General features: G+C 69.3%; 102 protein-coding genes, 5 tRNA genes, 1 other RNA gene and 2 pseudogenes (2 of these 110 only partly in view). 65 read left to right on the top strand and 45 right to left on the bottom strand.

The genetic code is table 11. The features are described 5' to 3' along the window. Nucleotides 1-337 carry the 3' end of a DUF4145 domain-containing protein gene (locus HNQ05_RS02060; protein ID WP_147148185.1) on the top strand. Its footprint begins 401 nt before the window's first position, so 337 of the gene's 738 nt are visible here — the last part of the coding sequence; its start codon lies off the left edge, out of view; it ends in the stop codon at nucleotides 335-337. Nucleotides 338-468: 131 nt separating this feature from the next. Beyond that, entirely contained in the window at nucleotides 469-1,743 is a 1,275-nt protein-coding gene (gene aspS / locus HNQ05_RS02055; protein ID WP_147148183.1) for an aspartate--tRNA(Asn) ligase, read from the top strand. A gap of 2,754 nt (nucleotides 1,744-4,497) precedes the next feature. Here aspS and murJ read toward each other — a convergent pair. The 9 genes from murJ to trmFO all read right to left on the bottom strand — a co-directional run bounded on the left by murJ (nucleotide 4,498) and on the right by trmFO (nucleotide 16,900). Beyond that, nucleotides 4,498-5,970 carry a murein biosynthesis integral membrane protein MurJ gene (gene murJ / locus HNQ05_RS02050; protein WP_147148969.1) on the bottom strand — a complete coding sequence of 491 codons (1,473 nt, stop codon included), beginning with the start codon at nucleotides 5,968-5,970 and terminating at the stop codon, nucleotides 4,498-4,500. Nucleotides 5,971-5,994: 24 nt separating this feature from the next. Continuing rightward, a complete protein-coding gene (locus tag HNQ05_RS02045) occupies nucleotides 5,995-8,688 on the bottom strand; it encodes an AAA family ATPase (RefSeq protein ID WP_147148967.1) in 2,694 nt (897 codons plus the stop codon). Further along, nucleotides 8,675-9,832 (bottom strand): metallophosphoesterase family protein, encoded by a 1,158-nt coding sequence (locus tag HNQ05_RS02040; protein ID WP_183677546.1) that lies wholly within the window; start codon nucleotides 9,830-9,832, stop codon nucleotides 8,675-8,677. The genes HNQ05_RS02045 and HNQ05_RS02040 overlap by 14 nt, the downstream gene beginning before the upstream one ends. A gap of 15 nt (nucleotides 9,833-9,847) precedes the next feature. Continuing rightward, a complete protein-coding gene (locus HNQ05_RS02035) occupies nucleotides 9,848-11,578 on the bottom strand; it encodes an ATP-binding protein (RefSeq protein WP_147148963.1) in 1,731 nt (576 codons plus the stop codon). Beyond that, on the bottom strand, nucleotides 11,575-12,519 hold the full coding sequence (locus tag HNQ05_RS02030; protein WP_147148961.1) for a nuclease: 945 nt from the start codon (nucleotides 12,517-12,519) through the stop codon (nucleotides 11,575-11,577). Before HNQ05_RS02030 ends, HNQ05_RS02035 begins: the two co-directional genes overlap by 4 nt. Nucleotides 12,520-12,615: 96 nt before the next feature. Beyond that, nucleotides 12,616-13,710 carry a tetratricopeptide repeat protein gene (locus HNQ05_RS02025; RefSeq protein ID WP_147148958.1) on the bottom strand — a complete coding sequence of 365 codons (1,095 nt, stop codon included), beginning with the start codon at nucleotides 13,708-13,710 and terminating at the stop codon, nucleotides 12,616-12,618. 10 nt (nucleotides 13,711-13,720) lie between these two features. Further along, entirely contained in the window at nucleotides 13,721-14,980 is a 1,260-nt protein-coding gene (locus tag HNQ05_RS02020; protein WP_147148956.1) for an ATP-dependent protease ATPase subunit HslU, read from the bottom strand. Further along, nucleotides 14,977-15,519 (bottom strand): ATP-dependent protease subunit HslV, encoded by a 543-nt coding sequence (hslV, locus tag HNQ05_RS02015; RefSeq protein ID WP_147148971.1) that lies wholly within the window; start codon nucleotides 15,517-15,519, stop codon nucleotides 14,977-14,979. Before hslV ends, HNQ05_RS02020 begins: the two co-directional genes overlap by 4 nt. A gap of 61 nt (nucleotides 15,520-15,580) precedes the next feature. Then, a complete protein-coding gene (trmFO, locus tag HNQ05_RS02010) occupies nucleotides 15,581-16,900 on the bottom strand; it encodes a methylenetetrahydrofolate--tRNA-(uracil(54)-C(5))-methyltransferase (FADH(2)-oxidizing) TrmFO (RefSeq protein WP_147148954.1) in 1,320 nt (439 codons plus the stop codon). Nucleotides 16,901-17,014: 114 nt separating this feature from the next. Here trmFO and HNQ05_RS02005 point away from each other — a divergent pair, with 114 nt between their 5' ends. The 6 genes and pseudogenes from HNQ05_RS02005 (at nucleotide 17,015) to HNQ05_RS01980 (ending at nucleotide 21,896) form a co-directional block, all read left to right on the top strand. Next, a complete protein-coding gene (locus HNQ05_RS02005; protein ID WP_147148952.1) occupies nucleotides 17,015-18,133 on the top strand; it encodes an ABC transporter ATP-binding protein in 1,119 nt (372 codons plus the stop codon). A 6-nt stretch (nucleotides 18,134-18,139) separates the two neighbouring features. Continuing rightward, a complete protein-coding gene (locus HNQ05_RS02000) occupies nucleotides 18,140-19,174 on the top strand; it encodes a sensor histidine kinase (protein WP_147148950.1) in 1,035 nt (344 codons plus the stop codon). 7 nt (nucleotides 19,175-19,181) lie between these two features. Continuing rightward, nucleotides 19,182-19,773 (top strand): annotated as a pseudogene (locus HNQ05_RS01995) (response regulator transcription factor). 28 nt (nucleotides 19,774-19,801) lie between these two features. After that, complete coding sequence (locus HNQ05_RS01990; protein ID WP_013457870.1) at nucleotides 19,802-20,131, top strand: cyclic-di-AMP receptor; 330 nt, start codon at nucleotides 19,802-19,804, stop codon at nucleotides 20,129-20,131. An 11-nt stretch (nucleotides 20,132-20,142) separates the two neighbouring features. Beyond that, the gene (locus HNQ05_RS01985) at nucleotides 20,143-21,063 is read left to right on the top strand and encodes a DsbA family protein (protein WP_147148948.1); all 921 of its coding nucleotides are present in this window, start codon (nucleotides 20,143-20,145) and stop codon (nucleotides 21,061-21,063) included. After that, nucleotides 21,063-21,896 (top strand): tRNA (adenine-N1)-methyltransferase, encoded by an 834-nt coding sequence (locus tag HNQ05_RS01980; RefSeq protein WP_147148947.1) that lies wholly within the window; start codon nucleotides 21,063-21,065, stop codon nucleotides 21,894-21,896. The genes HNQ05_RS01985 and HNQ05_RS01980 overlap by 1 nt, the downstream gene beginning before the upstream one ends. On the opposite strand, the gene HNQ05_RS01975 is transcribed toward HNQ05_RS01980, so the two are convergent. Then, nucleotides 21,798-23,015, bottom strand: a complete 1,218-nt coding sequence (locus HNQ05_RS01975) for an MFS transporter (RefSeq protein WP_183677523.1) — start codon at nucleotides 23,013-23,015, stop codon at nucleotides 21,798-21,800. The two genes, HNQ05_RS01980 and HNQ05_RS01975, sit on opposite strands and share 99 nt — an antisense overlap. Nucleotides 23,016-23,060: 45 nt before the next feature. Here HNQ05_RS01975 and HNQ05_RS01970 point away from each other — a divergent pair, with 45 nt between their 5' ends. The 3 genes from HNQ05_RS01970 to mqnP all read left to right on the top strand — a co-directional run bounded on the left by HNQ05_RS01970 (nucleotide 23,061) and on the right by mqnP (nucleotide 26,791). Beyond that, nucleotides 23,061-24,581 (top strand): Rqc2 family fibronectin-binding protein, encoded by a 1,521-nt coding sequence (locus HNQ05_RS01970; protein ID WP_147148943.1) that lies wholly within the window; start codon nucleotides 23,061-23,063, stop codon nucleotides 24,579-24,581. Nucleotides 24,582-25,582: 1,001 nt separating this feature from the next. Further along, nucleotides 25,583-25,933, top strand: coding sequence for an aspartate 1-decarboxylase (gene panD, locus HNQ05_RS01965; RefSeq protein ID WP_147148391.1), 351 nt, complete (start codon nucleotides 25,583-25,585; stop codon nucleotides 25,931-25,933). A 6-nt stretch (nucleotides 25,934-25,939) separates the two neighbouring features. Next, nucleotides 25,940-26,791: a menaquinone biosynthesis prenyltransferase MqnP gene (gene mqnP / locus HNQ05_RS01960; protein WP_147148389.1), complete on the top strand. Its 852-nt coding sequence runs from the start codon at nucleotides 25,940-25,942 to the stop codon at nucleotides 26,789-26,791. Here mqnP and hslO read toward each other — a convergent pair. The 5 genes from hslO to HNQ05_RS01935 all read right to left on the bottom strand — a co-directional run bounded on the left by hslO (nucleotide 26,781) and on the right by HNQ05_RS01935 (nucleotide 30,529). After that, nucleotides 26,781-27,806 (bottom strand): Hsp33 family molecular chaperone HslO, encoded by a 1,026-nt coding sequence (hslO, locus tag HNQ05_RS01955; protein WP_147148383.1) that lies wholly within the window; start codon nucleotides 27,804-27,806, stop codon nucleotides 26,781-26,783. The two genes, mqnP and hslO, sit on opposite strands and share 11 nt — an antisense overlap. Beyond that, nucleotides 27,807-28,301, bottom strand: a complete 495-nt coding sequence (gene coaD / locus HNQ05_RS01950) for a pantetheine-phosphate adenylyltransferase (RefSeq protein ID WP_147148381.1) — start codon at nucleotides 28,299-28,301, stop codon at nucleotides 27,807-27,809. After that, nucleotides 28,301-28,825 (bottom strand): RsmD family RNA methyltransferase, encoded by a 525-nt coding sequence (locus tag HNQ05_RS01945; protein WP_147148379.1) that lies wholly within the window; start codon nucleotides 28,823-28,825, stop codon nucleotides 28,301-28,303. Before HNQ05_RS01945 ends, coaD begins: the two co-directional genes overlap by 1 nt. Further along, entirely contained in the window at nucleotides 28,812-30,395 is a 1,584-nt protein-coding gene (locus HNQ05_RS01940; protein WP_147148377.1) for a Na/Pi cotransporter family protein, read from the bottom strand. Before HNQ05_RS01940 ends, HNQ05_RS01945 begins: the two co-directional genes overlap by 14 nt. Nucleotides 30,396-30,452: 57 nt before the next feature. Further along, nucleotides 30,453-30,529, bottom strand: a tRNA-Pro gene (locus HNQ05_RS01935). A 110-nt stretch (nucleotides 30,530-30,639) separates the two neighbouring features. Between HNQ05_RS01935 and HNQ05_RS01930 the strand changes: the two genes are divergently transcribed. Continuing rightward, on the top strand, nucleotides 30,640-31,491 hold the full coding sequence (locus HNQ05_RS01930) for a hypothetical protein (RefSeq protein ID WP_147148375.1): 852 nt from the start codon (nucleotides 30,640-30,642) through the stop codon (nucleotides 31,489-31,491). On the opposite strand, the gene lon is transcribed toward HNQ05_RS01930, so the two are convergent. The 6 genes from lon to HNQ05_RS01900 all read right to left on the bottom strand — a co-directional run bounded on the left by lon (nucleotide 31,388) and on the right by HNQ05_RS01900 (nucleotide 37,088). Then, nucleotides 31,388-33,766 (bottom strand): endopeptidase La, encoded by a 2,379-nt coding sequence (lon, locus tag HNQ05_RS01925; protein WP_147148373.1) that lies wholly within the window; start codon nucleotides 33,764-33,766, stop codon nucleotides 31,388-31,390. The genes HNQ05_RS01930 and lon overlap by 104 nt on opposite strands. Nucleotides 33,767-33,771: 5 nt before the next feature. Continuing rightward, nucleotides 33,772-34,968, bottom strand: a complete 1,197-nt coding sequence (clpX, locus tag HNQ05_RS01920; RefSeq protein WP_147148371.1) for an ATP-dependent Clp protease ATP-binding subunit ClpX — start codon at nucleotides 34,966-34,968, stop codon at nucleotides 33,772-33,774. After that, a complete protein-coding gene (gene clpP / locus HNQ05_RS01915; protein WP_147148368.1) occupies nucleotides 34,955-35,539 on the bottom strand; it encodes an ATP-dependent Clp endopeptidase proteolytic subunit ClpP in 585 nt (194 codons plus the stop codon). The genes clpX and clpP overlap by 14 nt, the downstream gene beginning before the upstream one ends. Nucleotides 35,540-35,609: 70 nt before the next feature. Then, nucleotides 35,610-36,830 (bottom strand): trigger factor, encoded by a 1,221-nt coding sequence (gene tig / locus HNQ05_RS01910; RefSeq protein WP_147148366.1) that lies wholly within the window; start codon nucleotides 36,828-36,830, stop codon nucleotides 35,610-35,612. A 38-nt stretch (nucleotides 36,831-36,868) separates the two neighbouring features. Then, nucleotides 36,869-36,953 (bottom strand) — tRNA-Leu (locus HNQ05_RS01905). Between the two features lie 58 nt (nucleotides 36,954-37,011). Continuing rightward, nucleotides 37,012-37,088 (bottom strand) — tRNA-His (locus tag HNQ05_RS01900). 403 nt (nucleotides 37,089-37,491) lie between these two features. Between HNQ05_RS01900 and HNQ05_RS01895 the strand changes: the two genes are divergently transcribed. The 4 genes from HNQ05_RS01895 to HNQ05_RS01880 all read left to right on the top strand — a co-directional run bounded on the left by HNQ05_RS01895 (nucleotide 37,492) and on the right by HNQ05_RS01880 (nucleotide 40,602). Beyond that, the gene (locus HNQ05_RS01895; RefSeq protein ID WP_246104130.1) at nucleotides 37,492-38,070 is read left to right on the top strand and encodes a CPBP family intramembrane glutamic endopeptidase; all 579 of its coding nucleotides are present in this window, start codon (nucleotides 37,492-37,494) and stop codon (nucleotides 38,068-38,070) included. A gap of 32 nt (nucleotides 38,071-38,102) precedes the next feature. Next, complete coding sequence (gene icd, locus HNQ05_RS01890; protein ID WP_147148364.1) at nucleotides 38,103-39,380, top strand: NADP-dependent isocitrate dehydrogenase; 1,278 nt, start codon at nucleotides 38,103-38,105, stop codon at nucleotides 39,378-39,380. Between the two features lie 156 nt (nucleotides 39,381-39,536). After that, nucleotides 39,537-39,965, top strand: coding sequence for a large-conductance mechanosensitive channel protein MscL (gene mscL, locus HNQ05_RS01885; RefSeq protein ID WP_147148362.1), 429 nt, complete (start codon nucleotides 39,537-39,539; stop codon nucleotides 39,963-39,965). A gap of 70 nt (nucleotides 39,966-40,035) precedes the next feature. Then, complete coding sequence (locus tag HNQ05_RS01880; protein ID WP_147148360.1) at nucleotides 40,036-40,602, top strand: NUDIX hydrolase; 567 nt, start codon at nucleotides 40,036-40,038, stop codon at nucleotides 40,600-40,602. On the opposite strand, the gene HNQ05_RS01875 is transcribed toward HNQ05_RS01880, so the two are convergent. Beyond that, nucleotides 40,586-41,089 (bottom strand): AbrB family transcriptional regulator, encoded by a 504-nt coding sequence (locus HNQ05_RS01875; RefSeq protein WP_147148357.1) that lies wholly within the window; start codon nucleotides 41,087-41,089, stop codon nucleotides 40,586-40,588. The two genes, HNQ05_RS01880 and HNQ05_RS01875, sit on opposite strands and share 17 nt — an antisense overlap. 57 nt (nucleotides 41,090-41,146) lie before the next feature. Between HNQ05_RS01875 and rnpB the strand changes: the two genes are divergently transcribed. The 19 genes from rnpB (at nucleotide 41,147) to HNQ05_RS01780 (ending at nucleotide 59,507) form a co-directional block, all read left to right on the top strand. Continuing rightward, nucleotides 41,147-41,507: RNase P RNA component class A (gene rnpB / locus HNQ05_RS01870), an RNA gene on the top strand. Nucleotides 41,508-41,779: 272 nt separating this feature from the next. Then, entirely contained in the window at nucleotides 41,780-42,220 is a 441-nt protein-coding gene (gene mraZ, locus HNQ05_RS01865) for a division/cell wall cluster transcriptional repressor MraZ (protein WP_147148355.1), read from the top strand. A 5-nt stretch (nucleotides 42,221-42,225) separates the two neighbouring features. Continuing rightward, nucleotides 42,226-43,086: a 16S rRNA (cytosine(1402)-N(4))-methyltransferase RsmH gene (gene rsmH, locus HNQ05_RS01860; protein WP_147148353.1), complete on the top strand. Its 861-nt coding sequence runs from the start codon at nucleotides 42,226-42,228 to the stop codon at nucleotides 43,084-43,086. Beyond that, nucleotides 43,083-43,331: a hypothetical protein gene (locus tag HNQ05_RS01855; RefSeq protein WP_147148351.1), complete on the top strand. Its 249-nt coding sequence runs from the start codon at nucleotides 43,083-43,085 to the stop codon at nucleotides 43,329-43,331. The genes rsmH and HNQ05_RS01855 overlap by 4 nt, the downstream gene beginning before the upstream one ends. Beyond that, entirely contained in the window at nucleotides 43,328-44,734 is a 1,407-nt protein-coding gene (locus HNQ05_RS01850) for a peptidoglycan D,D-transpeptidase FtsI family protein (RefSeq protein WP_147148348.1), read from the top strand. Before HNQ05_RS01855 ends, HNQ05_RS01850 begins: the two co-directional genes overlap by 4 nt. An 18-nt stretch (nucleotides 44,735-44,752) precedes the next feature. After that, a complete protein-coding gene (locus tag HNQ05_RS01845) occupies nucleotides 44,753-46,033 on the top strand; it encodes a UDP-N-acetylmuramoyl-tripeptide--D-alanyl-D-alanine ligase (RefSeq protein ID WP_147148346.1) in 1,281 nt (426 codons plus the stop codon). After that, nucleotides 46,026-46,769, top strand: a complete 744-nt coding sequence (locus tag HNQ05_RS01840) for a hypothetical protein (RefSeq protein WP_147148344.1) — start codon at nucleotides 46,026-46,028, stop codon at nucleotides 46,767-46,769. The genes HNQ05_RS01845 and HNQ05_RS01840 overlap by 8 nt, the downstream gene beginning before the upstream one ends. After that, nucleotides 46,763-47,626 carry a phospho-N-acetylmuramoyl-pentapeptide-transferase gene (locus HNQ05_RS01835; protein ID WP_147148343.1) on the top strand — a complete coding sequence of 288 codons (864 nt, stop codon included), beginning with the start codon at nucleotides 46,763-46,765 and terminating at the stop codon, nucleotides 47,624-47,626. The genes HNQ05_RS01840 and HNQ05_RS01835 overlap by 7 nt, the downstream gene beginning before the upstream one ends. Continuing rightward, a complete protein-coding gene (locus HNQ05_RS01830) occupies nucleotides 47,623-48,879 on the top strand; it encodes a Mur ligase family protein (protein WP_147148341.1) in 1,257 nt (418 codons plus the stop codon). The genes HNQ05_RS01835 and HNQ05_RS01830 overlap by 4 nt, the downstream gene beginning before the upstream one ends. Then, entirely contained in the window at nucleotides 48,864-49,958 is a 1,095-nt protein-coding gene (locus HNQ05_RS01825) for an FtsW/RodA/SpoVE family cell cycle protein (RefSeq protein ID WP_147148339.1), read from the top strand. The genes HNQ05_RS01830 and HNQ05_RS01825 overlap by 16 nt, the downstream gene beginning before the upstream one ends. Then, nucleotides 49,955-51,010 (top strand): undecaprenyldiphospho-muramoylpentapeptide beta-N-acetylglucosaminyltransferase, encoded by a 1,056-nt coding sequence (gene murG / locus HNQ05_RS01820; RefSeq protein WP_147148337.1) that lies wholly within the window; start codon nucleotides 49,955-49,957, stop codon nucleotides 51,008-51,010. The genes HNQ05_RS01825 and murG overlap by 4 nt, the downstream gene beginning before the upstream one ends. Further along, nucleotides 51,007-52,359, top strand: coding sequence for a UDP-N-acetylmuramate--L-alanine ligase (murC, locus tag HNQ05_RS01815; protein ID WP_147148335.1), 1,353 nt, complete (start codon nucleotides 51,007-51,009; stop codon nucleotides 52,357-52,359). Before murG ends, murC begins: the two co-directional genes overlap by 4 nt. Next, entirely contained in the window at nucleotides 52,356-53,195 is an 840-nt protein-coding gene (locus HNQ05_RS01810; protein WP_147148333.1) for a UDP-N-acetylmuramate dehydrogenase, read from the top strand. The genes murC and HNQ05_RS01810 overlap by 4 nt, the downstream gene beginning before the upstream one ends. Next, a complete protein-coding gene (locus HNQ05_RS01805) occupies nucleotides 53,192-53,779 on the top strand; it encodes a cell division protein FtsQ/DivIB (RefSeq protein ID WP_246104129.1) in 588 nt (195 codons plus the stop codon). The genes HNQ05_RS01810 and HNQ05_RS01805 overlap by 4 nt, the downstream gene beginning before the upstream one ends. Next, entirely contained in the window at nucleotides 53,776-55,035 is a 1,260-nt protein-coding gene (gene ftsA, locus HNQ05_RS01800; RefSeq protein WP_147148329.1) for a cell division protein FtsA, read from the top strand. The genes HNQ05_RS01805 and ftsA overlap by 4 nt, the downstream gene beginning before the upstream one ends. Before the next feature lie 8 nt (nucleotides 55,036-55,043). After that, on the top strand, nucleotides 55,044-56,087 hold the full coding sequence (gene ftsZ / locus HNQ05_RS01795; protein ID WP_147148327.1) for a cell division protein FtsZ: 1,044 nt from the start codon (nucleotides 55,044-55,046) through the stop codon (nucleotides 56,085-56,087). A 243-nt stretch (nucleotides 56,088-56,330) separates the two neighbouring features. Beyond that, the gene (locus tag HNQ05_RS01790; protein WP_147148325.1) at nucleotides 56,331-58,196 is read left to right on the top strand and encodes a hypothetical protein; all 1,866 of its coding nucleotides are present in this window, start codon (nucleotides 56,331-56,333) and stop codon (nucleotides 58,194-58,196) included. Beyond that, nucleotides 58,183-58,698, top strand: coding sequence for a hypothetical protein (locus tag HNQ05_RS01785; RefSeq protein WP_147148323.1), 516 nt, complete (start codon nucleotides 58,183-58,185; stop codon nucleotides 58,696-58,698). Before HNQ05_RS01790 ends, HNQ05_RS01785 begins: the two co-directional genes overlap by 14 nt. A 269-nt stretch (nucleotides 58,699-58,967) precedes the next feature. Continuing rightward, on the top strand, nucleotides 58,968-59,507 hold the full coding sequence (locus HNQ05_RS01780; protein WP_147148322.1) for a hypothetical protein: 540 nt from the start codon (nucleotides 58,968-58,970) through the stop codon (nucleotides 59,505-59,507). Between the two features lie 64 nt (nucleotides 59,508-59,571). Here HNQ05_RS01780 and secA read toward each other — a convergent pair whose 3' ends face one another. Together secA and tsaD are read right to left on the bottom strand one after the other, a co-directional pair. Next, nucleotides 59,572-62,589, bottom strand: coding sequence for a preprotein translocase subunit SecA (gene secA, locus HNQ05_RS01775; RefSeq protein WP_147148320.1), 3,018 nt, complete (start codon nucleotides 62,587-62,589; stop codon nucleotides 59,572-59,574). 40 nt (nucleotides 62,590-62,629) lie between these two features. Next, nucleotides 62,630-63,610: a tRNA (adenosine(37)-N6)-threonylcarbamoyltransferase complex transferase subunit TsaD gene (gene tsaD / locus HNQ05_RS01770; protein ID WP_183677521.1), complete on the bottom strand. Its 981-nt coding sequence runs from the start codon at nucleotides 63,608-63,610 to the stop codon at nucleotides 62,630-62,632. Nucleotides 63,611-63,650: 40 nt separating this feature from the next. Here tsaD and HNQ05_RS01765 point away from each other — a divergent pair, with 40 nt between their 5' ends. The 4 genes from HNQ05_RS01765 (at nucleotide 63,651) to HNQ05_RS01750 (ending at nucleotide 67,838) form a co-directional block, all read left to right on the top strand. Further along, nucleotides 63,651-64,775, top strand: coding sequence for a class I SAM-dependent methyltransferase (locus tag HNQ05_RS01765; RefSeq protein ID WP_147148317.1), 1,125 nt, complete (start codon nucleotides 63,651-63,653; stop codon nucleotides 64,773-64,775). Between the two features lie 35 nt (nucleotides 64,776-64,810). Further along, complete coding sequence (gene rpoD, locus HNQ05_RS01760) at nucleotides 64,811-66,232, top strand: RNA polymerase sigma factor RpoD (protein WP_221266618.1); 1,422 nt, start codon at nucleotides 64,811-64,813, stop codon at nucleotides 66,230-66,232. Between the two features lie 80 nt (nucleotides 66,233-66,312). Further along, a complete protein-coding gene (locus HNQ05_RS01755) occupies nucleotides 66,313-66,945 on the top strand; it encodes an alpha/beta hydrolase (protein WP_183677519.1) in 633 nt (210 codons plus the stop codon). Beyond that, nucleotides 66,942-67,838 (top strand): delta(1)-pyrroline-2-carboxylate reductase family protein, encoded by an 897-nt coding sequence (locus HNQ05_RS01750; RefSeq protein ID WP_147148314.1) that lies wholly within the window; start codon nucleotides 66,942-66,944, stop codon nucleotides 67,836-67,838. The genes HNQ05_RS01755 and HNQ05_RS01750 overlap by 4 nt, the downstream gene beginning before the upstream one ends. On the opposite strand, the gene HNQ05_RS01745 is transcribed toward HNQ05_RS01750, so the two are convergent. Further along, nucleotides 67,826-69,316: a DUF3084 domain-containing protein gene (locus tag HNQ05_RS01745; RefSeq protein ID WP_147148312.1), complete on the bottom strand. Its 1,491-nt coding sequence runs from the start codon at nucleotides 69,314-69,316 to the stop codon at nucleotides 67,826-67,828. The two genes, HNQ05_RS01750 and HNQ05_RS01745, sit on opposite strands and share 13 nt — an antisense overlap. 7 nt (nucleotides 69,317-69,323) lie before the next feature. Continuing rightward, a complete protein-coding gene (gene lptB / locus HNQ05_RS01740; RefSeq protein WP_147148310.1) occupies nucleotides 69,324-70,088 on the bottom strand; it encodes an LPS export ABC transporter ATP-binding protein in 765 nt (254 codons plus the stop codon). Between the two features lie 65 nt (nucleotides 70,089-70,153). Between lptB and HNQ05_RS01735 the strand changes: the two genes are divergently transcribed. Both HNQ05_RS01735 and HNQ05_RS01730 read left to right on the top strand, forming a co-directional pair. After that, nucleotides 70,154-70,423, top strand: coding sequence for a hypothetical protein (locus tag HNQ05_RS01735; RefSeq protein WP_147148308.1), 270 nt, complete (start codon nucleotides 70,154-70,156; stop codon nucleotides 70,421-70,423). Continuing rightward, complete coding sequence (locus tag HNQ05_RS01730) at nucleotides 70,384-71,289, top strand: patatin-like phospholipase family protein (RefSeq protein ID WP_147148306.1); 906 nt, start codon at nucleotides 70,384-70,386, stop codon at nucleotides 71,287-71,289. The genes HNQ05_RS01735 and HNQ05_RS01730 overlap by 40 nt, the downstream gene beginning before the upstream one ends. Here the strand turns inward: HNQ05_RS01730 and HNQ05_RS01725 are convergent. The 3 genes and pseudogenes from HNQ05_RS01725 to HNQ05_RS01715 all read right to left on the bottom strand — a co-directional run. After that, nucleotides 71,245-71,610 (bottom strand): hypothetical protein, encoded by a 366-nt coding sequence (locus HNQ05_RS01725; RefSeq protein ID WP_147148305.1) that lies wholly within the window; start codon nucleotides 71,608-71,610, stop codon nucleotides 71,245-71,247. The two genes, HNQ05_RS01730 and HNQ05_RS01725, sit on opposite strands and share 45 nt — an antisense overlap. Before the next feature lie 9 nt (nucleotides 71,611-71,619). Further along, entirely contained in the window at nucleotides 71,620-72,348 is a 729-nt protein-coding gene (locus tag HNQ05_RS01720) for an amino acid ABC transporter ATP-binding protein (RefSeq protein ID WP_281287853.1), read from the bottom strand. 8 nt (nucleotides 72,349-72,356) lie between these two features. Then, nucleotides 72,357-72,599: pseudogene (locus HNQ05_RS01715) on the bottom strand (amino acid ABC transporter permease); the annotation flags it as partial. 84 nt (nucleotides 72,600-72,683) lie between these two features. On the opposite strand from HNQ05_RS01715, the gene HNQ05_RS01710 reads away from it, so the two are divergent. Genes HNQ05_RS01710 through glpX form a run of 7 tightly spaced genes read left to right on the top strand, consistent with a single transcriptional unit; the run spans nucleotide 72,684 to nucleotide 78,927 of the window. Beyond that, the gene (locus HNQ05_RS01710; RefSeq protein ID WP_147148303.1) at nucleotides 72,684-74,627 is read left to right on the top strand and encodes a hypothetical protein; all 1,944 of its coding nucleotides are present in this window, start codon (nucleotides 72,684-72,686) and stop codon (nucleotides 74,625-74,627) included. Nucleotides 74,628-74,639: 12 nt separating this feature from the next. Beyond that, a complete protein-coding gene (locus HNQ05_RS01705; protein ID WP_147148301.1) occupies nucleotides 74,640-75,866 on the top strand; it encodes a class I SAM-dependent RNA methyltransferase in 1,227 nt (408 codons plus the stop codon). An 18-nt stretch (nucleotides 75,867-75,884) separates the two neighbouring features. Next, nucleotides 75,885-76,121 carry a type II toxin-antitoxin system Phd/YefM family antitoxin gene (locus HNQ05_RS01700; protein ID WP_147148299.1) on the top strand — a complete coding sequence of 79 codons (237 nt, stop codon included), beginning with the start codon at nucleotides 75,885-75,887 and terminating at the stop codon, nucleotides 76,119-76,121. After that, nucleotides 76,121-76,513 (top strand): type II toxin-antitoxin system VapC family toxin, encoded by a 393-nt coding sequence (locus HNQ05_RS01695; protein WP_147148296.1) that lies wholly within the window; start codon nucleotides 76,121-76,123, stop codon nucleotides 76,511-76,513. Before HNQ05_RS01700 ends, HNQ05_RS01695 begins: the two co-directional genes overlap by 1 nt. A gap of 10 nt (nucleotides 76,514-76,523) precedes the next feature. Further along, complete coding sequence (gene hisF, locus HNQ05_RS01690; protein ID WP_147148294.1) at nucleotides 76,524-77,291, top strand: imidazole glycerol phosphate synthase subunit HisF; 768 nt, start codon at nucleotides 76,524-76,526, stop codon at nucleotides 77,289-77,291. Then, nucleotides 77,288-77,917: a bifunctional phosphoribosyl-AMP cyclohydrolase/phosphoribosyl-ATP diphosphatase HisIE gene (gene hisIE, locus HNQ05_RS01685; protein WP_147148292.1), complete on the top strand. Its 630-nt coding sequence runs from the start codon at nucleotides 77,288-77,290 to the stop codon at nucleotides 77,915-77,917. The genes hisF and hisIE overlap by 4 nt, the downstream gene beginning before the upstream one ends. Before the next feature lie 41 nt (nucleotides 77,918-77,958). Next, complete coding sequence (gene glpX / locus HNQ05_RS01680; protein WP_147148290.1) at nucleotides 77,959-78,927, top strand: class II fructose-bisphosphatase; 969 nt, start codon at nucleotides 77,959-77,961, stop codon at nucleotides 78,925-78,927. On the opposite strand, the gene malQ is transcribed toward glpX, so the two are convergent. The 4 genes from malQ to HNQ05_RS01660 are packed head-to-tail and all read right to left on the bottom strand — an operon-like array spanning nucleotide 78,914 to nucleotide 83,237. Then, nucleotides 78,914-80,425 (bottom strand): 4-alpha-glucanotransferase, encoded by a 1,512-nt coding sequence (gene malQ, locus HNQ05_RS01675; RefSeq protein WP_147148288.1) that lies wholly within the window; start codon nucleotides 80,423-80,425, stop codon nucleotides 78,914-78,916. The two genes, glpX and malQ, sit on opposite strands and share 14 nt — an antisense overlap. Nucleotides 80,426-80,451: 26 nt before the next feature. After that, nucleotides 80,452-82,230, bottom strand: coding sequence for a DUF3048 domain-containing protein (locus HNQ05_RS01670; protein WP_183677517.1), 1,779 nt, complete (start codon nucleotides 82,228-82,230; stop codon nucleotides 80,452-80,454). A 10-nt stretch (nucleotides 82,231-82,240) separates the two neighbouring features. Continuing rightward, on the bottom strand, nucleotides 82,241-82,636 hold the full coding sequence (locus tag HNQ05_RS01665; RefSeq protein ID WP_013457931.1) for an ExbD/TolR family protein: 396 nt from the start codon (nucleotides 82,634-82,636) through the stop codon (nucleotides 82,241-82,243). Beyond that, complete coding sequence (locus HNQ05_RS01660) at nucleotides 82,617-83,237, bottom strand: MotA/TolQ/ExbB proton channel family protein (RefSeq protein WP_147145422.1); 621 nt, start codon at nucleotides 83,235-83,237, stop codon at nucleotides 82,617-82,619. Before HNQ05_RS01660 ends, HNQ05_RS01665 begins: the two co-directional genes overlap by 20 nt. A 56-nt stretch (nucleotides 83,238-83,293) precedes the next feature. Between HNQ05_RS01660 and mqnE the strand changes: the two genes are divergently transcribed. Together mqnE and HNQ05_RS01650 are read left to right on the top strand one after the other, a co-directional pair. After that, nucleotides 83,294-84,418: an aminofutalosine synthase MqnE gene (gene mqnE / locus HNQ05_RS01655; protein WP_221266616.1), complete on the top strand. Its 1,125-nt coding sequence runs from the start codon at nucleotides 83,294-83,296 to the stop codon at nucleotides 84,416-84,418. A 4-nt stretch (nucleotides 84,419-84,422) separates the two neighbouring features. After that, a complete protein-coding gene (locus HNQ05_RS01650) occupies nucleotides 84,423-85,238 on the top strand; it encodes a menaquinone biosynthetic enzyme MqnA/MqnD family protein (protein ID WP_147145417.1) in 816 nt (271 codons plus the stop codon). A gap of 46 nt (nucleotides 85,239-85,284) precedes the next feature. Here HNQ05_RS01650 and HNQ05_RS01645 read toward each other — a convergent pair whose 3' ends face one another. After that, nucleotides 85,285-86,499 carry a S1C family serine protease gene (locus HNQ05_RS01645; RefSeq protein WP_147145414.1) on the bottom strand — a complete coding sequence of 405 codons (1,215 nt, stop codon included), beginning with the start codon at nucleotides 86,497-86,499 and terminating at the stop codon, nucleotides 85,285-85,287. Nucleotides 86,500-86,591: 92 nt separating this feature from the next. On the opposite strand from HNQ05_RS01645, the gene HNQ05_RS01640 reads away from it, so the two are divergent. The 5 genes from HNQ05_RS01640 (at nucleotide 86,592) to HNQ05_RS01620 (ending at nucleotide 91,422) form a co-directional block, all read left to right on the top strand. Continuing rightward, nucleotides 86,592-87,650 (top strand): butyrate kinase, encoded by a 1,059-nt coding sequence (locus tag HNQ05_RS01640; protein WP_246104073.1) that lies wholly within the window; start codon nucleotides 86,592-86,594, stop codon nucleotides 87,648-87,650. Next, a complete protein-coding gene (locus HNQ05_RS01635) occupies nucleotides 87,631-88,599 on the top strand; it encodes a bifunctional enoyl-CoA hydratase/phosphate acetyltransferase (RefSeq protein ID WP_147145410.1) in 969 nt (322 codons plus the stop codon). The genes HNQ05_RS01640 and HNQ05_RS01635 overlap by 20 nt, the downstream gene beginning before the upstream one ends. Then, nucleotides 88,586-89,215: a c-type cytochrome gene (locus HNQ05_RS01630; RefSeq protein ID WP_147145408.1), complete on the top strand. Its 630-nt coding sequence runs from the start codon at nucleotides 88,586-88,588 to the stop codon at nucleotides 89,213-89,215. The genes HNQ05_RS01635 and HNQ05_RS01630 overlap by 14 nt, the downstream gene beginning before the upstream one ends. Nucleotides 89,216-89,348: 133 nt before the next feature. Continuing rightward, on the top strand, nucleotides 89,349-90,632 hold the full coding sequence (locus HNQ05_RS01625; protein ID WP_147145406.1) for a molybdopterin-dependent oxidoreductase: 1,284 nt from the start codon (nucleotides 89,349-89,351) through the stop codon (nucleotides 90,630-90,632). Nucleotides 90,633-90,735: 103 nt separating this feature from the next. Beyond that, nucleotides 90,736-91,422: a c-type cytochrome gene (locus HNQ05_RS01620; protein WP_147145404.1), complete on the top strand. Its 687-nt coding sequence runs from the start codon at nucleotides 90,736-90,738 to the stop codon at nucleotides 91,420-91,422. 27 nt (nucleotides 91,423-91,449) lie between these two features. Here the strand turns inward: HNQ05_RS01620 and HNQ05_RS01615 are convergent, their stop codons facing one another. Genes HNQ05_RS01615 through HNQ05_RS01605 form a run of 3 tightly spaced genes read right to left on the bottom strand, consistent with a single transcriptional unit; the run spans nucleotide 91,450 to nucleotide 93,708 of the window. Continuing rightward, nucleotides 91,450-91,977 (bottom strand): 2'-5' RNA ligase family protein, encoded by a 528-nt coding sequence (locus HNQ05_RS01615; protein ID WP_147145401.1) that lies wholly within the window; start codon nucleotides 91,975-91,977, stop codon nucleotides 91,450-91,452. A gap of 22 nt (nucleotides 91,978-91,999) precedes the next feature. Next, the gene (locus HNQ05_RS01610; RefSeq protein ID WP_147145398.1) at nucleotides 92,000-92,476 is read right to left on the bottom strand and encodes a phosphoribosyltransferase; all 477 of its coding nucleotides are present in this window, start codon (nucleotides 92,474-92,476) and stop codon (nucleotides 92,000-92,002) included. Then, entirely contained in the window at nucleotides 92,473-93,708 is a 1,236-nt protein-coding gene (locus HNQ05_RS01605; RefSeq protein ID WP_147145396.1) for an aspartate kinase, read from the bottom strand. Before HNQ05_RS01605 ends, HNQ05_RS01610 begins: the two co-directional genes overlap by 4 nt. Nucleotides 93,709-93,759: 51 nt before the next feature. Here HNQ05_RS01605 and HNQ05_RS01600 point away from each other — a divergent pair, with 51 nt between their 5' ends. Genes HNQ05_RS01600 through HNQ05_RS01580 form a run of 5 tightly spaced genes read left to right on the top strand, consistent with a single transcriptional unit; the run spans nucleotide 93,760 to nucleotide 96,759 of the window. Then, complete coding sequence (locus tag HNQ05_RS01600; RefSeq protein WP_147145394.1) at nucleotides 93,760-94,782, top strand: homoserine dehydrogenase; 1,023 nt, start codon at nucleotides 93,760-93,762, stop codon at nucleotides 94,780-94,782. A 1-nt stretch (nucleotide 94,783) separates the two neighbouring features. Beyond that, nucleotides 94,784-95,836, top strand: a complete 1,053-nt coding sequence (thrC, locus tag HNQ05_RS01595) for a threonine synthase (protein ID WP_147145392.1) — start codon at nucleotides 94,784-94,786, stop codon at nucleotides 95,834-95,836. Nucleotides 95,837-95,874: 38 nt separating this feature from the next. After that, complete coding sequence (locus HNQ05_RS01590; protein WP_147145389.1) at nucleotides 95,875-96,180, top strand: hypothetical protein; 306 nt, start codon at nucleotides 95,875-95,877, stop codon at nucleotides 96,178-96,180. 2 nt (nucleotides 96,181-96,182) lie between these two features. Then, entirely contained in the window at nucleotides 96,183-96,485 is a 303-nt protein-coding gene (locus HNQ05_RS01585) for a hypothetical protein (RefSeq protein WP_147145387.1), read from the top strand. Then, nucleotides 96,472-96,759 (top strand): hypothetical protein, encoded by a 288-nt coding sequence (locus HNQ05_RS01580; RefSeq protein WP_147145385.1) that lies wholly within the window; start codon nucleotides 96,472-96,474, stop codon nucleotides 96,757-96,759. Before HNQ05_RS01585 ends, HNQ05_RS01580 begins: the two co-directional genes overlap by 14 nt. Here HNQ05_RS01580 and HNQ05_RS01575 read toward each other — a convergent pair. Beyond that, nucleotides 96,756-97,763 carry a S41 family peptidase gene (locus tag HNQ05_RS01575; RefSeq protein ID WP_147145383.1) on the bottom strand — a complete coding sequence of 336 codons (1,008 nt, stop codon included), beginning with the start codon at nucleotides 97,761-97,763 and terminating at the stop codon, nucleotides 96,756-96,758. The two genes, HNQ05_RS01580 and HNQ05_RS01575, sit on opposite strands and share 4 nt — an antisense overlap. Next, a complete protein-coding gene (locus HNQ05_RS01570; RefSeq protein WP_147145381.1) occupies nucleotides 97,760-99,208 on the bottom strand; it encodes an ATP cone domain-containing protein in 1,449 nt (482 codons plus the stop codon). Before HNQ05_RS01570 ends, HNQ05_RS01575 begins: the two co-directional genes overlap by 4 nt. A gap of 99 nt (nucleotides 99,209-99,307) precedes the next feature. Here HNQ05_RS01570 and HNQ05_RS01565 point away from each other — a divergent pair. After that, nucleotides 99,308-99,382: transfer RNA gene (locus tag HNQ05_RS01565), tRNA-Cys, on the top strand. Between the two features lie 6 nt (nucleotides 99,383-99,388). Continuing rightward, nucleotides 99,389-99,465 (top strand) — tRNA-Val (locus HNQ05_RS01560). Between the two features lie 34 nt (nucleotides 99,466-99,499). Here the strand turns inward: HNQ05_RS01560 and HNQ05_RS01555 are convergent. Then, nucleotides 99,500-99,904, bottom strand: coding sequence for a hypothetical protein (locus tag HNQ05_RS01555; RefSeq protein ID WP_147145379.1), 405 nt, complete (start codon nucleotides 99,902-99,904; stop codon nucleotides 99,500-99,502). An 83-nt stretch (nucleotides 99,905-99,987) separates the two neighbouring features. Between HNQ05_RS01555 and HNQ05_RS01550 the strand changes: the two genes are divergently transcribed. Beyond that, on the top strand, nucleotides 99,988-101,295 hold the full coding sequence (locus tag HNQ05_RS01550) for a replication-associated recombination protein A (RefSeq protein WP_147145377.1): 1,308 nt from the start codon (nucleotides 99,988-99,990) through the stop codon (nucleotides 101,293-101,295). A gap of 4 nt (nucleotides 101,296-101,299) precedes the next feature. Here the strand turns inward: HNQ05_RS01550 and HNQ05_RS01545 are convergent, their stop codons facing one another. Genes HNQ05_RS01545 through thrS form a run of 3 tightly spaced genes read right to left on the bottom strand, consistent with a single transcriptional unit; the run spans nucleotide 101,300 to nucleotide 104,618 of the window. Then, the gene (locus HNQ05_RS01545; RefSeq protein ID WP_147145375.1) at nucleotides 101,300-101,848 is read right to left on the bottom strand and encodes a hypothetical protein; all 549 of its coding nucleotides are present in this window, start codon (nucleotides 101,846-101,848) and stop codon (nucleotides 101,300-101,302) included. Between the two features lie 27 nt (nucleotides 101,849-101,875). Beyond that, nucleotides 101,876-102,658 carry a PaaX family transcriptional regulator gene (locus tag HNQ05_RS01540; protein WP_147145373.1) on the bottom strand — a complete coding sequence of 261 codons (783 nt, stop codon included), beginning with the start codon at nucleotides 102,656-102,658 and terminating at the stop codon, nucleotides 101,876-101,878. A 10-nt stretch (nucleotides 102,659-102,668) separates the two neighbouring features. After that, nucleotides 102,669-104,618 (bottom strand): threonine--tRNA ligase, encoded by a 1,950-nt coding sequence (thrS, locus tag HNQ05_RS01535; RefSeq protein WP_147145371.1) that lies wholly within the window; start codon nucleotides 104,616-104,618, stop codon nucleotides 102,669-102,671. Between the two features lie 743 nt (nucleotides 104,619-105,361). On the opposite strand from thrS, the gene dnaJ reads away from it, so the two are divergent. Together dnaJ and carB are read left to right on the top strand one after the other, a co-directional pair. Beyond that, nucleotides 105,362-106,441 (top strand): molecular chaperone DnaJ, encoded by a 1,080-nt coding sequence (gene dnaJ / locus HNQ05_RS01530; protein ID WP_147145369.1) that lies wholly within the window; start codon nucleotides 105,362-105,364, stop codon nucleotides 106,439-106,441. A 125-nt stretch (nucleotides 106,442-106,566) separates the two neighbouring features. Next, on the top strand, nucleotides 106,567-109,641 hold the full coding sequence (gene carB / locus HNQ05_RS01525) for a carbamoyl-phosphate synthase large subunit (protein WP_147145367.1): 3,075 nt from the start codon (nucleotides 106,567-106,569) through the stop codon (nucleotides 109,639-109,641). 818 nt (nucleotides 109,642-110,459) lie between these two features. Here carB and HNQ05_RS01520 read toward each other — a convergent pair. Together HNQ05_RS01520 and rplS are read right to left on the bottom strand one after the other, a co-directional pair. After that, nucleotides 110,460-110,873, bottom strand: coding sequence for a universal stress protein (locus HNQ05_RS01520; protein WP_183677515.1), 414 nt, complete (start codon nucleotides 110,871-110,873; stop codon nucleotides 110,460-110,462). A gap of 72 nt (nucleotides 110,874-110,945) precedes the next feature. Beyond that, a protein-coding gene (gene rplS, locus HNQ05_RS01515) for a 50S ribosomal protein L19 (RefSeq protein ID WP_246104074.1) crosses the window boundary here: on the bottom strand, nucleotides 110,946-111,091 show its 3' end. 313 nt of this gene lie beyond the right edge of the window; only the last 146 of its 459 coding nucleotides appear in the window; its start codon lies beyond the right edge, outside the window; its stop codon occupies nucleotides 110,946-110,948.

Here is a 111,091-nt window from a genome sequence, read left to right as displayed (position 1 = left end):
ACTTCATAATGAACTTAACATTAATCACGGGAACTTAAATAAAGAAATCGAGGAGTTTATTGAGCAGGAAAATACTCCTGGATACCTCGCAGAAGAAATCGACGCGGTTCGCGTCATCGGTAATTTTGCCGCTCATCCTGTTAAATATAAAGACACTGGAAGCATTGTGGATGTCGAGGTTGGAGAAGCTGAATGGTTGTTAGATGTGTTGCAATCTTTATTTGATCATATCTTCGTCAAACCAATCCGATTTGAAAAGAGGCGAGATAAGATAAATCAAAAATTAAGAAGGGCTGGAAAGCCCGAACTGAAAAGTCGATTGAAAAGTGGGTCTTGACCATTTAGCGAATGGCGCATAGACTTGCATTAGTATGCGCGGGCTGCTGAATAACGACCGCTAGCGGGGGAACGTGGCCTTCCCCCCGGTTCCCTATTGAACCGGGGGCTTTTTCGTGAAAGAGGACGACGATGGAACGAACGTTGACGAGCGAGGTACCGGGCAAGGTAGGCGAAGAGGTCGAACTGCAGGGCTGGCTGCACTGGCGGCGCGACCTGGGGGGAATTCAGTTCATCCTGCTTCGCGACCGCAGCGGCATCGTGCAGGTGGTGCTGCCCGGCGGGCTGAAGCTGCCCCTGCCCGAGTCGGCCGTACGGGTGCGCGGGGTTACGGTGGAAAGCGACAAGGCCCCCGGCGGCTACGAGGTCCGGGCCGAAGATCTGGAGGTGCTGCAGGCCTCCGAGCAGCCCACCCCGGTGGAGATTCCCAAGGAAGAATGGCGCGCCAACCCCGAGACCCTGCTCACCTACCGCTACGTGACCCTGCGCGGCGAGAAGGCCCGGGCGCCGCTAAAGATCCAGTCCGCGCTGGTGCGCGGCTTCCGCAAGTACCTGGACGCTCAGGGCTTTACCGAGATCTTCACCCCCAAGCTGGTGCGCGCCGGCGCCGAGGGCGGGGCCAACCTGTTTGAGGTGGACTACTTTGGCGAGTCGGCCTACCTGGCCCAGAGCCCCCAGCTCTACAAGCAGATCATGGTGGGCGTCTACGAGCGCGTCTACGAGGTGGCCCCCGTCTGGCGCGCCGAGGAGCACGCCACCAGCCGCCACCTCAACGAGTACCTGAGCCTCGACGTGGAGATGGGCTTCATCGAGTCGGACGAGGACGTGATGGCGCTCGAGGAGGAGCTGGTGCGGGCCATGCTGGAGGAAGCGGCCCGGACGGCCGGGCCCGAGCTGAAGCTGCTGGAGGTGGAGCTGCCCAAGCTCCCGCGCGAAATCCCCCGGGTGCCCTACGCCGAGGCGAGGCGCATCGTCAAGGAAGAGCTGGGGCTGGGCATGGGCGCCGACCTCAACGACGAGGCCGAGCGGGCCCTGGGTGCGTATTTTTCGGAAAAGTACGGCACCGACTTCGTCTTCATCGTCCAGTATCCCGAGGAGGTGCGGCCCTTCTACACCTACCCCACCGGCGACGGCCTCACCCGCGGCTACGACCTGCTCTTCCGCGGACTGGAGATCACCTCGGGCGGTCAGCGCATCCACGATCCGGCGGTGATCGTGCAGCAGCTCGAAAAGAAGGGCATGGACCCCGAGCGCTTCCGCGACTACATCGAGGTCTTTAAGTACGGCATGCCGCCGCACGGCGGCTTCGCCATCGGCGCCGAGCGCTTCACGCAGAAGTTGATCGGCCTGCCCAACGTGCGCTACGCCCGCGCCTTCCCGCGCGACCGGCACCGGCTGGAGCCGTAGCGAAGCGGTGCGTGGTGCGTGGTACGTAGTAGGTGGTACGTCGTCGGGGCGGACCAGCGTGTCCGCCCAAATGATGTGCTGAATCGGACAATCCGGAACCGTATCGCAAGGCTCGTTGAAGGGCCGTGCGCGGTGCGTGGTCCGTGGTTCATCGTAGGGGCGGACCCGGGTGTCCGCCCGGATGCTACGGAAAACAGATGGGCCCGTACCCGTGTGGAATGAATCGTGGATGAGCGGTACACGGCGCTTGAGGGTAAGGACCTGCAGCCTGCGCCCCTGGGGGGGGGGGGGGGGGGGGGTAGGCCAAGGCGGAACCTCGGCTTACCGCCCGGCATGAACCCCGGATCTCGGCGGCGCGTGCCGCCTCGTCCGGGGAGACATAGATGGCCGGTAGAAGCTGTTCGCGTCCCCGGCCAAGGCCGCGAGCCGGGGTCCATGCCGCGTTGATGTCCACGGTTTAGCCGCTGCAGATGAACCGGCTTCAAACGAAAGTAGCCGAAGCTTGCTGCTCGACGCTGGGCCAGGTAGCGTTAACCCAATCTCGGTTTTTCTTCCTGCATGGACCCCGGATCTCGGCCGGGCCGGTCTCGTCCGGGGAATCGGGAAAAGCGGGAAGTGGCCTGTGGCATGCAGCTTGTGGAAGCCGCGCATCAGGTCGTTCCGCGCGCTCCAGACGTTGCCTTGACCACGCACCACGTACTACGTACCACGTACTGTTCCAAATAACCCCCCTCCAGCCTGCGGCCGCCTCCCCCGAAGGGGGAGGCAACAACAAGCATGTGGCCCGTAGCTTGTGGAAACGTCCTTCAACCGTTAATCGCCTCCGGTGGTGCGTTCGTGCATAAGCAGGCGTCAGCAACCAACAGACCGAGAATCGTCCTTTCACGTCACCCCAGCGAGAGCTGGGTCCAGAACCGAGTTGGAGGTCGTGTTGCGGTCGCTGCGACGTCGTCGTGGTGGCCTTTGGCCTTCCACGCGCGATGGGGACGCCTCCGGTCTAGATTCCAGCTCGCGCGAGCCATGCGGCTCGCTTAGCTGAAATGACGGAAAGGTTTTCCAAAAGGAACGACCTGCCCACCATCCCCTCGTCACCCCGCGCAAGTAGCCGCAGGCCGCGCGACCCGTGGTCTTGTAGTGACGCCACCCAGCCCTCCTTTTTGTCATCCCCGGTGAACTTGCGCAGCCGGTGAGTTAGAGGATCTTGTCGTGGCCGCTCACCCGCCCTTTTTCGTCATTCCCGACAAGGCGCGAAGCGCCGAGATCGGGAATCTTGGCTTGCTACGAGCTTTAGGCGAGGACAAACCGACGCACCGTCGTCGGCTACCATGCCCCGAACCGCAGGCCTGTTAACCGCGCAAAGCTAGATTCCGGACCTGCTCCGGACTTGATCCGGGACCACGCGGTCCGGGTGGCCCGCTCGTCCGGAAGGACGGAGAACTGCGGTACGCAGTACGTAGTACGTGGTGCGTGGTAGGTAATTTGTAGGCAATTGGCGGACAGGAGCCGGACTGAGGACGCGCAGGGCCAGCGGCCAGCGGATGGAGGTCCACCAGCTTTTTCTTCGCCATCCCCAGCCGCGCAGATCCGATTCTTGCGCGCCCCATTCGTTTCCTCCGCCGCCTTCGTCCCCTACACCCCACCCCCTACCCCTATTTTCGTCATCCCCGACGAGGTGCGGAGCACCGAGATCGGGAATCTTATGGTGGCTGCGGGTTACGAGTGGGCCTATACGCTGATGTTGCCAATCGTGCCCCAAGCGAGCGGCTCCGCGAACGCACACCCAGCAAGATTCCGGCTCTCGCGGGCCGCATGGCCCGCTCGTCCGGAATGACGGATGACGACGGTGCGAAGTGCATGGTACGTGGTAGACGGTGGGCGGCAGACGTATAGGAGCCGGAGAGAAGTGTGGCAGAATCAACAGGAAACGGCTGTAAGCCTACCCACCTTTTCTTCGCGACCTAAAAGCCGTGAAGAACCGATACTTATGCGCCCCCATCGTCTCCTCTGCCTCCTCCGTCCCCTACATCCCGCCCCTTACATCCCAAGCCTCTATTTGCGTCATCCCCGACGAGGTGCGGAGCACCGAGATCGGGGATCTTATGGTGGCTGCGGGTTACGAGTGGGCCTATACGCTGATGTTGCCAATCGTGCCCCAAGCGAGCGGCTCCGCGAACGCACACCCAGCAAGATTCCGGCTCTCGCGGGCCAGGTGGCCCGCTCGTCCGGAATGACGGATTTCGCGGTACCGGTCGAGATTCCAGGCCTGCCCGGACTTGATCCGGAATCTCGCCAACCCAGCGGTTGAATCGTCCGGAATGACGGGTAGCCTTCGCCATCCCCGACGAGGGGCGAAGCGTCAAGGTCGGGGATCTATTTTGTCGTGGTTGCTTCAACCGCCCCTCTTCATCCGGGGCAAGAGGCCCAAGGCCGCGCAACCCGGGGCCTTGGATTTGGGCCACCCAGCCCCTTTCGTCATCCCCGACGAACCGGCGCAGCCGGTGAGATCGGGTATCTTATCGAGGCGGCGTACGCCAAGCAAACCGGCATTTCCGCCACCTTCCTTGCTTCAAGCGATCGGCGCCTCCTCTGCACCAATTAAGATTCCGGACTTGATCCGGGATCGCGCGGGCAGGGTGGCCCGCTCGTTCGGAACAGCGGGCCTTCGCAGCGCACCCCGATTCCGGGCCTGTTCCTGGTTTGATCCGGAGCGCGGCCGCGTCGCCGGGCCACCGCAGGGTTGCCGCAAGCAGCCCGTTAGCGCAGCTTCAGGGGCAGGCCCAAAAGCCGCGCGGCCACGAAGTAGACCGCGCTGCCCGCGGCCGCTCCCACCAACAGGGGAAGAAAGGAAACCACGAGGTCGCGCGCCGGCCCCACCCCCGCCGCCGCCCACGCCGCGGCCAGGCCGCCGGCGATCATGGCCAGCGTCACCTTGAGGACGAGCCCCGCCTGCCCCGCCGGCGCAAGCAGCTCCCGCCCCCCGTACAGAGCGATCATCCACACCATGCCCACCAACCCCGCCCCCAAGGTGGCCAGGTTGAGCACGAACATCCCGTAGGGCACGAGCAGGTAGTAGCCCAGGGTGTTGAGCAGGAGCAGGCCGGCGCTGATCATCACGGCCACCCGGATCAGTTTCTGGGCGTAGAGTCCGCGTACGTAGAGGTTGTAAAGCCCCCAGGGCACCAGCGCCAGCCCCAGCGCGCGCATGGCCTCGACGCTGAAGCGAAAGACGTCGGCGTCGAAGCCCGGCTTCCAGGCAAAGAGCACGGCCACGATCCAGGGCGCCAGCGCCACCATGAGCGCGCCCGACCAGCCGAGCAGCACGGCCACCCGCTCGAGCCCCTGCCCCAGGAGCCGCGCGAACCCCGCGCGGTCGCCCGCGGCCGCGAGCGCCGAGAGCCGCGGGTAGAGCGCCGTCGCCGGCGAGACCGAGAACAACCCCAGCGCCATCAGGTAGGTCATGTCGGCGTTGCTGAACCCGGTAACCGCGCCTTCGGGCAGGCCGGTGATGAGGGCGTAGAGCACGACGATCAGGAACTGGCGGGTGGAGGTGGTGAAGACGAAGGGCGCCATCAGCAACGAGGCCTGACGGATGGCGGGATGCCAGGCGAACTCCAACGCAAAGCCCCTGAGCGCCGGGATCTGCACCCCCGCCTGCAGAAAACCGCCCAGCACGTAGGCCAGGGCCAGGGCGGTGGCGCTGCCCGGCCAGGCGAGCATCACCGCGATCGCCGCGACGTTGTAGGCCAGCGGCGCGAAGCTGGGTCCGAAGAAGCGCTCTTCGGACTGCAGGAAGGCCCCGAAGAGCGCGGACATGCTGATGGCCAGCAGGAAGGGCATGACCAGGCGGATCAGGTAGGTGACGAGCGCGGGGTCGAGCGGCGTATCCGCCGCCAGCAAGAGCGCGGCCAGCTGCGGCGCGAAGAGCACCCCGAGCCCCACGACCAGCAGGTTGACCCCCAACAGGAAGGCCGCGAAGCGGCGCTTGAACCGCTCGCGTTCGCTTTCGGGCAGCTCGGCGAGGACGGGGATGAGGGCGTTGGTCACCGCCCCCTCGGCCAGGATTTCGCGGAAGAGGTTGGGCACCCGGTAGGCGACCAGAAAGGCGTCGGTGAGGGACTTGTCGAAGAAGTTGTTGAGCACGCCCTGGCGCACCACCCCCAGCACCCGGCTGGCCAGCGTGCCCGCCATGACGATGAGGGTGTTGTGCAAGATGCGTTTCTTACTCAAACCGGGTTCAGTATAGCACCGGGGTTACCCTTCCCAGTGCACCCGGCTCCCCTGGGGCGCCTTCTCGACGACGAGCCGCGCCGGCAGCCGCTGGGCCAGCTCGGGCACGTGGGTCACCACCCCCACCATCCGCCCCTGAGTGGGCAGGGCCTCGAGCACCTCGGCGGCCAGCTCCAGCGCCTCGGCGTCGAGGGTGCCGAAACCCTCGTCGAGGAAGAGCGCGCCCAGACGGCCGCGCGAGAGGTGTTCGGAAAGCGAGAGCGCCAGGCTGAGCGAGGCGAGAAAGGTCTCGCCCCCGGAAAGCGTCTTGGCCGGCCGCACCGCGCCGGTCCAGAGGTCTTCGACGTGGTAGACGCCGTCGGCCAGACGAAAACGGTAGCGGTGCTGCGAGAGGGCGAACAGCAGCTCGGAGGCGCGGGCCAGCATGTCGAGCTGCAGACGCTCGAGCAGGTAGTCCGGGAACTTGTGCCCTTTCAGGTCCTCGGCCAGCTGCTCCCAAACGCCCACCTGCCCGACCAGCTCCGCCGCCCGCTTTTCCGCCTCGCGTTTCTGCGCGAGGTCGCGCTCCAGGCGGTCGATCCTCTCCTCCAGCCGGCCCAGCTGGGCTTCCAGCTCGGCACGGGCCTGGACCGCGGCTTCGAGCCGCTCCTTTTTCGTCCGGAGTGCCTGGGGGTCCACCTCCGGTTTGCCGGCGAGCGACCGGGTCACCTCGTCGAGCCGCTTCGCCACGTAGGCCCGCTCCTCGCGCCAGGAGGCCAGCCGCGCAGCCAGCCGCTCGAGCTCTTCGGGGCTGCGGCGGGCCGCTTCCACCTGCTCCGGCCCCTCGAACCCCAGCTGCCCCAGCAGCGCGGCCACGCTCTCCTCCAGCGGCCCCAGCGCCTCGGCCAGGGCGGCGTGGCGCTCGCGGGCGCGCGCGAGCTCTTCCTGCGCCTGGTCGAGCGCTCGCTTCGCCCTCTCCAACTCCTTGGCGCGGCGCTCCAGCTCGGCGAGCCTGCTGCGCAGTTCGCGCGCGTAGGTTTCGGGGTCCCGGCCGCCGGTCATCCGCTCCAGTTCCGCGGCCAGGCCGCGGCGCATGGCGGCCAGCCGCGCAACCAGCCGTTCCACGTCTTCGGGGCCCCGGGCGCCGGCGACCGCTTCGGCGCGACTAAGGTCTTCCCGGAGCTCGGCCAGCTGCTTTCGCCCGTCGCTCAGGCGTTCCCTCATGCCCTTGATCTCGCCTTCCGCCTCGCGCCAGGCACCGCGTTTTTCCTCGAGCTCGGCGGCCAGCCGTTCGGCCTCGGCCTCCAGCCCGGCCAGCGGGCTCTGGGCGGCCGGGGGCGGTTCGTGCACCGGCTGCCCGCAAAGCGGGCAGGGCTCGCCGGGCCTGAGCAGATGGCGAAACGAGGCCACGTCGGCACGGCGGCGCTCGGCGCTGAGCCGCTGCCTGAGCTCGTCCAGCTTTCTTCTGAGCTCCACGCCCGCCTCTTTGAGCCTTTCCCGGCGCTCCGTGGCCGCGGCAAGTTCTTTTTCCAGATCGGCGATCCGTTTTTCCAGCTGCGCCGCCCGTTTTCGCAGACGTTCGGCCTCGGCCAGGGCCTTGCGGCGCTCCTCGGCGGCGCGAAGCTGGCTTTCCAGCTGCCGGTAGGTCGCTTCCTGGTAGTCCTCGACCCCCTCCCCCGCCGTGGCCCCGCCTAAAGCCGCCAGGGTGCGCGCCTTGGCCTCGAGCAGGGGCAGGGTCGCGGCGCGGGTGCGCAGGTCCTCGAGAAGGCGCTCGTCGAAGGCCTCGTTCACGCGTTCCCAAGCGTTTTTCGCCTTTTGGTAGGCTTCTTCTTTCTTACCCAGTTCGCGGTTCTGGCGCTCAAGCCTTCTGCGGGCGTCCTCCAGGCGGCGCACTTCGGGCAGCGCCTGCTCGGCCGCGCGGGCGCGCTCGAGCCAGCCCTCCACCTCCGCCATGGCCTCCGCTTCGGCCTCCAGCGCCTTCTGGCGGCCTTCCAGGGTACGCTTTTCCTGCCAGAGCTCCGCCAGCTCGTCCAGTGCGCTCAGCTCCCGCTCGAGTGCGGCGATCTCCGCGGCGCGCCGGTCCCGCTCCTCCGCGAGCCGCTTGTGTTCTTCCCGCGCAGCCTCCACGGCGGCCGCGTCCACGCCCTCGAGGTGCGCGGTCATGGTGCGGGCCTCGGCCAGACGTTCGCGCAGCTCGCCCAGCCGCGCCACCGCCCGCTCGCGCAGCCCGGCCAGGCCCGCGAGGCCGTAGAGCGAGAAGAGCAGCTCGCGCCGTTCGCGGCTGTCGCCCTTGAGGAAGGCGTCGAACCGTCCCTGCGGCAGCAGGATGGCGCGGGTAAAGGCGTCGTAGTCGAGGCCCAAAAGCCGCTCGACGGCGGCGTTGAGCGTCTTCACCTTTTCCGAGGCGCTGGAAAGCTGCCACTCCGCGCCCATCTGCCGCTCGAGCCGCGCCTCGGTCTTGCCGGCGATCACCCGCGTCACCCGCCAGACCTCGTCCCCCAGCCGGAAGACCAGCTGCACCCAGGCCTTCTTGACGCCGGGGTGAAGCAGCGCCTTCAGCCCCTTGCGCCCCATGCGCGGCGTCTCGCCGTAGAGGGCGAAGGTCACGGCGTCGAGCAGCGTCGTCTTCCCCGAACCCGTGGGGCCGGTGATCGCGAAGAGCTCGACGTCGGAAAAGTCGACCGACGCGTGCCGGGCGAAGGCGCCGAACCCTTCGAGGTCGAGCCTAAGCGGACGCATGCCCCTCCTCGTAAAGCTCGCGGAAAGCGGCGAGCAACGCGTCCATTTCCTCGAGCCCCCGCACCTCGCGCAGGTAGCGTTCGTAGGCCTCGGGCCAGCTCAGGGTCTCCACCTTGGCCGCGGCCTCGGCCAGGGGGTCGGGGGCCTCGGTCTCGAAGCGGACCTCGAGCAGGTGCGGGTTGTCCTGATACAGCCGCTCGCGCAGGGCGCTGTTGGGCGGGCCAGCGAGCACCAGCTTGGCGTAGCCGGGCCAGTTTTCCACCTCGGGCAGACGGCGGTCCAGCTGCTCGGGGTCGAGGCGAAACGTGCGCAGCGGCTTGCCCCAGCCGGGGTTGAGCGGGTGGACGACGGGCGGCCGGTCGGGCTCGAGCTCCACCACCAGCACCCCCCGCTCGGCGTCCTCGCCCTCGCCGAAGTCGAGCTGCACCAGCGAGCCCGAGTACCAGGCCGCCGGAGCGTCCGTAACCTTCTGCTGCCGGTGGATGTGCCCCAGGGCCACGTAGGTCGCGCTCGTGGGCAGGTACGCCGGGTCCACCGCGTAGCTGTTGCCCACGTAGAAGCTAAACTCGCCCCCGCCCAGCTTCAGGTTGGCTCCGGCGAGGGTCAGGTGGGCGACGAGCAGGTTGATGCGGCCGGGACCGAAGCCCGCGGTCAGGTTGGCGATGAGCCTGCCCACGGTTTCCGAGTAGCCGTGCTGCCAGCTCCCCTCGTCGGCTTCGAGCAGCTGCGCCGCCTTGACGGCGCGCCGCTCGGAAAGAAAGGGCAGCAGCGCCGCCTCGCCCCAGTCGCGCCGCACCGCCCCGCCCTCGCCGCGCACCCGCAGCTCGCCACGCACGTGCGCGCCGGCGAGCTCCAGCAGCGGCGCCAGCGCCTCCAGGCGCGGGCGCGAGTCGTGGTTGCCGCTGATCACCAGCGCCGGCACCCCCAGCTCGCGCAATCCCAGGAAGAACTCGAAGGCCGCGGCCTCGGCCTCGGCGCTCACCCGCGGGCGGTCGAAGAGGTCGCCGGCGACGACGACCAGGTCGATCTTCTCCTCGCGCACGATGCGCAGGTGATCGGCGAGGGCCGAGGCGATCTCCGGGGTGCGGTCCACGCCCTTGAGCACCTTGCCCAGGTGCCAGTCGGCGGTGTGGAGGAGCCTCAGAGCCATGGTTCGATTCTATAGACCCAGCTCGTCCTTGAGCGCCTCGTCGGATACGTCCTGCGCGGCCTCGCTGGCCTTGGTCGCCCAGGCAGGATAAGGGAACTGGACGGCGACGGGAACGGGCACCTCGGGCTGGTGAAGGATCATCGTGCCCTGGGGGAGAATCAGCGCCCGGTCGCGGAAGGCCCCGGGCAAATAGCGGTACTCGGGGCGCTCGGCCTCGGCGGCGTCGAGCCGGCCCACCACCCGCACCGCGGCGTTGCCCACCACCCGCCGCTCCACCTCGCTGGCCGTCTGCTGGGCGCCGATGAGGATGACCCCCAGCGAGCGGCCGCGCTCGGCGATGTCGAGGAGGATGTCCTTGATGGGGCTCTCGCCCTCGCGCGGGGCGTACTTGTTGAGCTCGTCGAGCACCACGAAGACCTTGCCCCGGTGCCGGCCCGACTCCTTGGCGCCGAAGACACGGCGCAAGAGTGAGCCCACCACGAACATCTGCGCCTGGGGGCTGAGGTTGTGGAGGTCCACGACGTTGATTTGTGCCGAACTTCCCAGGGGATCGGGCGCGTTGCTGGGGGCATCGCCGCGGATGAGATGGCCCACGTTGCGGGCCGCGGCGCGCAGGCGGCGCACGAAGGCCTGCAGGGTGCCGGTGTGCTGGCGCGCGGTCCAACGTTGGTTGCCGCTCGCCGCCTCGCCCTCACTTTCGGCACCCAAGAGCTGGAACTCCAGATAGTCCACCAACCGCCCGAAGCTGTCTATCTTGACCCGACCAAGCGAATCGAAAACACCAGCCTCGGCGGTTGGCCCTTCGGGCCAGTCGTCCACGTAGAGCTCGGGGCCCTCCTGGCCGTGGGCCAGCGCCGCCAGCCGCGCGGTGACGTGGTCGATCAGAAAGCCCAGGTTGCTCATCGCACCGCGGTCGCTGAAGAGGAAGGGCAGAAGGCCGTCCCGGCAGAAGTCGACGAGCGACCAGTGGTACGCCCGCACGCCTTCCGCCCGGTGGCTGCTGGGCGTGATATGGCCCTGGCCCTGCGCGAGCCGCGGCGGGGCGAAGAAGGCGACGCTCGCGAAGGGCTCGGCGGCGAGGCCCATGGCCGCGTAGCGCTCGCGCTCTTCAGGAGCCAGCTCGCGGTTGGGGCGGTCGAGGTAGAAGAGGTCCTGTCCCTTGACGTTGAAGATCAGGGTCTTGGCGCTGGCGGCGTCCTCGAGCACGCCCGAGGTGTAGAGGCTGTGGAGCAGGAAGAGGGCGTAGCTGGTCTTGGCGGCGACGCCCGAGATGCCCGAGATGTTCACGTGCCCGCCCTGGCGGCCGTCGAGGAAGGCGAGGTTGACGAAGGCGGGCTCGCCGTTGCGCATGAACCCGACCGGGAGTTTCTGCTTCATGCGGTCGTAGTAGAGGGCGGCGTCCAGGGAATCCCCCCGCGCCAGGTAGACCGGGCTGCCCGGGTCCGGCGGCAGGTACTCCTCGGGCTCGAGCCGGGTCACCGTCACGTGGGCCACGTAGGCGGTGTTGGTGGGAATCAGGTGGCCCGCGGCCAGGAAGGTGTCGGAGTCGAACTGGGTGCCCTCGAGCACCTTGTGCACCCGGTCGACCATGCCGTAGTAGCGCACCACGAGGCCGCCGTGGTCGGCCTCGACCCAGACCACGTCGTCGAGGCGCACCAGGCCGTCTTGAATGCCGATCCAGAACTCCAGGGGGGTCGCCTCGCGGCTGCCGAGGACGACGCCGATCGCTTCTTTCTTCATACCGCCTCCCGCCGAATGTGTTCGAGCAACCGCCTGCGGATCAGGCCCGCGCTGCCCAGCCTGCGCCCCAGCTCGCGCTCGAGCGCCCCCACCGGAACCAGGTTCTGCGGCGCGCGCGGGTCCCGGAAGGGCCGCGAAGCCAGGCGCGGCAGGACGCCAAGCGAAACCGGCGCGAGCCGTAGGGCCTCGGCCTCGGGAGCTGCGGTCTCGACCCGCAGCAGCGTCGCCGCGGCCGCGTAGGGCCGCTCGGGCTCGAGCGGCAGCCGCAGGTACCACGAATAGAAACGGCGCTCGCCGCGGGTGAAAGTGAAGACCGGGCTGCGCTCACCCGCCGCCAGCTCACCCAACAACGCCGCCTGCTCGGCGTTCAGGTAACCGCGGTGGTGGGTCTTGGCGAAGCCGAGCCGTCCCGCGGTCGCGGCCGCCGGCAGCCGGTGCAGGGGGCCGTCGTGCAGCACCAGGGCTCCGGGATGACGCGCGCGCAGCCCGTCCCCCAGCCCCATCTCCAAAGCGCCCCGGCGCTCCATCGCCGCGGCGCGCAGCGCCTCGGGTTCGCCTCCGGCTTCGACGAGCTCGTAGTCGAGCCCGGGAGCCGGCGAGAAGACCGGCTCGGGCCAGGCGCCGGGCGGGGCGACCAGGAAGCGGCGCACCGCGAAGGCCGCTTCCTCGTAGAAGGCGCGTCCGGGCTCGAGCCCCACCGCCCCCACGGCTACGCTTGCGAGCAGCGCGGGCGCGTCGTCCAGGAAGATCAGGGCGTCGGTACGGAACCGCCCGTCCACGAAGAAGAGCGGGCCCGTCCACGGCGCCGCCTCGCGCTTGGGCGCCCAGGGGCCGTCCGCAGCGACGGGCTCGGCCTGCAGCTCCGGCAGGGGCTGGGCGAGCGAGGCCTCCGGCGCGGCGTGGTCCGGACTCCAGACTTCGAGGCGCAGGCGCGGTTTCATGGAATCCATCATACGTGGCCCAGCGTTATGTTTCAAACATAATCGCAGCGCAAAAGCGGGCCCGGGGTCGCCCCCGGGCCACGGTCCTGGACGGGACTACTTGAGCGTGGAGAGGGCCTTCTTGGCCTCCTGGTGGTTGGGGGCGAGCTCGAGCGCGCGTTCCAGCTCGGCACGCGCCGCGTCGTTCTCCCCCGCCGCGATCAGCGCCCGGGCCAACCAGTAGTGGTAGTCGGCGTTGTCGGGGGCGAGCTTGATCGCCTTGGTAAGGTTGAGCCGCGCGTCGTCGACGTGGCCGGCTTCGAGGTGGGAGCGGCCCAGGTAGAAGTACGCCTCCGGGTAGCCCAGGGGGTCGAGCTCGATCGCCTTGTCCAGGGTGTCGATGGCCTCGGCGTACTTCTTTTCGAGGTAGTACACCTGCCCCAGGTTGAGCCAGGTGCTCGCGTTCAGCGGCGCCAGCTCGGTGGCCTTGGCCAGCGCCTGCTCGGCCTCGGCCAGGCGCCCCTTGACGGCCAGCACCTTGCCGTAGAGCAGCTGCAGCTGCGCCGAGGCCGGGTCGACGGCCACGCCCTGCGCCAGCATGTCGAGCGCCTCGTCCAGCTTCCCCTGCGAGAGGTAGACCTGGGCGAGGTTGTAACGCACCACGGCGTCGTCGGGGGCGATGGCGAGGGCCTGCTTGAAGGCGGCCTCGGCCTTGTCGAGCTGGCCCTTGTACTGGTAGACGAGGCCCCGCTGGTTGTAGATGGCGTGGTAGTTGGGGTCGATCGTGCGCGCGTCGTCGAGGATGAGGAGCGCCTGGTCCAGGAACTCCTCGGCGGCCGTCTTGTCCTCGGCGTACAGGTAGCGGTCGGTGTAGGCCTGCGCCAGCGCCACGTAGAGCGGCGCGTAGCTGCCGTCGATCGCGATCGCCCGCTTGAGGTTCTCGATCGCCGAGGTGAACTGGTGCATCTTCAGCTGGGTGCGGCCCAGGCCGTAGAGCGCGTAGACGTTGTTGGGCTCTTTTTCCAGCGCCCGGCGGAAGGCGATCATCGCCGCGTCGTACTCCCCGGAGGAGTAGTAGACGTCGCCCACCAGCAGGTAGGCCTTGACGCTCGGCTCCTTCTGCTCGGGCTGGGCCTGCTCCGACTGGGCCCAGGACGAGCCCACCATCGCCATTGCCAGGGTAAGTAACCAAATCCAGGACCGTTTTCGCATGATCTGCCTCCTAGAGGATGTAGCGCGACAAATCTTCCGACTCCAGAACCGAAGCCAGGCGCTCTTCGACGTATTCCTTGGTGATCTCGACGCGGCCGAGCTCGACCTGGAAGCTCACCTCTTCGAGCAGGTACTCGAGCACGGTCGCGAGCCGCCGCGCGCCGATGTCCTCGAGTTCGCGGTTGGCGCGGTAGGCGAAGTCGGCCACGGCCCGGATGGCTTCGTCGGCGAAGACCAGCTCGGTGCCGTCGGTGGCCAGCAGCTCGGTGTACTGCTTGATGAGCGAGTTCTCGGTGTGGCGCAGGATGCGCTCGAAGTCCTCGGCCGTGAGTTCGGCGAGTTCGACGCGGATGGGAAAGCGTCCCTGCAGCTCGGGGATCAGGTCGCTGGGTTTGGCGACGTTGAACGCCCCGGCGCCGATGAAGAGCACGTGCTCGGTGGAAATCGGGCCAAGCCGGGTGTTCACCACCGTGCCCTCGACGATGGGCAGCAGGTCGCGCTGCACCCCCTCGCCGGAGACGTCGGGCCCCTGAACGGCCGACGAACCGGCGATCTTGTCGATCTCGTCCAGGAAGACGATGCCGTCCTCCTGGGCGCGGCGCACCGCCTCCTGGCTGACCTCCTCCTTGTCCACCAGCCGCTCGGCCTCCTGGTTCTTGAGCACCTCGCGGGCCTCCACCACGCGCATCCGCCGGCGCACCGGGCGCTTGGGGAGAAGGCCCGAAAGCATGTCCTGTAGGCCCTGCATCTGCCCCTCCATGCCGCCGAGCATCCCCATGAAGGGGAGCTTGGGCTCCTCGGGGACCTCCACCTCGACGTACTCGTGGTCGTACAGACCGGCGCTGACGTCTTCGTGGGGGACGTTCAGCATCTGGGCGATCTGGCTGCTGGCGAGGCGCGCCGCCACCGCCGCGACCTTCTCGGTCTTCTCGCGCATGACGAGCTGGTAGGCCACCTCCGCGAGGTCGCGGACGATCGAGTCCACGTCGCGGCCCACGTAGCCCACCTCGGTGAACTTGGTGGCCTCCACCTTGAGGAAGGGCGCGCCCGAGAGCCGCGCCAGGCGGCGGGCGATCTCGGTCTTGCCCACGCCCGTAGGGCCGATCATGAGGATGTTCTTGGGGCTGACCTCACGACGCAGCTCGGGCGGGAGCTTCTGCCGCCGGTAGCGGTTGCGCAGGGCGACGGCCACGGCCTTCTTGGCCTCCTGCTGTCCGATCACGAACTTGTCGAGCTCGGCGACGATCTCGCGCGGCGTCAGCTCGGTCATGCGCCACCCCCCACCCGCAACACCGTGGTGTTGCCGTTGGTGTAGAGGTCGATCTCCGCGGCGATGCCCAGGGCCTTCTCGGCGATCTCGGCCGCGCCCAGCCGGGTCTCCCGGTAGAGCGCCTTGGCCGCCGAGAGCGCGTAGGGCGCGCCGGAGCCGACGGCGACGAGGGGCTCGTCGGGGGCGATCACCTCGCCCGTCCCCGACAGCAGCAGGATCTCGCGGGCGTCGGCGACGATCAGCATGGCTTCCAGCTGACGCAGGATGCGGTCGGTGCGCCAGAGCTTGACCGTCTCGACCGCGGCGCGCTTGAGCGAGCCCTTAGCGATCTCCAGCTGCTCCTCGAACTTCTCGAGCAGCGTCAGCGCATCGGCCACCGCGCCGGCGAATCCAACCAGCACGTCGTCCTCGAGTTTGCGCACCTTCACGGCCCCTTGCTTCATGACGGTATCGCCGAAGGTGACCTGCCCGTCCCCGGCGATGGCGGTTTCGCCGTCCTTGTGAACGGCCAGGATGGTGGTGCCGTGCATGGGTTCCATCATGCAAACCGTACCCCCGCTTACTTAGGCGGGGGTGAGAGATGCGCGGCTGGGCGGGGGCTCACCGCGCCCTCACGTCCACGCGCTCGAGCCAGTCTGCGAACGCCCGCAGCCCCCGCTCGAACATGCGCTCGCGTTTTTCCCGCTTGGGCATCCGCCCGGGCAGGCCGGGCACCAGACCCCAGTTGGCGTTCATGGGCTGGAAGTCGTTCGGATTGGCGCCCGCCAGGAAGCGCGCCAGCCCTCCGAGCATGCTCTCGGGCGGCGGCGGACCGGGCGGGGTCTGGCCGCGCACCAGGGCCGCCGCCTGCAACGCCGCCAGCCAGCCGGTGGCCGCCGACTCCAAATAGCCCTCCACGCCCGCGAGCACCCCGGCGACGAAGACGCCGGGAAGCTTCCTGAGCTCGAGCCGCTCGCTGAGGACCCGGGGGGCGTTGAGGTAGGTGTTGCGGTGCATGACGCCGTAGCGTACGATCTCGGCTCTCTCGAGCCCCGGAATCAGGCGCACGATCGCCTTCTGGTCCCCCCACTTGAGGCCGGTCTGGAAGCCCACGAGGCTCCACATCCGCCCTTCGCGGTCTTCCTGGCGCAGCTGCACCACCGCGAAGGGGGTTTCGCCGCTGCGCGGGTCGAGCAGCCCCACCGGCTTCAAAGGGCCGAAGAGCGGCGTCTGGTAGCCGCGGCGCGCCAGCTCCTCGATCGGCATGCAGCCTTCGAAGAACTCGAGCTGCTCCCAGTCGTGGGGCGTGTGCCGCCGCGCCTCGGCGATGGCCCGGTGGAAGCGGCGGTACTCTTCTTCGGTCATCGGGCAGTTGATGTAGTCGGCGTCCTGGCCGTAGCGGCCCGCCCGGTAGCAGACTTCCATGTCGATGCTCTCGCCCAGCACCACCGGCGCGGCCGCGTCGTAGAAGCTGAGGAAGGGCTCGCCCAGCCGCGCCTTCAGATCCTCGGCCAGGGCGTCGGAGGTCAGCGGCCCGGTGGCCAAAACGAGCGGCCGCTCCGGGGGGAGCGCGGCCGCCTCCGCGCGCACCACCTCGATGCGCGGGTGCGCCTCGATGCGCTCGGTAACGAACGCGCTGAAGACCTCGCGGTCCACCGCCAAGGCGCCCCCCGCGGGAAGCCGAGCCGCGTCGGCCGCCGCCATGATCAGCGAGCCGGCCGCGCGCAGCTCGGCCTGCAAGAGCCCCTTGGCGTTGGTGCGCGCCTCGCCGCCCAGCGAGTTGGAGCAGACGAGCTCGGCGAAGCGGTCGGTCGCGTGCGCCGGGGTCGTCTTCCGCGGACGCATCTCGTAGAGCCGCACCAAGACCCCGCGCTCGGCCAGGGCCATGGCCGCTTCGGAACCTGCGAGGCCGGCGCCGATGATGTGGACGCGCTCCGTCACGTCGGCATCATAGCCTCCACCCCGACCCCTTCCGTGAGAGCTGCGTGTTAAACTTAGTTCGATCAACAACTCCCCGATGCGCCCCGAGCGCACAGCGCGGGAGCGGAGGTGACGATGGCCAAGGTCAAGCTGAACAACGTATGGAAACGTTTCGGTAAAGTGGTGGCGGTCAAGGAGTTCGACCTGGAGACCGAGGACGGCGAGTTCGTGGTCTTCGTCGGCCCCTCCGGCTGCGGCAAGACGACGACGTTGCGCATGATCGCGGGCCTCGAGGAGGTGAGCGAGGGCGAGATCTACATCGGCGACCGCATGGTCAACGACGTCCCCCCCAAGGACCGCGACATCGCCATGGTCTTCCAGAACTACGCCCTCTACCCGCACATGAACGTCTACGACAACATGGCCTTCGGCCTGCGCCTGCGCAAGGTGCCGCGGAACGAGATCGAGCGCCGGGTCCACGAAGCGGCCAAGATCCTCAAGATCGAGCACCTGCTCAAGCGCAAACCGCGCGAGCTCTCGGGCGGTCAGCGCCAGCGCGTGGCCATGGGCCGCGCCATCGTGCGCGAGCCCAAGGTCTTCCTGATGGACGAGCCGCTCTCCAACCTCGACGCCAAGCTGCGCGTGGAGATGCGCGCCGAGATCAGCAAGCTGCAGCAGCGGCTGGGCGTGACCACCATCTACGTCACCCACGACCAGATCGAGGCCATGACCCTGGGCCACCGCATCGTGGTGATGAAGGACGGCGAGATCCAGCAGGTGGACAGCCCGCTCAACCTCTACAACCTGCCCGCCAACAAGTTCGTGGCGGGCTTTATCGGCAGCCCCGCGATGAACTTCATCCGTTCCGCGGTCGAGGCCGAAAACGGCAAGATCGCTTTTGTGCACAAGAACTTCCGCCTCGTCGTCGAGGGGCCGTTCGCCGAGGAGCTGAAGCCCTACGCGGGCAAGGAGGTCTGGCTGGGCATCCGCCCCGAGGACATCAAGCTGCGCAGCGAGGAAACCCCGGGCGAGCACACCGTGATCCGCGGCATCGTCGACGTGGTCGAGCCCCTGGGCGCGGAGACCGAGATCCACGTGCGTCTCGAGGACGTCAAGATCACCGCGCGCATCCAGGGGTACGAGCCCCTGAAGCCGGAACAGACCATCGAGCTGGAGGTCGACACCGCGATGCTTCACGCCTTCGACGTGGAAACCGAGAAGGCCATCGCCCACGCCCTGGCCTTCGTGGAATAGCCCGGCATGCGGGGGTACGCGCCGAGCCTCAAGTTCTGGCTCACCCTGACCATCGGAACGCTGGCGTTCCTGCCCAACCTGATCGTGATCTTCGTGCTGAGCCGCAGCTCGCCCGAGCTGCTGGCTCAGCAGAACGTGCGCATCGCCGTCTGGCTGCTCTCGGTGGGCTTCTTCGCCACCGCGATCGGGTACCTGCTGGCCAACCGGCTCCTGGCGCCGCTGGACGAGCTGACGCGCTCGCTGCGCTACCTCAAGGTCAGTTCGCGCACCCTCGCCGACCTCAGCCTGCCCCCGCCCAAGACCCCGCTGCCGCAGGAAGTGGCCACCCTGCGCGAGCAGTTCGAGACCCTGATCCATCACCTGCGCGGCCTCACCGAAAGCCGCGAGGCCGTCTTCGCGACCCTGGCGCACGACCTCAAGACGCCCCTCATCGCCGCGGTGCGGGCGACCTCGTACCTCATCGACGCCGACGAGATCTCGCGCGAGCAGCGCATCCAGATGCTGCGCCAGCTGCAGGAGGAGTTCGACCGCACCTACCGGCTGGTGGAAAACCTGCTCACCGCCAGCAAGCTCGAGACCACGCGGCCCCAGCTCGAGCTCGTGAACATCGGGGCGATGCTCGACGACCTGCGGCTGCGCTACCTCAAGGACGCGGCCAAGCGCGGGATCAGCATCGAGGTGACGGGCTCCGGTGAGACGCGGGCCGACCGGATGATGCTCGAGCGCGCCGGCGCCAACCTCATCGAAAACGCCCTGCGCCACGCCCGCAGCCGTATCATCCTGCGGGCGGGGCCGGGCTTTTTTGAGGTGGAGGACGACGGGCCGGGGCTGCCGGCCCCGCTCGAGTCGCTGTCCCAGCCCTTCCACAGCAAGAAGCTCAAGGGGGTGCGTTCGGGCAGCTCGGGCCTCGGCCTCTACATCGCCCGCCAGGTCGCCGAGCTGCACAAGGGCGTCTTCCGCAGCTGCCAGGGCACGCTGGGCGGCGCCTGCATACGCCTCGAGGCCAACGACCGCCGCCTTTCGACCTACACCTTGCTATGATGATCGCATGAGACTGCTGATCGCCGACGATCACCCGCTCTTCCGCATCGGCCTGCGGGCCGCCCTCGAGAAGGAGGGGTTCAGCGTCGTAGCCGAGGCCGGAGACGGGGACGAGGCGGTCCGGCTGGTGGAGACGCACCAGCCCGAGGTCGTGATCCTCGACATCCGTATGCCGCGCATGGACGGCATCGAGGCCTGCGCCGCCCTGCGCCAGAGAGGGCTATTCCGGGCTCGTGGTCATGCTGACCACCTTCACCGAGGCAGCGATCCAGAACAAGGCCGCCTCCGCCGGGGCCAACGCCTACTACTCCAAGGAGGTCAGCCCCGCCGAGCTGGCGCGCCGCATCCTGCGGCTGACGCAAAACCCCGAGGACTCGTCGTTCACCCCGCCGCCGGTGCCGAGCCTGACCCCGCGCGAGCGCGAGGTGCTCGACCTGCTGGCCCGCGGCCTGACCGCGCGCGAGATGGGCGACATCCTGGGCCTCAAACCCGACACCGTGCGCGACTACCTCAAACGGCTCTACGGCAAGCTCGACGCGGGCAACCGCATCGAGGCGCTCGAGCAGGCACGCCGCCTGGGTTTTCTCGATTCACCCTAAGCTAAGCCAACCCGTTAAACTGAAGTGGATGAAACTCGTGATCGCCGTGGTTCAAGATGCCGACGCGCCGGCGCTGACCCGTGCGTTGGGCGAAGCCGGCCTGACCTCCACCAAGCTGGCCTCCACCGGAGGCTTCCTGCGCGAGGGCAACACCACCCTGCTCATCGGCGTGGACGATGCGCAGCTGGAGCAGGTCAAGCAGATCATCCGCGACACCTGCCGCACCCGCACCCGCCTGATCACGCCGGGTCTGCCCATGGCCGAAACCCCGGAGGCCATGGTGGGCCAACCCGTCGAGGTCCAGGTGGGCGGGGCCGTCGTCTTCGTGCTCGACGTCGCCGAGTTTCACAAACTCTAGGAGCCCTGTCCATGAAACTAAGATTCCTGTTTGCGGCCGCGCTGCTGTCCCTGCCGCTGGCCTCGGCCCAGATCGCCGGCGACCCGGCGGCCTTCAAGACGGCGCTCGGCCTGCCGGGCGCTTCGGACACTTTTAGCTACGACGGCGCGGAGGTGCGGACCGAGACCCTCGGCGGTCTGCTCTACAAGGTCCGCTACCAGGGCGCGCCCGAGGACTACGCCACCGCGGGCGACGTCATCGCGGCGGCCATCGGCGAGGCCGGCATCAAGGAGCCCTTCGTCGACTGGATGAAGCAGAACGGAGCCGGGATCGCCGCCCGCAAGGAGCCCGTCAGCGTGGGGCTTGGCGACGGCTACACCCTGACCTTCCAGCCCGGAGACACGCTGGCCTTCGTCGTCGCCCCCATCGAAGTTCCGCCGGCGGCCTTCGGTGAGCCGCGGCACGTCCTCGGCAGCGGCCCGGTAACCATCCGCGAATACTCCGACTTCGAGTGCCCCGCCTGCCAGGCGCTCTTCAACCGCGCCCTGGCGCAGATCAAGGCCCGCTACGTCGAGACCGGCCGGGCCCGGTTCGAGTACCGTCACTTCCCCCTCTTCGAGATCCACAAGCAGGCGGTGCCGGCGGCCGAGGCCAGCGAGTGCGCCGCTGCGCAGGGGGCGTTCTGGACCTACCACGACGCCCTCTTCGAGGAGGGCGTGGGCAACTACGTGGGGCTGGCGAAGCAGCTGGACCTCGACGTGGGCCGCTTCGCGGACTGCGTCGCGAACCGTACCTACCGGGACGTCGTCGAGGCCCACCGCGCCGAGGCCGACCGTCTGGGGTTGCGCGGAACCCCCAGCGTCTTCGTGGGGCCCTTCCTGCTACCCAACCCCTTCGACGTCGACAGCTACGACCGCTACCTGCGGATGGCCGCCGCCCAAGACGAGCGTTGATGCTGCAACCCGGCGACTGGGTTCTCCTCCTCGACCCCAAGGCGCGCCGCTACCTGGTGCGCCTGAAGGAAGGGGGTCGCTTCGGTCACCACGTGGGCGGCGTGACCCACGAGCAGATCATGGCGGCCGGCTACGGGGGGCGGGTGCGCACCACCAAGGACGCCTGGCTCTGGGTGCTGCGCCCCAGCCTCGAGGACTACGTCCTGCTGATGAAGCGCGGCGCGACCGTGACCTACCCCAAGGACGCGGCGGCCATCGTGCTGCTGCTCGACCTGGCGCCGGGCGAGCGGGTGCTCGAGGCGGGGAGCGGGTCCGGCGCGCTCGCCCTCTTCCTCGCCCGTGCCGTGGGGCCGGCGGGCGAGGTGGTGAGCTACGAGCGCCGCGCCGACTTCCTGGCCCGCGCACGCGAAAACGTGGAGGCCTGGGGCACCCGCAACGTCGACTTCCGCCACGGCGACCTCGCCGAGGCGGCGCTCGAGCCCGAGAGCTTCGACGGCGTGGCCCTGGACGTGATGGAACCCTGGAAGGTCCTGGCCACGGCGGTGCGCGCGCTCAAGACCGGCCGCTCCCTGGTGCTCTACCTGCCCAACATCACCCAGGTGGTGCAGGCGGTCCGCGAGGCCGCGGGGCAGCCGCTGCTCCTCAGGCGCGTCATCGAGGTGGGCCACCGCGACTGGGACGTCCGCCCGCCGGTGGCCCACCCCCACTTCCGCCAGGTGGGGCACACCGCCTTCCTAGCCCAGTTCACCAAGGTCCGGCCGGTCGGGGGGCAGGCGCAGCACGAAGAAGAGGGCGACGGCGAGCCCCAAAGCGGTCAGGACGAAGACGGTTGAGTACCCGAACCACGAAGCGATCAGCCCGCCCGCCAGCGGCCACAAGGCCCGGGGAGCGCCGGCGAAGGCCATCAGGGCCGTGGCCGTGGCCGCTTCGCGCGCTTGTGTGAAGGAAAGCAGGTAGGCGCTGTAGGCGTTCTCGATTCCGTTCAGCGTAACCCCCACGAGGACGAAGGTCACCACCGCGCCCGCCAGGCCGGCACCCAGCAGCGCCGAGATGGGGATGGCCAGGGCCAGCACCCCCACGTAGACGAGGCCGACGTGAGTGCCGCGCAGGTCCATCTGCCGCCCGATCCAGAGGTTGAGCCCTTCGGCTAGTGCCTGCGCTGCAACCAGGTAGCCGATGAACGCGGCGGGCAGCCCGTGTTCGCGGGCGGCCACGACGTAGAAGGGCAGGGCCAGGTAGTACAGCCCGGTCAGCAGGTAGGCCAGCAGAAAGCCACGCATGCGGGGGGTGCGCGCCAGCGTCCAGGCGCCGCGCAGGTGTCGGCCCAGGGGGGCCCGGTACCGCGGCGGATCGCGCCGCTCGGGGATCATCCAGAAGCCGAGGAAACCCACGGTAAGGGCGGCCACCGCAAGGGCGAAGGCGAGCACGTAGCCGTCCGGGAAGCGCGCCCAGAGCGGGCGGCTCGCGAGGCCCACCCCGGCCGCGAAGAGCGCCCCCAGGAGGCTGCGCCAGCCGAAGAAGCGGCCCCGCAGCCGCGGAGGGATGGCCTTGCCGATCACGGGCAGGTAGGCGACCCCGCCCAGCCCGCCGGCCAGCGCAAACAGCCCCAGGAAGATGACGAGGGCGGTGTAGACGAGCGCGGGGCTCTCGAGGGCGTAGCGGGCGGTCAGAAAGGCAAGCACCGCAAAGGCGCCGGCGCGGGTCCAGATGGCCAGGTAAAGAAAGACTTTCTTGCGCCGCGCCGCCTCCACCCAGCTCGAGGCTGGCAGCCCGGCGAGCGCCGCCCCGAGCGCCAGGGCGCTGAGCACGCCGCCCACGGCAACGCTGGATCCCGTGAGGTGGGCGATGAAGGCGGGCAGCACGGTGCTGGGGCTCGTCAGCGCGGTGGCGGCCTGGAGCATCACCCCGTGGAGGATGCCTCCGAAAAAGGCCCGCTTCACCGCACCGTTCACGGGCTCCATCGTAGCGGCCCGCTGGGTCCGTGTACAGTGAGGGCCGTGGAAGGCCTGCAGATCGCCGCGGTGCTGCGCGAGCTCCCCGAGCGGCCGCGGCCGACCAGGGGCTGGCGTTTTCCCGCCGAGGACACCGCGGTGCTGGCGCTCGCGGGCGGCCCCGACCTGGTGCTCCGCTACCGGCCGCCGAGCCCGGAACTGGCGCTGACCGAGAGTGCCGGTGGCGGCCCGGCCCGCACCCCCTTCCAGAAGCTGCTCGCCGCTCGCGCGCGCGGTCCACTGGAGCGCGCCGAACAGCTCAAACTCGACCGGGTCGTGGTCTTCGAGTTCGGCGGCGAGGAGGGCTTCGTGGACGTGCCCCCGGTGCGGCTCGTCTTCGAGCTGACCGGCCGCAACGCCAACCTGATCCTCACCGACCTGGAGGGGCGGATCCTCGGGGTCGACCGGGTCGTGACCCCGGAGCAGAACCGCTACCGCCAGGTCCGCCCGGGGCTGGTCTGGACCCCGCCGCCCCCCTACGACAAGCTCGACCCGCGCACGCTCGAGGAGGGGGACCTGGCACCCCTGCTGGGGCGGCCGCTGGCCCGCGCCCTGGTGCAGACGGTGGACGGCGTCGGACCCCGGCTCGCGGCCGAAGCCGCGCACCGCGCGGGACTGGAACCGGACCGAGCCGTCCGCCCCGAGGACCTGCCCCGGCTGCGGCGGGCCCTCGCCTCGCTGGTGTCCGACCCCACCCCGAGCCGCGAGGCACGCACCCCCAGCTGGCGCGAGGAGACCGAGGCGGCGCTGCGCAAGCCGCTGCTCGCGGCCCTCGAGCGCCGCAAAAAGACCCTCGAGCGCCGCCTCGAGGACTACGCCCGCGCCCGGTCGGACCTCGCCAAGGCGGAGCGCTGGCAGCGCTACGGCGACCTGCTGCTCGCCTACGCGCACCAAATCCCCGCCCACGCCAAGCACGCGGTGCTGGAAGACTGGGAAAGCGGCGAACCCGTCGAGATCGCCCTCGACCCCGCCCTCTCCCCCAGCGAGAACGCCGAGCGCTACTACCGCCGCGCCAAACGCGCCCGCGCCCGCGCGGAGCGCGCCAAACGCGAAGCCCCGCGCACGCGGCGGGAACTGGAGGCACTCGAGCGCGAGATCGAGGAGGTCCGGCAACTCCCCCTGCACGAACTGCAGCGCCGCCTGCGCGAACGTCGGCCGCACGAGACCGCGGGCCCCGGGCTGCGGCTCGAGGCGCCCGGAGGCTTCGAGGTCTGGGTGGGCCGCAACCGCAGGGAAAACGACTGGCTCACCCGCAGCGCCCACTCGGGCGACGTCTGGCTGCACGCCCAGGGGGTGCCCGGCTCGCACGTAATCGTGCGCGCCCGCGGCAAGCCGGTGCCGCTGGAAACGCTGCTCTTCGCGGCACGGCTCGCGGCCTACCACTCGCGTGCCCGCGGCGAGAAGAACGTGCCCGTGGACTACACCCTCAAGAAGCACGTCTGGCGCCCCAAGGGCGCCGCACCCGGCGAAGTGCTCTACACCCAGGCCAAGACGCTCTTCGTCGACGCCAAAGCGCCGGAACACTAGTTGTCGCTTTCCAATACGTTGTTCACGGAGTCCGGGAGGAGGCGGGATGTAGTACGTAGTACGTAGTACGTAGTACGTGGTGGGTGGTGGGTGGTGAATAGGTTTTAGGAGTTGGGGTGCGGGAGGTGGGAACGGCGCAAGGCGGGTTTCCGCAGGCCGCGGGTACCGGCCACAAGCCACAGGCCACGCTCCACCCACCACCTTTCCCGCCTCCCCGCATCGAGGCCGGCCTGCCGGCCGAGACCCGGGGCCCCTGCCGCCAACGACGCCGACGCCGGGGGTACGGCCGCTCGCAACCCCTCCACCACGAGCCACACGCTACGAGCCACGGGCCGCTGCTCAAGGGCCGCGTTCCAAAACCCAAACCCCACCCCGGCCCGCCCCAAAGGGGAGGGCGCTTTCGTCTTTCCGCAGCGGTCGCGGCGCCCCGGCCCCGCCTTTGGACAAGCCCCGGGCTCCTGCTTCCGCTGGGCTGACGAGAGAGGCCGGTGGCGACGGGTAAGCGTGAACCACGTGTTCGAACTTTACAGCTAGCTCGTGCTCGCAACGGTCCGCTGCCTTATCCGCGCCCAGCAAGATCCGTAGCCTGTCCCGGACTTGATCCGGGATCTTGCGGGCCGGGTGGTCCGCCCGTAGGGAAGGACGGATAACGGCAGTACGTGGTGCGTAGCCGCTAAGCGGGGGTTCGAAAGAGCTGCGGGTAGCGGCCGCAAGCGCGACGACCTTTTCTTCACCGCCCCAAAACCGCCAGGCCCGGGCGCATTCGCACCCCCTTCGTCAGCTAAAGCCCAACCCCTACCCCCCCCCCCCCCCCCTTCCGTCATCCCCGACGAGGCGCGCAGCGCCGAGATCGGGGATCTTAGCGTTGCTGCATCGCCCCTCCCGCCGCGGCGGGGAAAGCGCAGCCGCCACGAGCAGCGCCGCACAGGTCCGGCCTGCGAGCTTTGTCCGCTTCCCCTTGCGCGCCGCAGGCGGTAGACTGGTGAGCCGTGAGAAGGACGATGTTCCACGCCAAGATCCACCGGGCCACGGTCACCCGGGCGGACCTGGATTACGAGGGCTCGATCACCATCGACCAGGACCTGCTCGACGCCGCGGGCATCAAAGTGTACGAAAGGGTCGACGTCCTCGACATCACCAACGGCCACCGGCTGACCACCTACACCCTTCCCGGCGAACGCGGCTCGGGCGAGATCCAGATGAACGGCGCCGCCGCCCATCTGATCCACCCGGGCGACCTGATCATCGTCATCGCCTACGGGGAGTACGAGGAGCACGAACTCGCGGACTACCACCCCACCGTGGTGCTGGTGGACGAGAAGAACCGCGTCCGCGAGGTGCGCAAGGGGTAGGGCGTGGTGGCCCGCATCCGCCTCTACCTCGACCTGATCCGCTTCGAGCACACGCTCTTTGCGCTGCCCTTCGCCTACGTGGGGGTGCTGCTGGCCGCCTCCGGCCGCTTCGACGCGGGCGTCTGGCTCTGGGTGACGGTGGCGATGGTCGGGGCGCGCACCGCCGCCATGGCGCTCAACCGCCTCATCGACTGGAAGATCGACGCCCTGAACCCCCGCACCGCCGACCGCCACCTCCCCCGCGGGCTGGTCCGCCCCGGCGAAACCCTGACCCTCGCCCTGGGGGGCTTCGCGCTGCTCGCCTGGTCGGCCTACAACCTCAACCCCCTTACCGCGCGGCTCTTGCCCGTTGCCGTGCTCTTCCTGACCGGCTACTCCTACACCAAGCGCTTTACCTGGACCTGCCACTTCTGGCTCGGCGTTACGATCGGCGCGGCGGCCGCCGGGGGCTGGATCGCCCAGACCGGACACTTCGAACCCGGCGCCTATGCGCTGTGGGCGGCGGTGGCCCTGTGGATCGCCGGCTTCGACATCCTCTACGCCACCCAGGACGTCGAGTTCGACCGTAAACACGGCGTGCACGCCCTGCCGGCGCGCTTCGGCGTGCCCGCGGCCCTCGTCTGGACCCGCACGCTGCACGCCGCCGCCTGGCTGCTCTTCGGTCTCACCGGAACGCTCGCGGGAGCGGGGCCCTGGTACTTCACGGGGGTGCTGCTCGTGGGCGCGGTGCTCGTCTACGAGCACCGGCTGGTGCGCCCCGACGACCTGAGCCGCGTGAACCAGGCCTTCTTCGAGGCTAACGTGGTGATCTCGCTGGGGATGTTCGCCTTTACCCTGATCGACGCGCTCACGCGCTAGGCGGCTCGGGTTCGGTGGCGACGGGGCGGCCGCAGCGGCAGGCCGCCTCCGGGTAGACGATCTCCACCCCGTCGGCGCGCTTCTTATACCAGAGTTCGCCGCAGTCGGGGCAGCGCACCTCCTCGGCGCCCAGGGCCCGCAGCTCCTCGGGGGAAAAGCGGTAGACCTCGCCGCACCAGTGGCAGATCACCTCGGCCCCGCCGTCCTCGCGGATCATGGCCTCGCGCTCTTCGGGGCTGAAGTAGGCCAGCGCGTCGAGCGCCTTTTCGCGGCTGCAGCGGCAGGCGAAACGCAGGGGAACGGCGTCTTCGGCGTACCCGAGGGAGCGCAGGTCGGTCCACTCGAGCCCCATCCCCTCGAGCACCCGCTCCGCCGCGCCCTCGAGCCCGTGTTCCACCAGCAGGTCGGTGAAGCCGCGAATCCCGGCAAGGTTTTGCTCGAGCCGGGCGAGGGTCTCCTCTTCGGCGTCGGGCAGCACCTGGATCACGAGCCCACCGGCGGCCTCGACCTGGCCGCCCGGCGCGACCCGCACCCCCAGGAGCACCGCCGACGGGATCTGTTCGCTCTGCCACAGATAGTGCGCCAGGTCCTCGGCGACCTCGCCGGAGACGAGCGGCACCGACGAATCGAACTGCTCGCCCGCGGCCAGCACCCGGATCACCCGCAGCTCGCCCGCACCCACCAGCGCCCCCACGTTCAGCTTGCCGTCCGCACGCAGCTCGGCCTCGGCCGCGGGGTTCTTGACGTAGCCGCGCACCGCGCCGTCCACCCCTGCCTCGGCCACGACCCCGCCCAGGGGGCCGTCGCCGTCCAGGATCAGGGTCACCCGCTCGCGCGGGCTCTTGCTGAGCAGGAAGGCCAGGAGCGCCGCGCCGGTGAGCGCCCGCCCCAAAGCCGCGGTGGCCGTGGGCGAGGTGCTGTGGCGGCGGCGGGCCTCCTCCACCACGTCGGTGGTCTCGGCCGCGAGCACCCGCAGCCGGCCTTCTGCGGCCAGCCCGCGCACTAACCGCCCCATCTACCCCTCCTCGTGGCGGCGCAAGTGGGCGTTCAGGGCCCTCAGCGTAGCCTCGGGCACAAAGCGGCTCACGTCGCCGCCGTGGCGGGCGATCTCTTTGATCATCGAGCTGGAGATGAACGACCAGCGGGTCGCCGCCAGGATGAAGAGCGTCTCCACCTCGGGGTTGAGCTGGCGGTTGAGGTGGGCCATCTGCAGCTCGTACTCGTAGTCGGAGACGGCCCGCAGGCCCTTGACGATGATCCGGGCCCCCCGGGCGCGCATGTAGTCGGCGAGCAGGCCGTCGAAGGCGTCGACCTCGACGTTTTCCATATCGGCGACGGAGGCGCGGATGATCTGCATCCGTTCGCCCACCGAGAACATGAAGCTGCTCAACTTGTTGGGGTTGTGCAGCACCGCGACGGTCACCTTGTCGAAGAGGCGGCTGGCGCGGCGCACCACATCGAGGTGGCCGTTGGTGAAGGGGTCGAAGCTGCCGGGATAGACGACGTGCATCAGGTTACCTCCACGATGGTCAGGGCGCTCGAGCCGTAGACGCGGCGCTCCCCCAGGGGCAGCACCAGGTCGCTGGGGTGCTGCAGGATCACGAAGCCCCCGGGACGGGCGATCCCCGATTCGAGCACCCGCGCGAGCGCGGCGGCAAGGTCCTGGTCGTAGGGCGGGTCCAGGAAGACGACGTCGAAGCGCTCCCCCGCGCGGGCGCTGCGCTCGAGGAAACGCTCGGCGCTCTCGGGTACGACGCGGACCGGGAGCCCCAGCTTGTGCGCATTTTCCCGCAGGGTTTTCACGGCCCTGGGGTCGCTTTCCACGAGGACCGCCTCGTACCCCTCGCTCGCGGCCTCGAGCCCCACCGCGCCGCTCCCGGCGTAGAGGTCGACGAAGCGCCCGCGCCGCGGCCGGCGGCCGCGCAGGTAGTCGAAGAGCGCTTTCCGCAGCCGTACCGGGCTGGGGCGGGCCGAGTCGGGCACCGCGAGCGTGCGCCCGCGGGCCTTGCCGCCCAGAATCCTAAGCCTCGCCATCCCTACTACCGTATACCGCGTCCGCGAGTTCCGCCACCCGCGTGACCTCAGCGTCGATCACGTCGAGGGTCATCAGCATGTCCAGGTGGGCGGCGCTGGTGGCGCGGCTCTCGGGGCGTCCGGCCTCGAGCCGGCTCAGGTGCGCCTGGCGCAGCTTCTGCAGGTAGGCCTCGGTTTCGGCGTGCTCGCCCACGACCTCGCGCGCCAGCACGTGGTTGCCCGTCGCCAGCGCCGTAAAGGCCCGCTGCATGCGGCCGTAGACGCGGCTGGCGGCCTCCGAGAGCTCGGCTCGGCCTTCGGGGCTGAACTCCAGGCCTTGGCTGCGCAGCTTGTCCTGCTGCTTGAGCAGGCGGCGGATCTGGTCGGCCAGGTGCTCGAGCTCACCCGCAAGCAGCAGCAGCTTTTCCACCGCCTCGCCCCCGCCCTGGCTCTTCAGCCGCGCGAGGTACATCACCACCGCCTGGGTAAGGCGGTCCACCTTTTCCTCGCGCTCCTGCACGCTCGCGAGGTCGCCTTCGCCCTGGGCCAGGGCACGCACCGCGGTGGCCATCATTCCCTGCACGTGGTCCGAGATGCGCACCACCTCGCGCAGCGCCAGGCTGAGGGCCAGCTCGGGGGTGCCGAGCGCCTCTTCGCTCAGGTACTTGGGCGTCACCGCGCCGCGCCGCTCCGGCAGCATCCTTTCGAGCAGGCGCACCAGGGCGGGGATGAACGGCAACGCCACCAGCCCCGCGATCAGGTTGAAGAGGGTGTGGGCGTTGGCCACTTGGCGCGCCGCGCTCCCCCCCAGCGCGGCCACCGCGCCGCTCAGGGGCTCGAGCAGCAGGAGCGCCACCAACCCGAAGGCCGCTTTCCAGATCAGGTGGCCGAGCGCCACCCGCCGTGCCTCGGCCCCTGCCCCCATGGCCGCGAGCAGGGGGGTGAAGGTCGTGCCCACCGCCGCCCCCACCACCGCCGCAAGCCCGGCCTCCAGCGGGATGCGGCCGGCGACGTAGAAGGCCATGGCCATGGCCGCCGCGGCGTTGGACGAGTGCACCAGCGCGGTGAAGACGAGCGCCAGCCCCGCCATCCACAGCGGGTTCGCGGCCACGGCGTCGAGGGCGAGCTGCATCAGCGGGCCCTGGGTCTCGGGGGTGAGCGCCTTGATCATGACGTCGAGCCCCAGGAAGAAGAGGCCGATCCCCGCCAGCGCCCGCCCGCCGTGGCGGAGCGGCTTCCAAAGCGAGGCGAAGTAGCCCACGGCGATGATGGGCAGCGCGTAGTCGTAGACGCGAAAGGCCGCGAGCTGCAGGGCCACCGTACCCCCGGCGATCGCGCCCATGCTCATGGCCAGCCCCTCGGCCGCGGCCAGCACGCCGGCCTCGACCAGGCTGATCACGGTCACGGTCATGGCGGTGCCGCTCTGGACCACGGCCGTCACCAGGGTGCCGACGAAGAAGGCCCGCGCCACGCCGCGGGTCGCGCGGCTGAGCCAGGCCCGCAGCGTGCTGCCGCCCAGGGCCTCGAGCGCCCGGCTGGCCTGGCTCAGACCGATGAGAAAGAGGGCAAGGCCGCCCAGAAGCGTGAGCATCACGTACCCTAGCCTACTCCAAAGGTTCGGGGGCTCCGAAGAGCCCCCTCCTTCGCTTGGTCGGGGAGAGAGGATTTGAACCTCCGACCCCCTCGTCCCGAACGAGGTGCGCTGCCGGACTGCGCTACTCCCCGACGCGCAAAATTCAGTCTACGGGCCCGAAAACCCCCTGTCAAGGCGGCCGCACCGGTGCGGCCGTCCGGATTCGGCGCCGGCGCCCGGCGGGTTGGGCTAGGCTGGTTACATGAAGAACCAGTACTTCGGCGACATCAACGACTACCGCAAGTACGGATTGCTGAGTAGCGCGCTCTCCGCCAGCAAGATGAGCCTGTTCGTCGCCTGGATGCTGACCGAGGACGACGGCAGCTCGGACGGCGGGCGCGTCGACTATCTGGAAGAACCCGACCGCTGGTCGCGCTTCGACCCCGAGCTCTTCGAAACCCTACGGAAAGCCGTAAACGAAGAAGGCCGGCGCGACGTCGCGGTGCTGGAACAAAGCGGGCTCCTCTCGCCCGCCCGCTACTTTCGTGAACGGGTGCCCCGGCAGGCGGACGAGCGCGACCGCTGGTTCGCCCGGCTCGCGAGCGGCGCGAAAGACGCGGACCTCGTCTTCCTCGACCCCGACGTCGGCATCGAATCGAGGTCTGTGAGTTACGGCAACCGCGCCTCGGAGAAGTACGTTTTCTGGCACGAGCTGCGGCGGCTTTGGGACCAGAACAACTCCCTCCTGGTCTATCAGCACTTCCCCAGGGAAGACCGGTACGCGTTCACCCAGCGCCTTCTCGGCGACCTCGAGGAGCGGTTGCCCGAAGCCTGCCCGCTGGCGTTTTCCACGAGCCACGTGCTCTTCCTGCTGGCTTTGCAGCCGCGTCAAGTGCACCACGAATGCAGCGTGCTGCAGCGCCCGCGCAAAGACTGGCCCGGCGAGTTCCGGGTCGCCCCCTACGAGGGACCGGCCGCCGGGTCAGGCGGCCGGTCGGTTTTCCCTGCCCCTAGGCCTCCGGGCGCAGGGAAGGCTTGTCGGCCGGCGGGGTGGGCTCGGGGGCCGGCAGCAGCACGGTCTCGAGCACCTCTTCCACCTGCTCCACCAGTTTGACCTCCAGGTCGCGCAGCACCTCGTCGGGCACCTCGGCCAGCTGCGGTTCGTTCTCGGCGGGCAGGATCACCTGGCGGATGCCCGACTGGTGCGCGGCCAGCAGCTTTTCCTTGAGCCCGCCGATGGCCAGCACCTTGCCGCGCAGGGTGACCTCGCCGGTCATGGCCCAGTCCATGCGCGCGGGGCGGCCGGTAAGGGCCGAGGCGATGGCCACGGCGATGGTGATCCCCGCCGAAGGGCCGTCCTTGGGCGTGGCCCCTTCGGGCACGTGCACGTGCAGGTCCCACTGGGTGTGGAAGCCCTCCGGCAGGCCCCAACGACCCGCGGTGGCGCGCAGGTAACTGAGCGCCGCCTGTGCCGACTCCTTCATGACATCGCCCAGGTTGCCCGTCAGCTTGAGGTTCCCCTTGCCGGGAACGGCCAGAGCCTCGACGGTGAGCAGTGCGCCGCCCACGGGCGTCCAGGCCAGCCCCTGGGCCGCGCCCACCTGGGGCGCGTCCTCGCGCTTGTCGGGGCGGTACTTGGGCACGCCCAGGTAGTCGGGCAGGTCGGCCTCGGTGATCGTGCGCTCGCCCTCCCAGGGCTGCTCGATGTAGCGCTTGGCCGCGCGGCGAACCAGCTTGGCGAGCTGGCGCTCCAGCTCGCGCACCCCCGCCTCACGGGTGTACTCGTGGATGACACGGCGGACGGCGGCGTCCTCCACGTCAAGCCGGTCCTGCATGCGCCCGGCCTCGAGCTGGCGCGGCCAGAGGAAGCCGCGGGCAATCCGCTCCTTTTCCAGCGCGGTGTAACCGGGGATCTCAATGATCTCCATGCGATCGCGCAAGGGGCCGGGAATCGTGGAGAGGCTGTTGGCGGTGGTGATGAAGAAAACCCGGCTGAGGTCGTAGGGCACGTCCAGGTAGTGGTCGGTGAAGGTCTTGTTCTGCTCGGGGTCGAGCACCTCGAGCATGGCGCTGGCGGGGTCGCCGCGCCAGTCGGAGGCCATCTTGTCGATCTCGTCGAGGAGGAAGACGGGGTTGACCACGCCGGCGGTCTTCATCGCCTGGATGATCTTGCCCGGCAGCGCCCCGATGTAGGTGCGGCGGTGACCGCGGATCTCGGCCTCGTCGCGCACCCCGCCCAGGCTGATGCGCACGAACTTGCGGTTCATGCTGCGGGCCACGGAGCGGCCTAGTGACGTTTTTCCCACGCCGGGAGGCCCAACCAGGCAGAGGATCGGCCCTTTGTAGCTGTCGCCCTCCTCGGCCAGCTGGCGCACGGCCAGGAACTCGAGGATGCGCTCCTTGACCTCGTCGAGGCCGTAGTGGTCCTCGTCGAGGATCTCGCGGGTGCGCCGGATGTCGATGGCGTCGCCCGAGGCCTCGGTCCAGGGCACGTCGAGCAGCCAGTCCAGGTAGGTGCGGGCCACGGTGGCCTCGGGGCTGCCGGGCTGCATGCGCTCGAGCCGGGCCAGCTCCTTCAGCGCCTTCTCCTTGACCTCGTCGGGCATGCCGCTGGCCTCGATGCGCTCGCGCAGCTCGAGCATCTCCCCCGCGGCGTCCTCGCCGCCGAGCTCCTTCTGGATGGCCTTCATCTGCTCGCGCAGGTAGTACTCGCGCTGGTTGGCGTCCATCTGCTCCTTGACGCGGGCGGCGATCTTGGAGTCGAGGGCGAAGCGCTCGAGATCGCGCAGCAGCAGCTCGAGCACCTTCTTGAGCCGGTTTTCGACGCCCACGGTCTCGAGGACGGTCATCTTGTCCTCGACGTTCCAGGTGGCGTAACCGGCGGCCACGTCGGGCAGCCGCACCGGGTCGACCATGCCGAGCACCGCCTCCACCTTGTAGCGGTCCAGGCGCAGCCCCTTGTGGGCCTCGACGTAGCGCTCGAAGGCCTCCTTGAGTTCGCGCATCAGCACCCGCACCAGCGCCTCGTCGTAGCTGGGCGGGTCCTCCACCAGCTCGCCGGCGGCGGCCACGTAGCCGCGTTCCTCGCGGTAGGCGAGCAGGTGGGCCCGCGCCTTGGTTTCCACGACGACCTGCAGGGTGCCGTCGGGCAGGCGCATCACCTGCTTCACCGCGGCGAGCACCCCGGTGTCGTAGAGGTCCTCGGGGGCGGGCTCGTCCACCTCGGGCGCCTTCTGAGTGACCAGGAAGACGTGGCGGTCGCCCTCGCTCGCGCGCTCGACGGCCGCCTTGGAGCGGGGGCGGCCCACGTCGACCGGCGAGGTCGCGTGGGGCAGGATCACGGTGTTCCTGAGCGGAATGACGGGAAGTTCCAGGGTACGGTTTTCCATGGTGTTCAGCTCGCTTGGCGCAGCCGCGCCTCGGTGAGCGCCTCCAGGGGTTGGTCCAGATGGGCCGCGTCGAAGCGCAGTTCGCGCACGCCGCTCGCGGGCACCTCGTACATCAGGTCGACCATCGCCCGCTCGATCACCGAACGCAGGCCGCGGGCCCCGGTGCCGCGCTCGAGCGCCCTGCGGGCCACCTCACGCAGCGCCGCCTCGGTGATCTCCAGGCTCACGCCCTCCAACTCGAAGAGGGTGCGGTACTGGCGCACCAGCGCGTTCTTGGGCTCGGTGAGGATGCGCACCAGGTCGTCTTCGGAAAGCTCGTGGAGCTGCACGATTACCGGCACCCGACCCACGAACTCGGGGATGAGGCCGTACTTGACCAGGTCCTCGGGGATGACCTCCAGCGTGCCGGCCTCGGGGGCCTGGGTGCGGAAGCCGATCGGGGTCTGGTCCGTGCGCGCCTTGACGATGGCTTCGAGGCCGTCGAAGGCGCCGCCGAGGATGAAGAGGATGTGGCGGGTGTTGAGGGCGATCGTCTCCTGGTGCGGGTGCTTGCGGCCGCCCTGCGGCGGCACGTTGGCCACCGTGCCCTCGATGATCTTGAGCAGCGCCTGCTGCACCCCCTCGCCGGAGACGTCGCGGGTGATCGAGGGGCCCTCGGACTTGCGGGCGATCTTGTCGATCTCGTCGATGTAGATGATGCCCCGCTCGGCGGCCTCGACGTTGTAGTCGGCGGCCTGCAGCAGGCGCACGAGCACGTTCTCGACGTCGTCGCCCACGTAGCCGGCCTCGGTAAGGGTGGTGGCGTCGGCGATCGCGAAGGGGACCTTGAGCTGCCGCGCCAGGGTTTCCGCGAGCAGCGTCTTCCCCGTACCCGTGGGGCCGATGAGCAGCACGTTCGACTTGCCCAGCTCGGCCTCGGGGTGCGCGAGCCGCTTGTAGTGGTTGTAGACGGCCACCGCCAGCACCTTCTTGGCCTCCTCCTGGCCGATCACGTAGTCGTCAAGGAAGGCCTTGATCTCGGCCGGACGCGGCAGCTCGTCCAGGCCGGGCGCGGCGACGGGGCGCTGGGCGGCGATCATCTCGTGCGCCAGCTCGATGCAGTCGCTGCAGATGTAGACGTCGGCCACGGGCGCCTCGAACAAGCGGGCGCCTTCGCGGGCGGTCTTGCCGCAGAACGAGCAGGCGGGATCAGGTGTCTTCACGCGCAATCACCCGGTCGACGAGGCCGTAGCCCTGGGCCTCGTCCGCGGTCATCCAGAAGTCGCGGTCGCTGTCGGCCTCCACCTTTTCCACCGGCTGGCCGGTGTGCTTGGCCAGCAGTTCGTTGAGCAGCTTCTTGGACTTGAGGATCTGCTCGGCCTGGATGGCGATGTCCGTGGCCTGCCCCTGGGCGCCGCCCCAAGGCTGGTGGATCATCACCCGGGCGTGGGGCAGCGCGTATCGCTGGCCCGCCTCGCCCGCGGCCAGCAGGAAGGCCCCCATGCTGGCGGCCATGCCCACGACGATCGTGGCCACCGGGCTCTTGACGTACTGCATGGTGTCGTAGATGGCCAGGCCGGCGTAGACGTCGCCGCCCGGCGAGTTGATGTAGAGTTTGATCTCCTGGTTGGGGTTCTGGGCCTCGAGAAAGAGCATCTGCGCCACGATGGTGTTGGCCACCTGGCTGTCGATCGGCGTGCCCAGGAAGATGATGCGGTCCTTGAGCAGCCGCGAGTAGATGTCGTACACGCGCTCGCCGCGCGCGGTTTGTTCGATGACGTACGGTACGATCATAACCGCCTCCATTCTACCCCGGATGATGAGAAGAGCGGGCCCGCGGGCCCGCTCGCACCCGTACGTTGCGCTAGGCCAGCTGGGTGGCCGCTTCGGTCAGCGCCTTGTCGCGCAGTAGGCGCAGCTTCAGGTTCTCGAGCGCCTCCTCGCCGACGGCCTGTTTGAACTCGGGCACCTTCAGGCCGTAACGCTCGGCGTAGCTCTTGAGGTAGGCCTCCCACTCCTCGTCGGTCACCTGGGTGCCCAGGTCCTCCGAGAGCTTCTCGAGCGCCAGGCCGCGGCGCACCCGCATCTCGGCCTGCCGGCGCAGGTCGGCCTGGAACTCCTCGAGCTTGCCCTCGCGCTCGAGCCCCTTCAGGTAGTCCGCCAGCGGAATCCCCTGGCGCTGGAGGTCTTCCTCGATGTCGCGCAGCACCGCCCGTTCCTCGTCGCGGATCATCGAGGAGGGAATCTCAACCTCCAGGGCCTCGGCCAGCTTTTCCAGCAGGGCCTGCTTGCGCGCCTCCAGGTAGTCGCGCTCGGCCGCGGCCTCGAGGCTTTGCCGCACCTTGGCCCGCAGGTCGTCCAGGTTCTCGGCCTCGAGCGTCTTGGCGAACTCCTCGTCAAGCTCGGGCAGCCTGACCTCTTTGACCTCGATCAGCCGGGTGGGCACCTGGCGCACCACCTCGCCCTCTTCGCTCATCACGGGGATCTCGAAGCGGTCGCCCGCCTTCTTCCCCAAAAGCGCCTCGCGCACGTGGGGCTCGGCGCGGTCCAGCTCGATGGGGAAGCGCGAGCCGTCGTCCACCTCGACGACGACGTGGTCCCCCTCCTGCACCTCGCGCTCTACGGTCTGCACCTCGGCGTAACGGCGACGCAGGTCCTCGAGGGCCTCGTCCACCATCGCGTCGGTGACCTCGGGCTTCTCGACCCCGAGCTCGAAGCTCTTCCAGTCGGGCAGTTCCACCTCGGGGTAGAGTTCCACCTCCACGGTGTAGGCGTAGGGCGCGCCCGCCGGCGGCGCCTCCCTGCCCTCGACCAGACGCGCGGCGATGGCCGCGAGGCCCAGCTCGCGCACCGCCTCGGGGTAGCTGGCCTCGATCAGGCGCTCCCGCACCTCGTCCCAGAACGCCTCCTCACCCACACGGGCCAGGATCACCTTGTCCGGCGCTCTGCCCGGACGGAAACCGGGCACCTTCAGCCGCCGGCGGTAGGCGTTCAGCAGTTCGCGGGTGGTCTTCTCCACCTGTTCGGCGGGCACTTCAACGCGCACCTTGGCGCTCGCGCCCGATTGTTCCAGTATCTCGGCCATATACGCTCCTCGCTTCAAGCTGCGGCGGCCCAACCCTCTGGTGCGAGGAGGGGGACTTGAACCCCCACGGCCGAAGCCACCAGATCCTAAGTCTGGCGCGTCTACCAATTCCGCCATCCTCGCGTGGGCGGTTGGGCCGCCCGCCTAGAGAATACCACCCCGTCTGGGGTGGTATTTCTTATGGGGTGAGCGATGGGACTTGAACCCACGACCCCCGGTTCCACAGACCGGTGCTCTAACCAGCTGAGCTACGCTCACCACGCTCAGCAAACGTCATTCTAGAGGGTATAGAGATAAGCGTCAACCACGGCCGGCAAGGCCTCGGGCGCCGGGCCGCGGCCGGGAAGGCCACCGCCGGGCGGCGGGGCAGCGCCCGGGCCGGGCGCGCGGGGGCGCGGTGCACCGCCGGCCCGACGCCGTGGGTCGTGGTGCGAATCGCCGCGACTTAGCGGCCGTGCCGCTCCCGATGCTCGCGAACCGCGCCTGGCCACCCACGAGCAAAGAAGGCAAGAGGCCTTGGCTTTCCCGAAGGGACGGGGCCGCCGGCTGCGCCGCCTTGGCGTCCGGCTCCCTCCCCCGGGGACGGCCGGGTGGAGTACTGGGCGCAGCCCCCACCGACCCCAGGGCCTGCCCGAGCGAAATCACCGTAGAATGCGGCGCGGTGAACGCCTCGCCCCTGACCTTCCTTCTCACGCTCGAGCTCGCGCTCGCGCTGATCGGGGCGCTGTGGATGCGCCTGGCGGGCTACGTCTTCTTCCCCAGCCCCCGCCCCTGGCACGACACCCTCTACTTCCTCGCCGGCTACGGGGCGCTCTTGCTGCTGGAACGCCTCACCGAACGGGTGGCCCCCGCCGCCTACCGCGAGCTCGACCGCTTGATGCGCAGCCTCGGGCGGGTGCTCCGCGAGGCCGGGGTGGGCCACAACGCCGCCATGCTGCTGGCCTTCGCCAGCGCCCTGGGCGAGGAGCTCTTCTTTCGCGGGGCGCTGCTGAACGCGCTCGCCCGGGGGCTGGGGATCCCGGCCGCGCTGGTGCTGCAGGCCCTCGTCTTCGCGCTGGGCCACCCCGCTCCGGGACGCGCGGGGCGGCTCTACGCCGTCTGGGCCTTCGCGGCGGGGTTGATCTTCGGGGGGCTCTACCTGCTGAGCGGCAGCCTGGTGCCGGGCATCCTGGCCCACTTCCTCTACAACGCCAAGGGGTTCGCCGAGATCGCCGAGGAACCGGGCCCAGCGTCCCGCTAGCGCTTGCTATCCTGAAAGGCGGAGGTTATGGCATGGCTTATCAACACATCAAGGTCCCGGAGTGGGGCGAGAAGATCACCATCAAGAACGGCAAGCTCCAGGTGCCCGACCAGCCGATCATCGCCTTCATCGAGGGCGACGGCACCGGTCCGGACATCTGGAACGCCTCGCAACCGGTGCTCGACGCCGCGGTCGAAAAGGCCTACGGCGGCCAGCGAAAGATCGCCTGGATGGAGGTCTTCGCCGGGGAAAAGGCCAACGAGGTCTACGGCGAACCCATCTGGCTGCCCCAGGAGACCCTCGACGCCATCGACGAATACCTGGTGGCCATCAAGGGCCCCCTGACCACCCCGGTCGGGGGCGGCATCCGCTCGATCAACGTGGCCCTGCGGCAGAAGCTCGACCTCTACGCCTGCGTGCGCCCGGTGCGCTACTTCGAGGGCGTACCCAGCCCGGTCAAGCACCCCGAGCTGGTCAACATGATCATCTACCGCGAGAACACCGAGGACATCTACGCCGGCATCGAGTGGCCCGCGGGCTCCGACGACGTCAAGAAGATCCTCGAGTGGCTTAGGACCGAGTTCCCCGAAGCCTACGGAAAGATCCGCTTCCCCGACACCGCGGGGCTGGGCCTCAAGCCGGTGAGCGCCGAGGGCACCAAGCGGCTCGTCGAGGCGGCCATCAACTACGCCATCGAGCAGGATCTGCCCAGCGTCACCCTGGTGCACAAGGGCAACATCATGAAGTTCACCGAGGGCGCCTTCCGCGACTGGGGCTACGAGGTGGCGCGGGAAAAGTTCGGCGCCCAGCCGCTCGACGGCGGGCCCTGGCACGTGATGAAGAACCCCCGCACCGGTCGCGAGATCGTCATCAAGGACGTGATCGCCGACGCCATGCTGCAGCAGATCCTCACCCGTCCCGCCGAGTACTCGGTGATCGCCACGCTCAACCTCAACGGCGACTACCTCTCCGACGCCCTGGCGGCCGAGGTGGGCGGCATCGGCATCGCCCCCGGCGCCAACATCAACTACCAGACCGGCAAGGCCATCTTCGAGGCCACCCACGGCACCGCGCCCAAGTACGCGGGCCAGGACAAGGTCAACCCCAGCTCGGTCATCCTCTCGGGCGAGATGATGCTGCGCTACCTGGGCTGGGACGAGGCCGCGGACCTGATCATCAAGGCCATGTCCGAGACCATCAAGGCGGGGCTCGTCACCTACGACTTCCACCGTCTCATGGTCGCCGAAGGGCGCGAGGCCAAACTGCTCAAGTGCAGCGAGTTCGGCCAGGCCCTGATCGAACACATGTAAGCCGGCGCGCTCGAAGAAAGGCCCCGACCGTGGGGCCTTTTTTCTTCGGCTTTTACTTCAGTTTTACGCGTATCGTTTATCCTGTTACGGTACGCGTCGCATTTCTCGCATACGGCGCCCCCAGGCGGGCGCGGACGCGCGTACGGAGGTGGAACCGTGATCAAGGAGTTCAAAGATTTCGTGATGCGCGGAAACGTGCTCGACATGGCCATCGGCATCGTCATCGGCGCCGCTTTCGGCGCGGTGGTCAAGTCGTTCGTCAGCAACGTCCTCATGCCCCCGATCGGCCTCCTGCTGGGCGGCACCGACTTCAGCAACCTCTTCGTGGTGCTCAAGGCCGGCGGCACCCCCGGCCCCTACGCCACCGTGGACGCGGCCAAGGAGGCCGGCGCGGTGGTCTGGCCCTGGGGCCTCTTCGTCAACGAGGTGGTGGGCTTTCTGATCATCGCCTTCGCCATCTTCCTGGTTGTCAAGGCCGTGAACCGAATGAAGAAAAAGGAAGAGGAGGCCCCGCCGGCCCCGCCAGAGCCCTCGGCGGAGGAAAAGCTGCTCAGCGAGATCCGCGACCTGCTCGCGCAAAAGTAACCGCGCGGCTTTGGCGGCGGGCGGCTGCGGCCGCCCGCGCTTTTCGTAGACTGGGGGTACGGGGGCGGTCATGGACGAGACACCTTGGGAGATCCTGGAGACCCGCACGCTGTCCGAAGACCCGGTGCGGATCGTGCACGAGCGGCTGCGCACCCACACCGGAGCGCTGCTCGACTACTACTACCAGCCGCGGCCCATCCGGGTCGTCTTCGCGCTGCCGCTGACCCCCCGCGGCACCGCGCTGCTCATCCGTCAGTACCGCCACCCCACGCGCAGGCGCCTGGTCGAGGTGCCCGCGGGCAAGGTGGACCCGGACGAGTCGCTGGAAGCGGCGGTCCGCCGCGAACTGAAGGAAGAACTCGGCGCCGAGGTCGGCGAGCTCGTGCGCTTCCCGGCCTTCTACCCCCAGCCCTCGTTCAACGCGGCCGTCTTCCACCCCTTCCTGGCGCTGGACGCGCGCGTGGTCGCCGACCCCGAGCTGGAGGGGGGCGAGCTCATCGAGCCCCTGGAGCTTCCCCTCTGCGAGGTCTACGAACTGCTCGACGGCGGCGGCATCGAGGACGCCTCGACCGCACTGACGCTGTTCTACGCGCGGCCCTGGCTCACCGCGCGCGGCCTGCTCAACCCCCGGCCCTGAGGTGAAGCCACAGGCGCACGATCAGCGGCGCGGCGAGCAGGATCGTGACCACCCGCACGAAGTGCATGGTGGCCACGACCGCGCCCTGGCCTCCCTCCTCGGCGGCCACCAGGCTCATCACGCTGATCCCGCCGGGGGTGAAGCCGAAGAGCGCGGTCGCGGCGTCCAGCCATCCCATCCGGACCGCCAGGGCGGCCAGCGAAAACCCGAAGACCAGAAAGCCCAGGGCTCCCATCAGCGCGAGCGGCAGCACCGTCCGCAGCATCGGCAGCAGCGAGCGGTCGGCGCTCAGCCCGATCATCACGCCCACCGCGATCTGAACGAGCACCTCGAGCCCGACGGGCATGACGGCCCGCACCGGCTGGGTGAAGTTGAACAGCGCCGTCGCCAGCATCGCCCCCACCACCGCCCCGCCGGGCAGGTGCACCCTCCAGGCCAGCCAGCCGCCCAGACCGCCCCAAACGGCCGCAGCAATCAATCCGTTCATACCCTTTAGCCTACGCCCGCGGGTGACGCGACCCGGAAAAAACGCTAAAATGAGGAGCGGGAAGGGAGCACGGTCGCGCCCCTTCGGGGGTGAGGAAAGTCCGGGCACCGGAGGGCAGGGTGCCAGGTAACGCCTGGGCGCCGCAAGGCGACGGAAAGTGCCACAGAAAGCAGACCGCCGATCCGCTCCCCTCGTGGAGGTCATGGAGGCAAGGGTGAAACGGTGGGGTAAGAGCCCACCAGCGCCCCGGGAGACCGGGGCGGCTCGGTAAACCCCACCCGGTGCAAGGCCAGTTAGGCAGGAAGGGCTCGCCCGGCCCGTCAGCACCTGCGGGTTGGCCGCTCGAGGCCGGCGGCGACGCCGGTCCCAGATAGATGACCGTGCACGACAGAACCCGGCTTACATCCCTTCCCGCCCCCCGGCTCCGCCGGGGGTTTTCTGTGGACGCTGTGGACGGCCTGTGGACAAGCCTGTGGACAAACCCCCGGGAACCGTGATTTTTCCGTGGGGGACGGCGCTGCCGCCATCCCGTGCTGTGCACAAGTGGGTATTCGTGGTGATTTGTGGTAAATCGTGGCATTTTAGGGGTACTCCGTGGTAAACTAGGCCTCAGTAGCCTAGCGGCGAGCTTATCGGAAGCGGTATCAAGCTCGGTACAACCCGCCCGCAGGCTCACTGGAAAGGGTCGGGATGTCGAAGCGGATTCCCAGCGGTGAACACCCAGTCAGCCTCGACGGCAAGGGCCGCGTGGTCATCCCCGTGCCCTTCCGCGAGTACCTGCGGGACGGGCTGGTGCTCACCCGCGGCTTCGAGGGCGGCATCGACGTGATCACCCTCGCCGACTGGGCCAAGCTGGAGGAGCGGCTCGAGGGGCTGCCCCTCACCGACCCCGCCACCCGGAACTTCGTGCGCTTCTATTACGCCCCCGCCCAGAAGACCAAGCTGGACGGTCAGGGGCGGGTGCTCATTCCCCCGACGCTGCGCCGTTTCGCCGGGTTGACCGACCGCGCCGTGGTCACCGGCGTGATGGACCGTATTGAGATCTGGGACGAGGGCCGCTTCTTCGAGCACCTCGAAAAGACCCGGGAGACCCCATTCGTTCCCGAATCGCTGAGGGACATCGTGATTTGACGGTGATGACGTTGACCGAAACGACCCATGAACCCGTGCTCTTGCACGAATCGCTCGACCTCCTGAACGTCCAACCCGAAGGGGTGTACGTCGACGCCACCTTCGGTGGGGGCGGTCACACCCGGGGGATCGTCGAGCGCGGCGGCCAGGTGGTGGCCATCGACCAGGATCCGGATGCCCACGAACGCGCGGAACGGCTCGGGGGAGTTGCCATCCGGTTCGTGCGGTCGAACTTCCGCGACCTGGAAGCCGTGCTCGATGCCCTAGGCGTGCCGTCCGTGCAGGGCATCCTCGCCGACCTGGGGGTGTCCAGCTACCACTTCGACGATCCCGAACGCGGTTTCAGTTACCAGCGCGAGGGCCCGCTCGACATGCGCATGGGACGCGAGGGGCCCACGGCCGCCGAGGTGGTCAACACCCTCGGCGAGGAGGAGCTCGCCGAGCTGATCTGGCGCTACGGCGAGGAGCGCGCCAGCCGCCGCATCGCCCGCGCCATCGTGGAGGCGCGGCGTCAGGCGCCCATCACGACAACGACACAGCTCGCCGAGGTCGTGCGCCGGGCCGTCGGCTTCCGCAAGGCCGGCCACCCCGCGCGCAAGACCTTCCAGGCGCTCAGGATCTACGTCAACGACGAACTGGGGGCGCTCGAGGCGCTGCTGCAGGCGGCGGGCCGGGTGCTCGCGCCCGGCGGCCGCCTCGTCGTGATCAGCTTCCACTCGATGGAGGACCGCATCGTCAAGCACTTCCTCAAGGGTGATCCGCGCTTCCGGGTGCTGACGAAGAGGCCGCTCGTGCCCGGTCCCCAGGAGGCCGCGCGCAACCCCCGCGCCCGGAGCGCGAAGTTGAGGGCAGGTGAGCGGATATGAACCGGGTCGCACTGCGTTGGGGCTACCTCTACCTGGTGGTGCTGCTGCTCGTCAGCGGTTTGGGCCTGATGGCGCAGAAGGAGCGGATGCAGCTGCAGGACTACCGCAACCGCTACGCGCAGCTCGAGCGTGACCGCGCGGCCCTGCTGCGCGACTACCAAGCGCGCCTCTCCAACCGGGCGGTGGCGCGCTGGGCCGAGTCCCAGGGCATGGTGCCGATGAGCGAGGGGCGGTGGGCGGAGTGAACGCCGCCAGCGTCCAGCGCGTATGGGCGCTGACCTTCCTGCTCGCCGCCTGGGCGGCGCTGCTCTCCATGGGCCTGGCGAGCATCCTGCGCACGGCGCCGCTGCCCAGCAGCGGCTGGCCCGAGCCCGCACGTCCGCAGCCGGTGGTGCCGCCCCGCGGCGCGATCTACGCGGCCGACGGCACCCCGCTCGCCCTCAGCCTGCAAAACGGCGACCGCGTCTACCCCATGGGCTCGCTCGCCGGCCAGGTCGTGGGCTACGTCAAGGGCAAGCGCGATCCCGAGAGTGGCCGCATCAACACCGCGGGCGAGCTCGAGGCCGGTCAGGCCGGCGCGGAACGCGCCATGGAAGGCCGGCTCAGCCGCGCGGGGGACGTCTACCTGACGATCGATCCGGCGTTGCAGACCTTCGCCGAGGAGGCGCTCTGGAAAGGCGTCGAAGCCAGCGGGGCCGAGTGGGGAACGGCGATCGTCATGGAAACGAAGAGCGGCCGCCTGCTGGCCGTGGCCAACGCCCCCGCCTTCGACCCCGGGGCGCCCCGCGGGGCCCCGGGCGACGACCCGCGGCTCACCAACTACGCCTTCGAACGGCTGATCGAACCGGGCTCGACGATGAAGGCGCTCACCGCGGCCACCCTGCTGCAGGCGGGCGCCGCGCGCATGGACGACGTCGTCGACGCGCCGATGCGGCGCAAGGTGGCCGACCGCACGATCCGCGACGTCGTCCGCCACCCGCCCCGGCTCAGCCTGGCCCAGGTCCTCGCCTACTCCTCGAACGTGGGGATGAGTACCTTCGCCGAGCGCCTCGACGCGCGCACCCTGACCGGCTACCACCGGAAGCTGCACCTCTACGACGCCGACCTGCTGCCGGGATTCCGCGTCTGGGCCCCGCTCTACCGCCCCCCCGAGCAGGTGGGCGAGGTGGAGCTGGCCAACCTCTCGTTCGGCCAGGGGCTCTCGGTGACGCCGCTGCACCTGGCCGCGGCCTTCAACACCCTGGCCAACGACGGCGTCTACGTCCCCCCGGCGCTGGTGGAGCCGGTGGGCGGGCCGCGGACCGAGCGGGTCTTCCGTCCCGAGGTCGCCCGCGAGCTGCGCGCGGTGCTGAGCGAGTTCAACGCTCCCCGGGCGCGCCTGCGCGGCTACGACCTGGGCGGCAAGACGGGCACGGCCCAGATCTCCACCGGCCGCGGTTACGAAGACTCGGAAACCTACGCCGCCCTCTACGCCGGCTTCGTGCCCGCCGGGCAGCCCCGGGTCACCGTGCTGGTGGTGCTCTACCGCCCGCAGACCTCCATCTTCGGCTCCAAGGTGGCCGCGCCCATCTTCCGCGAGATCGCCGCGCGCGCCCTCGCCTATTGGGGGGTAGCGCCCGCTTCGGTTAGACTGGGTAGTGGTGAGTAAGTTGTGTATGATGTGCAAATGACGCAGACCAGAGAGGTCTCGCCGGCGCTGCTGGCGCGGGTGCTCGGCGGCCGCCTCGGCCGTGAGGCCCGGCCCGCCCGCGACCTGGTGTGGGACTCGCGCGCGGTGGAGCCGGGCGCGGCCTTCGTGGCGCTTCCGGGCGCGCGCGCCCACGGCGAAACCTATGCGGAGGACGCGCTGGCCCGCGGCGCCGCGCTGGTGATCGGGCCGCGGGCGCGGGACCGGGGCCTACAGGTCGACGACCCCTACCGCGCCCTGCTGCGGCTGGGGCGCTGGCTGCGCAGCGGCTTTCCGGGCGTGGTGGCGGGCGTCAGCGGATCCGTGGGCAAGACCTCGACCAAGGAGGCGCTGGCCCGGGCCCTGGACTGGCCCGCGACCGAGGGCAACCTCAACACCCCGCCGGCGCTGGCGCGCTTCTTCTGGCACCTGGAACCCGACCGTCCGGGCGCGGTGGTCGAGCTCGGCATCGACCGTCCCGGCGAGATGGACGAGCTGCTCGAGCTGACCGCGCCCGACCTGGGCGTCCTGACCGCGGTGGCCCCGGTGCACCTGGAGGGCCTGGGCCGCCTCGAGAACGTGGCGCGGGAAAAGCTGAAGCTGCTCGAAGCCAGCCCCCTGCGGCTGGCCCACGTGGAGCTGCGCCGCTGGGAGCTCCCCGAAGGCACCCGCACCTTCGGCTTCGACCGCGCAGCCGACTTCGCCGGCGAAGCTCTGGAGCTCGGCTGCACCGGCACGCGCTTCCGCTACGCCGGAAGGACGCTGCGGCTCGGCGTCCTGGGTCGGGGGGCGGCGCTGGCCGCGCTGGCGGCGCTGGCGACCGCAGAGCTCTTGGGCCGGGACGTCATCGAAGCGGCCGAACGCCTGGAAACCCTGAAACCCACCCCCGGACGGCTCGAGCCCCTGCGCGTCGGCTCGACGCTCTGGCTCAACGACAGCTACAACGCCAGCCCCAGGGCGCTGGAGGCGGCGCTCGAGGTGCTGGCCCGCTGCCCGGGGCCCCGGGGCGTGGTGCTGGGCACGATGCGCGAGCTCGGGTCCGAGGCCGAGCGCTGGCACCTGGAGGCGGCCGAACGCGTCATGGCCGCCGCGGACCGCGCCCTCTTCGTCGGCGAGTTCGCCGCGGCGATGGCGGCGGGAAGGCCCGGCGCGACGGCCGTGACGAACGTCGAGGAGGCCCTCGACCTGCTGCCCGGGTGGGCGCGCGGGCTGTCGAGCGTGCTCGTCAAGGGCTCGCGGGCGCTGGCCCTGGAACGGCTGCTGGAGGTCGTCGGTGCGTAGCCTGGCCGCCCTGTTCTTGCTCGCCGCGCTCGCGGGCTGCGCTCCGCAGACGGCGCAGCGCGGCGAAAGCGCCGCCCTCGTCTTCCCCGGCGGCGTGGTGCAGGGCCGCTGGGTCGAGACCGCGGGAGGGAGCTTCCCGCTTCCGGCGCCGCCGCTGGACGTCGACGCCGGCGAAGGGGGGCTCGAGGTGCTCTACCCCTACGTCTGGCAACGCTACCAGGGCGGCGAGCTGGCGGCGAGCTACGACCTGCCGGCGCGCGCGCGGACGATCCGCGCCCGCCCCGAGCCGGTCGTGCTGCTCGAAGACGGCCTCTACACCCCCGAGTCGGGCTGGCGCGCCTTTCCCGCCCGCGACGCGGTGCGCACCGCCCAGGGAACCTTCTGGGTGAACGACGAGGGGCTCTGGCGCGGGCCGGACCGCCTGCGCGACGGCGACTTCGAACGGGTGGTCGCCCTGGGGCGCGGGGTGCTGGCCCTGGGGCGGGGGCGCGCCCTCCTCTGGCCCGCCGAGCGGGAGCTCGAGCTGCCCGAGGACTGGACGGCCGCCGACGTCGCCGGCGACCTCTACCTGCTCACCCCGGCCGGGGTGCACCGCTACGACCCCGAGGGTTACGAGCTCGGCTTCTACGCCGGCGCGTTTCGCGACCTGGCGGCGAGCCGCCGCGCGGGCGTGTGGCTGCTGACGCCGGAGGGGGAGCCGGTCCACCTGACCCTGGAACTGGAGGAAGCATGGTAGCGGCCGCCGCCTTGCTGAGCTGGTTCCTGGTGGGGCTGCAGGCGGCGCTGATGCGCAGCTTCGGCGTAGGCAAGACGGTGCGCTCCGACGGCCCCGAAAGCCACCTGGCCAAGGCCGGTACCCCGAGCATGGGCGGCGTCGCCTTCACCCTGGCCGCGGGCGCCCTCTACCTGCTCGCGGGCGCGGACCCGCTCGCGCCGGTGTTTCTGCTGGCGGCCGGCTACGGGCTGCTGGGCCTCGCCGACGACCTGGGCGGGCTCTACGGCCGCCCGCTGAAGGCGCGGGAAAAGCTGGCGCTGCAGCTGCTCATGGCGCTCGTCTTCGCCGGCTACGCCCTCCGCGTCGTGAGCTACACCCCCTGGACCGGGCTGGACTTCGTGCTGATCGTCGTCGCGGTCGTGGGGGCGGCCAACGCCTTCAACTTCACCGACGGCCTCGACGGCCTGGCCGCGGGGGTGACCGCGGTAATCCTGCTGCCCTTCCTGAACCTGCCGCTGGCGCAGGTCTTCGTCGGGGCGCTGCTCGGCTTCCTCTGGCACAACGCCCCCAAGGCCCGCATCTTCATGGGCGACGCCGGGAGCCAGCTGCTGGGCGCGCTGGTGGCGGGGCTGTTCGTCCTCGAGGGCAAGGCCTGGTACCTGCCGCTCGCGGCGATCGTACCGGTGCTCGAGGTGCTCTCGGTCGTCGTGCAGGTCGCCTGGTTCCGCCGCAGCGGCCGCCGCCTGCTGCGGATGGCACCGCTGCACCACCACTTCGAGCTCTCGGGCTGGAGCGAGGCCAAGGTGGTCTTCCGCTTCGTCGTCGTCACCGCCGTGGCCACGGCGCTGGCGGTGCAGCTGTGGGGAGGTGGCGGGTGACGCTCGTCTACGGCCTGGGGCGCAGCGGTCTGGGCGTGCTGCGCTTTCTCGCGCGCCGGGGCCGCGCCGCCTGCTTCCACGACGACCGGCCCCGCCCCGCGGACCTCGCTGCGGCGCGGGCGCTGGGGTTCGCCGCCTGCGACCCCGAGCCGGGCCGCTTCCGGACCGTGATCGCCGCCCCCGGCGTACCCATCGACCACCCCGCGCTGGTCGCGCTCGAGCGCGCCGGGGCCGAGGTGATCGGCGAGGTGGAGCTGGCCTGGCGGGAGACCGGCCTGCCCCTGGTGGGCGTGACCGGCACGGCCGGCAAGACGACGACGACGGTCTTCACCGCGCGGCTGCTCGAGGAGCTGGGCGTCGCCGCGGCGGCAGCGGGCAACATCGACCCGCCCCTGGTCGAGGTGGCCGACCGCCCCGGGCTCGAGGCGGCGGTGGTGGAGCTCTCCAGCTTCCAGCTCGAACGCGTCCGCGCCTTCCGGCCGCGGGTGGCCGTGCTGCTGAACCTGGGCACCGACCACCTCGACCGTCACGGCAGCCTGGAACGCTACCACGCCGCCAAGCTGCGCCTGCTCGCCAACCTGACGCCGGAGGACGCGATCGTCTACAACGCCGCCGACCCGCGCGTACGCGCCGCCGCCGAGGGCTCTCCGGCGCGCCTCGTGCCCTTCGAGCCCGCCACCGAGCCGCGCGCGACCAACGCCCGCGCCGCCGCGCTGGCCGCCGCCGCCTTGGCCGGGTCGCTGGGGCGCGCGGCCGACCCCGGCGCCCTCGAAGCACGGGCGCTGGAGCTGCCGGCCGTCCCCGGGCGTTTCGAAACCGTAGGCCGGGTGGGCGACGTCGTCGTGATCGACGACTCGATCGCCACCCGCACCGAGGCGGTGCAAGCCGCCTTGCAGGCGGCGCCGGCGCCGGTGGCCTGGATCGTGGGCGGCGAGGACAAGGGGGCCGACCTGGGTGCGCTCGAGCCCGTCGTGCGCGAGCGCGTGGCGCTGGTGCTGGCCATCGGCCGCGACGGCCCCCGCTTCGCGCGCGCCTTCACGCCGTACGCGCGCACCGTGGTGATCGAGGAACCCGAGGGGCCGCGCGCGCTCGAACGGGCGCTCGAGGCCGCCCTGGCCGCGGGCGGGGTGGCGAGCGTGCTGCTCGCCCCGCTGGCCGCCTCCTTCGACCAGTTCGAGGACTACAAGCACCGCAGCCGCGCCTTCCGCGAGGCGCTCGTGCGGGTGGGGGGTGAGGCGTGGACCGCATCCTGATCCTCGCCCAGCTCCTGCTCATGGGGTTCTCGGTGCTCGGCATCGCCGCCGGCGCCCCCGCGCTGATGGAGCGCCACCTGCTCACCCTGGGCGTCGCCTTCGCGGGCACCCTGGCGGCGGCGCTGGTGCCCCCGCGCTGGATCATCGCCCAGGCGCGCTGGCTCTACGCGCTCGGCCTCGTCGCCCTGGTGGCCGTGCTCGTCGTGGGCCGCGGCCCCGCGGGCCAGGAAGAGGTGCGCCGCTGGTTCCAGCTGGGGGCCTTCTCGCTGCAGCCCTCCGAGTTCATGAAGATCGCGCTGGTGGCCTACCTGGCCTCGTTCTTCAGCCGCCGCGGTACCGACTACCCGATCATCGGCCCGGTGGTGGCCATCGGCCTGGCCGCCGGCCTGGTCGCGGTCGAGCCCGACCTGGGCACGGCGCTCTTCCTGCTCTTCCTGGCGGCCTTCATCCTGATCATCATCGGCGTGCCCTTCCGCCGGCTGATCGCCATCGGCCTGCTGGTGACGCTGATCGTGGCCAGCATCCACGGCGTCTTCCTGAACAAGTTCGAGTACATCACCGACCGGGTCGACGCCTGGCGGGTCATGAACCTGGACCCGACGCTGCTCGAGCGCTGGGAGCCCGACCGCGCCGAGCGCATCCGGAACGCCATCTACCAGCCCGAGCGGGCGCGCCTCGTCCTGCGCGCCGCCGGACCCCTGGGGCACGGCCCCAGCGCCGAGTTGCCCACCAACCTGCCCGAGCGCCAGAACGACATGATCTTCGCCGTCATCACCTATGCGGGGGGCTGGATCGGCGCGGGGATGCTGCTCCTCGCCTACGGCCTCGTCTTCGCGCGCGGCATGCAGATCGCCACCCGCAGCACCGGCGCCCTGAGCGTGATGGCGCTGGGGCTTACGGGCTACCTGACGGGTCAGGCGCTGATGAACGTCGCGGTGACGATGGCCATCGTGCCGGTCACCGGCATCTCCATGCCCATGGTCAGCGCCGGCGGCAGCGGCCTGCTGGCGGCGGGCCTGGCCTTCGGGGTGCTGCACGCGAGCGCGCGGCGCATCGATCTGCCGGAGGTGCGCGCATGAAGGTCGTGGTCACCGGCGGCGGCAGCGGCGGCCACATCTTCCCCGCCCTGGCCGTGGCGTTGCGCCTCATCGAGCTGGGCCACGAGGTGAGCTACGTGGGCGCCGAGGGGGGGATGGAGACCCGGATCGTGCCCGAGGCGGGCATGCCCTTCCATGCGCTGCCGGCCGGGAAGTACAACCGCAGCACCCTGCAGCCGCGCGAGGCCTGGAAGGCGGTGCGCGGCCTCATGGCCGCCCGCGCCCTACTGCGCCGCCTGCGCCCGCGGGTCGTGCTCAGCACCGGAGGCTTCGCGGGCTTCCCCTTCGCCTTCGCCGCCGAGAACGCCGGGGTGCCGGTGGTGCTGCTGGAACAAAACGCCACCCTGGGGCTGGCCAACCGCTGGCTCGCCCCCCGCGCCCGCCGCATCGCCCTGGCCATGGACGTGAGCCTGCCCCGCAAGCTCGCCTTCAAGGCCCTGGTTACGGGCATGCCGGTACGCGAGGAGCGCCGCGAGGCGCGCGCGGCCAAGGAGGCGTTGGGTTTCGACCCCGAACGGCCCCTGCTGCTCGTCATGGGCGGCAGCCAGGGCTCGCTGGCGCTCAACCGCGCCCTGCCGGAGCTGCTCGAGCGCTACCTGGGGCGCTGGCAGGTGCTGCACCAGACGGGGGAGCGCGGCCTCGAGGCGGCCCGCGAACGGGTGCGGGGCCTCGCGGACTACCGGACCGAGGCCTTCGTGGACGCGATCCTCGCCTGGTCGGCCGCCGACGCGGCCGTGACCCGCGCGGGGGCGACGACGCTGGCCGAGGCCGCCTACCACGGCGTGCCGCTGCTGGCCGTACCCCTGCCCGCGGGCGTCGACGGCGGCGCCCAGGAACGCAACGCCCGCTTCTACGCCACCCGCGAAGCGGCGCTGGCGGCCGATCAGGAGAAGCCGGGCGAACTCGCCGCACAGCTCGAGCGCCTGCTCGAAGACGCCGAGCTGCGCGCCCGGCTGCGCGAGCACCTCGCCGAGCTCTCCCCCGCCGGCGCCACCGAGCGCCTGGCGCACCTGCTCTTGGAGGTGGCCGAATGAAGCACGTGCACTTCATGGGCATCGGCGGCGTGGGCATCAGCGCCCTAGCCTACGTGCTGCACCGCGAGGGCTGGAAGGTCTCGGGCTGCGACGCCCACCCCTCGGAGCTGGCGCGGCGCCTGGGCGAGCTGGGTGTCGAGGTACGCACCGGTCACGACCCCGCCCACCTCGAAGGTGTGGACGTGCTGGTGGCCTCGAACGCGGTGCCCGCGAACCACCCCGAGCGCCTGGCCGCGGCCCGTGCCGGCGTGCCGGTGATGGCGCGCATGCAGGTGCTCGCCGGCATCCTCGAGCGCGGCCGCTCGATCGGCGTCAGCGGCACCCACGGCAAGACGACGACGACCTCGATGATCGCCCACGTCTTCACCGAACTGGGCACCGACCCGGTGGTGCTCGTCGGCGCGGCCGTGCCCAGCCTGGGCGGCAACGCCCGCTGGGGCGCGGGCCGGCACCGCATCGCCGAGGTGGACGAGTCCGACCCCCTCTTCGCCGAAGTGGCCGTGGACCTGGCCGTGCTCACCAACCTGGAAGACGACCACGTGGCCGCGGGCGCCGCGCGCCAGACCTACCACGCCGACTACGCCAGCCTGCGGGCGGCGGCCCGCTCCTTCGCCGAACGCGCCGGCCGCGTGCTCTACAACGCCGACTGGGACGAGCTGGAAGCGCTCACGCAGGGGCTCGAGCGCGTCGGCTACGGCTTCGAGCGCGGCCGCTACCGCGCCGCAGACCTGCGGCTCGAGGCGGGCGGCAGCCGCTTCGTGCTGACCCACGACGGCGACCCGCTCGCCGAGGTGGAGCTCGCCGTCCCCGGCCGCCACAACGTCGAGAACGCCGTCGCCGCGCTGGCCGCGGCCCACCTGGAGAGGCTGGACCCCGCCCTGGCGGCGCGCGCCCTGGCCGGCTACAAGGGCGCGGCCCGCCGCTTCCAGACCACCGGCCACCTGCGCGGGGCCTGGGTCGTGGACGACTACGCCCACCACCCCACCGAGGTACGGGCCACCCTGGAGGCGGCCCGGGCCACCGGGAGGCGGGTGCGGGTCGTCTTCCAGCCCCACCGCTACCTGCGCACCCAGCAGATGTGGGCCCGCTTCGCCGAGGCGCTGCGGGGCGCCGACGAGGTCTGGGTCCTGGACGTCTACGCCGCCAGCGAGGAGCCCATCCCCGGGGTGAGCGGGGCGCTGATCGCCGACCGGCTGCGCGAGCTGGGGCACGAACGCGCCCGCTTCGCCGGCTGGGACGAGGTGCGGCGCACGCTGGCGGCGAGCGCCGAGGCGGGCGACCTGATCCTCACCATGGGCGCCGGCGACGTCTGGAAGCTGGGGCGCGAGCTCGTGGAGGGCGCGCGGTGAAGATCGAACGGCGCAACCTGGCCGAGTTCACCACCCTGGCCGTGGGCGGTCCGGCCGAGGTCTGGACGGTGGAGACGCCCGCGGACCTGGTGGAGGCCACGGCCGCTCCCTACCGCGTGCTGGGCAACGGCTCCAACCTGCTCGTCGCCGACGGCGGCGTGCCCGAGCGGGTGATCCGCCTGGGCGGCGTCTTCGCCCGCGGCACGCTGGGGCGGCCGCGGGCGGGCGCGACGGACCACCTCACGCCCTGGATCGGCGCCGGGGTGCTGCTGCCCGGCCTCGTGCAGGAAGCGGCCCGGCTCGGCCTCTCGGGTCTCGAGCCGCTCCTGGGCATCCCCGCGAGCATCGGCGGCGCGGTGCGCATGAACGCCGGCACCCGCTTCGGCGAAATGGCCGACGTACTCGAGGCCGTCGAGCTCTTCCACGACGGCGCCTTCCGCGTCCTCGACCCCGGCGAGCTGGGCTTCGGCTACCGCACGAGCCGCCTGCCCCAAGGGGCGATCGTGACCCGGGTGCGGCTGCGGCTCACCCCCGCGCCGGCGGCGGCCATCGAGGCCCGCATGGCCGAGGTGGACGCGGCGCGCAAGGGCCAGCCCAAGCGCAAGAGCGCCGGCTGCGCCTTCAAGAACCCGCCCGGCGACGCCGCCGGCCGCCTCATCGACGCGGCCGGGTTCAAGGGGCTGCGCGTGGGCGGGGCCATGGTCAGCCACGAGCACGGCAACTTCGTCGTCAACACCGGCGGGGCCCGTGCCGCGGACGTCTGGAAGCTGGTCAAACGCATCCAGGAAGAGCTGGGGCTCGAGTTAGAGTGGGAGGTATGGGGGGAGCTGCCGTGAGCCGGTTGGTGCTCGCCTTGCTGCTCGGCGCCACGCTCTACGTGGCCAGCCTGGTCGCCTGGCCCATCGAGCGGATCGAGGTGGTCGGCATCGCCCACCTCGAGCGCGCCCGGGTGCTCGAGGTCGCCGACCTCTACCCCGGCGATCCCTGGCTCTGGGCGACCTCGGGCAGGCTCGAAGCCCTGCGGAACGACCCCTGGGTGCTCGAGGCGCGGCTGGAGCGGCCGCGCGTGGGTGCGGTACGGATCGTGGTGCGCGAACGCGTACCGGTGGCCACGCTGGCGACCCCGGAAGGCTCCGTCGGTCTCGCGGCCGACGGCACCCGGCTGCCCGGCGCCGAACCCACCGGCCCGCTGATCGAGGGTTTCGGAAACGACCGCACCCTCGAGGCGCTGCAGATCGCCTCGCTCCTGCCCACGGCCGAGCGCATCGCCTACAACCCCGCGGGTTTTACCGTAGACTGGGAAGGAAGGCATCTTTGGATCCGCAACCTGGAAAACCTGCGGGTCTGGCTGCCGCGTGTGAACATGATACGGGGTAACGACGTAGCCATTTATTCCTGGGGGGTGAGCATCCGCCGATGAGCGATCGCATTATCGTTGGGTTGGACGTAGGGACCACCAAGGTCTGCACCGTTATAGGGGAACAGAGCGAGGACGGAATCCTCGACATCATCGGCGAGGGCACCGTCCCCTCGCAGGGTATGAAGCGCGGCGCAGTGGTCAACCTCGACAAGACCACCGAGGCCATCCGCGCCAGCGTCAAGCTGGCCGAACGCGTGGCCGGCGTGCCGGTGGAGCGCGTCTTCGTGGGCATCGCCGGCCCCCATATCAAGAGCGTGACCAGCCACGGGCTGGCGGCCATCCGCCGCGGCCACAGCATCGGCCCCGCCGACGTGGAGCGCGCCGTCGAGCAGGCCAAGGCCTACCCCTTCGACGGCGACTACGAACTGATCCACGCGCTGCCGCTGGAGTACCGCGTGGACGGCCAGGAAGGCATCAAGGACCCGCTCGGCATGGCCGGGGTGCGGCTCGAGGTGGACGTGCACCTGGTGGCCGCCGCCACCGGACCGCTCACCAACCTGCGCCGCGCCGTCGAGGCGGCGGGGCTCGAGATCGAGGGGCTGGTGCTCCAGTCCTACGCCTCCGGCCTCGCGGTGCTCACCCCCGAAGACCACGAGTCCACGGTCATGCTCGTCGACATCGGCGGCAGCACCACCGACGTCGCCGTCTTCCAGAACGGCCAGCTGGCGCATTCCTCGGTCATCCCCCTGGGGGGCGAGCAGGTGACCGGCGACATCGCCCAGCTGCTCAAGATCCCGCTCGAGGAAGCGGAGCGCATCAAGAAAAAGTACGGGGCGGCGCTCGTCGAGATGGCCGACCCCGACCTGATGCTCGAGATCAACCAGGACGGCAACCACGTGCGCGACGTGCCCGCGCCCGAGCTGGCCCACTACATCCGGCCGCGGGTACGCGAGATCCTGCTGCTCGCCCGGGGTGCGGTGGACGAGCAGCTGGGTCCGCTCGAGCTGACCGTGCACAAGGTCGTGCTCACGGGCGGCTCGGCGCTCTTGCGCGGGGTCGAGGAGCTCGCCTACCAGGAGTTCCACCTGCCCGTACGCCTGGGCCGCCCCGAAGGGCTTTCGGGCCTGGCCGACGTGGTCGCCTCGCCCGCCCACGCCACCGCGGTGGGGCTGGTGCACTTCGGCAGCAAGAGCGAACCGGCCAGCGTACCGGCACGGCGGACCCGCCGCGAACCCGCGCGCAGCGAACGCGAGCGCGAGGGCAAGGACGCGGGCATCTGGGAAAAAATCAAGGGGATCTTCGAAAACTTCTTCTAGGAGGCGGCATGCAGGGTGCAACGATCAAAGTCATTGGTTTGGGAGGGGCCGGCAACAACGCCGTGAACCGGATGATCGAGTCCGGGCTGCACGGCGTCGAGTTCATCGCCGGAAACACGGACGCGCAGGTGCTGGCGCGCTCGCTCGCGGACATCCGCATCCAGATGGGCGAGAAGCTGACGCGCGGCCTGGGGGCCGGGGCCAACCCCGAGATCGGCGAGAAGGCGGCGCTGGAGACGCGCGACCTCATCGCCGAACAGCTCGACGGGGCCGACCTGGTCTTCATCACCGCCGGCATGGGGGGCGGCACCGGCACCGGCAGCGCTCCGGTGGTGGCGGAGATCGCGCGCGAGATCGGGGCGCTCACCCTCGGCGTCGTCACCCGCCCCTTCCACTTCGAGGGACCCAAGCGCCGCCGCGTCGCCGAGGAGGGCATCAAGCGGCTGCGTGAGCGCGTGGACGCCATGGTCGTGGTCAACAACGACCGCCTGCTGGCCGCCGCCGACAGCAAGAAGATCGCCCTGCGCGAGGCCTTCCTGATGGCCGACCGGGTGCTCTACCACGGGGTCAAGGGCATCTCCGACGTGATCAACGCCCCGGGTGAGATCAACGTCGACTTCGCCGACCTGCGCAACATGCTCAACGGCGCCGGCCAGGTCCTCATGGGCATCGGTGCCGGCCGCGGCGAGAACCGCGTCCAGGAAGCCGCCCAGACCGCGATCAACTCCCCCCTGCTCGACCGCACCATCGAGGGCGCGCGCAACGTCCTGCTCAACGTCGTGGGCTCGGAAGAGCTCACCCTGGCCGAGGCCATCGAGGTGGCCGAGCGCGTCCGCGACGCCACCGGCATCGAGGACGTGGACGTCCTCTACGGCATCACCTACGACGACCGTGCCGCCGACGAGATGCGCATCGTGCTGATCGCCTCGGGCTTTTCCGAGGCCACGGTGATGCCCGCGAGCGCCGAGGGCTCGAGCGGCGCCTTCGACCCCAACGACCTGGAGATCCCCGCCTTCATCCGCTACGGCGACGAAGGCCCCGGCCGGCTCTAGCAACCACGATTCGCCAACTCGCCCCGGCCGCGGCCGGGGTTTTGGTTTTTCCAACCCACTCATACGCAGGCCGACTGGACACTACGGTCAGGCGCCCCTACCCGCATGCCGGTGCCCAAGTCGGCGGGTCACTTCGAACAACTAAGGGAGAGATAGTATGCTATACTCATTACACTATCCGCTACCGTCCCTTCCTCGTCATAACGCCAGGCTTTGGATTGGAGGAGGTTATGAAAAAGGTCATTGGAGTTCTCTCTCTCTTGGATTCTGGCCCTGGGGCTGCTCGCCGGGTGCAGCGGTGAGCCTTCGGCGGGGCGGGACGACCCGCGGGCGGTAGCGGAGCCGGTGCCGGTGGTGGCGGCGCAGGCGCTGACCCTACGCTTCGGGCTGGGCCGCGAGGTGAGCCTGCAGGAGGTGGGGGATCAGGACGCGGCCTCGCTCTTGGTGGAGGACGTGGACGGTTACCCGCTGGTGTATCTGACCGTATTAGGTCCCGAGGCCCACGGCGGCTTCTGGAAAGCCGCAAGGGCGGCGGTAAGCGCGGGGGAAGGACACTACCTGGTGACTACGGGGGCGAGCACCCTCTACTCCCCCACCCTGTTCGCGGATACGGGTACCGACACGCTGGAGCACCTGCTCGCTGTAGTGGATGCGCTGGGTGGCGAGGCGCAGGTGGCGCGGCTGGTGGGCTTCGGCGATCCGGGGCGGTACTACCTGGCCGACCGGGAGGGAAGGTTCTACGACGGCTACACCGGGGAGGCGGTGAGCGCGGAAGAGGTGGCCGAGTTGAGCGAGAGCTTCCACGGTACGGTGGAGCGGCTGGCCGAGGACGAGGACTACCGGGAAGAGATGGCGCACGTCTGGGCCTGCTTGCTGGGCGAGGCGGGAGAAGACGAGTGCATGGCCGAGGACGCCTCGGCGGAGGCCCTGGAAGCCCGCCAGGCCGAAGCGGAGCTGCTGAGCCGGCTGGGTTACGACCCGGTGAGCGTGCAGGGGATGGAAGTAAGGCCCCAGGCGGCGGGGATGGGCCTGGCCGGGATGACCGGAGCCGACGGGGAGCTGGACTTCGTAAAGGCGCAAGAGGTGATCGCGCAGGGCGGAGCCGGGAATTTCAGTAACTACGAGGAGGTCTCGCCCCAGTGGCGGAAGAAGTATTGTGCGGGGTGGTTCTGCTACGGGGAGTACTGGGTGCTGGAGGCGCGGGACAAGGATACGAACAAGGTTAGAAAAGACTACGAGTGGCATACGGTGGGAGGGAACTGGCAAGACTGGAGGAGCTACGGCTACAGGTGGAAGGACTACTTCGACAGCGGTCACAACGACCAATACCCACCCAACGCACCCGACGGCGGCTACTACGAGGGGTATGACCACTTCCCACGCCAGTTTAGAGATTCCAACTGGAAGAACTTTACTTACTGGCACGTGACGGACCCCAGCGGGCCCCATCAGGGCTTGCCCATTGGCTGCGGACCCGCGGCTTTCATTCGCTTGGCCGCGTGGTACCAGTTCGAACGCAATCAGTACCGCGGGTGGGCGAATATCAATTGGTACGGCGGCTCCATACCCAACCTATCGAACGGATCCATTTCCAGCTGGTACTACATGTTTCGTAAGAACAGCTGGCTAGGCGGACGAATGCTGGCTTTCCGCAAGCAAAACTACGGAGGAAGCAAGATCTACTACCCGGATCTCATCGTCAAGATGGGGACGAAGGCCATCTCGGGACAGGGCCTAACGACACCTCGCGGATTCTTCAACGGAGGAAACGCCTGGCTGGACGAACGCGGCTCGTGGTTCAATCTCCGTGGAGCATGGTACTACGGTTCACCCACGACTTCCGTCCGCTGGAGCATGTACAGTTTAGCCATGGATAGCATCGGCGTCAGGGGTGTACCGGGTGTCGCGCTCTACCACGTCGAGCCAACGGCTCTTGGGGAACACTACGCGCCGACGCTGGAAGGCAGGCTCTACAACTGGCGCACCACGGCTGAGGTACTGGTGCGGATACCATGGTACGAAACCGGCGGGCGCTACGACGGCAAGTTCCTGAACATCACCGGCATTTTGCCCACGCCACGTGCAGGAGGTTACTATGCGTTTAAGTAAAACCCTTGGAAAAGGCTTGGCGCTGGCCGCGTTGGCGACGTTGCTGGCCGGGTTGCTCACGGCCTGCCCGCAGGTGGTGGTGGGGTGGATCGATCTGACGGCCAACGCGATCAATAGCGACCGCTGCGACGACGGGATCAAGGCCGTGATCGAGGTCGAGGAAGGCTCGCTCATCGCTCATCCCATCGACCCAGGAGAAACGGAAGAGATCTACGGAGCCGGTGCGTACTGGGTTTGGGTGAAGCCGGGACACGTGTACACCATACGTTTCCAGACCACCCGCGCTTTCGACGCCAACGCCGCGAACGAAACCCTCACCGTCAAGGCCTACTGCATGCGCAAGAACACCGAGCCGGGGCTGAGCGAACGCACCTTCGACGCAGACCTGTTTCTTACCGAAGCGGGGGTCGTCGACACGAAGATCACCGTTTGGGATACCGGCACGGATTCCGACTATACGGTCACCTCGCCGGGACTGATGATTGACTACCCCCATCCTTAGGTGAATTCGACCGGTGCGGGTCTCCCCGGCGATCCGCACCGGCAACGGGCATCCGAACTTTTATCTGCGCACGGCGATGCGTCCCTCGGAGCTGCGTTCGTCCCCCTGCGCAACGGCTGATGCCGCGCGGCCGGCCAGGAAGGGTTGAGGAAGGGGCCATTGGAGAAGGAGGGGATCGCACGAGGGGTATGCGCTCGAACCGAGGAGCGGACCAAGGCTTCGGCAAACGGCCCGGGCCGGTCGGTAGTCGGCTACCTTTAGCGGCGCGGTTGCTCCTGGGGCTGCTGGCGCTCGGGCTTACCGCCTGCCCGCAGACGAAGGCACCTGGGGGTTTGGGGTTCGGCATCTACGCCACCAACACCGAGCGGTGCGACGACGGGATCAAGGTGCAGGTGGAGTTCGATACCTACGGTCTCTCGAGGGGGCCCGCCGCCAACGTGCCCGAGGACGAGAACGTGTACGGGGGCGGGGCCGACTGGCTCTGGGTCAAGCCCGGCAAGGTGGGGTGGATGGGCTGGGCGGACGACCCCTACGACCGGGCGGTCCCCGGAGGTCCGCTGCGCATCACCGCCTGGTGCATGCGGGTGGGAAAGGATCCGGGGAAGAGCGTGCGAGTCTTTTCCTTGGATGATTATATTGAGTCCTCCGGGGTAATCGCTACGAATTTCATGGTGCGCGACATGAGCGTCGACCCCGACACCACGAGCTACCCGGGGTACACCGAGGTGACCACGCCCGCGCCGAGCATCTTCGACTGGGGGGAGTGGTGCGACCTGGGAGTGCCGGGGGATTGTACGGACGTGGAGTGAGCTTTCGCCGCTCCCCGGGGAAACCTAGAGGGCGGGTCTACGACCCGCCCTTTCCCGTCAAATCCTAAGCGTTCTTGCCGTGGCAGTGCTTGTACTTCTTGCCGCTGCCGCACCAGCAGGGGTCGTTGCGCCCGATCTTCTTCTTGGGCTCCTGGCGTTTGCCGCCGCGCTTGCCGGCCGCGGCCTTGGCGTCGGCCTTGACCGGTTGGGGTTTCTTTTCGGGCACGGGGACGTAGACCTGCGGCTTGGGCGGCTCGGCCTCCACCTTGAGGCGGAAGAAGAACTTGGCCGACTCGCTCTTGATGTGGGCGATCATCTCGTTGAAGAGGCGGGTCGCCTCGAACTTGTACTCCTGGAAGGGGTCCTTCTGGGCGTAGGAGCGCAGGCCGATACCCTGGCGCAGCACGTCGAGGTTGTGCAGGTGCTCCTTCCAGTCGGAGTCGACGATGGAGAGGATGACGAAGCGCTCCACCGCGCGCATGACCTGGGGGCTCAGCTCCTGCTCGCGCTCCTCGTAAAAGCCGAACGCCGCCTCCACCACCTTGTCGATCGCCTCGGGAGCCTCGAGCCCGCGCAGCGCCTCGAAGTCGTAGTTCTCGAAGGCGGGCACGATGTCCACCAGGGCGAGCTTCAGGCCGTCGAGGTCCCAGTCGTCCTTGTGGATCTCGGGGTTGAGGTAGTTCTCGGCCACGGCGGCCACGGTGTCCTCCACCATGGCGAGCGCCGCCTCCTTGACCTCCTCGTCCTTGCCCAGGAGGACCATGCGCCGCTGCTCGTAGATGACCTCGCGCTGGCGCGCCATCACGTCGTCGAACTGCAAGAGCTGCTTGCGGATGCCGAAGTTGCGGTCCTCGACGCGCTTCTGCGCCCGCTCGATGGCGCCGGTGACCATCTTGTGCTCGATCGGCTCGGAGTCGTCGAAGCCCATGCGGTCGAGCATGCTCACCACGCGGTCGGAGGCGAAGAGGCGCATCAGCTCGTCGTCAAAGGAGACGTAGAAGCGGCTCTCGCCCGGGTCGCCCTGGCGGCCCGAACGGCCGCGCAGCTGGTTGTCGATGCGGCGCGACTCGTGGCGTTCGGTACCGATGATGGCGAGGCCGCCCAGCTCCTTGACCCGCTGCTCGTCGATCTTGGCCTCTTCGCTGATCTTCTTGATCTCCTCGATCGTCTCGGCGGGGACCTCGAGCTCGGCGGCGAGCTTCCTGGCCTCGTCCTCTTCGCCCTGGATCAGCTTCTTGACGAAGAGCTCGACCTTCCACTCGTAGCGGTCGAGGCCCTGCTTCTCGAGGATGTTCTTGGCGATCTCCTCGGGGTTGCCGCCAAGCTTGATGTCGGTGCCGCGCCCGGCCATGTTGGTGGCGATGGTGATGGTACCCGAACGGCCCGCCTGGGCCACGATCTCGGCTTCCTTCTCGTGGTACTTGGCGTTGAGCACCTGGTGGGGAATCCCCTTGCGGATGATCTCGAGCGTGTGCACCGCCAGTTTCAACTGCTCCCAGGCGTCGGCCAGGTTGCCTCCGGCGCCCTGGAAGAGGGGCGCGAATTCCTCGAGCGTCTTCTCGCGCAGGTTGGCGGGCCGCGCCAGGGCCTTCTTCAGTTTCTCCCACTCCGGCCCCGACTTCTTCTGAACCGCCTTGAGCAGCAGGTTGACGCGCATCTCCACGCGCGGCAGGTAGTAGCGCGGCTCGCGCAGCATCGCCGAGAGGCGCTCGGACTTGTCGATGTTGATCGTGCCCACGAGGACCGGCTGACCCTTCTCGTAGCGCTGGGCGATCTCCTCGACGACGGACATGAACTTGCCCTGCTCGGTGCGGTAGACCACGTCGGCGTGGTCCTGGCGGATGACCGGGCGGTTGGTCGGCACGACGATGACGTCCATGCCGTAGATCTCCTGAAACTCCTTCTCCTCGGTCTTGGCCGTGCCGGTCATGCCCGCGGTCTTGTCGTACTGGCGGAAGAAGTTCTGGTAGGTGATCGTGGCCAGCGTCTGGTTCTCGCGCTCGATCTTGACGCCTTCCTTGGCCTCGATGGCCTGGTGCAGCCCCTCGCCGAAGCGGCGGCCCGGCATCAGGCGGCCGGTGAACTCGTCCACGATGATGACCTGGCCGTCCTGGACGATGTAGTCCTGATCGCGGTGGTACAGCTCCTTGGCCCGAATCGCCTGGATGAGCATGTGGGCCTTCTCCATGTTCTCGGGGCTGAAGAGGCCGGGGATGCCGAGCAGCTTCTCGGCGCGCTCGATGCCGCGTTCGGTGAGCTGGACGTGGCGCTGCTTTTCCTCGATGGTGTAGTCGCCCGTGGGCTCCTTGTCCTTCTCGCCCGGCTCGGGCTTCTCGCCGCGCTCGAGCTTGAGGGCCACCTCGGCCATCCGGTAGTAGAGGTCGGTGGCCTTCTCGGCGGGACCGGAGATGATCAGCGGGGTGCGCGCCTCGTCGATGAGGATCGAGTCGACCTCGTCCACGATGGCGTAGTGGAGCGGGTGGTCGTGGCGCAGCACCAGCTGGTCGGGGCTGAGCGACATGTTGTCGCGCAGGTAGTCGAAGCCGAGCTCGGAGTTGGTGACGTAAGTGATGTCGGCCAGGTAGGCCTTGCGCCGCTCGGGCGGCGGGGTGTCGTGCTGGATCACCCCCACCTCCAGCCCCAACCCGTGGTAGACGGGGCGCATCCACTCGGCGTCGCGCCGGGCCAGATAGTCGTTCACCGTGACCAGGTGCACCCCCTTGCCGGTGAGGGCGTTGAGGGCCACGGGCAGCGTGGCCACGAGGGTCTTCCCCTCGCCCGTCTTCATCTCGGCGATGCGGCCGTCGTGCAGCACCGCGCCGCCGACGAGCTGGACGTCGTAGGGGCGCAGGCCCAGGAAACGCCGCGCCGACTCGCGGGCGAGCGCGAAGACCCAGGGCAGCAGCTCGTCGAGCGGCTTGCCGTTTTCGTGCTGCTGGCGGGCCTCGGCGTAGGCGGCGGCCAGATCGTCGATCTTCTGGACCTCCGCCTCGAGGGCGTTGGTGGGCTCGACGACCTGGCGGAAGTAGCGCTGCACTTCGCGGTCGTTGTTGTCGAAGAGTTTTTTGAGAAGACCCAGCATAACTTATCGCATTCTAAGCTTTGAAGATGAGAAGGGCCAGCTAGACCGCCTCGCCCAGGGGCCAGTAGGGCTCGGCGGAGACCGTGATGGGGTCGGCACGCCCTTCGCGCGCCCAGCGGCGGGCGGCGGCCAGGGCGATCATGGCGCCGTTGTCGGAGGTCAGGCCCGGCGGGGGCAGGTGCACCTCGAGCCCCGTCGCCGCGAGCGCCGTGCGCAGCGCCCGGTTGGCGGCGACGCCGCCGGCCACCACGACCCGGCGGACTCCGGTGTCGCGCGCCGCGCGCTCGAGGGTGCCCACCAGCGAGGCCACGGCCACCCGCTGGAAGCCCGCGGCGATGTCGGCGGGCGCGTAGCCCTCGCTCTTAAACCGCACCGCGGCGGTCTTGAGACCGGAAAAGCTGAAGTCGTACCCCGCACGGCCGCGCATGGGCACGCTGAAGGGCACCGCGTGCGCGTCTCCTTCGCGGGCGAGTCGTTCGATCTCGGGGCCGCCGGGGTAGCCGAGGCCCAGCGTGCGGGCGACCTTGTCGAAGGCCTCGCCGGCGGCGTCGTCGCGGGTGGCGCCGAGCAGCTGGTACCGCCCCCACGCCTCCACGCGGTAGAGGTGGGTGTGCCCGCCGGAGGCGATCAGCACCAGAAAGGGCGGCTCCACCTCCCCCGAAGCGAGCGCCCCGTGCAGATGGCCTTCCAGGTGGTGCACGCCCAGGAAGGGCTTCCCCAGCGACCAGGCCAGCCCCTTGGCGTAGCCCAGCCCCACGAGCAGCGGGCCGACCAAGCCGGGGCCGCGGGTGGCGGCCACCAGGTCGAGCGCCTGGGGGCGGACCCCGGCCTCTTCCAGGGCGCGGGCCACGAGCCGGTCGAGCACCTGGGTGTGCTCCCGGCTGGCCAGCTCGGGCACCACCCCGCCGTATTCGGCGTGCAGCAAGGTCTGCGACGCCACCAGGTTCACGCGGACCCGGCCGTCCTGCACCAGGCCCACGCCGGTGTCGTCGCAGCTGGTTTCGATGCCGAGCACGAGCACGTTCCCCATTCTAGCGAATATGTGCTAAAGTGTACATTCCGTGGAGCTCGCGGAGTACCACACCCTCACAACCCTGCCGACCCCTGCGGGCCCGCTCTGGATCAAACGCGGGGCCCCTGGACTGGAGGACCCGGCCTACCGGGCGCTGGCCGAGGCCGTCGAGCCCCGGGGAGCACGGGCGATCGACCTCAACCCGGGGGTGGGCGTCGCGTTGCTGCCGCTGCTGGCCGCGGGGCTCGAGGTGGACGCCTGGGAGGACCGCCGCTCGGCCCTGCGCGCGCTGGAGGCGAGCGCCGCGGAGCATCCGGGCCTGCGGGTGCGCGCCGCCCTGCCCTGGCAGGTTCCCGAGGCGGCCTACGGCACGGCCCTGCTCGTCTTCGGGGCCGATCGCGGCAATGCCTGGGTGCGCGCCCAGCTCCTGGCCGCCGCGCGGGCGCTCGAGCCCGGCGGGCTGCTCTGGGTGGCCGGCGACAAGAAGCTGGGCTTCGAACGCTACCTCGGCTGGGCGCGCGAGCTCGTCGGCGACGGCGAGGTGGTCGCGCGGGCCAAAGGGGTGCGCGTCGCCGTCCTGGAACGCTCGTCCCGCCCGGCTCCGGAGGCGCCCGCCGAGCCCGCTCCCCTGGAGGCCGAACTTCGCGGGCGGCGGCTGACCTTCTGGGTCTGGCCCGGCGTCTTCTCCGCGGACGCGGTGGACCCCGCCTCCTGCCTGCTCCTCGAACACCTGCCCGGGGACGTCGGGGGGGCCGAGGTGCTCGACCTGGGCGCGGGCTACGGTGCGCTCAGCCTGCCGCTCGCCCGGGAGGGCGCCCGGGTAACGCTGCTGGAACACCAGCTCGCTTCGGTCTGGAGCGCCCGGCGCAGCCTTCAGGCCGCCGGTCTGTCGGCGGCGGTGCATCACTCCGACGTGGATGAAGCTTTGCAAGAAAACGAAGTTTATGATATAGTAGTATCAAACCCCCCCTTCCATGTTGGGGGTCGCGTTGTTTTGGACGTAGCCGAGGCTTTCGTGGCCGCAGCCCATCGACGTACACGACCTGGAGGTCGGTTTTACCTGGTGGCCAACCCGTTTCTAAAATACGAAGTCTGGATGCACGACCGGTTCGGCAACGTGCGCACGTTGCACGCTGGCCGCTACAAAGTGCTGCTTGCCGTAAAGCAACCCTGACCGTGCCGACGCCGCACGACCGGGAGGTGACCCGCTTGAGCAAGAAGAAGACCGAAGAAAAGGCCGTTGCCGTGCTGGACGAGGCGCCCAAGAAGACCGCGCCCAAGAGCGGCGCGAAGAAGAAAACCGCCGCGAAGGCGGCCCCCAAAGCCAAGAAGCCTGCGGCCGCGAAGAAGACCACCGCGGCCAGCTCCAAGCCGTCCCGAAGCAAGAAAGCCAAGACCGCCTCCGCCAAGGAGGAACCGGCGCCGGCCGAAGCCGCCGTCGTCGAGCCCGAGGCCGAGCCGGAAGTGCTCGAGCCCATCCTCGACGAAGAAGAAGTCGTGGCCGAGGCCGCCACCGAAGCACCCATCGAAGAAGAAGTGATTGCCAAACCCGAAGAACCCGTAACCATCGCGACCCGGGTCTCCACCTCGGACCCGGTGCGGCAGTACCTGCACGAGATCGGGCAGGTGCCGCTGCTGACGCTGGAAGAAGAAATCGACCTGGCGCGCCGCGTCGAAGAAGGCGAGGCCGCCGTGGAGCGGCTGGCCGAGTTCACCGGCCTGGAAGCCGACCTGATCAAGAAGGTCATCCGCGCCCAGGTGCGCCACGGCGGCCGCGTGCCCCACATCCCCGGCTACGAGGCCGAGCGGGTGGACGAGGACACCATCCAGGCCGTGGACGCCCGCCTGCGGGCGCTGCCCAAGCCGCAGAAGCGCTACCTGCACATCGCCCGCGACGGCGAGATCGCCCGCCAGCACCTGATCGAGGCCAACCTGCGGCTCGTCGTCTCCATCGCCAAGAAGTACACCGGCCGCGGGCTCTCCTTCCTCGACCTCATCCAGGAGGGCAACCAGGGCCTGATCCGCGCCGTCGAGAAGTTCGAGTACAAGCGGCGCTACAAGTTCTCCACCTACGCCACCTGGTGGATCCGCCAGGCCATCAACCGCGCCATCGCCGACCAGGCGCGCACGATCCGCATTCCGGTGCACATGGTGGAGACGATCAACAAGCTCACCCGCACCGCCCGCCAGCTGCAGCAGGAGCTGGGCCGCGAGGCCACCTACGCCGAGATCGCCGACGCCATGGGCCCCGGCTGGGACGCCAAGAAGGTGGAGGAAACCTTCAAGATCGCCCAGGAGCCGGTGAGCCTGGAAACGCCGATCGGCGACGAGAAGGACTCGTTCTACGGCGACTTCATCCCCGACGAACACCTGGCCAGCCCGGTGGACTCCGCCGCTCAGAGCCTGCTCTCGGAGGAGCTGGAAAAAGCCCTCTCCAAACTCTCCGAGCGCGAGGCCATGGTGCTGAAGCTGCGCAAGGGGCTGATCGACGGCCGCGAGCACACCCTCGAGGAGGTGGGCGCCTACTTCGGCGTCACCCGCGAGCGCATCCGCCAGATCGAGAACAAGGCGCTGCGCAAGCTCAAGTACCACGAGTCCCGCACCCGCAAGCTGCGCGACTTCCTCGACTAATCTTCCTGACACCGCAGCGACCCCCTGCGTCCGCAGGGGGTCGTTCCTTGGGCGGAGCGGATCTGCGCTAGACTGAGACCGTGGCGCGCATAGAGCTGGAAGGGCACGAAGGGCACCGCTTCTTCCTGGTCGTCGAGGGGGACCCCCGCGGCGAGCCCGTGGCCGTGGTCTTCCCCGGCCTGCGCTACTCGCCCGCGCGGCCCCTGCTGCACTACACCACCAAGCTGCTGCGCGCCCGCGGCTGGGCCGTCGTCGAAGCCTGGTACGACTACGACCGCCCCGAGTTCCTCACCGCCGCCGAGGCCGACCGCCACTCCTGGATCACCGCCGACGCCGCCGCGGTGTGGCGCTGGGTCCGCGGGCACGCCCGGCCGCGGCTGCTGGTGGGCAAGTCGATCGGCACGCTCGCCATGGCCTTCCTCCTGCGCGATGCCCGCGACGCCGCCGCGGCCAAGGTGTGGCTCACCCCGCTGCTCCGCGCCGACGACGTGCTGCGCGCCATCGCCGAAGACCCCGCCCCCGGCCTGCTCGTGGCCGGCGGCGCCGACCCCGCCACCCCGCCCGAGCTCCTGGAGGGGCTGGAGCGGCCGGGCCTGCACACCCTCGTGCTGCCGGGCGCCGGCCACGGGCTCGAGGTGAAGGAGCCGCTGCCCTCGCTCGACCTCATGCGGGACTACCTGCAGTCCCTCGACGCGTTCCTGGGCGCCTTATGAAGACCCTCTCCGCCACCACGACCGCCGCCCTGCTCCCTTACGAGGCCCTCGCCGACACCCTGGCCCGGGTGGTCCGCGACGCTCGCGCCGGCCGCGCGGTCGCGCCCGAACGTACGGTGCATCCGCTTCCCGAAGGGGGCACGCTGCTCCTCATGCCTGCGTGGGACGATCGCTTGGGCGTGCTCAAGCGCGTCAGCGTCCACCCGGCCAACCCCGAACGCGGGCTCGCCCAGGTGCAGGCCGAGGTGCTCGTCTTCGACGTCCGCACGGGGGAGGCCCGGCTGCTGCTCGACGGCGCCGTCGTCACCGCCAGGCGAACGGCCGCCCTCTCGCTGCTGGCCGTCCGCCGGCTCGCCGCAAAGCCGCCCGAACAGGTGCTCATCGTGGGCGCCGGTACGCAGGCGCGGGCCCATCTCGAAGCGCTGGCGACGCTCCGCCCGCGGCGCGTCTTCGTCTACAACCGCACCTTTTCGCGGGCGGCCGAGCTGGCCGCGCACGGCCGCAAGCTGGGCCTCGCCATGCAGACCGTGCCCTTTCCCGACAAGGTCGCGGCCCAGGCCGACCTGATCGTCAGCGCCACCAGCAGCGCCGCGCCGGTGGTGCCGGAAGAAGTCGCCGAGGACGCGCTGGTGGTCGCCGTCGGCGCCTTCACCCCGAACATGGCCGAGCTGCCGGCCGCGCTGGTGAGGCGGTCGCGCGTCTTCGTGGACACCCTGCCCGGCGCGCGCGCCGAGGCCGGCGACCTGCTGCAGGCGGAAGTGGACTGGGCCCAGGTTCGCACCCTGGCGGACGTGCTCGAGGAAAACCCGCCCGCGGGCGGTCCGGTGGTGTTCAAGAGCGTCGGCTCGGCGCTTTGGGATCTGGCGGCGGCGCGGCTGATCTACGGAACGTAGAGCACCTGATAGAGCAACCGCGGCACCTCGGTGGTCCATACGTCGTCGGCCGCCACCACGGCGACCACCACGTTGCCCACCTCGTCGCGGATCTGGGCCTGGAAGTCGGCGAGGACCGCGCCCGTCAGCCCCGCGGCGGCCACCCGCTCGGGCAGCACCCCGGCCTTGAGCAGGCGTTCGAAGGCGGTTTCGCGCAGGTCTTCCAGGCTGCGGCGAACGCGCTCCGGCTGCAGGCGCGGAGGCGGAAGCTCGCGCAGGGCGATGACCTGGCCGATCCGGAAGCGCAGCTCTTTGGGCACGAAGCGTAGCTGCAAGAGCACCTTGCCGTCGGGGGTCACCCCCTCGGCCCGGGCCTGGATGACGCCGGGGGCGCGCCACCCCTCGCTGTTGAGGTCCTCGGGAACGAGGACGCCGCGGAACCCCTCGACGCGCACCTGCACCTCGGCCAGGTGCACCGCTTGGTCGAGGGCCTGCTGCAGCGGCCCGCTTGACCACACCAGCTCGGACAGCACCGTGTCCTTGAGGCTGTCGCTCAACTGGCGCCGCAGCACCTCGAGCCCCCGCTCCGACGAGCTGCGCTCCTGCTCGAGCCGCAGCAGCTCCTGCTTGAGGTCGAAGACCTGCTGGTTGGCCGCCGCCAGCTGGTCCTGCAGGCGGCGGTTGGCCAGCCGCAGGGCGTCGCGCTGCTCCTCGAGCGCCTTGCGCTCGGCGTCGAGGGTGGTGATGTCACCCAGCAACTGCTGGCGCTCCTTTTCCAGCGCCGCAATCTCCTTCTGGATGGCGCTCACCCGCGCTTCGGCCTGGGCCGCGGCCGCCTCCGCTTCGCGGGTCTTGGCCTGGGCCGCCTCGGCGCGCTGGATCGCGTCGGCTTCGGCCTGACGCAGCTTCTCGAGGTCGTCCAGCAGCAGGATCTGGCCTTGCTGCAAGGCGTCGAACTCGCGCTCAAGCGCCTCGCGTTCGGAGCCGATCCGCTCCACCTCGGCGCGCACCCGCCCCAGCTCGACCTCGCGCTCCTCCAGCTGCTTGCGGGTTTCCTCGACCGCCTGCTGCAGCAACTCCTTCTCGCCCTGCAGCTTGCGGATCTCCTCCTCGGCCAGCTTGAGGGCGTCGGCCTTGGCCTTGAGTTCGCGCTCCAGGCGTTCGCTCTCCCCCAGCGCCCGCGCAGCGCGCGCCTCCAGGTCGCTGACGTGCCCGCCCAGACGCTCCACCTCGGAACGCAGCTGGTCCCGCTCCTCGCGCACCTTTTCCGCCTCGAGGATCGTTTTGCGCGCGTCGCTGGCCAGGAAGAAGAAGGCCGCGAACGCCAGCAGGGCGATCACCACGCCGGTAAAGACGGCCACGACCAGCGCGGTGGTGCGCGGGCGCAGACCGAAGAGGCGCAGGTGACGCCGCCCCACCCGACGGCCCACCACGTCGCCCACGTAGGCGACGACGGCTGCGATGAGCAGCAGGTTGACGAGCAGCGTCCAGAGGCTCATGAGGCGGCTAGAGCTCGAAGTCCTCGCCCAGGTAGTAATTGCGCGCGCCCGTGTCGCGGGCGAACTCGTCGGGGCTGCCGTGGAAGACGACCTGGCCGTCGTACATCAGGTAGACCCGGTCGGTGATGGCCAGGGTTTCGCGCACCGAGTGGTCGGTGATGAAGACCCCCAAACCGCGTTTGGCGCGCAGCTCCTGGATCAGGTTCTGGATGTCGCCCACGTTCTTGGGGTCGACGCCGGTGAAGGGCTCGTCGAGAAGGATGAAGTCGGGGTTGGTGGTGAGCGCCCGCGCGATCTCGAGCCGCCGCCGCTCGCCCCCCGAGAGGGTGTAGGCGTACTTGTCCTTGAGGTGGTCGATGTGGAACTCCTCGAGCAGCCCCAGCGCGGTGTCGTGACGCTCCTTCTTGGGAAGGGGCTGGTGCTCGAGGATGGCCAGCAGGTTCTCCAGCACGGTCATGCGCCGGAACGCCGAGGGCTCCTGGGGCAGGTAGCCCAGGCCCAGCCGCGCCCGCTTGTGCATGGGCAGCCGGGTCACGTCCTCCCCGCGCAGCAAGATGCGCCCGCCGTTGGGGCGCACGAAGCCGACGAGCATGTAGAACGTCGTCGTCTTGCCCGCCCCGTTGGGGCCGAAGAGGGCGACGATCTCGCCACGCCCCAGCACCAGGTCCACGCCCCGCACCACGTCGCGGCGGCCGTACCGCTTGCGCAGGCCCTGAGCCGAAAGGCGCGCCTGCTGGGCGTATTCCACCTCGGGGGAAAGAGCCGTTTCCATTGCGCTCCATCGTACACAAACGGGCTTAAGGGGCGGTGAGAGGGCGCGGCGCGTAGAATGAAGGCATGAAATACCTTGGCTGGGCGCTGCTCCTTCTCGGGCTGTTGCTGCTGTGGCCGATCCTGGGGCCGCTGCTGGCGGTGGCCCTGACCCTGGTCGGCCTGGTTCTGGCGCTGGCGCTGGGGGCGGTGCTCGTGAGCTTCGGCTGGATCCTGGCGCTGGCGCTCCTGGCGCTGGGGCTCTTCTTCGCGGCGCTCAAGTGGGCGCTCCCGCTCGGCGTTCTGCTCCTGGGGCTATGGCTGCTTTCGACGGATCGACGACGCAACCGGGACTGATCCTCGCGCTCAGCGGGGGCGGGGTGCGCGGTTTCGCGCACCTGGGCGCACTGCGCGCGATCCGGGAAGCGGGCCTGCCCATCGCCGGCGTGGCGGGCAGCTCGGCGGGGGCCTACGCCGCGGCCAACCTGGGGCTCGACCTGCCGCTCGAGGTGGAGCCGTTGATGAGCCACGTGATCGACCGCCAGCTCGCCGACCTTTTCATGGCCAACGGCAACCGGCTGCTGCGTGCGGCCAAGATCCAGAGCCGGCTGTTCAAGGCCCTGCGCCACACGGCCATCGCCGACGCCGAGCGTCTGCGCAAGGGGCTGCTCGAACTCTACGGAACCGCCCGGATCGAAGACCTCGTGCCCCCGCTGGCCATCAACGCCGCCGACCTGAACACCGGCGAGGTGGTGGTGCTGCGCGAGGGGCCCCTGGTGGACGCGGTCATGGCCTCCAGCGCCATCCCCGGCATCTTCCCGCCGGTGCCCTGGGGCGGCCGCCTCCTCGTCGACGGCGACGTGGTGGAAAAGGTGCCGGTCACCGCCGCCCGGCAGCTGGGCCCCGGGCCGGTGGTGGGCGTGGACGTGTCCAACCCCGTGCGCCTGCACAAACCGCACAACTCGTTCGAAGTGATGCTGATGGCCAGCGAGGCCTCGATCCGCCGGCTCAAGCGGCTGGCGCTCGAGCGCGCCGACTACGTGCTCTCGCTGGTGCCCGACCATCCGGTGGACACCTTCGACTACAGCCAGGCCAACGCCCTGTACGCGTTCGGTTACGAAACCACCCAGGCCCACCTGTCCGAGCTCGAAGCCCTGCTCGCACCCAAGCGCAGGGGGCTATTCGCCTGGTTGCAACGCGAACCCCAGCGCCGCAAGGGCTAGCGCCGCCAGCGCCAGCCCCGCCGCGGTGGCGCCGTACCCCGCCCAGAACGCCAGCACCGCGAACAAGCCCCAGACCATGGGCAGGGCCGCCAGCGAAAGCGCGGCCACGCGCCGCTCCGTAACGTCGCCGCGGCTCAGCAGCTGCCGGCGGTAGACCAGCACGCCGGTGCTCAAAACGACGGCGCTCAGCCACCACGCCGCAGGCATCCAGCCCGGCCAGCCCTGCGGCGACGGCAGCAGCAGCGCGCTCGCCGCTGCGAAGAGGACGACGAAGAGGTTGAGGCCCAGCAGCCAAAGGTAGACCTGGCGGATGCGGCTCACGCCCCCAGACTAATGCAGGATCCGCGCCAGGAAGGCCTGGGTGCGTTCGTGGCGGGGGTGCGAGAAGACCTGGTCGGGCTCCCCTTCCTCGATGATCTCGCCCATGTCCATGAAGATCACCCGGTCGGCCACCTCGCGGGCGAAGCCCATCTCGTGGGTGACCACCAGCATGGTCATGCTGCTCTTCGCCAGCTCCTTCATGGCGTCGAGCACCTCCCCCACCATCTCCGGGTCGAGGGCGCTGGTGGGCTCGTCGAAGAGCATGATCTTGGGTTGCATGGCCAGCGCCCGGGCGATGGCGACGCGCTGCTGCTGCCCGCCCGAGAGCTGCGCGGGGTACTTTTCCGCCTGGTCGGCGATGTCGACCCGCTCCAGCAGCTCCAGGGCGATCTGCTCGGCCTTTTCGCGCGGCCATTTGCGGACGATCCGCGGGGCCAGGGTGATGTTCTCGAGCACGGTCATGTGCGGAAACAGGTTGAAGCTCTGGAAGACCATGCCGACTTCCTTGCGCACCTCGTCGACGTTCCGCGGCTTGGTGATGTCGAGGCCGTCTACCACGATGGTGCCCTTTTGTATTGGTTCGAGGGCGTTGATGGTGCGAATCAGGGTGCTCTTCCCTGATCCCGAAGGGCCGATAATGACCACGACTTCGCCCTTTTCGACGTCCAGGTTGATGTTGTTGAGCACGTGCAAAGCGCCAAACCACTTGTGCACGTTGCGCATCTCGACCATCGCCATGTCGACTCCTATGTGGCCGCGCCGCGCCGCGCCATCTCGCGCTCGAGCCAGTCGGTGAAGAAGGTGAGCACCGTCGTTAGGATGAGGTAGATGGCGGCGACCGCTATGTAGACCTCCACCGGGCGGAAGGTGATCGAAATCATGCGCTGACCCTGATGCACGAGCTTGAGCAACGTAATGACCGAAGCCAGGGAGCTGTCCTTGAGCAGCGCGATGACGTTGTTGACCAGGGGCGGGACAATGATCATTATAAACGAGGTCGCATGAAGCCAATCAGACCACGCTTTTCCGAATGACATTTTTCTTATTGTTGACTTCATGCATAGGATTATGCTATGAAATATATTATGAAACATAATTTTGTTCGCTTGTCTCTCATGGCTATGGCGATTTTGCTTGTCGCTTCCATCGTTTCGTGCAACTCTAGTTCTGGCACTGTCAGTGGTACAGTTACAAGTACCGATATTACCAAGTTTCAAGGATTATATCGCATGTTTTTAGACGGTGAAGCTAGTAATGATGATTTGAGCAATTTGAATTTGCTATTATCTAAGTTTTTATCTTCAAATGATTTTGCTTCGAATATTGAAGTATACATTGTAGACGCAATCAAATCTTTTAAAAACAAGTATCCACACATAACTATTTCATCATTATCCGACTTGAATATAGATAGTAAAGAATATTTAGATTTATTGTCATTATTATTCACTATATCTAGTATACATAATGAACAAATTGCTATCGCGCAGGGCGCGGCCCAGTTTACTGTGACAGGCAAAATCTCACCTGCTATAAGCGGTGGAACTATCGTTGCCACGTATAGCACATCAACAAGCTGTGCATGGTGGGAAACACGACACAAAGATGTCGTAAAGCCCGACGGCAATGGCAAATACACGCATACCAAGTGGTTTGGTGCATGGGGTTGGTGTCAACCACAGATAAAAAATTACAAAATTCATTGGAAATACAAATACAATAACGTAACCTTTAACACCGGTGATCAACTTGTATTTTCGTGGCAACAAGGAGGAAACCGGATATATCAACACGATATTTCTCTTTTCTCGCATAAGCCTGACGGCATTGTCCCATTAGGGCAGCCTTATATTGACGGCGTTGGCGCTATTTTGGATGTTCAAATCACCGGTAAGGTCGTATCCGGGGGTCTTGACTACGATGTTCCAGTTACAGCGAACATAATGGTACTCCATAGAAGTTACTTGAGTAACTTATCCTGCATTGTTGATTGGGGAGATGGAACAATTGATACGTTGAGTTGTAATAGTACGAATAATGCTGAAGTAGTCAGTACGTCACACAAGTATGCGCGTATGGGAAGGTACAACGTATCAGTCCGTCTTTCCGATGGTCGTACGACTTCGAATGAGGCATACATTAGATCGTTTACACTAACTGATTACTACACTATCAACTTCAAAAACAACGGTACAGATCCTGTCTATGGTAATACATTTAACTTTGACTATAAGCTGGTGGACGAACTGTACGAAGAGCCATACACGTGCTCGTTCTCATTCTACTTTGTTGATCCACCCTCGAGTACCTTATTGGCGAATTTTGGGCCGGAGCCCTGCCCTACTTCTGGACACTCCCCGTCTGTTACACTATATAGTCCTGGTACAATACCTGGACCTGGTTTGTTTTTAGAAGTTCACATGGTAGCTACCAATGCTAATAACACTGTAATAAAGAGGACATTACAAACTAGCGTTCTTCCTCCTGTTCGGGTATGGGTGTCGCAACTCTCAGTGGACCCTGACGAGATAGCTGGAAGTGGTACCGTACGAATTTCTTTCGCAGGGGAAGTCATAAGTTACTTTAGCGGAGCTAGACCGAACTGCGAGTTACTGATTGATAACCAGCTTGTCTACAGATCAGCTGGTACGGGTTGTATTGGACTGCATACAATATCTAGGCAATTCACTAATCCAAGAAGATATACCACCGAACACGACATCACATTCAAAATCGATGCCGCGATCGACTTTGGTAACGGAGATGTCATCCGTAGCGAAGACTCCGAAACGGTGACTTTAACGGTTCAACCTTACGCTTACGTGAGTGGGGAGTGTTACGTTCAGAGTAAAGCAGGTGGCCCTTACGATAGAAAGGTTAGTTGTACCGTAAACCCCAGCGGTCGGATGCTCCCAGGGACCTATACCTTCACCGCCAGCTCCGCATATGTCTGCCCGATGCTTACAAGGTCTGTATCTCCCGGAGATAATTTAATTAGATTTAATTGTAAGCGCTAAACGTGATTTGTTGTGAATATAATTATATCTAAGATTATACCACGCGGCCTTGGTCTTGCCCGTACCCCCGAAGGGGTGGCGCTGGTGCGCGGGGGTCTACCCGGTGAACGGGTGCGGGCGCGCCTGAAACGTAAGAAAAACCACCTCGAGGGAACGGTGGTCGAAATCCTGGAACCCTCGCCCGACCGCGAGGACCCCGGCCTGCCCCCGGGGGCGGACCTGCCCATGCGCTACGAAGCGCAGCTGCCCGTCAAGGAAGGCTTCGTGCGCGAGTCGCTCACGCGGGTGGCGCAGCTGGAAGCGGAGGTGCACCCCATCCGCCCCTCCCCCGCCCCGCTGGGTTACCGCACCGCCGCCCAGTTCGCGCTGCACCCCCTCGGCGGCCTCGCCTACCGCAGGCCCGGATCGGACGAGCTGGTGAGGGTGCACGACGACCCGCTGCTGGCCGGGCCCCTGCGGGAAGCCTTGAAGCTGCTGAACACCTGGCCGCTGGTGGGGCTGGAGGAGGTGGCCCTGCGCGGCAGCCTGCTGACGGGCGAAGTGCAGCTCGGCCTCGTGGGCGGCAAGGCCCGCCACTTCCGCAAGGCGGCCGAGGGGTTGGTGGAGGCCGGCATCGCCGGGGTCTGGTGGGGGGCGGCCGATCCGCGCGGACGCTTCCGGGGCCCGACGCGCTTTCTGGCGGGCAAGGAAACGCTGCTCGAGCGCTACGGCGAGCTCGAGGTGCAGATCGACGTGGTCAGCTTCGCCCAGGTGAACCCCCGAGCCGCGGCCGGGCTCTACGCCGAGGCCGCGAAGCTGGCGGGCACGGGAGGGAAGGCGCTCGAGCTCTACGGCGGCTCGGGAGTGCTGGGCTTCTTCCTGGCCCGAAACTTCGCCCAGGTCACCGTGACCGACCTGAACCGGCGCAGCATCGAAAAGGGCCGCGCCGACGCCGCACGGCTGGGGCTCGAAAACGTCCGCTTCGCCCGCGCCGACGCCCGCGAGGCCGCCCGCTTCGGCCCCGCCGAGCTCGTGGCCGTGGATCCGCCCCGCTCGGGTCTCGCCAAGGAGACGCTGGCCGCCCTCTTGGAACTGAAACCTCAAGAGATCGTCTACATCGCCTGCGACCCCGCCACCTGGGCCCGCGACGTCGCCCGGCTTACGGAGCACGGCTACCGCCTCGACTTCGCGCGCCCCTACGACTTCTTCCCCTACACCCACCACGTCGAGGTGCTCAGTTACTTGACCATGTCGAGTTGACCATGTTAGGCTGGGAGCATGGCAAAGGTTGTGAACGTCGCCGAGGCCAAGGCCAAGCTGTCGGAGCTGCTGGAAGCAGCGCTGCGGGGAGAGGAGGTCATCATCGCCAAACGGGGCAAGCCACTGGTTCGGCTGATGCCCGAAAAGCCGCAAACCCGTGAGCTGGGTTTCCTTGACTTCGACATTCCCGATAGCTTCTTCGAACCGCTACCCGAAGAAGAGCTGGCCGCCTGGTACGGTGAAAACGAAGCATAATGAAGGGTCGCTACCTGCTCGATACGCACACCCTTCTCTACGCCATAGCCAGGCCGCACCTGCTGTCGGCGAAAGCGTTCGCCGTCATCCATGATCCCCTGTCGTCGCTGTTTGCTTCCAGCGCGTCGGCCTGGGAGATTGCCACGAAATACCGCCTTGGTAGGCTGCCGCAGGCCGAGCCGTTGATCGTAGATTATCCGGGCAGCCTGGCCCGCATAGGCGCCGTCGAAGTACCCATCACCAACAGCCATGCCCTGTTGGCCGGCAGCTTCGACGAGGCCCACAGAGACCCCTTCGACCGCATCCTGGCCGCTCAAGCCAGGCTCGAGGGCATGACCATCGTCAGCAAAGACGCTGCGCTGGACGCCTTCGGCGCTCGGCGCCTCTGGTAGAATCAGCCCCGTGCTTGCGCGTCGCATCGTCCCCTGCCTCGACGTCCACGAGGGCCGCGTGGTCAAGGGCGTCAACTTCGTCAACCTGGTCGACGCCGGCGACCCGGTCGAGGCCGCGGTCGCCTACGACGAAAGCGGCGCCGACGAGCTCGTCTTCCTCGACATCACGGCCACCCACGAGAACCGTCCGCTGGTGCTGGAGATGGTGCGGCAGGTCGCCGAACGCGTCTTCATCCCCTTCACCGTCGGCGGCGGGGTGCGCACGCTCGAGGACGCGCGGGCGCTCCTGCTCGCCGGCGCCGACAAGGTGAGCGTCAACTCGGCGGCGGTGGCCCGCCCCGAGCTGATCCGCGAGCTGGCCGACCACTTCGGCTCGCAGGCGGTGGTGCTGGCCATCGACGCCAAGCGCGTCGCGCCCGGGCGCTGGGAGGTCTACGTCGCCGGCGGCCGCAAGCCCACGGGGCTGGACGCGGTGGCCTGGGCGCGCGAGGGCGAGCGCCTGGGAGCGGGTGAGATCCTGCTCACCAGCATGGACGCCGACGGCACCAAAGCGGGCTACGACCTCGCGCTCACCCGCGCGGTGGCCGAGGCCGTGCGTATCCCGGTCATCGCCTCGGGCGGCGCGGGCACGCCCGAACACTTCGCCGAGGTCTTCGAGCGCGCCGGCGCCGACGCCGCGCTGGCGGCGAGCGTCTTCCACTTCGGCGAGATCCCCATCCCCGAGCTCAAACACTACCTGGCCCAGCGCGGCATCCCCATGCGGGAGGACATCGAATGAACCTGGACGCGGTCAAGTTCGACGAACGCGGGCTCGTGCCCGTCGTCATTCAGGACGCCGACTCCGGCGAGGTGCTCACCCTGGCGTGGGCCAACCGCGAGGCGCTCGAGCGCACCCTGCAAACCGGACAAACCTATCTCTACTCCCGCAGCCGCGGTGCGCTGTGGAAGAAAGGCGAGACCTCGGGCCACGTCCAGGAACTGGTGGAGATGCGCCTCGACTGCGACGGCGACGCCGTGCTCTACCGGGTGCGCCCTCACGGCCCCGCCTGCCACACCGGCGCCCGCAGCTGCTTTTTCAACCCCGTCACCCCCGAGACGGCCCCGCCGCTGGGCTGGGTGCTCGAGCAGGTCTGGCGCACGATCCAGGACCGGCTCGAGCAGAGGCCCGAAGGCTCCTACGTCGCCAAAATGCACGCCGCGGGCCTCGACCGCATCCTCAAGAAGATTGGCGAGGAGGCGGGCGAGGTGATCATCGCCGCCAAGAACCCGGACCCGGCCGAGCTCGCTTGGGAGGCCAGCGACCTGGTCTTCCACCTGCTGTTGGTGCTGGCCGAGCGCGGCCTCTCGCCGGCCGACCTGGCCCGGGTGCTGGGCGAACGGCACCAACCCGCAGAAGACGCCTGAAACCCTCGCCCGCGGGTGCGGACCTTTGTTAGGCTGAGGGCATGAGCATCGAGAACAAGCTGGTCCTCGAGGTCGTCCGTGTCACCGAACAGGCCGCCTTGGCGGCCAGTCGTTTTTCCGGCAAGGGTGACAAGCACGCGGTGGACGAAGCCGGCACCGAAGCCATGCGCAAGCAGCTGAACGAGATGGAGATCAGCGGCACGGTGGTGATCGGCGAGGGCGAGATGGACGAGGCGCCCATGCTCTACATCGGCGAGCAGCTGGGCAAGGGCGGCGTCGAGGTGGACATCGCCGTCGACCCGGTCGAGGGCACCAACATCACCGCCAAGGGTCTGCCGAACTCGGTGACGGTGATCGCCATCAGCGAGAAGGGCGGCCTCTTCCACGCCCCCGACATGTATATGGACAAGCTGATCGTGGGCCCGCCGGCGGCCGGCAAGGTGGACCTCGGCTGGCCGGTGAGCGCCAACCTGAAGGCGCTCGCCCTCTCGATGAACCGCAACGTCGAGGATCTCGTCGTGGTCGTCCTCGACCGGCCGCGCCACGAGAAGCTGATCCACGAAATCCGCGAGGCCGGCGCCCGGGTCAAGCTGATCGGCGACGGCGACGTGATCGCCGCCCTGGCCGCGGCCATTCGCGGCACCGGCGTGCACGCGGTCATGGGCTCGGGGGGCGCGCCCGAGGGCGTGCTCGCGGCCGCCGCGCTCAAGTGCCTGGGCGGCGAGATCCAGGCCCGCTTCCTGCCCGCCGACGAAGCCGAGCGCGAACGGCTCCACGCCATGGGCGGCGACGAGAACAAGATCTACCGCACCCCTGAGCTGGCGCCGGGCGACGAGATCGTCTTCGCGGCCACCGGCATTACCGACGGCGACATCCTCGAGGGGGTGCGCTTCTTCGGCGGCGGCGCGCGCACCCACTCGATCGCCATGGGTCACAAGACCCGGGTGGTGCGCTTCATCGACACCATCCACCTGATGGAGGCCGATGCCCGGGTGGTCATCCGCGTCTGACGCGGTCGTAGCGGTCGGCCAGCGCCCGCAGGCGCCCTGAGAGCCCTGCCGACAGGTCGCGGGCGGCGAAACGCCAGGTCCAGTTGCCCTCGGGGCGCGAGGGGAAGTTCATTCGCGCTTCCGACCCCAGCCCCAGCGGATCCTGCAGGGGAAACACCGCCATGCGGCAGCGGCTCTGCAAGGCCAGCTCGATCAGCGCCCAGGGCGCGTCGTCGCAGCTCTCGTAGGGAATGCCCCGCGCCTCCAGGTAACGCCGCAGGAACGCCAGCTCGCCCGCGGGCGCCTGTTCGCACCAGCCGCGGGTGGTGTCGTTGTCGTGGGTGCCGGTGTAGACGACGCAGTTGCCCGACTCCGGGTAGTTGTGGGGCAGGAAGGGGTTGTCCTCCCCGGTGAAGGCGAACTGCAGCACCTTCATGCCGGGCAGCCCGAAGCGGTCGCGCAGCGCTTCCACTTCGGGGGTGATCAGCCCCAGGTCCTCGGCGAGGATGGGCACCGAACCAAAGGTCTCCTGCACCCTGCGAAACAGCTCCTCGCCGGGGGCGGGCTCCCAGCGCCCGTGCTCCGCCGTTTCCGCGCCGGCGGGCACCGCCCAGTAGGCCTCGAAGCCGCGGAAGTGGTCGATGCGCACCAGGTCGGACAGCGTCAGCGCCAGGCGGATCCGCCGGATCCACCAGTCGAAGCCGGTGCGCCGCAGCGCCTCCCAGTCGTAGAGCGGATTGCCCCACAGCTGGCCGGTGGGGCTGAAGTAGTCGGGCGGCACCCCGGCCACCGCGGTGGGGTTCAGGTCCTCGTCGAGCTGGAAGAGTTCGGGGTGGGCCCAAACGTCGGCCGAGTCGTGGGCCACGAAGATGGGCATGTCGCCGACGAGGCCGAGGCCCAGACCGTGGGCAACGTCCGCGAGCGCACGCCACTGCGAGAAGAAGATCCACTGGGTCCAGCGGTGGAAGGCCGCCTCCTCGGCGAGGCGCTCGCGCGCGGCGGCCAGCGCGGCGGGGTCGCGGCGCTTCAGGGGCTCGGGCCAGGACCACCAGGGGGCGCCGCCGTGCTCGCCCTTGAGCGCCATGAAGAGCGCGTAGTCCTCGAGCCAGCCGGCGTGTTCCCGTTCGAAGACGGCGAGCGCGTGCGCATCCTCACGCGCTCGCCGGGCGCGGAAGCCCCCGTAGGCCTCGCGCAAGAGCGGCCAGATCCAGCGGTAGACGAGGCCGTAGTCCACGCGGCCGGACGGGGCCTCAGGCGGAACGGCGGCCTCGAGCCAGCCCCGGTCGACGAGCCGCCGCGGGTCGATCAGGTAGGGGTTGCCGGCGAAGGCCGAGAACGACTGGTAGGGCGAGTCGCCGTAGCCGGTCGGCCCCAGGGGCAGCACCTGCCACCAGCGCGCGCCCGCGGCGCTCAGCCAGTGCAGGAAGGCCCGGGCTTCGTCCCCCAGGTTGCCGATCGGGTAGGGGCCGGGAAACGAGGTGGGGTGGACCAGGATGCCGAAGCTGCGCGGGAGCTCCATGCCTCATGGTAACGCTTCCGCGCCGGCTAGCGCAGCGTCGCCCAGGGAGGCACCCAGAGGAACCAGGTCCGGTAGGGCGTAAGGTCGAGCGCGCGGCCCGCGGCGTCTTCGATGACGAGTCCGCCCTGGATCCGCCAGGTAACGGGCACGCGCTTGCCGTCGAGGTAGAGCGCGCCGTGGCCCTTGGCGAGGTCGAGCGCGAGCCGGCCCACGTCGTCGATCACGCGCGCGTCGACACGCAGCACGGCCACCGCGGTCACCCGGAAGGGCGCGCTGCCGCGCACCAGCCGGCCGTTGCGGTACCAGACGTAGCCCTGGCCGTCGTAGCGAAAGGCGCTCACGTAGTCGGGGGCGAAGCGGACCTCGACCCGCTCGCCGTCCGGGGCGTCCTCGGGAGGCCGGTAGGCCTTGCCGCTGAGGGTGCGCTTGCGCTCGAGCCGCAGGCGGGCGAGCTGCTTGCGCACCTGCGCCCCTTCCACGTAGGTGTTGTGGGGCGGGCGGCGGCGGGGGTCCCGCCGGAAGAGCGGGTCGTAAAGACCGTCGAAGGTGATCATCTTTTCCCGCTCGATCATCGCCAGCGCCTGGGGGCTGCCGCCCACGTGGAGCAGCACCGCGCCCATCGCCTGAGCCAGGCGCAGGATGTAGGGGCGCGCCGAACGAACCGGGCCCAGCCGCCCCTTCTCGCCGCCCTCGTAACGGACGAGCAGGCGGGTGACTCCGCCCTCGACGGGCACCTCGTGCACCTGCACCGCCCAGTCGAGCCCCCACTGGGGAAAGGCCGCGGCGCTGTTGTCGACGGCGACCAGGATGGGTCGGAGGCGCTCGAGTTTGTAGGGTTTTTCCCCGGGGCCGATCGCTCCGCCGCGGTCCCGGCCCGGCTGCGGGCTGGTTGCGGGAACGGGGGCCGGCGCAGGTTCGCCCCCCGCCAGCGGCAGGGCGGGGGCCGGCGGAGCGGGCGCGAAGGCGGGGGGAGCCGGGGCCGGCGGCGGAGGCGCGGCGCTGCCGGGCTGGGCCGCCGTCGGGGTGGGCGGCGCCCCCACGGGGGCGGCGGGCGCCGCCGGAGCGGGGGTGGGAGCCGCGGGCGCGGCGGGGGCCGCTTCGGGGGCTGCGGGAGCCGCAGCGGCCGCGGGCGCCTCTGGCGCCGGCGCGGGAGCGGCCTCCGCGGGGACGGGCTCGAGGCCGGGTTCCGACGCCTCGGGCGCCGGCGGGGGAGCGGTCTCCGCCGCTGCGGGCGCCGGGGGCGCGGCGGCCGTTTCCGGAGCAGTCTCCGGAGCCGCTTCGGCCGCGGGCGCGGGTTCGGGGGGAGCTTCGCCGGGAGCCGGCGCGGCGGCGACCGGCTCCGGCTGAGCGGCCTCCGCCGGAGCGGGCGGCGCGGCGGGGGCCTCGGCCGCCGGCAGCGGCAACGGGGCTTCTTCGGCGGGGGGCTGAACCGCTTCTTCGGGCGGCGGGGTTTCCGGCGCGGCGGCCTCGGGTTCGGGGGCCGGCGCCTCTTCCGAGGCGGCGGCCTGCGGCTCGGGCGGGGGGCCGGGCTCGGGCGGCGTTTCGGTCTCGGTCGGCGGCCGGGCCAGCGGAGGGGCCTCGGGTGCGGGCTCCGGCGCGGTGGGGGGCGTTTCTTCGCCGGTCGTCTGCGCGCCTTCGCCGAGCTCGAGGAGCAGGTAGCCCGTGGCCTCGGGCGCACGCGGCGTCGGCGTCCACACCAGGAGGATGAAGACGAGGGTCAGAAACGCCGTCGCCGTCAGGGCCAGCAGCGCGGCCCGGCGCTTGCGCTTCTGTTCGGGGGTGAGGCGGCGCACGCGGCCCGTCATCGCGCCTCCGCTAGGGCACCGCGGCCACGGCCACGCGCTTGGCCCCGGCGCGGCGGATGACGTCCATCACCTGGACCACCCGGCCGTGGGGGGTCTTGCGGTCGGCGCGCAAGATCACCGTACCCACCGGATCCTGGGCCAGCTCGGCGCGCAACGAGGCCAGCAGCGCGGCGTCGTCCACCGGCTCGCCCTTCCAGAAGGCCTGGCCGTCCGCCTGAACGACGACGGTGGGCGCCCCCTCGGGGCGGGCCTCGCCGCTCGTCGCCTGGGGCAGGTCGATGGGCAGCCCGGTCTCGGGGGTGATGAAGGTGCTGCTGACCATGAAGAAGATCACCAGCAGGAAGACGATGTCCACCAGCGGCGCCAGGTTGATGCTGGGCTCGCGCCTACGCCTGCGGTTCGCCATTCCTCACCTCGGCCAGGATGCCCAGGAGCTCTTCGCGGCGTTGCTCGAGCTCGCTGAGGATGTCGTCCACGCGCCCGGCCAGGTAGTGGTAGGCGATCAGCGCCGGGATGGCGACGATCAGGCCGGCGGCGGTGGTGAAGAGCGCCTCGCCGATGCCGCCGGCCAGCAGCTTGGCCGTCGTCTGCCCCTGGCTGGCGAGCACGTTGAAGGCGCGGATCATGCCGCTCACGGTGCCCAAGAGGCCCAGCAGCGGCGCCACCTGCGCGGTGACGCTGAGCACGCCGAGGCCCCGCGCCAGCCGCGACTCCTCCTCGAGCAGCGCCGCTTTGAGCGCGGCGTCCACCGCGGTGACCCCGAAGGGCACCCGCGCCAGGCCCGCGAGCATGAAGCGCCCGAGCGTGCCGCCGTGGGCGCGCGCGGCCTCGAGCGCCACCTCCACCTGTCCGCGCCGCACCGATGCGTCGACCTCGCGCATCAACCGTTCGCCGCCGATCTTCTCGCGACGAAGCGCCAGGTAACGCTCGAAGAAGACGTAGGCGGCGTAGAGGGTAAGCAGGAGCAGGAAGACGAGGATCCAACCCCCTTGCTGAAGCTGCAACATAATGCAATCCTACCGCCGCGCCATGAGAAGTGCTTTACCCGGCCCCGCGCGGTAGGATGGGGGACGTGAGCAAGGTTCTCGACCCCGCGCTCGAGCCCATCGCCGCCAAGGTCTACGCCGGCGAGCGCCTGAGCTTCGACGAAGGGCTGGCGCTGTACCGGACCCGCGACCTGAACACCCTGATGCGGCTCGCCGACCACGTCCGCCGCCAGAAGCACGGCGACCGCACCTACTTCGTGCACTCGTTGCGCTTCTCGCAGACCAACATCTGCTACGTGGGCTGCCCCTTCTGCGCCTTCGCCAAGCGCTTCGGCGAGGAGGGCGCCTGGGACTGGAGCGTGGAGGAGTCGGTGGCCTGGGTGCGCGAGCGCTACGAACCCGGCCTGACCGAGATCCACATCGCCAGCGGCCACCACCCCAAGAAACCCTTCGGTTACTACCTCGAACTCGTGGCCGCGCTCAAGGCGAACTTCCCGGGCGTCCAGGTCAAGGCCTGGACCGCGGCGGAGATCCACCACTTCAGCAAGATCGCGAAGGCCGACTACCGCACCGTCCTGAGTGAGCTCGTGGCCGCCGGCCTCGACGCGATGCCGGGGGGCGGAGCCGAGATCTTCGCCGAGCGGGTGCGCCGCCAGATCGCCCGGAACAAGGTGAACGCCGAGGGCTGGCTCGAGGTGCACCGCACCGCCCACGCGCTGGGCCTGCCCACCAACGCCACGATGCTCTACGGCCACATCGAGACCCTGGAAGAGCGCCTCGACCACATGGACCGGCTGCGCCGGCTGCAGGACGAAACCGGAGGTTTCATGAGCTTCATCCCGCTGGCCTTCCAGCCGCTGGGGAACAGCCTGGCCCAGAACCTGGGCAAGACCGAGTTCACCACCGGCCTCGACGACCTCAAGAACCTCGCCATCGCCCGCGTCTACCTGGACAACTTCCCCCACATCAAAGGGTACTGGGCCACGCTCACCGTCCCGCTGGCGCAGGTCTCGCTCGACTGGGGCGTCTCCGACATCGACGGCACCCTGATCGCCGAGTCCATCGTCAACGCCGCTGGCGCCACCTCGGGCCGCGCCATGACCAAGGAAGAGCTCGCCCGCATCGTCCGCCGCGCCGGCCGCCTGCCGGTCGAACGCGACGCGGTCTACAACGTCGTCCGGGTCTACGACGCCGTCGCCTGACGCCATGCCCTACCGCATCGGTCTCCCCCACTACGCGAACACCGCGCCCCTGGTCCACTTCCTCGAGGCCCCGCGGGGCGTCGAGCTGCGCTTCGGCGTCCCCACCGAACTCAACCGCTGGCTGGCCGAGGGCGAGGTCGACCTCTCGCTGGTCTCCAGCCAGTTCTACCTGGAGGCCCGCGGCGCCCTGCGGGCGCTGCCCGACTTCTCGGTGGCCGTCCTGGGCGCGGTCTACTCGGTCAACCTCTTCCACAAACGCCCCTGGGACGAGCTGCGCCGCATCGCCATCACCTCGGAGTCGGCCACCAGCGTGCGGCTGCTCGCCCACCTGCTGGAGCGCAGCGGCGTCCCGGCCGAGCTCGAGCCCGCCCCCGTCGGCCTCGAAGGCCTGGAGAGCTACGACGGGGTGCTGCTCATCGGCGACCGCGCCCTCACCGCCTACGCGGGCCTCCTGGAGCACACGCCCGCCTCGGTGCACGACCTTCCCCGCCGCCCCGGCGGCCACTACGTCACGGACCTGGCGATGCAGTGGTTCCGGGCCACGCGCCTGCCCTTCGTCTTCGCCCTCTGGGCCACGCGTGCGGGCGAGCAGCCCCCGCCCGAGGTGGTGGCCCTGCTGCGCCGCGCCCGGCGCGAGGGCCTGGGGCGCCTGGGCGAGGTGGCCGCAGCCGAGTCCGCGCGGCTGGGGATCCCCGCGCCGCTGTTGCAGCACTACCTCTGGAACTTCCGCTACCACCTGGAACCGCCGGACCGGCTCGGCCTCGCGACCTTCGCCGAAGCGGTGGGGCTCCTCGGCCCCGAAGAGTACTGGTCGGTATGACGAAAACCCCCGCCGCGGCGGGGGTTCTTGCTGCGACCGGTCCGGGCTACTTGACGACGCGGGGGACGAGCTCGACGACCCGCTCCTTGCCGTCCCGCACCAGCTTCAGCTTCACCTTCTCGCCGGGCTTGAGGCCGTAGAGGACGGCGCGCAGGTCGGTGATGTCGTAGATGGGGCGGCCGTTCGCCTCGACGATCACGTCGCCGCCGACCCCGAGCTCGAGCGTCTTGCCGTTGGGCAGCTGCAAGTAGATGTAGTCCTTGGCGCCCTTAAGGCCCGCCTCGGCCGCCGGGCTGTTCTTGTCGACGCTCTGCACGACGAGGCCGTGGTCGGGCAGATCGTAGCGCTGGCGCACCTGCTCGGGGTAGTACTGCACCGGCATCACCGTGACGCCCAGACGCGGGTTGTTCTTGACGATCTCCTCGGCGGTCACCTTCTTGCCCGCGCGCATCTCCGGCAGGTACTTCTTGGCCAGGTTGATGGGGATCGCGAAGCCGATGCCCGCGAACTGGGGCACGCCGTTGGGGTTGATGATCGCGGCGTTGATGCCAATCACCTCGCCGCGCGAGTCGAGCAGCGGCCCGCCGGAGTTGCCGGGGTTGATCGCGGCGTCGGTCTGGATGAGGCGCGGGATCAGCGAGCTCTCCGCGCCCGGGTTGGTGCGGATCGCGGAGATGATGCCCTCGGTGACGGTGAACTCGAGCCCGAAGGGGTTACCGATCGCGATCGCCTTCTGCCCCACCTTGAGCCGGTCCGAGTCGCCCAGCGGGATGGGGTGCAGCATGCCCTTGTCGGGCACGTCGACCTTGAGCAGCGCCAGGTCCAGCGGCGGGGCCGAACCCACCAGCTTGGCCGGGTAGGCCTTGGGGTCCTCGTGGAACTTCACGGTGATCTCGTCCGCACCCTCGACCACGTGGTAGTTCGTGAGGATGTACCCCTCCTTGTCGAGCACGAAGCCCGAACCCGTTCCCTGACGCGGCGGCTGCACGTAAGGGGCGAAGAAGGGCGCGAAGTCCTCGAAGCCCGGCGGCAGGTTCGGGCGCACCACCTTGGGCGCCGTCGCCACCGAGACGAAGACCACGCCGTCGCCGTAGGTTTCGACGATTCCGATCGTGTTGCGTTCGTTCTGCAGGTAGGCCTCGGGCTGGTTAAAAGGTTGGGCCTCCCCGGTGGCGCGGGCGCCGGGGAGGTTCCAGGTCAACGCGACGGCGGCCACCAAGACGATGCCCGCGAAACCGATCAGCGACTTTCTCATCGACATCTTACATGCACCTCCGCATCTAATCTTAGTCTCCTCGTATTAAGTACAAGTGAGGAGGCGGCGGGGCATCGGCGCGCATGTATCCTGGGGTCGTGAGGGTATTCGCGATCAACCCCGGTTCGACGAGCACCAAACTGGCCCTCCTGGAGGTCGACGCGGACGGAGCGCGGCTGCTGCGGGAAGAGATCGCGCGCCACGCGCCGGCCCCCAGCCTGGCGGCCGACCTCGAGCGCCGGCGCGGGCAGGTCCTTTCCCTGGCGGAAGCCTGGGCCCCCTTCGACGCCCTCGCCGCGCGCGGGGGGCTGCTGGGCCCGCTGCCCGCCGGCGTCTACGTCGTCGACGAGGTCATGGTGCGCGCCTGCCTGGAGGCCGTGCACGGCGCCCACCCCGCCAACCTGGCCGCCCCGCTGGCGCTCGAGCTGGCCCGGCGCTACGGGGTGCCCGCCTTCGTGGTGGACCCGCCCACCGTCGACGAACTGGAGGAAGTAAACCGCATCAGCGGCGCCCCCGGCGTCCCCCGGCGCAGCCGGGTGCACGCCCTCAACCTGCGCTACACCGCGCGCAAGGTGGCCGACGAGCTGGGGACGCGGTTCGAGGAGGTCCCGCTGGTGGGGGCCCACCTGGGGGGCGGCACCTCGGTGGTGCGCTTCGCCCGCGGACGCATGGTCGACACCAACGACGCCCTCCTGGGCGAGGGGCCTTTCAGCCCCAACCGCGCGGGCACCGTCCCCGTCTACGGGGTCATCGAAAAGACCGCCCGCGACGGGCGGCAGGCGGCGCGCAACTTCTTCGGGCGCGCCTCGGGCTTCAAAGGGCTCCTGGGCACCGACGACCTGCGGCGGGTGGAGGCACGGCTCGACGAGCCCCAGGTACGTTTGACCACGGACGCCTACGCGCTCCAGGTGGCAAAATACATGTTGGGCCTGGCGGCGGGCGAACGTCCGCAAGCCTTCTTCCTCACCGGGGCCGGGGCGCGCTTCGGCTACGTCGTGCGGCAGATCGAAGCGCGTCTGAGCTGGGCCGCGCCGGTGCACGTGCACCCGGGCGAGTTCGAAATGCAGGCTTTGGCCACGGGGGCGTGGCGCGCGCTCACCGGCCAGGAAAATCCCAAGCGGATGGACGAGGTACGCCATGGAAGCGCTGGACTTTAAAGAAATTCAACCCCTGCGGGACATGACGAGCCTGCTCGAGCTCGCCCGCCTGATCGCCCAGGTGGGCGGCCCCAAGAAGGTGGCCGTCGCCGCCGCCGAGGAAGCCCACGTCGTCGAGGCCGTCAACGAGGCGCGCATCGAAGGGCTGGTGCACCCCATCCTCTTCGGCAACCCCGAGCGCATCCGCCGCATCGCCGGCGAGCTGGGCATCCGCACCCAGAACCTCGAGATCCGCCACGCCAAGAACCCGCCCGAGGCCGCGGAGCTGGCCACCCAGGCCGTTTCCAGCGGCGAGGCAGACATCCTCATGAAGGGAATGGTGCAGTCGTCCGACTTCCTGCGCGCCGCGCTCAACCGCGAATGGGGCCTGCGCACCGGGCGGCTGCTCTCGCACGTCCTCATCTACGAGGCCAAGGGCTACGACCGCCTCTTCTTCATGTCCGACGGGGCGATGAACATCAATCCCGACCTCAAGGCCAAGATCCAGATCGTCGAGAACGCGGTCACGCTGGCCCACGTACTGGGCGTGAACCCGCCCAAGGTGGCGCTGCTGGCCGCGGTGGAGGTGGTCAACCCCGAGATGGACACCGCCGTCGAGGACGCCATCATCGCCAAGATGGCCGACCGCGGCCAGATCAAGGGCGCGGTCATCGACGGCCCCCTGGCGCTCGACAACGCCGTCAGCGAGGAGGCGGCCCGCATCAAGGGCATCAAGAGCCCGGTGGCCGGCAAGGCCGACATCCTGATCGTCGACAACATCGACGTGGGCAACGTCTTCTACAAGAGCCTGATCTACTTCGCCCGGGTGCGCGGGGCCGGGCTGATCATGGGAGCGCGCGCGCCAATGGTGCTCACCAGCCGCGCGGACCCCGAAGAGGTGAAGTTCCTCTCGCTGGCCACCGCGGTCATCGCCGCGGAGCGCCTGCCCTACGTTCATGAGGCGGTTTAACCCGGCGATCCTGGCCCGGCTCGGGGTGCTGCTGGCGCTCGCCGCGGCCGGATCCCTGCTGCCGCCGGCGCCCGGAGCGGAGCTGGTCTATCGGAACTGCACGGAGTGCCACGCGCTCACCACGGTGCTGGCGGCCCGCGGCCTCGACCGGCCGGGGTGGTCGGCCGTCCTCGAGCGCATGGAGGGTTACGGCCTCGCGCTTTCCCACGAGGAGCGCGCGCGCCTGCTCGACTACCTGGCCGCCCAGCTCGGCGACCGCCCCGCGCCCACCCCCGCGACCCCGGCCGCCGCGGACGGCAAGGCGCTCTACCAGGAGCACTGCGCCGCCTGCCACCAAGACCCCGAGCGCGCGCCGCTGCTGCGGGACCGTCCGGCCTGGCGCGAGCACCCGGACTACGTCGCTCAGGTCGTCCTCTTCGGCCTTTCGGGTCCCCTATACCAGGACGGCCGCGCTTACGACGCGCCCATGGAGCCGCTGCCTTTCCTGAGCGACGCGCAGGTGGCCGCGATCGTGGAATACCTGACGCAACGACCCTTCACGGCCGAATCGGTGGCTCGCGAACGCGCCAAAGGCCTCACGCCCTCGCTGGTGCGCCTGCTGCGCCCCGCTCCCTGACCCGGCCCGCCGCACCGCCTCGCCCCGGTCGTCTGGCCGGGGCACCTTGATGCTCAAAGGTATTGGTAGTATATTTGTCCCGTACCCTTTGTGAACGGCAATCCGTCGCGCACAAAAGTTGGAGGAGGGATCTATGAAGGAGCAGCAAGCGAACGGTATCACCCGCAGGGACCTTTTCAAGCGCGCCGGTGCGGCTTCGGCGGCGCTCGGCTTCTTTCCGGTCGTCACGCGCTTCGCCCGCGCCCAGGCGGCGCCCAAGGCCAACGAGGTGGTGATCGGCAAGGACCCGCGCCTGATCGTGCACAACTCCAAGACCGGCGTGATGGAGACCCCGCTCGACATCCTGCGCGAGTACGAGGTCACCCCGAAGCAGTTCCTCTACATCCGCAACAACCAGGTGCTCGAGGGCGGCAAGACCAACGAGCCCATCCCGCTCGAGGGCTGGCCCGTGGAGATCGTGGGCATGGTGCTGCGCCCGGCGCACTTCGACGCCAGCGTCCTCAAGGACCTGCCCCAGCACGAGGTGAAGATGGTCCTCCAGTGCTCGGGCAACGGCCGCAGCTTCTTCGCCAAGTACGGCGCCAAGGCCAAGGGCACCCAGTGGGGGCACGGCGGCATGGGCCAGACCGTCTGGAAGGGGCCCAAGCTCGTTGACGTGCTCGCCCACTTCAAGGTGGAGCCCCACGAGGCGGCCCAGTTCCTCACGGTGAACGGCCGCGACCTTCCGCCCAAGACCGGGGGCCGTCCCGACTTCGAACACAGCCTTCCCTGGTCCAACGACCCGGAGACCGACTGGATCGGCCGCGACGTGATGGAAAACGCCATCCTCGCCATCGAGATGAACGGCGAGCCCATCCCCGCGGTGCACGGCGGTCCGGTGCGCCTGATCGTGCCCGGCTACTACGGCACGATGAACGTCAAGTGGGTGGGCCAGATCCGCTTCGAGGCCCGCGAAAGCTACAACTACAACCAGGTCTTCCGCTACCGCGTACCGCTCTACCCGGTCGAGCCCGGCCAGTACGACAAGAAGAAGCAGGGCTTCGAAAACTCGCGCCCCAACTGGCACCAGAAGGTCAAGGCCGTGGTCTTCGCGCCCCTCGACGGCGAGCAGGTGAAGGCCGGGACGGTCAAGTTCTGGGGCGTGGCCTGGAACGACGGCGTGCAGCCGATCGAGCAGGTCCTCGTCTCCAAGGACCAGGGCAAGACCTGGGTTTCGGCCAAGATCACCGCGCCCGACAGCCCCTACGCCTGGTACAAGTGGGAGATCTACCTGCCCATGAGCGCCGGCGAACACGAGGTCTGGGTGCGCGCCATCGACCGCTGGGGCCGCGCCCAGCCCCTCGACGGCGTGGTGGACTGGAACCCCTCGGGTTACGAGTGGAACGGCGCCGACAAGATCAAGGTGAAGGTAAGCTAGCCCCCGACACGCGCCGCCTCGCCTCCGCGGGGCGGCCTTTTCCATGTAAACTACGCGCGTACCGCCGCACCGCAACCGGTGCCGCCCTAGCGATGGAGGACGAATGAAAAAAGGGATCTTGATCGCACTCCTGCTCGCCGGCCTGGCCATGGCCGAGGAGCTCCCCAAGGGGCCCGGCGTCGATCTGGTCTACGCCAAGTGCCAGATCTGCCACGACCTCACCTACCCCCTGCAGAACGCGGGCCTCAGCGAAGCCGACTGGGAGGGCATCGTCGACGACATGATCGACTACGGCGCCCCCATCAACGAGGAGGAACGGGCCGTCATCATCAAGTACCTGGCCACCTACCTCGGCCCCAACCCGCCTCCGGCCGAGGAGGCCGCGGCGGCCGAGACCGCGGCGGTCGACGGCAAGGCCGCCTACGCCGCCAACTGTGCCGGCTGCCACCAGGCCGAAGGGCAGGGGGTGCCGGGCGCCTTCCCGCCGCTCAAGGGGAACCCGGTGCTGGTCAAGGACGCCACCTACCCGGCGCTGGTGGTGCTCTTCGGCCTGCAAGGCCCGATCGAGGTGAACGGGGCCGCCTACAACGGGGCGATGCCCCCGCTCGGCCACCTGGACGACGCCACGGTGGCGGCGCTGGTCAACTACCTGCTGCAGGAATTCAACGAGGAGCTGCTGCCCAAGGACTTCAAGCCGCTGGACGCCGCGACGGTCGCCGAGCTGCGCAAGAAGGCGCTGACGCCGAAACAGGTGCAGGCGTTCCGGCAGAAGCTGCTGAGCGGCGAGTAGCCCTGCGCCGCACGACCGCCGCCCGGCTCAGGCCGGGCGGCTCGTTTCTTGGTTCTCGAGGCCGCCCAGCGGCAGCCGGGCGAGTTCGACGAGGTCGCCCCCGTCGTCGTCGGTGACGAGCGCGACCTCGCGGACGGTGAACGACTTGCGCGGCGGGGGCGGCAGCTTCGCCGCCAGTTCCCGGGCTTCCTCGTCGCTGAGGCCCAAGGCCAGCGTCAGATGGGGGATGTAGCTGGGGCCTTCGATTTCCTGCTCGGGCTCGGCCAGGGGCTCGAGCGCGTGGTAGAGGCGCTGGAACGCTCCGCCGCCGTAGGCGCGCAGGTAGACGACGCCGCCGCCAAAGGTGCGCCAGTCACCCAGGCGTACCCGGAAGGGCTCGTGCCCGCGCAGGATGCCCTCGACGCCGCGGCGCAGGGCCTCCTGGCTCCAGCGCCACTTGAAGGGCTGGCGCAGGTTGAGGTGGGGCGGGCCGTAACCGGATACGCCGTGCGTCTTGGAGAGTTGCTGCATCCACTCGCTCAGGTCGTCGGGAGGCCACGCCAGGATGCCGTACACGTGTGCCAGTATACTCTGCCGGTCAGGGACCCCATTCCCGGGACCTTTCCGGATCCCAGGGGTAGACGATCCAGGCGTCGGTCTCCTCACCGTAGAAGTCGGGGGCCTCCTCGGGGAAGCGGCTGAACTTGGGCTTGTAGTGCAGCACGGCCACCGTGGGCACCCCGCCGGCCTGGGCCACCCGCTCCCGCACCGCCATGGCCGTCTTGCCGGAGTCCCAGACGTCGTCCACGATCAGGACGCGCTTCCCGATCAGCAGCGCGTCGCCCGGGAACTGCAGGAAGTGGGGTTCTTCGAGGGCCTGCTGCTCACCCTGGTAGAACATGACCGCCGCGGTCATGACGTTGCGCAGGTCCATGGCCTCGCTCACCAGCGCGCCGGGGATCATGCCGCCGCGGGTGACGGCGAGCACCACGTCGTAGTCTTCGGGGTTCAGCTGTGCAATCAGCTTGCCCGCGAGCCGGGTGATGTCGTTCCAATCGAGGATGACCTTGTTCATTCGCCGTTCCCCTCCTCGTTGCGGTCCAGACCGAAGGTGCGGTGGATCTCGCGGGCGGCCGCCTCCGCGTACTCGGCGGGAATGATGACCGAGATGCGCACCTCGCTGGTGGCGATCATCTCGATGTTCGCGCCCACTCGCGCGACCGCGTCAAACATGCGTGAGGGGATGCCCGGGGTCGAGGCCAGCGCCACCCCGACGATGGAGACCTTGGCGATCGCGGGGTTGTAGGTCACCTCGCCCCCCATCTCGGCGGTGAGCTCGCGCAACACCTCGAGCGCGTCCTCGGCGTAGTCCTTGGGTACGGTGAAGGCCATCTGGGTGCGGCTGGCGTCGTGCCCCGGCACGCCCTGGATGATCATGTCCACGGCGATGCCACGCTCAGCCAGCGCCTCGAAGACGCGGCTAGCGATCCCCGGGCGGTCGGGAATCCCCACCAGGCCGATCTGGGCCTGCCCCTCGTCGATGGCCACTCCGGTCACGGGACGGTCGAGCTTCATGGCTTCCTCCGATACGATGGTGCCCTTGCTGAAATTGAAGGCGCTGCGCACGTGCAGGCGCACGCCGTAGCGTTTGGCGTACCAGACCGCGCGCGGGTGCAGCACCTTGGCGCCCAGCGCGGCCATCTCGATCATGGGGTCGTAGGCGATGTGGTCGATCTTGCTGGCCTCGGGAATGCGGTGCGGGTCGGTGGTGAAAACCCCGTCGGTGTCGGTGAAGATCTCGGCCTCGTGCGCCCCCACCGCCGCGGCCAGCGCCACCGCGGTGGTGTCGGAACCCCCGCGGCCCAGGGTGTTGAGCTCGCCCTCGGGGGTCGTGCCCATGAACCCGCCGACGACGGCGACGTACCCGCTCTGCACGGCCTCCAGGATCTTCCCGGGGCGCACCTCGACGATGCGGGCGTTGGTGTAGCGGCCGTCGGTGGTGATCCCGATCTGGTGCTGCACGAAGGCGCGCGCCGGCAGGCCCAGCGCCTGGAGCTGCAGGGCGAGGAGCGCGGCCGACTGCTGCTCGCCCGTCGTGGTCAGCAGATCGAGTTCGCGCGGTTCGGGGCGGGGGTTGACCCGGCGGGCCAGGGCGATCAGCTCGTCGGTGCTGCGCCCCATGGCCGAGACGACGACGACGAGGTCGTGCCCCTTTTCACGGTAGTGCTGAATGCGTTGCGCGACCTTGTGGATCCGGTCCAGGTCGCCCACGGAGGTACCGCCGTATTTCTGGACGATGAGCGCCATACTTGAGTGTGTATCGTATCACAAGCACCGCGGTGAACGTATAATCGCCCCATGGAAACGCTGCGCATCGCACTCCTTGGGGCGGGCACGGTCGGCAGCGGGTTCGTCAAGCTGCTCGACGAACACCGCGGGCGCTTCCGGGCGCTGGGCCTCGAGCCCGCCCTGACCGGCATCCTCGTGCGCGACCCCCGCAAGCCAAGGCCCGGTTGGGTTCCGGAAGGGCTGCTGACCACCGACGTCGGGCGCGTCTTCGAGGAGGTCGACGTCGTCGTCGAGCTCATGGGCGGCACCGAGCGGGCCGGGCGGCTGGTGCTCGACGCTTTGGACCATGGACTGCCGGTGATCACCGCCAACAAGGCGCTGCTGGCGGAACGCTGGGAGGAGCTCAAACCCCACGCCATGGAAGGCCTCCTCTACTACGAGGCGAGCGTCATGGCGGGGACGCCGGTAATCGAGCCGCTCTCCGGTGTGCTCCGCGGCAACCGCACGCTCGAGCTGCACGGCATCCTGAACGGCAGCACCAACTACGTCATCGGCCGCATGGAGGACGGCCTGGGCTTCGCCGAGGCCCTGACCGAGGCGCAGGCCAAGGGCTTCGTGGAGGAGGATCCCTTCCTCGACGTCGGCGGCATCGACGCCGCCCACAAGCTCACCGTGCTCGCCCGCCTCGCCGTCGACCCCGACTTCGCCTGGGAAGACGTGCGCGCCGCCACCCGCGGCATCCAGGAGCTGACCCGTGAACAAATCTTCGAGGCCGAGGCCGAAGGCAAGCGCATCCGCCTGGTGGCCAGCCTCGTGCCCAACGGCGGCCGCTGGAAGGCCATGGTGCGCCCGGTCAAGCTGCCGACGAACCATCCCCTGGCGCAGGCGGTGCAGGCGCGCAACGCCCTCCTCTACCGCGGCGACGCCGTCGGGGAGGTCCTCATCAGCGGCGGCGGAGCCGGCAGCGCGGTGACGGCCAGCGCGGTCGTGGGCGACCTGCTGCGCATGCTCGAGGGCTACCCGGGGCATCCGCCGCTTCCCGAAGCCGTGCCGGTGCCCGACTACGAACCCGAGATCCTGGAGGAAGCCTGACGTGCGCCAACCCCTGCTCGAACGCTACCGCGACCGCCTCCCCGTGAGCCCCGACACCCCGATCGTCAGCCTGCTCGAGGGCGACACCCCGCTCGTGCCGCTGAAGGGCCCGCCCGAGGCCGCCGAACGCGGCGTGCGCCTCTTCGCCAAGTACGAGGGCCTCAACCCCACGGGCAGCTTCAAGGACCGCGGCATGACGATGGCCGTCAGCAAGGCCGCCGAGCACGGCGCCCGCGCCGTCGCCGCCGCCAGCACCGGCAACACCGCCGCCTCGGCCGCCGCCTACGCCGCGCGCGCCGGCATGAAGGCCATCGTCGTCCTGCCCGCCGGCTACGTGGCCGCCGGCAAGGTGGCCCAGAGCCTGGTGCACGGCGCGCGCATCGTCCAGGTGAGCGGCAACTTCGACGACGCCCTGCGGCTCGTCCGCGAGCTGACCGAGCGCTTCCCCGTCACCCTCGTCAACTCCGTCAACCCCTTCCGCATCCAGGGCCAGAAGACGCTCGCCTTCGAGGTGGTGGACGACCTGGGCCGCGCCCCCGACTACCACGCGCTCCCCGTCGGCAACGCCGGCAACATCACCGCCCACTGGATGGGCTACTCCGAGCTCTACGAGGACGGTGTCCTCGAAAGCCGCCCGCGCATGCTCGGTTTTCAGGCGGCCGGTGCCGCCCCCATCGTGCGCGGCGAACCGGTGGCCGAGCCCAAGACCGTGGCCACCGCCATCCGCATCGGCCACCCCGCCAGCTGGGAGGGCGCGACCCGCGCCCGCGACGAGTCGGGGGGCGCCATCGAGGCGGTGACCGACGAGGAGATCCTGCGCGCCTACCACTATCTGGCGCACGGGGAGGGGTTGTTCGTGGAACCGGCTTCGGCCGCCAGCCTGGCCGGCGTCTGGCGCTGGCTGCGCGAAGGACGGATCGAAGAGGGCGCCACCGTGGTCCTCACCCTGACCGGCCACGGGCTCAAGGACCCGGGCACCGCCGAGCGCGAGGTGCGCCTGCCCGACCCCGTCGCCCCCAGCCTGGAGGCGGTGGCGCGGGCCGCGGGGCTCTAGCTCACGCCTCCCCCACGCACGCGGGTAAACTGTGGACCATGGACAAGAGCGCGAGGAAAGAGCCCTTCCCCGGAGCCTACTACGCGGGCCTCTTCATCACCCTGGCCCTGCTGCTCCTGATGATCGTCATCGCCAGCGCCCTGCCGCCGGGACCGGGCGGCGCGTTTTTCGCCTTCGTGCTGGGGCTGACGGTGAACCCCAAGTACACGCCCTGGTTCGCCCTGGTGGGGCTGCTGGGGGCGGTGCTCGGCTTTGCGGCTAACGAGCCGATGGTCGCCTGGGGCGGAGCCGCCCTGGTGGTCTCGCAGGCCCTCGTCTACCTTTGGCACCGCAGAGGATCATGAGGTTGAGCGCCGAACGCACCACCCGGGCGATGATGATCGCCGGCGCCGTCTTCTACGTCTACTGGACCTTCGTCGAACCCAGCGGCGCGGGGCAGGCGCTGGCGGTGGGCACGCTCTTCGGCGGGGCCTCGTTCACCTACGCGCCCCGCCCCCGGCCCATCCCGTTCGTGCTGGGGTTCGCCGCGGTACTCTTCGTCGTCCACCTGCTCCGGGGGGCGCCCCTCCTCTTCGCCGAAGGCTACGCCGTCGGCGCGGGGCTGCCCTGGCTGGTCCGGCGCTTCGCACCCCGCAATGACGCCGACTAAGCTCAAGGGCCTGCTCGTCTGGGCGGCGCTGCTGCTCTCGCTCTACTGGAGCCTGGTCGAGCCCGATCCCGAGGGCCTGGCGCTGGCGCTGGGGCTGCTGCTGGGCGCGGGCAGCCTGCTCTACCGTACCGGCGTGGAGCTGGTCGTTCCGGTGGCGCTGCTGGCGCTCGCGGTGGGGGTGCTGGAAGTGCAGAACGGGCTGCTGGCGCCGTACCTGCTGGGTTTTCTGGTGGGGCTTTTCGCGCCGCTGGGTACGGCACGCTGGCTCCGCTAGCGGCCGCGCAGCAGGTTCACCGCGGCTTCGAGCTGCGCCTCTTCGCCGGCCACCACGAGGTCGGGCTCCACGCCCCGCCCCTCCCAGGTGGGCGCCCCCACGGGCGCCAGCACCCCGCTGGCCAGCATGGCCACCCCGCCGTCGGGGAAGCAGTAGGGCAGCACCACCTCGGTGTTGCCGGCCGTCGTCTCCCCCACCAACCGCGCCCGGCCGGCGCGCTTCAGCGCGCCGGCCAGCCCTTCGGCCGCCGAGTTGACGTTGCCGTTGATCAGCACCACCAGGGGCTTGTCGGTCAGCGGCCGGCCCCAGAAGGGGAGCGTGGGCTGCGGCGTCACCCCCTTGGTGCGGGTGACGATACGCCAGGGCAGGCCGCGCATGAAGACGCCGGCCACCTCGGCCATCACGTAGGCCAGACCGCCCGGATTGTCACGCAGGTCGAGGATGTAGCCGCGCACCCCCTCGGACTCGAGGCCGCGCACGGCCTCGGCCAGCCGGCCCGCGACGTCCGGCTCCACGAGCTGGGGCACGCGCAGGTAGGCGAGGCCGCCCTCGAGGCGGCGGTAGCTGAAGGGGTCCCAACCCGCCTCTTCCTTCCCGGCCGGCGCCTCGGGCGCCCCGGAGCCGGCGCCGTCGTCGGCGGGCGCGGGCTCTGCGGCGGGCACCGGGGGCCTGGGCCGCTCGACCGGGAAGGGCAGCGGCAGGCACAAAGCCCCCCGCAGCGCGGTGCGGGCCTCGTCGGGGGCAAGGACGCGGGAGTGGTCGTCCCCCAGTTCGCCGTACATGCGGTCGAGCAGGCGGTAGACCTCGTCCCAGGAAGCGGCCGCGGCCACCCGGGGGCGGTAGCGCTCACCCACGGCCCGCCAGTCGACGCCCAGGTGGTTCACGTCCCAGTAGTACTCGTCGACCAGCCGCCAGGCCTGATCGAAGCGGGTCAGGTAGTCGGGCGCCGCAGCGGCGGCCAGCCCCGACGCCAGCACGAGGGTCAGGAAGAGGCTTCGCATCATGCGCGCGCCCCGTCGCGCTCTTGGGCGCGAAACAGGTCGTGGAAGCGTTCGGTGATGACCTCGAGCCCCTTGTCGACGGCCTTGTCGAGGTTGTCGCCGGGAATCACGGGCACGCCCATCGCCCGCGCCAGGGCCTCGAGGTGGTCCTGGATCATCCGCAAGGCCCCGAAGTTGGCCAGGTACTTGTCGACCGGCCGCCGGCCCGAGGTCTCGCGCTCGCGCAGGCGGAAGCGGTCGCGGTGGAGCTTTTCGTCGCGCACCACGACGAGCATGGGGATCTGCACCACCTCCGACTGCAGCGGGTGGCTGAGGAAGCCCGGAACCACGTGCACCCCCTCGATGACCACCGAGGTGCGCTCGCGGGCGTTGCGCTCCTGAATGGCGCGGATGCCCACGCTCACCCGGGCCACCTGGTCGCGGAAGCCCTGGAGGACCACCTCGTCGCCGGGCTCGCCCTCGAGCCCCAGCACCTCGGCGAGTGCCTTCCAGGCGTCGAACGAAGAAGTGTGCAGGGTGGGCACCAGGTCGCGGGTCGTGGTGGCGCGCAGGATCTCGCGCACCGAGTCGCTGGAGGTCATGCGGGTGATGCCCAGCCGGTAGGCCAGCGAGGCGGCGAGCGTGCTCTTGCCCACGCCGCTGACGCCGCCGATGAGGATGTGCATGGGGCGCTCGAGCCTCCGCACCGCGCGCAGCACCCGGTAGCGCTCGGCCACCTCGTCGCCGATGCGGCGCTCCAGCAGCCGCACCACCCGCTCGCGCAGCTCGTCGCGGCCCACCACCCGGTGCCCGTCGCGGATCAGCTCGCGCTCCACCTCGCGCGCCAGGCGGTAGGCGCGGTCGGGGGTGAGCCCCGCGGCCATCAGCGACTGGGAGAGAATTCCCTTGGAAAAGGGCACCCGTGGCTCCCCGCCGGGCTCGACCACGAAGATGCCGCCGCCGTACTCGAGCCGCTTCTGGTAGCGCTTGCGGGCGTCCTTGCCGTACTGCTCCTTGATGATCTGCGCGACGAAGTCCTCGAGCTCGTCGGCCTCGATGCGCCCCTTCCCCGCCTGGCGCAGGCGCTGCTCCACCTGCTTGGCCAGGGCGTGGGCCTCACGCAGCGAAAAGCCGGCCTCCTCGAGGCTGCGCACCAGCAGCCCTTTCGAGAAAGGCCGCTCGCCGTGCTCGTCCTCGACGAGGATTTCTTCGAAGCTCTGGGTCTGCCGCGCCACCCGCGCGGCGGCCTCGGGGCCGAGGCGCTCGGCGACGGCCGCGGTCATGCGCCGCTTCAGCTCCTCACTGGCGACCTGCGTCGCCCCGCTCGCGCGCAGCTCGCGCTCGATCGCGTGGGCGATCTCGTCGGCCACCCCGAGGTCGACGCCCGCGCTGACGAGCGACTCGATGACCAGCCCCTTGGAAAAGGGCCAGCGCATTCCGCGCGAGGTGGTCACGTAGATCTCCGGCATCGCTGCATTATAGCCCGTGCGCATTAAAGGTTTGTGCGCTGGCAGACGCGCATTCGTTGACAGCCCCTAGCGCGCGTGCTAGCATGAACCCTGCTACGGGGCGCCGTAGCCAAGTGGTAAGGCAGAGGTCTGCAAAACCTCCATTCGCCGGTTCGAATCCGGCCGGCGCCTCCACTACGCGGGCGCGTAGCTCAGGTGGCTAGAGCGCTACCTTGACACGGTAGAGGTCGGAGGTTCAAGTCCTCTCGCGCCCACCAGAACACCCCCGGCCGCGGCCGGGGGTTCGCCTTGCTAATGGGGCGGATGGGCGATCAGGTAGACGGCGGCGCTTTTCTCGGGAAACAGGAAGTACTCGACGAAGAGCTCGCGCGCTTCGGCCCGCCACTGTTCGAGCACGAAGCGGTCCTCCCCCGAAAGGGGCTGCGTTTCGCGGCCGGTGCGGACGTAGCCCGCCTTTTCCAGCGCCAGGGCCAGCGCCTTCTCCAGGACGAACGGATCGCCGTGGGCCAGGAAGCAGGCGCTCTTCCAACCCTTCGCCTCCAGCGGTTCCCAGAAGCCGCGCGGCACCGGACAGGCCTCCATCGCGAGCGCCTGGGCCCCGTCGGGAAGGGTGAGGGCCGGGTCGTAATCCAGCTGCGGCGCGGCGGCGAGGGCGAGGGCCAGCAGCCACGGCGCCGCAAAACTCCAGCGTTTCATGGGGCCACCATAGCAGCTCCAGCGATGGCGAATGTACCCGACTGGATTATGTTATTTACGTAATCCGTGGTAGACTGGGGGCGATGAGCCTCTTCACCCCCCGCGCCCCCCTGGCCGAACGGCTGCGCCCGCGAACGCTCGACGAGGTGGTGGGTCAGGAACACCTGACGGGCCCGGGCAAGCCCCTGCGGGTCATGCTCGAAAACGGCCGGCTGGCCTCGATGATCTTCTGGGGGCCGCCGGGCACCGGCAAGACGACGCTGGCACGCATCCTCGCCAGCGGGGTCGACGCCCGCTTCATCGCCATGAGCGCGGTGAGCGCCGGGGTGAAGGAGGTGCGCGAGGCCGTCAAGCAGGCGCAGGAGGCCGTGAGCGCGGGGCAGCCGACGGTGCTCTTCCTCGACGAGGTGCACCGTTTCAACAAGGCCCAGCAGGACGCGCTTCTGCCCCACGTGGAGTCGGGGCTGCTGACCCTGATCGGGGCGACGACCGAGAACCCCTCGTTCGAGGTGAACCCGGCGCTGCGCTCGCGGGCGCGGGTCTACGTGCTGAAGGCGCTGGGTGAGGACGACCTGATGCGGGTGCTCGAGCGCGCCCTGATCAGCTCCGAAGGCCTGCCCGAAGCCGAAGCCGAGGAGGAGGCGCTGCGCCTCATCGCCGCCGCCGCCATGGGCGACGCGCGGCGGGCGCTGAACGCGCTCGAGCTGGCCGCCGAGCTGGGCGGCGGGCGCGTCACCCTCGACGCCGCCCGCGAGGCGCTCGGGGCGGGCCAGCCCGTCTTCGACAAGGGCGGCGAGGCCTTCTACGACCTGATCAGCGCCCTGCACAAGAGCGTGCGCGGCTCGCACGTGGACGCCGCGCTCTACTACCTGGCGCGGATGCTCGCCGGCGGGGTGGACCCGCTCTACGTGGGCCGCCGGCTGGTGCGGATGGCCAGCGAGGACGTGGGCCTGGCCGACCCCGGGGCGCTCAGGCAGGCCCTGGCGGCGGTCGAGGCCTACCAGCTGCTGGGCAGCCCCGAGGGCGAGCTGGCGCTCGCCCAGGCCACGGTCTACCTGGCGCTCGCGCCCAAGTCGAACTCGGTCTACCGCGCCTTCGCGGCCGCGCGCCGCGCGGTGGAGACCCACCCCGACGCCGAGGTGCCGCTGCACCTGCGCAACGCCCCCACCAAGCTGATGAAGGAACTGGGCTACAGCAAGGGCTACGCCTACTACCACGACGACCCCGAGGCGAGCTTTGCCCAGGCCTACCTGCCCGAGCCGCTCGAGCCCATGCGCTTCTTCGACCCCCGCGGTGAGGGCTGGGAACGCAAGGTGGCCGAGCGCTACCGCGAGCTGCGCCAGCGCTTCAGCGCCGCCCGGCGCAAGGACCCTTCGGACCCCGCCCGTTGAGGGCTCAGAAGCGGTAACCCGCGGAAACGCTGAGGATCGGGTTCCCTTCGCTGGACATCAGGAAACCGCCCTCGAAGAGCCAGCGGTCCTGGCGGTAGACTACGCTCGCCCCGCCCAGCCAGGCGCCGCCGAAGTCGCTCACCGCGGCGTACATCCCCCGGCCGATCACGGTAAGCTCGTCGGTCGCCTGGAAGAGGGCCTCGGCATCGACGGTGAAGGGCAGGCCCGACCCGCCCGAAGTGCTGAAGACGGCCCAGGGAACCGTAAGCCCGGCGGCGATGCTGAAGCGGTCCGCCACCTTTTGCTTGACCCCGCCGCGAATCCCGATCTGGGTCGAGACGCTGAACTCGGTCTCGCCGTTCCCCCAACGGTAGGCCAGGTACGGGAGGCCGCCCACGGGGGCGTCCGAACTCACGGCCACCACGCCGGTCAGACCGGCGGTGAACTGCTGCCCGTTCACCGGCTCGGCGGTCTCGAGCGTCGCCACCGGCAGGCAGGCGTTGAGCAACACGAGCAAACCCAGGCTGGCCACGAGCCTTCCGAGTGTTTTCATACCTTCAGGATAGCGCACCGCTTGCGCTCAGGTGACCGCCGCCTCCGCGAGGATGGGCTCCGCCGCCGCCCGCAGCCGCTTGCGCACCTGCGCGAAGCGCTCCAGGCTGCGCCGGCCGTCGAAGCCCGCGGGCGCGAGCTCGGGGGGCAGACCGGGGTCGAAGAAGAGCACCTTGCGCGCCTCGTGCACCAGCCGCACGAGGCTCACGAAGGCTTCCTCGGGCGCCGGCTCGGCGGGGAGGGCGTCCATGCGCGCGTTCAGGGCGCGGTAGCGCTCGGCGGCCTCCTCCAGGTGGAAGGCCCGCTCCACCAGCCGCGGCTCCGGCTGCGCGCCCACGCGCTCGGCGCGGAAGAACTCGACGTAAGGCTCGAGGCCGTAGTAGCCCACCAGCTCCCGGGTCGCCTCCAGGTCGGCCGTGGGGCTCACCCAGACCCCCGCGGCGGGGGTGCCGTAGCCCAGGAGGACCAGTTCGTTGCGGAACTTGTCGCGCTGGCTGCGCAGCCCCTCGGGGACGGCGTAGACGAGGATGCGCCAGTAGCCGTCCCAGACCGCGTCGTGCATCTCGCAAAGGCGCCGGCGCACCTGCCGGACCTGCCAGTAGACGCGGGGGCTGAGCCGGTAGTAGGCGCGCCGCCCCTTGCGCTCGGGAATCACCCAGCCGCGCGCCGCGGAACGGGAAACGGCGGCGCGCACCGCGGGCTCGCTGAAACCGAGCCGCTCCATCCAGTGGACCAGCTGACCGATCCAGACGGTGTCGTCGGGGTAGACCAGTTCGGTGTACAGCGTGAAGAGGGTGGACCTGGCCCGCATGGGATCCAGTTTACTCCCGCGCGCGGGTGCGCACCCGTTCGGCCAGGTCCTGCACCACCTCGGCGAGCGGCCGGGTCGCCCGCTCGCCGCTGCGGCGGTCGCGCACGGCCACGGTGCCCTCCTCCTGCTCCTTGTCGCCGACCACCAGGATCACCGGCACCTTCTGGGTCTCGGCGTCGCGGATCTTGGCGTTCATGCGCTCGGGGCGGTCGTCCACCTCCACGCGCAGCCCGGCGGCCTCGAGCTCGGCCCGGACCTTGCGGGCGTAGTCGTGGTGGCGGTCGGTGATGGGCACGACCACGACCTGCACCGGCGCCAACCACAGCGGGAACTCGCCGGCGAAGTGCTCGATGAGGATGCCAATGAACCGCTCCAGGCTGCCGAAGGGGGCGCGGTGGATCATCACCGGGCGGTGGGGCTCGCCGTCCGGCCCCTTGTAGCTGATGTCGAAGCGCTCGGGAAGGTTGTAGTCCACCTGGATCGTACCCAGCTGCCACTCGCGCCCCAGCACGTCCTTGACGACGAAGTCGAGCTTGGGACCGTAGAAGGCGGCGTCGCCCTCCTCGATCGTGTAGTCGAGCCCCGCCTCGTCGCAGGCCTCCTGGATCTGCCGCTCGGCGACGGCCCAGTGCTCGGCGTCGCCCACGTACTTGTCCGACTCGGGGTCGCGCACCCCGATGCGCACCCGGAAGTCGCCCATCCCCAGGGTGCCGAAGACCTTGAGGGTCAGGTCGAGCACCCCCAAAAACTCCTCCTTCACCTGCTCGGGGGAGCAGAAGATGTGGGCGTCGTCCTGGGTGAAGCCGCGCACCCGGGTGAGGCCGTGCAGCTCGCCCGACTGCTCGAAGCGGTAGACGGTGCCGAACTCGGCGAGGCGCAGCGGCAGCTCGCGGTAGCTGCGCGGCCGCATGGCGTAGATGCGCACGTGGTGGGGGCAGTTCATGGGCTTGAGCAGGTAGGCCTCGCCGTCTTCGAGCTCCATCGGCGGGAACTGGCTCTCGGCGTAGTAGGGGTAGTGGCCGCTCGTCTTGTAGAGCTCGAGGCTGCCGATGTGGGGGGTGGTGACGAGCTGGTAGCCCCGTTTGACCTGCTCCTCGCGCATGAAGGCGATCAGCTCTTCGCGCAGCACGTTGCCCTTGGGCAGCCAGAGGACCAGCCCCTTGCCCACCATGGGATCGATGTGGAAGAGCTCGAGCTGCCTGCCCAGTCGCCGGTGGTCGCGCTTCTTGGCCTCCTCCAGCTGCCAGAGGTAGTGCTCCAGCTCCTCCTTGGTGCGGAAGGCCACGCCGTAGATGCGCTGCAGCATCGGCCGCGACTCGTCACCGCGCCAGTAAGCGCCGGCCACGTGGGTCAGCTTGAAGTGGGGCGGGATCTTGCCGGTGCTGGGCACGTGGGGCCCGCGGCAGAGGTCGGTGAACCCCTCCTGCTCGTAAAAGCTGATCTCCTCGCCCTCGGGCAGGTCCTCGATCAGCTCGGTCTTGTAGGGGTCCTTGCCGCGGTAGCGGGCCAGGGCCTCCTCGCGCTCGAGCACGTAGCGGCGCAGCGGCAGGTTCCGCTTGATGATCCGCTGCATCAGCTTTTCGATCTCGGGCAGGTCGGCGTCCGAGATGGGTTCGGGCGCGTCGATGTCGTAGTAGAAGCCGTTTTCGATCACCGGCCCGATGCCCAGCTTGACCTCCTCGGGGTCGTAGCCCTTCTTGGCAAAGAACTCCTTGACGGCCTGGGCCATCACGTGGGCCAGGGTGTGGCGGAAGAGCAGCTGGTACTCGGGGTCCTTACGGGTGAGGATGCGCACCTCGGCCCCTTCGGGTAGGGGTTTGAAGAGGTCGTAGACCTCGCCGTTCACGATCGCGCCCACGGCCTCCTTGGCCAGGCTGCGGCTGATCTTCTCGGCCACGTCCCTGGCCGTGCTCCCCTCGGGAAGCTCGATCTCTTTTCCGTCCGGCAGGCGAATCTTCATGACTCCTCCAAAAGAACGGCCCGCATCCATGCGGGCCCGGGAGCGGGGCTCGCCGCTCCCTCAGCGCGTAGTGGTCACAAACGGCGCCATGTTGGGCTCATGCTACCGCCGCCGCATGCGCGGCGTCAACGTAACGGGAAGCGGGTTGCAGGGGGCAGGACGTGGGCCGGTCCTGCACCGGCGACCATCTATTGGCTCGAGTTGCGTCAACCACCCCCACCCCGACCCTCCCCCAGGGAAGGGAGGTTTGTTATGGCCGCGAGCAAACCACAGATTTCTGGACGCGACGCGGGCCCGGTTGGTCGGCTTCGCCGGGACGTGGGTTGGAGGGGGTGGAAGGCGAAGAAGTTAAGTCTCGCATCCGGCGTACCGCCCACGACCTCGTCAACGGGCTTTTCGAACAGGGCCAGCCTCCTGTACCCCACCTCCCGCTTTCCCGTTTCCCCGGACGAGGCAACCGAAGGTGGCCGAGATCCGGGGTCCATGCCGGGAGCGAAGCCGCAGTCCTGCAGGCGATCCGGAGGCGACCGGCGGAGAGGTTGGCCTTACAGGAGAAGCCAATCTCGTTCGACTTGGTGCCGAAGACAGGTCAAGGTGTTCCCACAAGCCACAGGCCAAAAGCCGTAGGCTACAGGCCATGCCGCTGCCGCGTGCTAAACGCTGCGCACTACGCGCTTGGCGCCACGCAGCACGAACGGCCGCCTTCCTTGCCTTTTCCCCGCCGCCTCGTTAACGTAAATAGGATGAAGGATTACTACGCCGTTCTGGGCGTATCCCGAGACGCCAGCCAGGAGGAGATCAAGAAGGCCTACCGCAAGCTGGCGCTCAAGTACCACCCCGACAAGAACCCCGGCGATCCCGGCGCCGAAGAACGTTTCAAGGAGATCAACGAGGCCTACGCGGTGCTCTCCGACCCCGAGCAGCGGGCCCGCTACGACCGCTTCGGAACCGCCGACCCGCGCCAGGCCCACCCGGCCGACCCGGGGGTGGGCGACCTCTTCGACCTCTTGGGCCAGATGTTCGGCTTCAACGTCGGCGGGGCCCGGAGCCGCGGCCCCCGCCGCGGCGAGGATCTGGAGGCGGTGGTCGAGGTCACCCTGGAACAGGCGGCCAAGGGGGACGAGGTGGAGGTCCGCTACCGCCGGCTGGTGCTCTGCGAGGCCTGCGGCGGCGCGGGCGGCGAGCAGCAACCCTGCCCCACCTGCGGCGGCGCCGGCCGGGTGCGGCAGGTGCAGCAAAGCCTCTTCGGCCAGTTCGTTACCGAGTCGGCCTGCCCCCACTGCCGCGGCCGCGGCTACCTGCTCAGCGAGACCTGCCCCACCTGCGGCGGCCGCGGACGCCTGGAAAAGCAGGAGCGCATCCGGGTCACCATCCCCGCCGGCATGGACGAGGACGACCTGCTGCGCGTACCCGGCGCCGGCAACCAGGCCGCGGGCGGTGCGGGCGACCTCTATGTGCGCGTACGCATCCGGCCCCACCCCGAGCTCAGGCGCGAGGGCAAGCACCTGATCCATACCCTCAAGCTGGGCCTCGCCCAGGCAGCACTGGGCAGCCAGGTGAACGTGCCCACGCTCGACGGCGCGGTGCCGCTCGACATTCCCCCGGGCACCGAACACGGCGCCGTCTTCGAGCTGGAAGGCAAGGGCCTGCCCGACCCCCGCGGCGGCCGACCCGGACACCTGCGCGTCGTCGTGGAACTCGAAGTCCCCAAGAAGCTCTCCCCCCGCGCCCGCGAGCTGCTGCGCGCCTACGCCGAGGAGGTGGGCGAGGAGGTGCCGGCCGAGGGTTGGTGGGAGAAGGTGCGGAAGAAGATATTCAAGTAAGCGGGAGGTGGGTTGTAGGAGGTAGATGTAGGACCTGCACGTAACCGACGCCGAGACGACTGGCCGCTTGTCGGTCGCATAATTATCCATTACGATGTTGGGAGCGCCGGGAGGCGCGGTTTACTATGCCGGCACGCAAAGACCTGAAGACGATCCTCATCATCGGCTCCGGACCCATCACCATCGGCCAGGCGGCCGAGTTTGACTACTCGGGCACCCAGGCGGTCAAGGCGCTTCGGCGCGAGGGCTACCGGGTGGTGCTGGTCAACTCGAACCCGGCGACGATCATGACCGACCCCGCCCTGGCCGACGCCACCTACATCGAGCCGCTCAGGCTCGAGTTCCTGGAAAAGATCATCGCCCGCGAGCGCCCCGACGCCCTTTTGCCCACCCTGGGCGGGCAGACCGCGCTCAACCTGGCCATGGAGCTCTACGAGGCAGGGGTGCTCGAGCGCTACGGTGTGGAGCTGATCGGCGCCAACTACGCCGCCATCAAGAAGGGCGAAGACCGCGAGCAGTTCCAGGCGGCCATGAAGAAGATCGGCCTCGAGGTGCCCCGCGGCCTGATGGTCTCGAGCCTCGAGGACGGGCTCGCCTTCGCCCGCGAGGTCGGCTACCCGGTCATCGTCCGCCCCAGCTTCACCCTGGGCGGCAGCGGGGGCGGCGTGGCCGCGGACGAGGCCGAGCTGCGCGAGCTCTTGGGCCGCGGCCTGCGCCTCAGCCCGGCGCACACCGCGCTGGTCGAGGAGTCCATCGTAGGCTGGAAGGAGTACGAGCTCGAGGTGATGCGCGACCACGCCGACACCGTCGTCATCATCACCTCCATCGAGAACGTGGACCCGATGGGCGTCCACACCGGCGACTCGATCACCGTCGCCCCGGCGCAAACCCTGACCGACGTCGAGTACCAGAAGATGCGCGACGCCGCCAAGGACATCATCCGCGAGATCGGCGTCGACACCGGCGGCTCCAACATCCAGTTCGCCGTCGACCCCAAGACGGGCCGGCTCGTCGTCATCGAGATGAACCCGCGCGTCTCCCGCTCCTCGGCGCTGGCCTCCAAGGCCACCGGCTACCCCATCGCCAAGATCGCCGCGCTGCTGGCCGTGGGCTACCGCCTCGACGAGCTGCCCAACGACATCACCAAGAAGACCCCGGCCTCCTTCGAGCCGACGATCGACTACGTGGTCACCAAGATACCCCGCTTCGCCTTCGAAAAGTTCCGCACCCTGCCCAACACCGAAGGCGGCTTCTCCGACCGCCTGGGCACCCAGATGAAGAGCGTGGGCGAGGTGATGGCCATCGGCCGCACCTTCAAGGAAAGCTTCATGAAGGCGCTGCGCAGCCTCGAGTTCGACGTCTCCGAAGACGTGGCCGACCTCTCGGTGCCCGAGCTGGAGCGTCTGCTCACGCCCAACCCCAAGCGCATCTTCGCGGTGCTGGAACTGCTGAAGCGCGGCACCCCCGCCGAGGAGATCGCCGCCGCCACCGGCATCGACCGCTGGTTTTTGCACCACTTCAAGGAGATCGCCGCCGAGCTGGCGCGGCTCGAGGCGGCCAGCGCCTCCGAGCTGAGCGCCGCCGAGCTTTACACCCTCAAGCGCAAGGGGCTCTCCGACGCCCAGATCGCCGCCGGCGTCGGCCTGCAAGAAGCCGAGGTGCGCGAAAAGCGCCACGCCGCCGGCCTGCGCCCGGTCTACAAGACCGTGGACACCTGCGCCGCCGAGTTCGAGGCCTACACCCCCTACCACTACTCGGCCTACGAGGTGGAGGACGAGGTGAGCGAAAAGCAGGGCCCCTCGGTGGCCATCCTCGGCTCCGGCCCCATCCGCATCGGCCAGGGCGTCGAGTTCGACTACTCGGCGGTGCACGCGGTCTGGGCGCTACAGGAGGCCGGGTTCACGACCCTGATGGTCAACTCGAACCCGGAAACGGTCTCCACCGACTACGACACCGCCGACAAGCTCTACTTCGAGCCGCTGACCGCCGAGGACGTGCTGGAGATCCTTGAGCGCGAGAGGCCCGACGGGGTGATCGTCCAATTGGGCGGGCAGACGCCCCTCAAGCTGGCGCGGGCGCTGGAGGAGGCGGGCCAGCCCATCTGGGGCACCTCGCCCGCCAGCATCCACGCCGCCGAGGACCGCGAGGCCTTCAACCGCCTGGCCGCCGAGCTGGGCCTCCCCCAGCCCGCCGGCGCGGTGGCCGCCGACGAACGCGAGGCGCTGGAGCACGCCCGCCGGTTGGGCTACCCGCTGATGGTGCGGCCCAGCTACGTCCTGGGCGGGCGGGCCATGCAGGTGGTTCACGACGAAGGTGAGCTGAAGGCCTACCTGAGCCAGGTCTACGCCGAACTGGCCGCCAGGCCCACGATCCTGCTCGACGCCTACCTGGACGGCGCGGTCGAGATCGACGTGGACGCGCTGGCCGACGGCGAGCGGGTGGTGGTGGCCGGGGTGATGGAGCACGTCGAGCGGGCCGGGGTCCACTCGGGCGACTCGGCCACGGTGCTGCCGCCGGTCACGCTGCCCGAAGAGGCGGTGGAGACGGTGCGCGAGTACACCCGCAAGCTGGCCCAGGCGCTGGAGGTGCGCGGTCTCTTGAACGTCCAGTACGCCTACAAGGACGGGCAGGTCTACGTGCTCGAGGCCAACCCCCGCGCCAGCCGCACCGTACCCTTCGTCTCCAAGGCGGTCGGCCACCCGCTGGCCAAGTACGCCGCCCTCATCAGCGCCGGCAAGACGCTCGAAGAGCTGGGCCTGACCCAGGACCCCGAACCCGGCTTCTACTCGGTCAAGGAGGTCACCGTGCCCTGGCTCAAGTTCCCCGGCGTCGTCCCCTGGCTGGGGCCGGAGATGCGCTCCACCGGCGAGAGCATGGGCCTCGACCGCGACCCCTACCTGGCCTACTACCGGGCGCAGCTGGGGGCGGGCCACGTGCTGCCGCTTGAGGGCCGGGTGCGCTTCATCGCAGCCGACGACGACCTGGTAAGCGCCTACCGCGAGGCCGGCTTCGAGGTCGCCGAAGGCGGCGACTACGACCTGCTGGTAAGCCTCGCGCCCGACCCGGAGCTGCGCCGCGCGGTCGAGCTGGGCCGGCCCTACTTCACCACCCGCGAAGCGGCGCTCTGGGGGCTCGAGGCCATCCGCCGCGCCCGCGAAGCCGAGCTGGAACCCGAGCCCCTGCAGGCCTGGCACGGCTAAGCGGTACCGGCCGCGGAACCAGCGGGCTTCGGCGTGACCAGCACCCGGCGCGTTGCTCAACGGTTCTTGCCCCAAGCTGAAAGAACCGGTCACCGTTCACCAGCGAAAACGCGGGCCCCAAGCGGAAAAAGGGCGTACGACCGTCGGGTTCTACCTAGGCGAATCGCGTCGGCGCCCGCGAAACCCCGCTTCGCTTGCCCCCCCCGCCCGCCAACCCCGTCACGCCCGCGAAGGCGGGCATCTTGGTCCAGCCCGCAGGACTCCCGCCTTCCCCGCCATGGCGTGGACGGGCCTCTGCCTTCGCCTGAACGGGTCGTGTGGGTGACGATGGCCGGTGCTCCTGCTTCCACCGCCTTCTCCACCTTTGGGATAGGTCATACGGTCTTCAGAAGTTCGTTATCGGATGCAAGCAACTCCCCCGGTTGCACCGGGGTTGGCCGAGGCGACATACCGCAAGCAAGGCGAAGGGTTTGGGTTCCCGTACCGCCCCCTCCGTCACGCGCTCCAACCCCGTCATGCCCACGAAGGCGGGCATCTTGGTCCAGCCCGCAAGACCCCCGCCTTCCCCGCCATGGCGTAAACAGCTCCTCTCCTCGCGCAGGCGGGTCGCGGGGGGTGACGCAACGCAACTCGGAGCCGGTCGTATTACTGGTACAAAACGACGGTTTGCACGGTGCGGCGAAAACTTGCCCCGGAAGAAAAGAAGAACGGGAGCGCTGGGAAGACGAAAGCGCCGACCTCTCCCCCTTCAAAAAAGTAAACCGCAGAGGCTTGGCAAGCGAGCGTTAGCAACCGCACGCGCATGCAAGTTGAGTTCGCTAACCCTCATGATCGCAGGGCACCACCAGCACCGGAACCCTGGCCAGCTGCACCACGCCGGCGGTGGTGGAGCCCAGCAGCAGCCGCCGCAGCATGCCGCCGCCCTGGCGGCCCATCACGATGCGGTCGTACCCGGTTTCCGCCTCCGAGACGATGGCCTCGACGGGGTGCTCACCCCGCACCAGCAACCCCTTGGCGAACAGGCCCGCCGCCTCGGCCTTCTTTACGGCCTCCTTTAGCACCTCGTCCTCCTCTTCGGAAAGCTCGGGCGTGGGAACGAGGGTGCTGGGGCTGTAGAGCACGTGCAGGAAGGCCAGACCCGCGCCCAGGGCGGCGGCCTCGCGAATCGCGAACTCGACGGCCTTCTCCGCGCAGGGGCTGCCGTCCGTCGGTACCAGGATCATCTTGCCCATGGTGCCCTCCTCTGCCCTCATTGTAGGAAAAACCCCGCGCGGCGGCGCGGGGCGAACGTCTGCGAACGCGGGTCAGGCTTCTTCGGAGGTCTGGGGCTCGGCCTTCTTCTTGGCCTTCTTTTTCTTCTTGCCCTTCGCGGCCTTGGCCTCGGCGTAGGCCTCGGCGGCCTTCTGGGTGCGCTTGCGGTCGGGCTTGATGCGGGCCGCCTTGCCGCGCA

The sequence above is a fragment of the Oceanithermus desulfurans genome, assembly GCF_014201675.1.
Lineage (GTDB): Bacteria > Deinococcota > Deinococci > Deinococcales > Marinithermaceae > Oceanithermus > Oceanithermus desulfurans.
This window is presented reverse-complemented; position numbering and strand designations above follow the sequence as displayed.

What these genes read in the sequence shown, in the direction of transcription:
- HNQ05_RS01785 (WP_147148323.1), top strand. Translation starts at nt 58,183, where the DNA reads ATGCGTTTAAGTAAAACCCTTGGAAAAGGCTTGGCGCTGGCCGCGTTG.
- murC (WP_147148335.1), top strand. Translation starts at nt 51,007, where the DNA reads ATGAAGCACGTGCACTTCATGGGCATCGGCGGCGTGGGCATCAGCGCC.
- HNQ05_RS01985 (WP_147148948.1), top strand. Translation starts at nt 20,143, where the DNA reads ATGAAACTAAGATTCCTGTTTGCGGCCGCGCTGCTGTCCCTGCCGCTG.
- HNQ05_RS01700 (WP_147148299.1), top strand. Translation starts at nt 75,885, where the DNA reads ATGGCAAAGGTTGTGAACGTCGCCGAGGCCAAGGCCAAGCTGTCGGAG.
- HNQ05_RS01605 (WP_147145396.1), bottom strand. Translation starts at nt 93,708, where the DNA reads ATGGCGCTCATCGTCCAGAAATACGGCGGTACCTCCGTGGGCGACCTG.
- HNQ05_RS01980 (WP_147148947.1), top strand. Translation starts at nt 21,063, where the DNA reads ATGCTGCAACCCGGCGACTGGGTTCTCCTCCTCGACCCCAAGGCGCGC.
- panD (WP_147148391.1), top strand. Translation starts at nt 25,583, where the DNA reads ATGTTCCACGCCAAGATCCACCGGGCCACGGTCACCCGGGCGGACCTG.
- HNQ05_RS01630 (WP_147145408.1), top strand. Translation starts at nt 88,586, where the DNA reads ATGAGGCGGTTTAACCCGGCGATCCTGGCCCGGCTCGGGGTGCTGCTG.
- HNQ05_RS01710 (WP_147148303.1), top strand. Translation starts at nt 72,684, where the DNA reads ATGAAATATATTATGAAACATAATTTTGTTCGCTTGTCTCTCATGGCT.
- mraZ (WP_147148355.1), top strand. Translation starts at nt 41,780, where the DNA reads ATGTCGAAGCGGATTCCCAGCGGTGAACACCCAGTCAGCCTCGACGGC.
- HNQ05_RS01600 (WP_147145394.1), top strand. Translation starts at nt 93,760, where the DNA reads ATGGAAACGCTGCGCATCGCACTCCTTGGGGCGGGCACGGTCGGCAGC.
- HNQ05_RS01550 (WP_147145377.1), top strand. Translation starts at nt 99,988, where the DNA reads ATGAGCCTCTTCACCCCCCGCGCCCCCCTGGCCGAACGGCTGCGCCCG.
- murG (WP_147148337.1), top strand. Translation starts at nt 49,955, where the DNA reads ATGAAGGTCGTGGTCACCGGCGGCGGCAGCGGCGGCCACATCTTCCCC.
- HNQ05_RS01735 (WP_147148308.1), top strand. Translation starts at nt 70,154, where the DNA reads ATGAAATACCTTGGCTGGGCGCTGCTCCTTCTCGGGCTGTTGCTGCTG.
- carB (WP_147145367.1), top strand. Translation starts at nt 106,567, where the DNA reads ATGCCGGCACGCAAAGACCTGAAGACGATCCTCATCATCGGCTCCGGA.
- ftsZ (WP_147148327.1), top strand. Translation starts at nt 55,044, where the DNA reads ATGCAGGGTGCAACGATCAAAGTCATTGGTTTGGGAGGGGCCGGCAAC.
- HNQ05_RS01645 (WP_147145414.1), bottom strand. Translation starts at nt 86,499, where the DNA reads ATGTCGATGAGAAAGTCGCTGATCGGTTTCGCGGGCATCGTCTTGGTG.
- coaD (WP_147148381.1), bottom strand. Translation starts at nt 28,301, where the DNA reads ATGCACGTCGTCTATCCCGGCAGCTTCGACCCCTTCACCAACGGCCAC.
- HNQ05_RS02030 (WP_147148961.1), bottom strand. Translation starts at nt 12,519, where the DNA reads ATGAAACCGCGCCTGCGCCTCGAAGTCTGGAGTCCGGACCACGCCGCG.
- HNQ05_RS01750 (WP_147148314.1), top strand. Translation starts at nt 66,942, where the DNA reads ATGAAGACCCTCTCCGCCACCACGACCGCCGCCCTGCTCCCTTACGAG.
- secA (WP_147148320.1), bottom strand. Translation starts at nt 62,589, where the DNA reads ATGCTGGGTCTTCTCAAAAAACTCTTCGACAACAACGACCGCGAAGTG.
- HNQ05_RS01730 (WP_147148306.1), top strand. Translation starts at nt 70,384, where the DNA reads ATGGCTGCTTTCGACGGATCGACGACGCAACCGGGACTGATCCTCGCG.
- HNQ05_RS02005 (WP_147148952.1), top strand. Translation starts at nt 17,015, where the DNA reads ATGGCCAAGGTCAAGCTGAACAACGTATGGAAACGTTTCGGTAAAGTG.
- HNQ05_RS01635 (WP_147145410.1), top strand. Translation starts at nt 87,631, where the DNA reads ATGGAAGCGCTGGACTTTAAAGAAATTCAACCCCTGCGGGACATGACG.
- HNQ05_RS01665 (WP_013457931.1), bottom strand. Translation starts at nt 82,636, where the DNA reads ATGGCGAACCGCAGGCGTAGGCGCGAGCCCAGCATCAACCTGGCGCCG.
- tig (WP_147148366.1), bottom strand. Translation starts at nt 36,830, where the DNA reads ATGGCCGAGATACTGGAACAATCGGGCGCGAGCGCCAAGGTGCGCGTT.
- hslV (WP_147148971.1), bottom strand. Translation starts at nt 15,519, where the DNA reads ATGGAACCCATGCACGGCACCACCATCCTGGCCGTTCACAAGGACGGC.
- HNQ05_RS01650 (WP_147145417.1), top strand. Translation starts at nt 84,423, where the DNA reads ATGCCCTACCGCATCGGTCTCCCCCACTACGCGAACACCGCGCCCCTG.
- malQ (WP_147148288.1), bottom strand. Translation starts at nt 80,425, where the DNA reads ATGGAGCTCCCGCGCAGCTTCGGCATCCTGGTCCACCCCACCTCGTTT.
- HNQ05_RS01720 (WP_281287853.1), bottom strand. Translation starts at nt 72,348, where the DNA reads ATGGCGATGGTCGAGATGCGCAACGTGCACAAGTGGTTTGGCGCTTTG.
- HNQ05_RS01610 (WP_147145398.1), bottom strand. Translation starts at nt 92,476, where the DNA reads ATGAACAAGGTCATCCTCGATTGGAACGACATCACCCGGCTCGCGGGC.
- HNQ05_RS02025 (WP_147148958.1), bottom strand. Translation starts at nt 13,710, where the DNA reads ATGCGAAAACGGTCCTGGATTTGGTTACTTACCCTGGCAATGGCGATG.
- ftsA (WP_147148329.1), top strand. Translation starts at nt 53,776, where the DNA reads ATGAGCGATCGCATTATCGTTGGGTTGGACGTAGGGACCACCAAGGTC.
- lon (WP_147148373.1), bottom strand. Translation starts at nt 33,766, where the DNA reads ATGGAAAACCGTACCCTGGAACTTCCCGTCATTCCGCTCAGGAACACC.
- clpP (WP_147148368.1), bottom strand. Translation starts at nt 35,539, where the DNA reads ATGATCGTACCGTACGTCATCGAACAAACCGCGCGCGGCGAGCGCGTG.
- HNQ05_RS02035 (WP_147148963.1), bottom strand. Translation starts at nt 11,578, where the DNA reads ATGAAGAAAGAAGCGATCGGCGTCGTCCTCGGCAGCCGCGAGGCGACC.
- HNQ05_RS02020 (WP_147148956.1), bottom strand. Translation starts at nt 14,980, where the DNA reads ATGACCGAGCTGACGCCGCGCGAGATCGTCGCCGAGCTCGACAAGTTC.
- dnaJ (WP_147145369.1), top strand. Translation starts at nt 105,362, where the DNA reads ATGAAGGATTACTACGCCGTTCTGGGCGTATCCCGAGACGCCAGCCAG.
- HNQ05_RS01570 (WP_147145381.1), bottom strand. Translation starts at nt 99,208, where the DNA reads ATGCCGGAGATCTACGTGACCACCTCGCGCGGAATGCGCTGGCCCTTT.
- HNQ05_RS01990 (WP_013457870.1), top strand. Translation starts at nt 19,802, where the DNA reads ATGAAACTCGTGATCGCCGTGGTTCAAGATGCCGACGCGCCGGCGCTG.
- HNQ05_RS01945 (WP_147148379.1), bottom strand. Translation starts at nt 28,825, where the DNA reads ATGGCGAGGCTTAGGATTCTGGGCGGCAAGGCCCGCGGGCGCACGCTC.
- HNQ05_RS02045 (WP_147148967.1), bottom strand. Translation starts at nt 8,688, where the DNA reads ATGCGTCCGCTTAGGCTCGACCTCGAAGGGTTCGGCGCCTTCGCCCGG.
- HNQ05_RS01540 (WP_147145373.1), bottom strand. Translation starts at nt 102,658, where the DNA reads ATGCGGGCCAGGTCCACCCTCTTCACGCTGTACACCGAACTGGTCTAC.
- aspS (WP_147148183.1), top strand. Translation starts at nt 469, where the DNA reads ATGGAACGAACGTTGACGAGCGAGGTACCGGGCAAGGTAGGCGAAGAG.
- HNQ05_RS01940 (WP_147148377.1), bottom strand. Translation starts at nt 30,395, where the DNA reads ATGCTCACGCTTCTGGGCGGCCTTGCCCTCTTTCTCATCGGTCTGAGC.
- HNQ05_RS01930 (WP_147148375.1), top strand. Translation starts at nt 30,640, where the DNA reads ATGAAGAACCAGTACTTCGGCGACATCAACGACTACCGCAAGTACGGA.
- HNQ05_RS01545 (WP_147145375.1), bottom strand. Translation starts at nt 101,848, where the DNA reads ATGAAAACACTCGGAAGGCTCGTGGCCAGCCTGGGTTTGCTCGTGTTG.
- lptB (WP_147148310.1), bottom strand. Translation starts at nt 70,088, where the DNA reads ATGGAAACGGCTCTTTCCCCCGAGGTGGAATACGCCCAGCAGGCGCGC.
- HNQ05_RS01575 (WP_147145383.1), bottom strand. Translation starts at nt 97,763, where the DNA reads ATGATGCGAAGCCTCTTCCTGACCCTCGTGCTGGCGTCGGGGCTGGCC.
- HNQ05_RS01660 (WP_147145422.1), bottom strand. Translation starts at nt 83,237, where the DNA reads ATGTTGCAGCTTCAGCAAGGGGGTTGGATCCTCGTCTTCCTGCTCCTG.
- HNQ05_RS01625 (WP_147145406.1), top strand. Translation starts at nt 89,349, where the DNA reads ATGAAGGAGCAGCAAGCGAACGGTATCACCCGCAGGGACCTTTTCAAG.
- HNQ05_RS01855 (WP_147148351.1), top strand. Translation starts at nt 43,083, where the DNA reads ATGAACCGGGTCGCACTGCGTTGGGGCTACCTCTACCTGGTGGTGCTG.
- rsmH (WP_147148353.1), top strand. Translation starts at nt 42,226, where the DNA reads ATGACGTTGACCGAAACGACCCATGAACCCGTGCTCTTGCACGAATCG.
- HNQ05_RS01580 (WP_147145385.1), top strand. Translation starts at nt 96,472, where the DNA reads ATGACGCCGACTAAGCTCAAGGGCCTGCTCGTCTGGGCGGCGCTGCTG.
- icd (WP_147148364.1), top strand. Translation starts at nt 38,103, where the DNA reads ATGGCTTATCAACACATCAAGGTCCCGGAGTGGGGCGAGAAGATCACC.
- glpX (WP_147148290.1), top strand. Translation starts at nt 77,959, where the DNA reads ATGAGCATCGAGAACAAGCTGGTCCTCGAGGTCGTCCGTGTCACCGAA.
- HNQ05_RS01670 (WP_183677517.1), bottom strand. Translation starts at nt 82,230, where the DNA reads ATGACGGGCCGCGTGCGCCGCCTCACCCCCGAACAGAAGCGCAAGCGC.
- HNQ05_RS01695 (WP_147148296.1), top strand. Translation starts at nt 76,121, where the DNA reads ATGAAGGGTCGCTACCTGCTCGATACGCACACCCTTCTCTACGCCATA.
- thrS (WP_147145371.1), bottom strand. Translation starts at nt 104,618, where the DNA reads ATGAAGATTCGCCTGCCGGACGGAAAAGAGATCGAGCTTCCCGAGGGG.
- HNQ05_RS01875 (WP_147148357.1), bottom strand. Translation starts at nt 41,089, where the DNA reads ATGAACGGATTGATTGCTGCGGCCGTTTGGGGCGGTCTGGGCGGCTGG.
- HNQ05_RS02000 (WP_147148950.1), top strand. Translation starts at nt 18,140, where the DNA reads ATGCGGGGGTACGCGCCGAGCCTCAAGTTCTGGCTCACCCTGACCATC.
- HNQ05_RS01835 (WP_147148343.1), top strand. Translation starts at nt 46,763, where the DNA reads ATGGTAGCGGCCGCCGCCTTGCTGAGCTGGTTCCTGGTGGGGCTGCAG.
- mqnE (WP_221266616.1), top strand. Translation starts at nt 83,294, where the DNA reads ATGGGGGACGTGAGCAAGGTTCTCGACCCCGCGCTCGAGCCCATCGCC.
- HNQ05_RS01845 (WP_147148346.1), top strand. Translation starts at nt 44,753, where the DNA reads ATGACGCAGACCAGAGAGGTCTCGCCGGCGCTGCTGGCGCGGGTGCTC.
- HNQ05_RS01520 (WP_183677515.1), bottom strand. Translation starts at nt 110,873, where the DNA reads ATGGGCAAGATGATCCTGGTACCGACGGACGGCAGCCCCTGCGCGGAG.
- HNQ05_RS01590 (WP_147145389.1), top strand. Translation starts at nt 95,875, where the DNA reads ATGGACAAGAGCGCGAGGAAAGAGCCCTTCCCCGGAGCCTACTACGCG.
- HNQ05_RS01745 (WP_147148312.1), bottom strand. Translation starts at nt 69,316, where the DNA reads ATGAGCCTCTGGACGCTGCTCGTCAACCTGCTGCTCATCGCAGCCGTC.
- HNQ05_RS01880 (WP_147148360.1), top strand. Translation starts at nt 40,036, where the DNA reads ATGGACGAGACACCTTGGGAGATCCTGGAGACCCGCACGCTGTCCGAA.
- hslO (WP_147148383.1), bottom strand. Translation starts at nt 27,806, where the DNA reads ATGGGGCGGTTAGTGCGCGGGCTGGCCGCAGAAGGCCGGCTGCGGGTG.
- hisIE (WP_147148292.1), top strand. Translation starts at nt 77,288, where the DNA reads ATGAACCTGGACGCGGTCAAGTTCGACGAACGCGGGCTCGTGCCCGTC.
- HNQ05_RS01620 (WP_147145404.1), top strand. Translation starts at nt 90,736, where the DNA reads ATGAAAAAAGGGATCTTGATCGCACTCCTGCTCGCCGGCCTGGCCATG.
- HNQ05_RS01555 (WP_147145379.1), bottom strand. Translation starts at nt 99,904, where the DNA reads ATGAAACGCTGGAGTTTTGCGGCGCCGTGGCTGCTGGCCCTCGCCCTC.